This is a genomic window from Natrarchaeobius oligotrophus (assembly GCF_003841465.1).
Classification (GTDB): domain Archaea; phylum Halobacteriota; class Halobacteria; order Halobacteriales; family Natrialbaceae; genus Natrarchaeobius; species Natrarchaeobius oligotrophus.
The window spans coordinates 1-115,343 of record NZ_REFZ01000009.1; the positions used below are offsets into that span (position 1 = coordinate 1).

The 115,343-nt window shown below is 63.0% G+C and carries 97 protein-coding genes (1 of these 97 running past the window's edge); 56 read left to right on the forward strand and 41 right to left on the reverse strand.

Annotated elements, in window-relative coordinates; all coding sequences use genetic code 11:
• Positions 1–140 precede the first annotated feature (140 nt).
• Positions 141–350, forward strand: coding sequence for a cytochrome P450 (locus EA472_RS23420; RefSeq protein WP_124192215.1), 210 nt, complete (start codon positions 141–143; stop codon positions 348–350).
• Positions 351–394: 44 nt separating this feature from the next.
• On the opposite strand, the gene EA472_RS13685 is transcribed toward EA472_RS23420, so the two are convergent.
• From EA472_RS13685 to EA472_RS13695, 3 genes are read right to left on the reverse strand one after another with little or no spacing between them, the layout of a single operon-like run.
• Positions 395–2,155, reverse strand: coding sequence for a nucleoside recognition domain-containing protein (locus EA472_RS13685; protein ID WP_124192081.1), 1,761 nt, complete (start codon positions 2,153–2,155; stop codon positions 395–397).
• A 3-nt stretch (positions 2,156–2,158) separates the two neighbouring features.
• Positions 2,159–3,454 (reverse strand): NAD(P)/FAD-dependent oxidoreductase, encoded by a 1,296-nt coding sequence (locus EA472_RS13690; RefSeq protein ID WP_124192082.1) that lies wholly within the window; start codon positions 3,452–3,454, stop codon positions 2,159–2,161.
• Positions 3,451–3,768, reverse strand: a complete 318-nt coding sequence (locus EA472_RS13695) for a hypothetical protein (protein ID WP_124192083.1) — start codon at positions 3,766–3,768, stop codon at positions 3,451–3,453. The genes EA472_RS13690 and EA472_RS13695 overlap by 4 nt, the downstream gene beginning before the upstream one ends.
• Positions 3,769–4,067: 299 nt before the next feature.
• Between EA472_RS13695 and EA472_RS13700 the strand changes: the two genes are divergently transcribed.
• The 4 genes from EA472_RS13700 to EA472_RS13715 all read left to right on the forward strand — a co-directional run bounded on the left by EA472_RS13700 (position 4,068) and on the right by EA472_RS13715 (position 9,548).
• Positions 4,068–4,436 (forward strand): hypothetical protein, encoded by a 369-nt coding sequence (locus tag EA472_RS13700; RefSeq protein ID WP_243637847.1) that lies wholly within the window; start codon positions 4,068–4,070, stop codon positions 4,434–4,436.
• 732 nt (positions 4,437–5,168) lie between these two features.
• Complete coding sequence (locus EA472_RS13705; protein WP_124192085.1) at positions 5,169–6,893, forward strand: alkaline phosphatase family protein; 1,725 nt, start codon at positions 5,169–5,171, stop codon at positions 6,891–6,893.
• Between the two features lie 203 nt (positions 6,894–7,096).
• Positions 7,097–7,762 (forward strand): helix-turn-helix domain-containing protein, encoded by a 666-nt coding sequence (locus EA472_RS13710; protein ID WP_124192086.1) that lies wholly within the window; start codon positions 7,097–7,099, stop codon positions 7,760–7,762.
• 115 nt (positions 7,763–7,877) lie between these two features.
• The gene (locus EA472_RS13715; RefSeq protein ID WP_243637848.1) at positions 7,878–9,548 is read left to right on the forward strand and encodes a right-handed parallel beta-helix repeat-containing protein; all 1,671 of its coding nucleotides are present in this window, start codon (positions 7,878–7,880) and stop codon (positions 9,546–9,548) included.
• A gap of 48 nt (positions 9,549–9,596) precedes the next feature.
• On the opposite strand, the gene EA472_RS13720 is transcribed toward EA472_RS13715, so the two are convergent.
• A complete protein-coding gene (locus EA472_RS13720; RefSeq protein ID WP_124192088.1) occupies positions 9,597–10,685 on the reverse strand; it encodes a polysaccharide deacetylase family protein in 1,089 nt (362 codons plus the stop codon).
• 374 nt (positions 10,686–11,059) lie between these two features.
• Here EA472_RS13720 and EA472_RS13725 point away from each other — a divergent pair, with 374 nt between their 5' ends.
• Complete coding sequence (locus tag EA472_RS13725) at positions 11,060–12,709, forward strand: flippase (RefSeq protein WP_124192089.1); 1,650 nt, start codon at positions 11,060–11,062, stop codon at positions 12,707–12,709.
• 231 nt (positions 12,710–12,940) lie between these two features.
• Here EA472_RS13725 and EA472_RS13730 read toward each other — a convergent pair whose 3' ends face one another.
• Positions 12,941–14,047: a glycosyltransferase family 2 protein gene (locus EA472_RS13730; protein ID WP_124192090.1), complete on the reverse strand. Its 1,107-nt coding sequence runs from the start codon at positions 14,045–14,047 to the stop codon at positions 12,941–12,943.
• A 57-nt stretch (positions 14,048–14,104) separates the two neighbouring features.
• Positions 14,105–15,367: a polysaccharide deacetylase family protein gene (locus EA472_RS13735; protein WP_124192091.1), complete on the reverse strand. Its 1,263-nt coding sequence runs from the start codon at positions 15,365–15,367 to the stop codon at positions 14,105–14,107.
• A 189-nt stretch (positions 15,368–15,556) separates the two neighbouring features.
• On the opposite strand from EA472_RS13735, the gene EA472_RS13740 reads away from it, so the two are divergent.
• Positions 15,557–16,546: a glycosyltransferase family 2 protein gene (locus tag EA472_RS13740; RefSeq protein ID WP_124192092.1), complete on the forward strand. Its 990-nt coding sequence runs from the start codon at positions 15,557–15,559 to the stop codon at positions 16,544–16,546.
• Between the two features lie 109 nt (positions 16,547–16,655).
• On the opposite strand, the gene EA472_RS13745 is transcribed toward EA472_RS13740, so the two are convergent.
• Positions 16,656–17,978, reverse strand: coding sequence for a polysaccharide deacetylase family protein (locus EA472_RS13745; RefSeq protein ID WP_124192093.1), 1,323 nt, complete (start codon positions 17,976–17,978; stop codon positions 16,656–16,658).
• 235 nt (positions 17,979–18,213) lie between these two features.
• Between EA472_RS13745 and EA472_RS13750 the strand changes: the two genes are divergently transcribed.
• Positions 18,214–19,914: an asparagine synthase-related protein gene (locus EA472_RS13750; RefSeq protein ID WP_124192094.1), complete on the forward strand. Its 1,701-nt coding sequence runs from the start codon at positions 18,214–18,216 to the stop codon at positions 19,912–19,914.
• 246 nt (positions 19,915–20,160) lie between these two features.
• Positions 20,161–20,709: a hypothetical protein gene (locus EA472_RS13755; RefSeq protein WP_124192095.1), complete on the forward strand. Its 549-nt coding sequence runs from the start codon at positions 20,161–20,163 to the stop codon at positions 20,707–20,709.
• Positions 20,710–20,715: 6 nt separating this feature from the next.
• Here the strand turns inward: EA472_RS13755 and EA472_RS13760 are convergent, their stop codons facing one another.
• Positions 20,716–21,306: a DUF7344 domain-containing protein gene (locus EA472_RS13760; RefSeq protein ID WP_124192096.1), complete on the reverse strand. Its 591-nt coding sequence runs from the start codon at positions 21,304–21,306 to the stop codon at positions 20,716–20,718.
• Positions 21,307–21,696: 390 nt separating this feature from the next.
• On the opposite strand from EA472_RS13760, the gene EA472_RS13765 reads away from it, so the two are divergent.
• Positions 21,697–22,686 carry a DUF1616 domain-containing protein gene (locus EA472_RS13765; protein WP_124192097.1) on the forward strand — a complete coding sequence of 330 codons (990 nt, stop codon included), beginning with the start codon at positions 21,697–21,699 and terminating at the stop codon, positions 22,684–22,686.
• A 761-nt stretch (positions 22,687–23,447) separates the two neighbouring features.
• Here the strand turns inward: EA472_RS13765 and EA472_RS13775 are convergent.
• From EA472_RS13775 to EA472_RS13790, 4 genes are read right to left on the reverse strand one after another with little or no spacing between them, the layout of a single operon-like run.
• On the reverse strand, positions 23,448–25,430 hold the full coding sequence (locus tag EA472_RS13775; RefSeq protein ID WP_124192099.1) for a hypothetical protein: 1,983 nt from the start codon (positions 25,428–25,430) through the stop codon (positions 23,448–23,450).
• Positions 25,420–26,382 carry a glycosyltransferase family 4 protein gene (locus tag EA472_RS13780; protein ID WP_124192100.1) on the reverse strand — a complete coding sequence of 321 codons (963 nt, stop codon included), beginning with the start codon at positions 26,380–26,382 and terminating at the stop codon, positions 25,420–25,422. The genes EA472_RS13775 and EA472_RS13780 overlap by 11 nt, the downstream gene beginning before the upstream one ends.
• A 4-nt stretch (positions 26,383–26,386) precedes the next feature.
• A complete protein-coding gene (locus EA472_RS13785) occupies positions 26,387–27,451 on the reverse strand; it encodes a DUF354 domain-containing protein (protein ID WP_124192101.1) in 1,065 nt (354 codons plus the stop codon).
• A 49-nt stretch (positions 27,452–27,500) separates the two neighbouring features.
• Positions 27,501–28,892, reverse strand: a complete 1,392-nt coding sequence (locus EA472_RS13790) for a nucleotide sugar dehydrogenase (RefSeq protein ID WP_124192102.1) — start codon at positions 28,890–28,892, stop codon at positions 27,501–27,503.
• Positions 28,893–29,241: 349 nt separating this feature from the next.
• Between EA472_RS13790 and EA472_RS13795 the strand changes: the two genes are divergently transcribed.
• Complete coding sequence (locus tag EA472_RS13795) at positions 29,242–29,916, forward strand: helix-turn-helix transcriptional regulator (protein ID WP_124192103.1); 675 nt, start codon at positions 29,242–29,244, stop codon at positions 29,914–29,916.
• Positions 29,917–30,758: 842 nt separating this feature from the next.
• The gene (gene glmS, locus EA472_RS13800; RefSeq protein ID WP_124192104.1) at positions 30,759–32,567 is read left to right on the forward strand and encodes a glutamine--fructose-6-phosphate transaminase (isomerizing); all 1,809 of its coding nucleotides are present in this window, start codon (positions 30,759–30,761) and stop codon (positions 32,565–32,567) included.
• A gap of 672 nt (positions 32,568–33,239) precedes the next feature.
• Here the strand turns inward: glmS and EA472_RS13805 are convergent.
• The 6 genes from EA472_RS13805 to EA472_RS13825 all read right to left on the reverse strand — a co-directional run bounded on the left by EA472_RS13805 (position 33,240) and on the right by EA472_RS13825 (position 38,868).
• Entirely contained in the window at positions 33,240–34,199 is a 960-nt protein-coding gene (locus EA472_RS13805; RefSeq protein ID WP_124192105.1) for a carboxypeptidase regulatory-like domain-containing protein, read from the reverse strand.
• Positions 34,200–34,217: 18 nt separating this feature from the next.
• Complete coding sequence (locus EA472_RS22545; RefSeq protein WP_165874892.1) at positions 34,218–34,376, reverse strand: hypothetical protein; 159 nt, start codon at positions 34,374–34,376, stop codon at positions 34,218–34,220.
• A 152-nt stretch (positions 34,377–34,528) separates the two neighbouring features.
• Complete coding sequence (locus EA472_RS13810) at positions 34,529–35,479, reverse strand: hypothetical protein (protein WP_124192106.1); 951 nt, start codon at positions 35,477–35,479, stop codon at positions 34,529–34,531.
• Between the two features lie 392 nt (positions 35,480–35,871).
• Positions 35,872–36,846: a deoxyhypusine synthase gene (locus tag EA472_RS13815; protein ID WP_124192107.1), complete on the reverse strand. Its 975-nt coding sequence runs from the start codon at positions 36,844–36,846 to the stop codon at positions 35,872–35,874.
• 210 nt (positions 36,847–37,056) lie between these two features.
• Positions 37,057–38,520, reverse strand: coding sequence for a YjiH family protein (locus tag EA472_RS13820; RefSeq protein ID WP_124192108.1), 1,464 nt, complete (start codon positions 38,518–38,520; stop codon positions 37,057–37,059).
• Between the two features lie 120 nt (positions 38,521–38,640).
• A complete protein-coding gene (locus EA472_RS13825; protein ID WP_124192109.1) occupies positions 38,641–38,868 on the reverse strand; it encodes a hypothetical protein in 228 nt (75 codons plus the stop codon).
• Positions 38,869–39,004: 136 nt separating this feature from the next.
• Here EA472_RS13825 and EA472_RS13830 point away from each other — a divergent pair, with 136 nt between their 5' ends.
• Complete coding sequence (locus tag EA472_RS13830; RefSeq protein ID WP_124192110.1) at positions 39,005–39,457, forward strand: universal stress protein; 453 nt, start codon at positions 39,005–39,007, stop codon at positions 39,455–39,457.
• A gap of 306 nt (positions 39,458–39,763) precedes the next feature.
• On the opposite strand, the gene EA472_RS13835 is transcribed toward EA472_RS13830, so the two are convergent.
• Positions 39,764–40,600 carry a DUF6517 family protein gene (locus tag EA472_RS13835; protein ID WP_124192111.1) on the reverse strand — a complete coding sequence of 279 codons (837 nt, stop codon included), beginning with the start codon at positions 40,598–40,600 and terminating at the stop codon, positions 39,764–39,766.
• Between the two features lie 236 nt (positions 40,601–40,836).
• Between EA472_RS13835 and EA472_RS13840 the strand changes: the two genes are divergently transcribed.
• From EA472_RS13840 to EA472_RS13875, 8 genes are all read left to right on the forward strand, one after another.
• Positions 40,837–42,252, forward strand: a complete 1,416-nt coding sequence (locus tag EA472_RS13840) for a S8 family peptidase (protein ID WP_124192112.1) — start codon at positions 40,837–40,839, stop codon at positions 42,250–42,252.
• Between the two features lie 162 nt (positions 42,253–42,414).
• Positions 42,415–42,774 (forward strand): DUF7344 domain-containing protein, encoded by a 360-nt coding sequence (locus tag EA472_RS13845; RefSeq protein ID WP_243637849.1) that lies wholly within the window; start codon positions 42,415–42,417, stop codon positions 42,772–42,774.
• Positions 42,771–43,493, forward strand: coding sequence for a DICT sensory domain-containing protein (locus EA472_RS13850; protein WP_124192113.1), 723 nt, complete (start codon positions 42,771–42,773; stop codon positions 43,491–43,493). The genes EA472_RS13845 and EA472_RS13850 overlap by 4 nt, the downstream gene beginning before the upstream one ends.
• Before the next feature lie 381 nt (positions 43,494–43,874).
• Complete coding sequence (locus EA472_RS13855; RefSeq protein WP_124192114.1) at positions 43,875–44,156, forward strand: PadR family transcriptional regulator; 282 nt, start codon at positions 43,875–43,877, stop codon at positions 44,154–44,156.
• Positions 44,157–44,614: 458 nt separating this feature from the next.
• Positions 44,615–47,842: a tubulin-like doman-containing protein gene (locus tag EA472_RS13860; RefSeq protein WP_124192115.1), complete on the forward strand. Its 3,228-nt coding sequence runs from the start codon at positions 44,615–44,617 to the stop codon at positions 47,840–47,842.
• Positions 47,839–49,296: a hypothetical protein gene (locus tag EA472_RS13865; protein ID WP_124192116.1), complete on the forward strand. Its 1,458-nt coding sequence runs from the start codon at positions 47,839–47,841 to the stop codon at positions 49,294–49,296. Before EA472_RS13860 ends, EA472_RS13865 begins: the two co-directional genes overlap by 4 nt.
• Positions 49,297–49,302: 6 nt before the next feature.
• Positions 49,303–50,778, forward strand: coding sequence for a hypothetical protein (locus EA472_RS13870; RefSeq protein ID WP_124192117.1), 1,476 nt, complete (start codon positions 49,303–49,305; stop codon positions 50,776–50,778).
• A 62-nt stretch (positions 50,779–50,840) separates the two neighbouring features.
• Positions 50,841–52,154, forward strand: coding sequence for an outer membrane protein assembly factor BamB family protein (locus tag EA472_RS13875; protein ID WP_124192118.1), 1,314 nt, complete (start codon positions 50,841–50,843; stop codon positions 52,152–52,154).
• 201 nt (positions 52,155–52,355) lie between these two features.
• On the opposite strand, the gene EA472_RS13880 is transcribed toward EA472_RS13875, so the two are convergent.
• The gene (locus tag EA472_RS13880; protein ID WP_124192119.1) at positions 52,356–54,782 is read right to left on the reverse strand and encodes an extracellular solute-binding protein; all 2,427 of its coding nucleotides are present in this window, start codon (positions 54,780–54,782) and stop codon (positions 52,356–52,358) included.
• A gap of 328 nt (positions 54,783–55,110) precedes the next feature.
• Between EA472_RS13880 and EA472_RS13885 the strand changes: the two genes are divergently transcribed.
• Positions 55,111–56,328: an RNA-guided endonuclease InsQ/TnpB family protein gene (locus tag EA472_RS13885; RefSeq protein ID WP_124192120.1), complete on the forward strand. Its 1,218-nt coding sequence runs from the start codon at positions 55,111–55,113 to the stop codon at positions 56,326–56,328.
• Between the two features lie 45 nt (positions 56,329–56,373).
• On the opposite strand, the gene EA472_RS13890 is transcribed toward EA472_RS13885, so the two are convergent.
• On the reverse strand, positions 56,374–57,018 hold the full coding sequence (locus EA472_RS13890) for an MBL fold metallo-hydrolase (RefSeq protein WP_207891164.1): 645 nt from the start codon (positions 57,016–57,018) through the stop codon (positions 56,374–56,376).
• A 392-nt stretch (positions 57,019–57,410) separates the two neighbouring features.
• On the opposite strand from EA472_RS13890, the gene EA472_RS13895 reads away from it, so the two are divergent.
• Positions 57,411–58,181 carry an enoyl-CoA hydratase/isomerase family protein gene (locus EA472_RS13895; RefSeq protein ID WP_124192121.1) on the forward strand — a complete coding sequence of 257 codons (771 nt, stop codon included), beginning with the start codon at positions 57,411–57,413 and terminating at the stop codon, positions 58,179–58,181.
• 36 nt (positions 58,182–58,217) lie between these two features.
• Here EA472_RS13895 and EA472_RS23015 read toward each other — a convergent pair whose 3' ends face one another.
• From EA472_RS23015 to EA472_RS13910, 4 genes are all read right to left on the reverse strand, one after another.
• The gene (locus EA472_RS23015; RefSeq protein ID WP_243637850.1) at positions 58,218–58,697 is read right to left on the reverse strand and encodes a MaoC family dehydratase; all 480 of its coding nucleotides are present in this window, start codon (positions 58,695–58,697) and stop codon (positions 58,218–58,220) included.
• Positions 58,694–59,200 (reverse strand): FAS1-like dehydratase domain-containing protein, encoded by a 507-nt coding sequence (locus tag EA472_RS23020; protein ID WP_243637851.1) that lies wholly within the window; start codon positions 59,198–59,200, stop codon positions 58,694–58,696. The genes EA472_RS23015 and EA472_RS23020 overlap by 4 nt, the downstream gene beginning before the upstream one ends.
• Positions 59,201–59,206: 6 nt before the next feature.
• Positions 59,207–60,547 (reverse strand): phenylacetate--CoA ligase family protein, encoded by a 1,341-nt coding sequence (locus EA472_RS13905; RefSeq protein WP_124192122.1) that lies wholly within the window; start codon positions 60,545–60,547, stop codon positions 59,207–59,209.
• Between the two features lie 184 nt (positions 60,548–60,731).
• On the reverse strand, positions 60,732–61,370 hold the full coding sequence (locus tag EA472_RS13910; protein ID WP_124192123.1) for a TetR/AcrR family transcriptional regulator: 639 nt from the start codon (positions 61,368–61,370) through the stop codon (positions 60,732–60,734).
• A 97-nt stretch (positions 61,371–61,467) separates the two neighbouring features.
• Between EA472_RS13910 and EA472_RS13915 the strand changes: the two genes are divergently transcribed.
• From EA472_RS13915 to EA472_RS13930, 4 genes are all read left to right on the forward strand, one after another.
• Positions 61,468–62,385, forward strand: a complete 918-nt coding sequence (locus EA472_RS13915; protein WP_124192124.1) for an ABC transporter ATP-binding protein — start codon at positions 61,468–61,470, stop codon at positions 62,383–62,385.
• Positions 62,378–63,163 carry an ABC transporter permease subunit gene (locus EA472_RS13920; protein ID WP_124192125.1) on the forward strand — a complete coding sequence of 262 codons (786 nt, stop codon included), beginning with the start codon at positions 62,378–62,380 and terminating at the stop codon, positions 63,161–63,163. Before EA472_RS13915 ends, EA472_RS13920 begins: the two co-directional genes overlap by 8 nt.
• Positions 63,164–63,250: 87 nt before the next feature.
• Positions 63,251–64,462 carry an AGE family epimerase/isomerase gene (locus EA472_RS13925; protein WP_124192126.1) on the forward strand — a complete coding sequence of 404 codons (1,212 nt, stop codon included), beginning with the start codon at positions 63,251–63,253 and terminating at the stop codon, positions 64,460–64,462.
• Positions 64,463–65,006: 544 nt separating this feature from the next.
• Positions 65,007–65,408, forward strand: coding sequence for a universal stress protein (locus EA472_RS13930; protein WP_124192127.1), 402 nt, complete (start codon positions 65,007–65,009; stop codon positions 65,406–65,408).
• 252 nt (positions 65,409–65,660) lie between these two features.
• On the opposite strand, the gene EA472_RS13935 is transcribed toward EA472_RS13930, so the two are convergent.
• A complete protein-coding gene (locus EA472_RS13935) occupies positions 65,661–66,452 on the reverse strand; it encodes a cyclase family protein (protein ID WP_124192128.1) in 792 nt (263 codons plus the stop codon).
• A 155-nt stretch (positions 66,453–66,607) separates the two neighbouring features.
• Here EA472_RS13935 and EA472_RS13940 point away from each other — a divergent pair, with 155 nt between their 5' ends.
• The 4 genes from EA472_RS13940 to EA472_RS13955 all read left to right on the forward strand — a co-directional run bounded on the left by EA472_RS13940 (position 66,608) and on the right by EA472_RS13955 (position 71,120).
• Positions 66,608–67,690 (forward strand): zinc-dependent alcohol dehydrogenase, encoded by a 1,083-nt coding sequence (locus tag EA472_RS13940; protein ID WP_165874893.1) that lies wholly within the window; start codon positions 66,608–66,610, stop codon positions 67,688–67,690.
• Between the two features lie 93 nt (positions 67,691–67,783).
• A complete protein-coding gene (locus EA472_RS13945) occupies positions 67,784–68,989 on the forward strand; it encodes an MFS transporter (protein WP_165874894.1) in 1,206 nt (401 codons plus the stop codon).
• A 94-nt stretch (positions 68,990–69,083) separates the two neighbouring features.
• Entirely contained in the window at positions 69,084–69,791 is a 708-nt protein-coding gene (locus EA472_RS13950; protein WP_124192131.1) for a cyclase family protein, read from the forward strand.
• Between the two features lie 825 nt (positions 69,792–70,616).
• Positions 70,617–71,120, forward strand: a complete 504-nt coding sequence (locus tag EA472_RS13955; protein WP_124192132.1) for a VOC family protein — start codon at positions 70,617–70,619, stop codon at positions 71,118–71,120.
• Here EA472_RS13955 and EA472_RS13960 read toward each other — a convergent pair.
• Positions 71,110–72,066 (reverse strand): NADPH:quinone reductase, encoded by a 957-nt coding sequence (locus EA472_RS13960; protein WP_124192133.1) that lies wholly within the window; start codon positions 72,064–72,066, stop codon positions 71,110–71,112. The two genes, EA472_RS13955 and EA472_RS13960, sit on opposite strands and share 11 nt — an antisense overlap.
• Positions 72,067–72,330: 264 nt before the next feature.
• On the opposite strand from EA472_RS13960, the gene EA472_RS13965 reads away from it, so the two are divergent.
• From EA472_RS13965 to EA472_RS13985, 5 genes are all read left to right on the forward strand, one after another.
• The gene (locus EA472_RS13965) at positions 72,331–73,722 is read left to right on the forward strand and encodes an ABC transporter substrate-binding protein (protein WP_124192134.1); all 1,392 of its coding nucleotides are present in this window, start codon (positions 72,331–72,333) and stop codon (positions 73,720–73,722) included.
• Between the two features lie 70 nt (positions 73,723–73,792).
• A complete protein-coding gene (locus EA472_RS13970; RefSeq protein WP_124192135.1) occupies positions 73,793–74,719 on the forward strand; it encodes a branched-chain amino acid ABC transporter permease in 927 nt (308 codons plus the stop codon).
• A complete protein-coding gene (locus tag EA472_RS13975) occupies positions 74,716–75,810 on the forward strand; it encodes a branched-chain amino acid ABC transporter permease (RefSeq protein WP_124192136.1) in 1,095 nt (364 codons plus the stop codon). Before EA472_RS13970 ends, EA472_RS13975 begins: the two co-directional genes overlap by 4 nt.
• Positions 75,807–76,565: an ABC transporter ATP-binding protein gene (locus tag EA472_RS13980; protein WP_124192137.1), complete on the forward strand. Its 759-nt coding sequence runs from the start codon at positions 75,807–75,809 to the stop codon at positions 76,563–76,565. The genes EA472_RS13975 and EA472_RS13980 overlap by 4 nt, the downstream gene beginning before the upstream one ends.
• Positions 76,562–77,308: an ABC transporter ATP-binding protein gene (locus tag EA472_RS13985; protein ID WP_124192138.1), complete on the forward strand. Its 747-nt coding sequence runs from the start codon at positions 76,562–76,564 to the stop codon at positions 77,306–77,308. The genes EA472_RS13980 and EA472_RS13985 overlap by 4 nt, the downstream gene beginning before the upstream one ends.
• A 75-nt stretch (positions 77,309–77,383) precedes the next feature.
• On the opposite strand, the gene EA472_RS13990 is transcribed toward EA472_RS13985, so the two are convergent.
• Positions 77,384–78,658 carry an outer membrane protein assembly factor BamB family protein gene (locus EA472_RS13990; RefSeq protein WP_124192139.1) on the reverse strand — a complete coding sequence of 425 codons (1,275 nt, stop codon included), beginning with the start codon at positions 78,656–78,658 and terminating at the stop codon, positions 77,384–77,386.
• Positions 78,659–78,843: 185 nt separating this feature from the next.
• Entirely contained in the window at positions 78,844–79,254 is a 411-nt protein-coding gene (locus tag EA472_RS13995) for a cupin domain-containing protein (RefSeq protein WP_124192140.1), read from the reverse strand.
• A 208-nt stretch (positions 79,255–79,462) separates the two neighbouring features.
• Here EA472_RS13995 and EA472_RS14000 point away from each other — a divergent pair, with 208 nt between their 5' ends.
• The 3 genes from EA472_RS14000 (at position 79,463) to EA472_RS14010 (ending at position 82,754) form a co-directional block, all read left to right on the forward strand.
• Positions 79,463–80,296 (forward strand): phosphoenolpyruvate hydrolase family protein, encoded by an 834-nt coding sequence (locus EA472_RS14000; protein ID WP_124192141.1) that lies wholly within the window; start codon positions 79,463–79,465, stop codon positions 80,294–80,296.
• 1 nt (position 80,297) lies between these two features.
• Positions 80,298–81,515 (forward strand): Tm-1-like ATP-binding domain-containing protein, encoded by a 1,218-nt coding sequence (locus EA472_RS14005; RefSeq protein WP_124192142.1) that lies wholly within the window; start codon positions 80,298–80,300, stop codon positions 81,513–81,515.
• Between the two features lie 261 nt (positions 81,516–81,776).
• Positions 81,777–82,754: a fumarylacetoacetate hydrolase family protein gene (locus EA472_RS14010; RefSeq protein ID WP_124192143.1), complete on the forward strand. Its 978-nt coding sequence runs from the start codon at positions 81,777–81,779 to the stop codon at positions 82,752–82,754.
• 91 nt (positions 82,755–82,845) lie between these two features.
• Here the strand turns inward: EA472_RS14010 and EA472_RS14015 are convergent, their stop codons facing one another.
• Positions 82,846–84,210: an NAD-dependent succinate-semialdehyde dehydrogenase gene (locus EA472_RS14015; protein ID WP_124192144.1), complete on the reverse strand. Its 1,365-nt coding sequence runs from the start codon at positions 84,208–84,210 to the stop codon at positions 82,846–82,848.
• Between the two features lie 295 nt (positions 84,211–84,505).
• On the opposite strand from EA472_RS14015, the gene EA472_RS14020 reads away from it, so the two are divergent.
• The 10 genes from EA472_RS14020 (at position 84,506) to EA472_RS14065 (ending at position 94,630) form a co-directional block, all read left to right on the forward strand.
• Entirely contained in the window at positions 84,506–84,955 is a 450-nt protein-coding gene (locus tag EA472_RS14020; protein WP_165874895.1) for a VOC family protein, read from the forward strand.
• A 51-nt stretch (positions 84,956–85,006) separates the two neighbouring features.
• Complete coding sequence (locus tag EA472_RS14025; RefSeq protein ID WP_243637852.1) at positions 85,007–85,513, forward strand: CoxG family protein; 507 nt, start codon at positions 85,007–85,009, stop codon at positions 85,511–85,513.
• A 123-nt stretch (positions 85,514–85,636) separates the two neighbouring features.
• Entirely contained in the window at positions 85,637–85,882 is a 246-nt protein-coding gene (locus EA472_RS14030; RefSeq protein ID WP_124192146.1) for a hypothetical protein, read from the forward strand.
• A 161-nt stretch (positions 85,883–86,043) separates the two neighbouring features.
• Positions 86,044–86,934 carry an FAD binding domain-containing protein gene (locus EA472_RS14035; RefSeq protein WP_124192147.1) on the forward strand — a complete coding sequence of 297 codons (891 nt, stop codon included), beginning with the start codon at positions 86,044–86,046 and terminating at the stop codon, positions 86,932–86,934.
• A 160-nt stretch (positions 86,935–87,094) separates the two neighbouring features.
• Entirely contained in the window at positions 87,095–87,613 is a 519-nt protein-coding gene (locus EA472_RS14040) for a (2Fe-2S)-binding protein (RefSeq protein WP_124192148.1), read from the forward strand.
• A 2-nt stretch (positions 87,614–87,615) separates the two neighbouring features.
• Positions 87,616–90,243, forward strand: coding sequence for a xanthine dehydrogenase family protein molybdopterin-binding subunit (locus tag EA472_RS14045; RefSeq protein ID WP_124192149.1), 2,628 nt, complete (start codon positions 87,616–87,618; stop codon positions 90,241–90,243).
• A 371-nt stretch (positions 90,244–90,614) separates the two neighbouring features.
• A complete protein-coding gene (locus tag EA472_RS14050) occupies positions 90,615–90,824 on the forward strand; it encodes a hypothetical protein (protein WP_124192150.1) in 210 nt (69 codons plus the stop codon).
• Between the two features lie 152 nt (positions 90,825–90,976).
• Positions 90,977–92,596, forward strand: coding sequence for a methyl-accepting chemotaxis protein (locus tag EA472_RS14055; RefSeq protein ID WP_124192151.1), 1,620 nt, complete (start codon positions 90,977–90,979; stop codon positions 92,594–92,596).
• Between the two features lie 257 nt (positions 92,597–92,853).
• Positions 92,854–93,195, forward strand: a complete 342-nt coding sequence (locus tag EA472_RS14060; protein WP_124192152.1) for a cupin domain-containing protein — start codon at positions 92,854–92,856, stop codon at positions 93,193–93,195.
• A gap of 280 nt (positions 93,196–93,475) precedes the next feature.
• A complete protein-coding gene (locus EA472_RS14065; protein WP_124192153.1) occupies positions 93,476–94,630 on the forward strand; it encodes an XdhC family protein in 1,155 nt (384 codons plus the stop codon).
• Between the two features lie 51 nt (positions 94,631–94,681).
• On the opposite strand, the gene EA472_RS14070 is transcribed toward EA472_RS14065, so the two are convergent.
• Positions 94,682–95,665: a glutathione S-transferase family protein gene (locus tag EA472_RS14070; protein WP_124192154.1), complete on the reverse strand. Its 984-nt coding sequence runs from the start codon at positions 95,663–95,665 to the stop codon at positions 94,682–94,684.
• 217 nt (positions 95,666–95,882) lie between these two features.
• On the opposite strand from EA472_RS14070, the gene EA472_RS14075 reads away from it, so the two are divergent.
• Positions 95,883–96,299: a cupin domain-containing protein gene (locus EA472_RS14075; RefSeq protein ID WP_124192155.1), complete on the forward strand. Its 417-nt coding sequence runs from the start codon at positions 95,883–95,885 to the stop codon at positions 96,297–96,299.
• Positions 96,300–96,370: 71 nt separating this feature from the next.
• The gene (locus tag EA472_RS14080) at positions 96,371–97,315 is read left to right on the forward strand and encodes a BKACE family enzyme (RefSeq protein ID WP_124192156.1); all 945 of its coding nucleotides are present in this window, start codon (positions 96,371–96,373) and stop codon (positions 97,313–97,315) included.
• 52 nt (positions 97,316–97,367) lie between these two features.
• On the opposite strand, the gene EA472_RS14085 is transcribed toward EA472_RS14080, so the two are convergent.
• The 3 genes from EA472_RS14085 to EA472_RS14095 form a co-directional block, all read right to left on the reverse strand.
• Positions 97,368–98,231, reverse strand: a complete 864-nt coding sequence (locus EA472_RS14085) for an MBL fold metallo-hydrolase (RefSeq protein ID WP_124192157.1) — start codon at positions 98,229–98,231, stop codon at positions 97,368–97,370.
• Between the two features lie 174 nt (positions 98,232–98,405).
• Positions 98,406–99,176, reverse strand: a complete 771-nt coding sequence (locus EA472_RS14090; protein WP_124192158.1) for an IclR family transcriptional regulator — start codon at positions 99,174–99,176, stop codon at positions 98,406–98,408.
• A 1,137-nt stretch (positions 99,177–100,313) separates the two neighbouring features.
• Positions 100,314–101,255: a BKACE family enzyme gene (locus EA472_RS14095; RefSeq protein WP_124192159.1), complete on the reverse strand. Its 942-nt coding sequence runs from the start codon at positions 101,253–101,255 to the stop codon at positions 100,314–100,316.
• A gap of 242 nt (positions 101,256–101,497) precedes the next feature.
• Here EA472_RS14095 and EA472_RS14100 point away from each other — a divergent pair, with 242 nt between their 5' ends.
• The 4 genes from EA472_RS14100 (at position 101,498) to EA472_RS14115 (ending at position 106,580) form a co-directional block, all read left to right on the forward strand.
• Entirely contained in the window at positions 101,498–103,522 is a 2,025-nt protein-coding gene (locus EA472_RS14100) for an AMP-binding protein (protein WP_124192160.1), read from the forward strand.
• Between the two features lie 72 nt (positions 103,523–103,594).
• Positions 103,595–104,761, forward strand: a complete 1,167-nt coding sequence (locus EA472_RS14105) for a thiolase domain-containing protein (RefSeq protein ID WP_124192161.1) — start codon at positions 103,595–103,597, stop codon at positions 104,759–104,761.
• Entirely contained in the window at positions 104,758–105,135 is a 378-nt protein-coding gene (locus EA472_RS14110; protein ID WP_124192162.1) for a Zn-ribbon domain-containing OB-fold protein, read from the forward strand. Before EA472_RS14105 ends, EA472_RS14110 begins: the two co-directional genes overlap by 4 nt.
• Before the next feature lie 92 nt (positions 105,136–105,227).
• On the forward strand, positions 105,228–106,580 hold the full coding sequence (locus tag EA472_RS14115) for a glycerate kinase type-2 family protein (RefSeq protein WP_124192163.1): 1,353 nt from the start codon (positions 105,228–105,230) through the stop codon (positions 106,578–106,580).
• Positions 106,581–106,645: 65 nt separating this feature from the next.
• Here EA472_RS14115 and EA472_RS14120 read toward each other — a convergent pair whose 3' ends face one another.
• Both EA472_RS14120 and EA472_RS14125 read right to left on the reverse strand, forming a co-directional pair.
• Positions 106,646–107,929 carry an MFS transporter gene (locus EA472_RS14120; protein WP_124192164.1) on the reverse strand — a complete coding sequence of 428 codons (1,284 nt, stop codon included), beginning with the start codon at positions 107,927–107,929 and terminating at the stop codon, positions 106,646–106,648.
• A 1,278-nt stretch (positions 107,930–109,207) separates the two neighbouring features.
• Positions 109,208–109,954, reverse strand: coding sequence for an IclR family transcriptional regulator (locus EA472_RS14125; RefSeq protein WP_124192165.1), 747 nt, complete (start codon positions 109,952–109,954; stop codon positions 109,208–109,210).
• An 823-nt stretch (positions 109,955–110,777) separates the two neighbouring features.
• Here EA472_RS14125 and EA472_RS14130 point away from each other — a divergent pair.
• The gene (locus EA472_RS14130; RefSeq protein WP_124192166.1) at positions 110,778–111,854 is read left to right on the forward strand and encodes a hypothetical protein; all 1,077 of its coding nucleotides are present in this window, start codon (positions 110,778–110,780) and stop codon (positions 111,852–111,854) included.
• 160 nt (positions 111,855–112,014) lie between these two features.
• Here the strand turns inward: EA472_RS14130 and EA472_RS14135 are convergent, their stop codons facing one another.
• The 5 genes from EA472_RS14135 to EA472_RS14160 form a co-directional block, all read right to left on the reverse strand.
• On the reverse strand, positions 112,015–112,851 hold the full coding sequence (locus EA472_RS14135; protein WP_165874896.1) for a carbon-nitrogen hydrolase family protein: 837 nt from the start codon (positions 112,849–112,851) through the stop codon (positions 112,015–112,017).
• 76 nt (positions 112,852–112,927) lie between these two features.
• Entirely contained in the window at positions 112,928–113,719 is a 792-nt protein-coding gene (locus EA472_RS14140) for an SDR family oxidoreductase (protein ID WP_124192168.1), read from the reverse strand.
• A gap of 98 nt (positions 113,720–113,817) precedes the next feature.
• Positions 113,818–114,282, reverse strand: coding sequence for a hypothetical protein (locus EA472_RS22790; protein ID WP_207891165.1), 465 nt, complete (start codon positions 114,280–114,282; stop codon positions 113,818–113,820).
• 2 nt (positions 114,283–114,284) lie between these two features.
• Complete coding sequence (locus EA472_RS14155; RefSeq protein WP_124192169.1) at positions 114,285–114,809, reverse strand: aromatic-ring-hydroxylating dioxygenase subunit beta; 525 nt, start codon at positions 114,807–114,809, stop codon at positions 114,285–114,287.
• Positions 114,806–115,343 carry the 3' portion of an aromatic ring-hydroxylating oxygenase subunit alpha gene (locus EA472_RS14160; protein WP_124192170.1) on the reverse strand. Its footprint extends 848 nt past the window's final position, so only the last 538 of its 1,386 coding nucleotides appear in the window; its start codon lies off the right edge, out of view; it ends in the stop codon at positions 114,806–114,808. Before EA472_RS14160 ends, EA472_RS14155 begins: the two co-directional genes overlap by 4 nt.

A 115,343-nucleotide genomic window follows, 5' to 3' on the forward strand; every position in this document is an offset into this window, starting at 1 on the left:
CGCCGCCACCGCTGCTCGACCGGTTGATCGACGACGCACAGAAGATCCACCAGCAACGGCCAGTGTTACAAGAGACGCTCGCTACCGCTACGCAACCGAGGTGTGAGTCTTAGCTAAAGACGAATACCCCCGGACAGTTTCTGCTTGATCGACGCCCCACACACCACGTCGCGTTTGGACACGGGACCCACTTCTGTCTCGGCGCTAGCCTCGCCCGTCTCATCGCTCGGACGACTCTTGACGTGCTCTTGGAGCGATTCGAGGAAGTCACGGTCCACCGCGACCAGGCCAAACCGACAGGGAGTATGCTCGTGTACGGCCCCTCAACGCTCCCCGTGACTGTCGCGTGACGATTATGAAATTGTGTTCGGATGCTGATCGAACTGGTATTACTTCATCCGAACAACAACGTTCCTCCCCAGGCGATCGCCATCGCGAACGCGACCGCGGCACCGGCCTGACGGACCATCATCGCGAGCGCCCAGCGAATCGACACTTCTCGAGCGACGGTGAACGCCGTCACCAGACAGGGAAAGAGAACGCCCGCGAGGTAGACCGCCACGAGCACCTGCACCGGCGACAGTGCGGTGGCGCTTCCTCCGTCGGCAGCCAGAAGCGCGATCCCATCTTTTCGGATCGATGCGAGCACCACTGTCAGCGCGACGCCCCCGGGGAGGTTGAACAGCCCCATCGTCGGCTCGAGCACCGAACCCAGCGCGTCGACGACGCCGGCGCGATCGAGCGCGGCCGCGACGAACGTGATGAGCGCGAAGATCGGCAGCGCTTTCAGGACGAACTCGCGTAACGCGCTCCAGGCCTCCCGGGCGACCGCTCGCGGGTCCGGACGCTGGAGGAACGTCCGTCGGTCGACCACCGTAGACGATCGGCGGGCCTCCGAGGGGGCGATCGCCGCGACGTAGACCAGCGTGGTCGCGGCGAGGACGAGCAGATACGGGCCGACGAGCCAGCTCATTCCGACCGCGGCGAAAACCGCGAGCGTCGCGGGGAACTGGTAGGAGCAGGCCGAGCCGAACGAGATGGCCGATATCGTAGTACACCGGGTGCAATCCGAGCACGATCGGGTGTTCACCACCGCAGGAACGTTACAGCCGAACCCCATCACGACGCGCACGAGGTCTCGTCCCGAGAGCCCGAACCGTCGCATCGTCGGGTGTAACGAGACGGTCATTCGGGTGACCAGTCCGGTGTTCTTGTAGATCCCGAGGACGACTGCGAAGACGAGCATCGTCGGACCGGCCCAGACGAACAGGAACGGCCCCATCGTGAGAAAGCCGTACTCGCTCGCGAGCACCGTCGCGAACGGTTGGGGCAGCGTCGAAGCGCGAGCGACCGCGGGCTCGAACGCCGTCCCGACGAGCGGATCGAGTTCACCAGCGACCGCGTTAGCGAACCACACCGCGATCGCCGCCGGGACGAGCAACAACAGCGCGCTGACGACCGGGCCGACGGACGGCCGCTCGAGAATCGTCTTCGGCGGCTCGATCCGCCCGCCGACCCGCCGACGGGCCGATCCCGGGAACGGACCCGGCTGCTCGAGCGCGCGCAGAATGCGAGCGTAGTCGGTGTCGGGGCTCGCCGCCGCGGACGACTCCCGTCCGCCACCGCCGCGATCGACTCCGGCGTCGGTGACTCCGGCGTCGGTGACTCCGCCGTCGGTCATCGGTCGGGAGACGTCGCGCGCATCGACCGGTACGATCGGGACACCCAGGTCCGCGCTCAACTGTTCGAGCTCCCGTCTGGTATCGGCCGTCTCCGCGACTTTGTCCCAGAACGTGACGACGATCGTTCCCAGTCGCCCCTCGACGAGCGGGAGGAGGTCTGCGAGGTTGCGGTCGACGTCCGTCGCCGGAACCACGAGCATCACCCGTTCGTGATCTTCGAGCTGGGACAGCGCGTCACGCGTCGCTTCCGTATCAGCGTCGAGGACGATCCCCGGCGTATCGACGAACTCGAAGTCAGCCGTCACGTACCGCTCGCTTCGCACGGTCGACCCGCGGAAGTTGTCGCTCGTCGGACGATCGCCGGTCAGTGACGAGACGAGCGCGGATTTTCCGACGCTCTCTTTTCCGACGACGGCTACGGTTTCACGACCCGTTCGACGTCCGTCTTCGATCGCTCGAGTTGCTCCCCGCATCGGCTAACAATCACACAGATCCGGCTCGCAACAGGACAGATCGTCCAGAAACATGTTCGCCTCCCGATAGACCTGGAGGGGCTCCGTGTCGACTCCGAGTCGCTCGCCGATGGTCTCCGCGATCACCGGAAATCGCGCCCTGAACTTGTAGATGAAGCAGAACTCGACGTCGTCGTGTTCGACGGCCGGTCCGGCGAGAAACAGTCCGGGCGTCGACGGTGACTCGTCGCGATCGGTCAGCCGTATCGTTCCTTCCGCTCGCGGGAAGAGATTCGCAACCGGTCCGAGCGTCGGCTCGAACCCCGTCGCAAGTAGCGGTCGGGTCCCGACGGTGTACGTTCCGTCCCCGTCGTCGAGTTCGTATCCGTCGGCAGGGCGTGCGTCGACCTCGAAACAGCCGTCCGACCGCCGCCGAACCTCCTCGACGACGGCCCCGCCTTCGACCTGCAACCGATCGGAGTCCGCGACCGACTCGAGGCGCTCGAGCGTGTACGGTGACAGAACGTCGCTCGGATCGGGGCCACGAGCGGCCCAGGGCTCTCCGCTATCGAGGACGCGGACCCGACGGCCGGCTTCGACGAGCGCGACGGCCGCGTCGATCCCGCTCTCGAAGCCGCCGACGATCAGGAAGTCGTCCGCGCTCCTGGCTGCAGCGTAGTCGGCCCACGACTCGACCTCGCTCGTGTGGACGCACAGCGACGAACCCGGAACGTGATCCGTCCGCGGCGTTCCGAACTGCCCGCCAGCCCAGACGACGTACTCGCTGTGAATCGGACCGTCGTGCGTCTCGAGGACGAACCCGCCGTTCGTCTCCGGATCGTCGATCGCACCGCCGTCGACCGCCGTGACGGCATCTGCTCGCTCGCCATCGACCGCCGTGACGGCGTCTGCTCGTTCGCACTCGGAGGCCGTCTCCTCGTCGGATTCCGCTCCGGCGGGACCGCCGCGGGATTCGACGGCCGTCACCTCGACGCCCGTTTCGACGGGCAGTTCGTAGAACTCCGCGACGACCTCGAGGTAGTCGGCGTACTCGTCGCCGCTTGGATGCTCTCGATCGAGCGAGAGCGCGGGGGAGGTGTCGGGCGTAATCGCGTTCAGGTCCGTCAGCCCGAAGCTGTTGCTCGGAAACGACGGCGTGATACAACGCATCTCCGCGGGCCAGTATCGAAAGGACGCGCCGATCTCGTCGCGCTCGAGGATTCGTATCTCGAGGTCGAGCGCCGACAGGGCGACGCCGACGCCGATACCGGCGGCTCCCGCACCCACGATCGCGACGTCCACTCGCTCGTGGTCGGTCATCGAACCTCGTCGAGCGGTTCTGCGGAGATTTGCCCACGCTCGTTACCTGCACCGTGCTCGATTCCCGGTGTCTCGATCCGGAGCCGTCCGGAGCCGTCGCCGATCCGCGTACAGATCGAACACAGCGTCCGGTAAAGACCGGCGGTGACGACTGCAGCGGTCGAAGCGCCGAGAACGAACTGTTCCACGAGCGGGCCGCCGACCGCGAGTCCGACCCCGCCGCCGAGAGAGCCGCCGATGATCGCCGCTTTCACGGCGAACTGTGTGTCGTCGACAAGTTCGTACGTCCTCGAGTCGGTAGTCGACTTGCGCATTCTGATACCAACTTCCTGCCCAATATTATTAAAAGCTACTAATTATACTGATAACAAAAACATTAAAATTCTGAAATCCTCGATCGTCGCGGACGAGTTTCACGGAGACGTTGCAATTCGGTTGTTGTGCCCGCCGAAACGGCGCTCACGAGCGCAAGGGTTCAGTTTCGATTTCGGTACGGACGCAATTCGTCTGAATCGAAACCAAGCGTCGAAACGGACGTTCCCTATTACGTACGGAATCGTCGTCGCTCCGCACGCACGCTATGAAAGCATCATCCCTTGACAGACGTCGATTCGTGCAGGCGATCGGAATCGGTTCAGTCGCGGCGATCGCCGGCTGTTCGGACGACCAGGACGACCCGGTCGACGGCGACGACGACGTCGGCGCCGGAGACGACGAAGACGACGAGTTCGGAAACGGGGAGTCGGACGATACGCCCGGTGACGATGACGACGTCGCCGCCGGAGACGATGAGGAAGGTACCGACGAGATGGACGACGACGATGACGACCTCGCAGACGACGGGGACGACGGCGGTTTCGAGGACGACGACGATGGCCTCGAAGACGACGAATCGCCTTCCGACGAAAACGATGATGAAACGCCTGCCGACGACGAGGAAGACGACCTCGATGACGGGGAGGACGGTGATCCCGAGGAGTAACTACTCTCACCGCCGTCGAAGTTTCGATCGGTCGCCGCCAGCCCGCGGTCGTTCCGGCTGGCAGCCGGACGTTCCGACCGGTGAACGATCGGTGTCGGGCTCGACCGAGCGACGCCGTCGCCGATTCGACTCGCTTTTTCTGCCGATCAACTGACTCGCCACTCCGCGACGCAGTTGCCGGGGCGGAGCCGCGTCCCACGAATACGACTATTGCTGCTTCGAGCGTCGCCGCTTCGTCGGAGGCAGAACGTCGACTCGAGTAACCGGCTCACGTTTGTCCATTCGAGTAACCGGCTCACGTTTGTCCATTCGAGTAACCGGCTCACGTTTGTCCATTCGAGTAACCGGCTCACGTTTGTCCATTCGAGTAACCGGCTCACGTTTGTCCATTCGAGTAACCGGCTCACGTTTGTCCATTCGAGTAACCGGCTCACGTTTGTCCATTCGAGTAACCGGCTCACGTTTGTCCATTCGAGTAACCGGCTCACGTTTGTCCATTCGAGTAACCGGCTCTCAGTTACCGATTCGGGTGACCGGCTCACAGTTATCAGTTCCTCAAGTCGATGCCCGATCACCGCCTTCGCTGATCGCGTCGAGTTTAATTGGTCGATAATGATATAGCGAGCCTCTCTCTCCGCGGATAACACACGTGATTCGAACTGATCGATGCCGTCGCGCCGTCGGGCAATCGGCCGAACAGCCGGTCGACGGGAAACGAGGTGAGGTGAACCGATGAACCAACCGAACTCCGACGACAGGGACGCAACGTCCGAGAACTTCGACGAGGCTACAGCAACTGATGAATCGACCGAGACCGCTCGCGAGTCGACCAACCTCGAGACGCTGCTCGTCGGCATCGATGCGGCCTGTCTGTCGACCTTCGATCGACTCGAGCGGGCCGGCCGAATTCCGACGATCAGACGGCTCCGGTCGGACGGCGTCGCCGCTCCGCTCGAATCTCAGATACCGCCTTGGACGCCGAGCGCCTGGCCGTCGATCTACACGGGCGTCAATCCGGGCAAGCACGGTGCGATCGGTTTCGTCGGGTACGAGGGATACGACTGGCACGTGACCAGCAGCGACGACGTCGACGCGCACCCGTTCTGGACCCTGCTGGACCGGCAGGGACGGACGAGCGTCGTGGTCAACGTTCCGGTGACGCACCCGCCGGACGACTTCGACGGCGCGATCGTCCCCGGCTTCCTCGGCCCCGAGGACCCGACGTGTCACCCGGAGGGGGTGCTCGAGGACGTCCGCGATGCGATCGGGGAGTATCGCGTCTATCCCAACTACGTTCGCGACGACGACTCGATCTCGGACGAGGAGAAGATGGCGGAGTACCGGCGTCTGATCGAGATGCGGGGCGAAGCGTTTCGCTATCTCGTCGACGAGCACGACCCCGAGTTCGGCTTCGTCCAGTTCCAGAAGACCGACACGGTGTTTCACGAGTTCGCCGGTGACGAGGAAAACGTCGAGACCGTCTACGAGGCGACCGACGCCCAGATCGGCGCGATACTCGAGGCGTGCGATCCCGACCGCGTCTTTCTCGTGAGCGATCACGGCATGGGTCCGTACGACGGGTACGAGTTTCGTATCAACGAGTTCCTCCGCGACGAGGGGTACCTGGAGACGACGACCGGCGGGAAGGGGATGCCCTCGTGGACGCCGATGCGCAGGCGGCTCCGCGAGGGTGAGGAGTACGATTCCTGGGAACCGGGAACCGTCGCGCGGGCCGCCTCGGTCGCAGCACACTTCGGCGTCACCGCCCGTCGAGTCCGGGCGGCGCTCGAGCGGGTCGGACTTGCGGATCTCGCGACGAAGTACGCGCCCGGGGGCGTCTCCCGGACGGCGAACGAGCAGGTCGATTTCGCCGCCTCGAAAGCGTACGTCCGTGCTCGGACGGAACTCGGCGTCCGAATCAACCTCGAGGGGAGAGAGCCCGACGGCGTCGTTTCGCCCGACGAGTACGAGCGGGTTCGCGAAGCGCTCATCCGCACGCTCCAGCGAGTGGAGACGCCCGACGGCGAGCCGTTCTTCGAGACTGTCGCGCCGCGCGAACAGTACTTTCACGGGGAAAACGTCGACCGGACCGTCGACGTGGTGACGATTCCAGCGGCGTTCGACCACACGCTCTCCGAACAGGTCCGGACCGACGGCGATTACTTCGCGCCGACGGAACCGTGGAACCACAAGCTCGACGGCGTCTTCGTCGCGGCTGGCGACGGCATCGCCGAGGACGCCTCGCTCGATCGCGTTCACCTCTTCGACGTCGCGCCGACGGTCATGGCCTCGATGGGCGTTCCGTACAGCGACCGGATGGACGGTGAGGTCGCACCGATCGTCGACCGAACCGACCCCATTTCGTACGCGGCGTACGCGGATCGCGGAAACCGCGACCGGACCGCGGTGGGCGACGAGGTGACCGACCGGCTCGCTGATCTCGGATACGTCGACTGATACGGTCTGTTGTAACGATTTACTGGTGCAACCGCAGGGCGGTCGCGATTGCATCGGTAACGAGTTACAACAATCCGTATGAGGGGATTGTCGTCACGATTTCTGCGGGACGGCGCCCGACAGTTGCAGCGATCGCAACGGTCGCTATCCCCGGTATAAGTAACGCGTCCCGACCGCATCCGACGAACCGGGCGGAGATCGCTATGGGATTCATCGCAGAGATTCGGCTCGTCCACGACGAACTGCCGCTGGCGTCGACGATCGCGGCTCACCGATCGGTGACGATCAGATACGAGTACGCGCTCTCGACCGACCGACCGACGGCGTTCGTCTCCCTCTTCGGCGACGAGCACGCGTCGATCGAGGCGTCGATGGACGAGGACCCGACCGTGTCGAACCACATGCGCGTCGCGACGTTCGCGAACCGAACGATCCACCGAGTCGTCCTCGACACCGACCGACGGATCGTGCCCGACCGGTGCGGCGAGTGCGGGTCGTTCGTCTTCACGATCACGAGTGGGGAGCGGGGGTGGGTCGTGCGGATTCACTTTCCGGACCGGGAGTCGCTGACCGAACTACGGCGGTACTGTCGCGACCGCGGCATCTCCTTTCGAGTAACGCAACTGTACGATTCCACATCGAGCGACGACGGAACGTACGTTCTGACCGAACGACAGCACGAAATCCTTTCGATGGCGTACTACGGGGGATACTACGACGTTCCCAGGGCGATGACGCAGGACGACCTCGCGGAACGCCTCGGCGTTTCCGATTCCGCCGTGTCCCAGCGGCTCCGGCGCGCCGTCGCCGAATTGATCGAAGCTTCCCTCGAGACCGATCGAACCCCTGACGTGCCAGCCCGTCTCTAGTCGGATCCCCGTCGGTCCGAATCGCGCTTTCGGTTCCGACTGGCGGAGTCGAAACTTAAAAACTTGCTATCCGAATCCATAGATACTGAACCCGTACATGAGTCGGTGGACGTGAATGTCGCAGTCGGAAGGACGTAATTCTGGGGAAGCAGCGCGAACGAACGACGACACCCGTGAGACGAACGGTGGTGTGGATGACCGTTCGCCTGATGGAGCGTCGACGAACGTGGAACGGCAGTCAGCGACCACGGGACGATCCAGACGCTCATTGCTCCGAACCGTCGCGGTTGCGGCCGCGTCGGGTATCGGCCTAGTCGCCGCGAGCGAGCCGACCGCAGCGTTTCACGAGGGATACGATTCCGTCGTCGACGTCGTCGACGAGGGTGCGGACGATACGGGGAGCGAGTCGATCACACCCGTTCTCGAGGAACTCAGGGCGGACGACACCGCGTTCGTGTTTCCGGAGGGTCGCTACTACGTCGACTCGCAGTTTCGTTTCACGGGGTTCGAGAACCTCGGGTTCTTCGGGCGCGACGCGACGCTCGTGCCCGCGAACTACCACGATTTCGACGGGCCCCAGTACCGGCTGTTCCGGCTGGGCGTCTCGTACAACCCTGGCCGCGACCTCCGGTTCGAAGGGTTCGACGTCGACCAGTCGGCGCCCGACACGGGTATCCGCGTGATCGAAGCGACCGTCTCCCGATCCCTCGAGGTCCGCGACGTCAGCATCACCGGGGAACACGACAGTGGAACCTGGGGGCCCGGGATGTTCGCCGTCACCGATCCGGACGGTCGGGGCGTGATCGAACGGTTCCGCGCACCCGACGGCGGCGTCCACGCCGACGCGACGCCGCACGCCGGAAACGCGTGGCGCGGTCCGATCGGGATCGAGGCGAACACGAACGTGGGCACGCTCGAGTTCACCGACTGCGTGCTCGGGGGCTTTCCCGACAACGGGCTGTACGCGGTCAACGAAACGGGAACGGTGGTCGTCCAGGGCGGCCGCTTCGCCAACAGCAACGGCGCGAACGTACGTCTGGGCGGCGACGGGAGCGTCATCAAGGATGCGGTGATCGAGGTCGATCGCACGCGATCGTACGACGACGGTCAACGCGGTATTCGTCTCGAGAACGGCGACGACCTTCGCGTCGAGAACGTCGACGTCTCTATCAGCTCGCCACAGCCTACGAGTCACGCGATTTCGGTGATGAACACCTGCCGATCGTCCAGGATCGACGAGGCGACCATCGAGATCCGGGGAGACGAGGTGAACCACGGGATCGTCGTCTCGCCGAAGGCGGGGTACACCCACGTTTTCGACGGGGAGATCGTTCACGAGACGGCCGGCGGCTATCCGCTCTGGATTCGAGGCGGCGACGGACGGGAGCGGGTGCTGGTCGAACTCCTCGACGTCTCCGGCGAGTCCGGCGTCACGGCAGCCGGCTTCCGTGACGGAATCCGGTGTGAGCGAAACGGCTGTCGGTTCAGTCACGTGACCGTCGATCAGCCCGCTCGAGACGGGGCCGACCGAAACGGCCTCGTTCTCACGGGAGACGACGCCACCATCTACAGGGGAACCGTCCGCGCGAGTCAGTACCCGTACGTCGATCAGGGCGACGGCAACCACCTTCGCAACTCCGACGTCGAGTCCTACCGCGACGGCCTCGAAGGGGTGCGCCTCTATCCGGGTATCGACGGACCGGAGTTCAGGGTCAACAGGATCGCAAACGGGATCGACGACCTCGGGGCGAGCGACGTGCTGACCTGGCGAAACACGTACGATTGATTCGGCGTCGTGTAGCCGAACAGGAGGGTGCTACGCCGCGGACGGCTACTAGCCCGAACCGCCGACGGTCGCTTCGATCGCGTCGCGGAACGTGACGACCTCGAGGTCGCGTTCGTCGATCCACTCGAGGGTCTGGCGGATGCGATCGCCGGTGACCTCCTCTTTGAACGTGTGTGCGCCGACGACGCCGAGCGCCTCCTCGTGGGCGATTCGGTCGAGAGCCGATTCGACGTCGTCGGGAGTGGTGAACTCGATGAAGTAGTCCCGTCGCGTCTCGAACGGGTCGAACGTTTCCGGATCGTTGACCATCGAGCCCGGTCGCACGTTCGCGATTCCGGCGTAGTACTCTCGAGCGATTTCGACTGCCCACTCGTCGACGATGTCGTACGGCGCGAGCAGCGTCTCGATCTCGAAGCCGCGCCCCTCCAGTTCTCGCTTCGATTCGCCGAGGAACTCGCGCATGACGTCCGCCGGATAGCGCTCACGGGCGTCTCCGGCTCGAAACGACGTACCGAGGGGCTCGTCGAACTCGAGGTAGCCGCCGACGTCGTCGCGGTCGGACCCGACGACGGTTCGCCGAACGCTGTCGTCCCCGTCGGTGATTTCGATCTCGTACCCGTGGTGAAACCCGTGGTGTCGCCGTTCGGGGTAGATCCGAGTGTCGTCCGGACCGGCGTCCTCGACGAGTTCGAACGCACCCAGCGCGGTGTGTGCCGTCGTGTGGGAGGCGACCTCCCATCCGGCTGCCTCGAGTTCTCCGATCTGATCGACGTCCATCCAGTCGGTGCCCTGGAAGTCTTTCCGACCGATCCACTCGGTGACGATTCCCGCGGTCGCCGGCGCGTCGAACTCGCGGTGTACCGGATACGCGACCTCGTAGTCCTCGATCGGTCCGTCGTCGTAGACGAAGACGACCGCGCCTCCGTCGACGCCGGGAACGTCGTCGGGACCGGTTTCCGTCGCCGGCTCGTCTTTTCCGGTCGCGTGATCCTCGCCGTCGTTCGGTCCTGTGTTCGTGTCCGCGCCGTCCGAGCCACCGTCTCCGTCCGCCAGTCGTTCCAGACAGCCTGGGGTCGCTCCGATCACGCCCGTCCCGGCCGCCGCGACGAAACGGCGGCGAGTGGGTTCGTCACTCATCGCCCTCACCTGATTCGACCCGCGTCAATACGTATGCGTGGAATAACGATCGTTTCCGCCACGAAACCGCGGAGACGATCGTTTCGTACGGGCTGCGACGAGTCGTTCCCGGCTGATCGCAAAACGGCGGGCGATCGACCGGTGATCAGTCGTAGCAGACCACATCACGCGTCGCGATTAGCGGTGTGTACCGAACGTCTGTCATGGTGTCGTCCGACTGCTGCCGATTCGACGTCCGAACGACCGGACGCCGCATTTAACGCAGGTATAATAAGGGGATCGTGGCGATATCGCTCCGGTAGCGTGGACGCCGTACACGAACGCAACGGACCGGTCGCAGACGCTATCGACCGCCGACGTCGGGGGGACGGGGTGTGAACAGGAGCATCGCGAGCGGCGTCCTCTCGGTCGTCGGCGCGAAGGTGATCGTGCTGAGCGTGACGGTCGTCACGACGCCGCTTCTGTACCGGCTCCTCGGCGCGGGCGGGTTCGGCGAGTACGCCTTCTTGCTTTCCGTCTTCGCCATCTACATGATCTTCGTCAGTTCGGGAATTACGGACGGCGTCCGGAAGTTCCTCGCCGAGGATCGGAACGACCCGAACTGGAGCGAATCCGTCGTCGGATTCTACTTCAGGCTGGCGGCCGCGCTCGCCGCAGTGGGTGCGCTGGGGCTCGCACTCGCCGCCAGGTTCGACCTCGTCGCGGTCGCGTTCGGGGACGAGCTGACGATCTACTTCTACGCGCTCGCCCTCCTCGTGATCACGGCCCAGTTCCGAGACTACGCCCGCAAGACGCTCATGGGATTCGGCCTCGAGCGCTACTCGGAGCCGCTCACGGTCCTCGACAAGGTCTGCTTCGTGGCCGTCGCGATTCCCCTCGTTTCCGTCGGTTTCGGAGTGATGGGCGCGCTCGCGGGACATCTCTTCGCCAGCGCGCTCGTCGCGATTACCGGCCTGTTGCTCGTTCACCGACGTCTTTCCCTGTCGTGCGTCCGGAGTCGGTCGCCCGCTCGATTTCCACGGAAGCGACTGCTGACGTTCAACTCGATGAGCGTCGTGCTCGTGTTTCTGTTGATGTCGCTCTATCACATCGACATCGTGATGTTACAGCAGTTCGCCGAGAGCGAGTCGGTGGGGAACTACCGGGCGGCGCTCGCGCTCGCGGAGTTCCTCTGGTTCGTCCCGCTGGCGCTCCAGACGGTGTACGTTCACTCGACGTCGGAGCTGTGGTCGAACGACCGTCGTCGAGAAATCTCCGAACTGTCGTCCCAAACGACCCGATACACGTTCCTCCTGACCGGCGTCATGGCGCTCGGCCTCGCCGCGCTCGCTGACGTCGTGGTACCGCTGTACTTCGGCTCCGAGGCCGAGCCGGCCGTCTCGCCCCTCCTGCTATTGCTCCCCGGGGCGCTCGGATTCGCGCTGGCCCGTCCGATCCTCGCGGTCTCGCAGGGCGAAGGAACGCTCCGATACCCGGTCGCCGCGACCGGTTTCGCCGCCGCGATCAACGTGATCCTCAACGCGTCGCTGATCCCACGCTACGGGATGCACGGGGCCGCCGTGGCGACGAGCGTCGGCTACGCCACGATGTTCGTCTTCCACTGCTGGAGCGCACGGCGCGTCGGATTCGACCCCCTCTCGGACGCACGACTCGGACGTACGGTCGCGACGACGCTCCTCGCCGCCGGGCCGATCGTCGCCCTCGCGACGGCGATCACGAACCCGTGGCTCGCTCTCGCGATCGTCCCTCCCGCGGGGCTGACGATCTACCTCCTCTTTGCCGTCCTCGTCGGCGCGCTCGAGCCCGGTGAGCCGTTCGAACTCCTCGCGCTCTCTCCCGATCCGATCGGTTCGCGGGCGGACGCGGTCCTCCGTCGACTCCGGAACGCCGGCGTAGCCGAAACCCACGGCGGGCCGACGCGGAACTGGCTCCAGAACGCGTTGTTCGTGCTGGGACTCTCGCTGTTGCTCTCGGGATTCTCCCTTGGCGTCCTCGGTCCCGCTCTGGATGGGCTGGTTCGGTAACACCGCCGCCGGCCGACCGATGACCGCGTGCGAGTCGCGTTCGTCTATCGACGAAAATTGACTCCTGCTCGGACGGTTCGCTGTTAGACGGTCTGTCGTCAGTCGGTACCGGTGCAGTCGCGATACGTCCGCAGTTACGCCGATGGATCTCCACAGCAGTTCGTCTCGGTCGTCTCTGGAACGACTGCGGACGGACCGCACTCGGACTGGTACACGATCACGGCAGTCCGATCAACTGATCTGGGTCTCGAGATGCTCGTTTTCGGCCATGTCGAACGTCATCGCGAACAGGAGGAGCGCGACGCCGGCGACGAGCAGCACGGGACTTGCCGTCCCCGAGAGGCCGGATCCGAAGACGACCGTGGAGAGCCACCGCAGTCCGGCGACGGCGATCGTCGCCGTCCCGAACAGGTAAAACAGCGCGAGCGGATGAAAGTCCCGGACGAGGTACTTCGACCGCAGCCGCCACAGGAAGTTCCGAAGCAGCATCGTCGACACCTTCGGAACGTACTGAGAGTAGGTGATGCTCGACTCCTCGTCGCCGTAGACTGCGGGCATCGCGACGTCGGCGACGGCTAGCCCGCTCGCGTTCAGCTTCACCAGCAGGTCGTTACAGTAGCCGTAGTACTCGTAGAGTTCGTCGACGTCGACAGCCTCGAGCGCCTCGCGGGAGATGGCCGTGTAGCCGTTCTGGGGATCCATCGTCTTCCAGTAGCCCGAGGCAATCTTCGTCAGGAACGTCAGGATCGCGTTCCCGACCAGCCGAAAGCGCGGCATCGACGCCCGATACTCGCTCGACAGCAGCCGGTTTCCCTTCGCGTAGTCGGCGACTCCGTCGACGATCGGATCGAGCAGGCGCGGCATCAGGTCGAGATCCATCTGGCCGTCCGCGTCGACGGTAACCGTGGCGTCGACGCCCTCCTCGAGGGCGGCGAGGTAGCCGGTCTTGATCGCGCCGCCAGCACCGCGGTTCTCGCGGTGGCGGATGGGAACGACGCGACCGATGGAATCGCGAACCGTCGCCCGTCCCGGGAGCGCCGACGGTCCGCCGTCGGTCAGGGCCCGGTCCGGATCACTCCGCTCGGAGCGGTCGTTCCGATCCGCCGTCTGGTCGGTCCGTTCCCGCCCGCCCGCGGGGACGGTCGATCGGGAGCGTTCGTCGCGTTCTCGGTCCGCTTTTGCCGCCGCGTGGATCTCGTCCCACGTCCCGTCGGTCGACCGGTCGTCGACGACGTACAGCCGGTCGACGAACGACGGCATCTCGCGAATCACGTCGCCGACGAACCCCTCCTCGTTGTAGGCGGGTATCACGACGCCGACGATGTGCTCACGGTACATCGTCGCGCCCACCCCCGTCGAACCGACCGACCGGGTGGATTCCGTATCCCGTCTCGCTCATGCGTCCGCGTGCACCTCCGACGCCGTGACGACGTCGACCTCCCGGCTCGCGACGTGCTCGAGAAGGTCCTCGAACGCGCGCTCGCTCGTGCCCTCGCCGCCGACGTGCTCGAAGTGGAGCACCGCGAGCTGTCCGTACTCGGCGGCGTGATCCACGTAGGCTCTGGTCTCGTCGCCGGCCGCTCCCGAGACGAACCCGAGGTTGTACGGATCCGTGACCGGCAGCGCGTTCGGTCCGCCTCCGTACCGAAACGCCCGCTCGTGATACTCCGAGACGAGGTCGGCGGCCGTCGTGCTGAGCAGGTTCCGCGGCGTGACGAAGGTGTCCGCGCCGTCCTCGAAGCCGCGGTTCTCGAGCCAGGCGCGCGTCCGGCGGATCAGTCCCTCCTGTTCGTTGGGGGAGAACTCCTGGAGGTACTGCGCACCCGTCCGTGGTCGCGCGGCGACGTCCCAGCCGGCGTCGACCAGCTCTTCGAGTTCCTCGAGCGTGAGTCTGCCCGTCTCCCCGACTGCCTCGGGAATAACCGCCTCGACGCCCCCGAACCCGTACTCCTCGAGGCGATCGAACGCAACCCGGCGGTGGCTCTCGAGCGTGCCGTCGAACAGGAACAGAATCCGTCCTCGGTCGGGCCGGTCGACCGATCGCAGGTCGTCGATCCAGCACTCGATCGAACCCTCGTGATCGCCGCGTCGTCGGACGGTCAGTCGAATCTCGCGGACGTTCGAGAGGTCGGGATGGCCATCGACGCGCGTCGTTCCGAAGTCGACGCGAACCCAGCGGTCCTGCGGTCCCGTGAGCGTTCGTCGCATCGCGTGAACGTCGTTCGAGTTCGGCGCGAACAGCTCGAGGGTGAGCTGAAGCTGTTCCCGTCCCGTGTACTTAACCGCGAGCGAGAGGTTCGATTCGCTCAGGTCCAATCCGTCCGGAGTTGTCGTGTAGATACCCGCATACTCGGCGTCCGCTCCCGCCGAGAGGCGAGCCGACCGGGTGCCGACGTACGGGTCGTTCGCGTCGGCGCGCACGGTGCCGGCATCGAGCATCGACACCCACCCGTCGAGGTTCTCAACCGTCTCGAGAGGCTCTCCCGGCAGATCGTCACGGCCGTCGACTTCGACCGCCGGTTCGGACGGCTCGTCGTCCGGAACCGGTTCGTCACCCCCACGGTTCGGACCCCGGACGCTCGAGAGACAGCCGGCGAATCCGGCTACTGCGACCGCGGACGCTGCAGTTACGAACGATCGCCTGTTTCGTCCCGTCATTATCCGCCGCGACGAACCGTTTCGTCTTCCTTATGTGGTCGTTAGCGTCGTTCCGTTCGTTTACACCGTTACACCGGGAGTGACTCGCGCCCCGGAGTGCGTGACCATTGCGTGCGCTTCGGCGCCCACTGGAATCCGCGCGGTTTATCCTGTCGATAATAATGCAACCCGAACGGCAAGACGAGTGAGATGCCACGCGTCAGCGTCGTCATCCCGACGCACGACAGAGCGGAGACGCTACCGCGCGCGATCGACAGCGCGCTGGAACAGACGATCGACGATCTCGAGGTCGTCGTGGTCGACGACGGATCGACTGACGACACGCCGTCGGTCCTCTCGGCGTACGAGGACCCGCGGGTTCGACCGATCGTACACGCGACCAACCGCGGCGCGAACGTCGCCCGGAACACCGGGATCGATCACGCGCGCGGCGAGTACGTCGCCTTTCTCGACTCCGACGACGAGTGGCTCCCGGAGAAACTCGAGCGCCAGCTCGAGGTCCTCGAGCGCCGCTCGGACGAGTGGATCGGCGCGTACTGCGACGCGACGTTGGAGCTGTCCGGACCGAGCGGCAGACTCCGAAGCGCCGTCGCCGCCGCGCTCGCTCGGACGGACGAGGAACCGACGATGGAGGGAGGTGCGGAGTTGATCGGCGAGATCCTGGCGGACAACGTCCAGCCGGGGGCCGGCTCGACGCTGCTCGTTCGGACCGACGTCGCCCGCGACGTCGGCGGCTTCGACGAGCAACTCGATCGGTTTCAGGACCCCGAGTTCTGCCTGCGGCTGCTCGGCGAGGGCCGTCTCGCGTACGTCGACGAGCAACTCGTGAGCCGCGAGGAGACGGGTCATCCGCCGGCAGACGTCGTCAGGGCCGCCGACGAACGATACCTGTCGATGTACGAAGCGGAGGTCGACCGGTTCGAAGCCCGGGGATACGACGTTCGCTCGAGCCACGAACTCGTCCTCGCCAAGCGCTACCTGGCCGACGGGCGGTTTCTCCGGGGCGTCCGGCACGTGCTGGCGGCCGAACCGTCGCCGAGACGGTACCCGGGTCTGTGCTGGACCGCGGCCGAGGGTGTTAGACGCCGCCCGAGGCGGTTCGTCGCGGCGGTCGGACTGGCGTTCGCGGCGATCGTCGGCATTCGAGCGATACTCTCGAGCGTCGACGGTTACCGGTGATCGACGACGACAACAGCCGTTGTTCCGCAGCGGATGGCTCTTCGATCGAGGTGGCCGCGGAAAATGGATCGGAATCGACTCGAAAACGTGCGAGCCGTGCCCTGTGGATTCACGACGGATCGGTTCGAAGCTCCCAGAGGTCGTCGAACGTGATGACCTCGACGTCGGCGGCGTCGACGTGCTCGAGGAACGTCTCGTAGTCCGATTCCGACATCGTGTTCTCCTCGTCGAACGCGTGGAAGTTCAGGATCGTACACTGGTTGTGTTCTGCGGCGAGATCGACACACCGCTTCGAGATGTCGAGGTCGTGGGCGATCGTCCGCGGGAGCGCCATCGGATCGAAGCCGTAGACGTTCGTCGTGTTGACGTCTCCGGCCTGGTTGAAGCCGCCGCAGTAGTGGTAGTCGGTGAAGTACTCGAGGCTCGTCCGATCGTAGCTGTTGTGCGGGTAGACGATGTAGTTCGCCCCTTCGAACCCGTTCTCGACGAACCAGTGTTTGTCGCCCCTGATTCGGCTCTCGATTCGATCTTCGTCGTCGTACTCGTGGATCGGCTCGTGGGTTCCGTGGACGACGATCTGGTCACCGGCGTCCTGGCGCTCCTGGAGTTCGGAGACGCTCATGATACCATCCCGTCCCTCCTCGGTCCACCGTGGAACTGGTGCCTGGACCGTCCGGAAGTCGAACTCGTCGTGCAACGGCGCCGCGGTCTCGTAGTAGTCGCGGAATCCGTCGTCCCAGACCAGCATGACGTACCCCGTCTCGGGCGTGTCGTGCGTGCGCAGGTCGTCGATCCAGACCTCAGCTTCGTCCATGGTGTGGAGGACGTGAATCTCCAGGCGATCCAGTTCGTCCATCGCCGGTTCGATCTCGCTTTGCTCGTAGACGCCCGGACTCGACCGGAACCAGCCGACGTCGGGTGCGCGGTACGTGATTTCCCTGAGGGAGTAGTACCTGTCGCTCCCGAAGCTGTCCACGAGCCGAAGGTTGATCGTGACGTTCTGCGGGGTCGTCGTCCGGATCGCGAACGAGAGATCCGCGTCGGCCAAATCGGCGTCCTCGAGGTTGCGTCGCGCGACGACGTTCTCGGTTCCGTCGGACGTCAACTTGAAACTCTGCGTCCCGTCGAACACGACGTCTTCGTCGCCCTCGCCCGTTCCCCCGTCGACTTCCCAGCCATCGAGGTCCTCGAAGTCGACGAACGACTCGCCCGGCTGTCCGTACCGCTCGCGGCTATCGTACCGGGTCTCGAGCGCCGGAACGCCGTCGGCGAGCGCCGACACGTCGGCTTCCGTCGACTCGTTTCGCGGAGCGTCGTCGGTTCCGTCGTCCGAGATCAACTCGACCCTGTCGGCACAGCCCGCGATACCCGCGGTGACCGTCGCGCCGGACAAGGCGAGGAATCGTCGTCTCGTGGATCGTCCGTCCATCATAGCGAGACGACGGTTCCGACAGCGTACCCATTATTATAGAGCCGATAGGCCGTCGAGACGGTCGCTCGGATCGACCGAGCCGTCGCCGCAGAAGAGCCGATTTCGACCGCTTCGATCCTTAACGAGGACATAGTAAACGACCGAACGGGCGAACCGACACACGATCGGGCGATATCGAGGTCGAGGACGCGGCTCTCCGCGTCGATCGACCGTCGCCGGACGGTCGTGGTAGACGATGAACAGGGAACTCTTCGGCGTTTTCGGAGGTATCGACGCGTTCGAGCGGTTCAGATCGCGAGACGAATTCGATCGGGTAGTCGTCGGCCCGGACGTGACCGTCGGACTCGGAGACCCGGGCCTCGACCGAGCCGGATGGAGCGATATCGCCGTCGACGGCGCGAACGGGTGCGTCGTCTACGGCGAGGCGTACGCTCCCGACGACGAGGCTGGCGCTTCGTGGCTCCTCGAACGCACTGCGACCGAGGGCCTCGACGCGCTGGCGTCGTTCAACGGCTCGTATCTGGCCGTCATCGACCTCGACGGAGAGTTCCCGTTCGTCGTCACCGATCCGATTCGATCGCGGGAGTGTTTCTACACCGACGACCCGGGTGTTCGCGTCTTCGGTACCGACGCTTTAGCGGTCGCGCGGACGATCCGGGAACCGTCGCTCAAGGACGACGGTGTCCTCGAGTTTCTCCACCTCGGCGTGACGCTCGGCGAGAAGACGTGGCTATCGGGACTCCGCCGCCTTCCGATCGATAGCCGACTCACGCCCGATGCGGTCGAGTCCCTGGGCAGGTTCGTCTACGAGCCGCGGGAGTTCGATTACGTCGACGAACTCGCAGCGCGTCTCTCCAGGGCTGTCCGTCGACGCTCGTCGACTCCGGGTCGGAAAGGCGTTCTGCTCTCCGCCGGCTACGATTCCCGAATTCTCCTCTCGCAGGTGTCGGGGATCGAGCGCAGCTACACGGTGGGGGCGTCGGACGCCCAGGAGGTTCGTGGCGCGAAACAGCTGGCAGACCAGTACGGAGCGAGCCACACGGCGCTTCCCCCCGACGAACGCTACTTGCTCGCCGACGAGTCCAAGGTCCGCTACTCGCAGGGTATCAAGGAATCGCTTCACATACATCACGCGGGGTACACCGACGACCTCGAGGTCGAGACGATGTATCACGGACTCCTCTCTGACACCCTCTTTCGCGGACACTTCGGTGCGCGCGACGGCGTCGACGTGCTCGGCAAGCGCGTCCCGTTCGAGCGCCTCGATTCCGATCCGGACCCCGTCGAAACGCTGCTCGAGAAGTTCGGATACGACCGCGACGCCAGCCTCGATCTCGCCGAACGGACCCGGTTTGACGCCGACCCGGAACCGTTCGTCAGGGCCGCCATCGCCGACGAGTTCGCGTCGAACCGGTGGCGAGCGAACGCGATACAGAACGCGATCACGTGTTGCGGGATCGCCAATCAGCCGTCGATGCCGTTTCACAACCACCTCGCCGATCGGTTCTACGCGCCGTTTCTGGCGACGGACGTCGAACTCGTCGACTGGCATCTTCGGACCCCGCCCGAGCATCGGACGACGGAGACGTTCCTGAAAGCCTGTCGACGAATCGACGACCGAATTCTGCGTCATCGCCCGCCGGATCGTCCGCGCGGTCACGTGCTCCTCAACGAGGTCGAAGGATTCATTCGGCGGAAGACGCCGCTCCTTTCGTCGTTCGAACCCCCGTGGCCGGATCGGGCGGCCCTCTTCGACCGATACGATCTCGACCGCCGACTGTTTTCGAACCGCAACCGGCTTCGATCGCTCCCGCCGCGGCACAAGCTTCGATTGAACGACGTGCAAACGTGGTTCGGCGCTTGCGTCGGCGCTGAAGACGAGTCCCGCCAACCGTTGCGAGCCTCGAGAGCGCCGTCCGAATCAGGAAACGGCTAATCGCCGTTGACGTTGGTGCACTCCCGTTCGCGAATCGGCGACCAGCACGCCCGTCGTGCCCGCTCGAGTGCGGGCGGTGAGCAAATCGCTCGCCGACTACTGGGGATGATTTCGCCGTGGTTGTGAACGGCTGGCGTGCGATTATCACGATTGATACCGTTTTCATCGGTCGATAATCGTCGTCCGCACCGCTCAACGATCCGCGCCGTGAAAATACTTATATATCGCCAAGGGATACCCTGCAATATGCGTCTGACGCCTTTCGGGCTCGGCTCTTCGACGGACGAATCCGACGGAGAGCGATCCGAGGACGACGAATCCCCGGAGGTTACCATCTACCACAACCAGGTAGATGGCGACACCACACCGCTTGACTCCCCGTCGGATGTGACGTCAGACTTCGTTCCGGAGTCCGATTCGGCGCTACTCGCCGTGCTGGAACAAACGGACACCCCCGCAACGGTCGACTCAGTCGTCGACCGGTTGACCGAGCCGGCGGAGCCGTCGATCGAGACGTGGGCCGCCGTGCACGAACGTCTTCACGACGAGCGCCTTCCCGAGCTGGATGCAAGCGGCGCGATCGAGTTCGACGCCGATCGAGGAACGGTCGAGACGGTCGAAGCCCGATCCACACAGCGGTCACTCCTAACGGCGCCCCTCGTCGGTGTGGCACTCGTCTCCGTCCTTTTCATCGTTCTCGTTGCGTGGTTGACGTCCACGTTGACCGCGTTGACGTTTACCTTCGTCGTCGTGATGATCGTCGCCTGGTTCGTTCCGGTGTCGGGAGTCGTCTGACGCACGTTACTGTACGAACTGCGTCATCGTTACCAGGGTGAATACGAGCAGGATCAGCGCGGCCAATCCGACTCCGGAGAGAAACGACGCGAACGGCAGCTCCAGCACCGCCCCGAGCAACGCGACGTAACAGATCGCCGTCGCGACGATGTAGTAGTCGTGGCGGGTCGTCTCGCCGGACTCCTGCTCCTCGCCGAAATCGTCATTCGGATCCACGTGGAGATACTGATCGACGCGATCCGCAAGCGGTTTGCGCTCGACGATTCCGCGATTCTTCTGGTACTCGATAACGCCAGCTTCGTCGAGTTTCGAGAGGTGTGATTGGTACAGCGGAATATACACGCGCTGTCGTTGCGTGGAGGTCAGCTCTTCGACCGTCGTTTCGTGTTCCCACGCCGCCACCTGCTCCGCGACGTCGCGCATGCGCACCGCCTCGTCGACGTCGCGAAGATATCTGAGAACCAGCCGACGCCGCTCGTTTTGCAGAAGGTGGAATATCTCGTCCTCCGATAGCTCGCGCTCGGATTCCGGACGGTCGTTCTCCTCGTCCGGTCCACCCTCAGTTTGTTCTTCAGGGCTGATATGAGTCGATTTCATCGCACCATCTTCCCCTCTCTCTTTCCGGGTAATAAAAGTAGAGGAACTGTACAGTGTCAGAAGAAAAACTTTTAGTGGTTTCACTGGCAAAGTTGACGCTTCATCACATTTTAGTACTCCAATATCGTGACTTTCAGGCCTTAAAGACAGTATTTTGTCCGTCTCAACCTATCCTTCATTCCCGTTCAGTTCATCAGGAAACATTCTATCATTTAATTTGATTTTGCCATCGTTCTTCACAGAACAACCGTTCTTGGATGGTCGAAATGACCTCCCTCAACAGCTATGTCAGGGTGGGTATGGTTGTCGGTCAAACGGGGCGTTCATCACCCGACAGTTTCCCGGCTTACCGGACCGATAATAAACCGCGCTCTGCGCGTCAACGACGATATGAGCGACTCCGACTGGTGGTTTCTCGATCTGGCCGCCGTCATCGCGGTCACCGGAACGCTTTCGTTCGCCCTCTTCGCCGGGATCTCCGGTCCTGTCCGGGTGCTCCTTGCGATCCCGCTCGTCCTCTTCCTGCCGGGGTACGCGCTGGTCGCGGTCCTGTATCCGGACGAACGTGGGGACGAGTATCGGGCGTTCGACGATCGAAAGACTGGACTCAGCAATCCGCTGTTGCTCACCCGTGGGCTCCGGCCGATCGAGCGACTCGTCCTGTCGGTCACGTTTAGCGTCGCCCTCGTTCCAGCGATCACCCTTCTTACGACCCTCTCCCCGGGGGGTATCGTAGCGGAATCCGTCCTTCTCGGGACTGCCACGGCGACGATCGTTCTCTCGGTCGGCGCGATCGCGTCGCGGTATCGCTGTTCACCCGACCGTCGGTACTCACCGTCGCTCGCAGCGACGGTCCCGTCGTTCACGCGAGTCCGACACGGAACGTACACCGTCACGGAGCCACGGCCGTACAACGTCGCCATCGCCCTTGCGTTCGTGCTCTTGCTCGCCAGCGCCGGATTTGCACTCGCTAACCCGCCGCAACACGACGGATTCACCGAGTTCGCGGTCGAAACGGAGAACGTAACCGGCGACGTCGAGACGATGTACCCGTCGACGTACGCACACGGCGAGACGCGGGATCTGACCGTCTCGATCACGAACCGCGAACACGAATCGCGGGCCTACACGACCGTCGTCTTGCTCGAGCGCGTCGACGCCGGAAACGGAGAGACGACCGTCGAGAACCGAGAAGAGCTGGCCCGGGAAGCGACGACGGTCGCCGACGGAACGAGCCAGGAGCAAACGCTCGAGATAACGCCGACCATGCGGGGCGACGACCTCCGGTTGACGCTGCTCCTCTACGAGGACGAGCCGCCGGATTCACCGACCGGTGACGACGCCTATCGCGCGATGCACCTGCCGATCGAGGTCGAGTAGCTGTGGCTGTGGGAACACGCTACCGCGCGTACGTCGGCGTTCACGCACGCGCGAGAGTAATTCGCCTTCGACGCAGGAGGCGATCGCCGCCGCCGTCGGACGCAGCTTCCGGACCTCGTCGACGAACCGCTCGCCTGAACGTTCGAATTCACGGAGACGGGATACTCGACCGACGCTCGTCTCTCCCGTCGTCAGTTTCGCGGTGTACGCCCGTACGCGCGGGAACGCGAATCACCGCTTTCGGGTGCGTTCCCATATCGCACCTCCCGTACCTCCCAACGTTCTCGATCCGTTTCACTCGAGACGTTCCGTGGAACCGCGTGGTCCTGTGTGATAGTAACAACTGCAACGATTTACACGCTGATCGTCGATCTGTCTGGCGATCAGGTGTGCAATAACGTGCAGTGGCTACTACAGGCTTCGTCGCCGCCAGCTGACGACTACGGCGGATTCGTCGATCACGTTGGAATTTACCCGTCGAACGCGACCTCCCTTCTTGGTGCGGATTCTCGACGGAGGCCCCGCTCTGTGCCTCTCTGACGGTCGCCGCCCTCACGGTTTGGTCGTCTGACGGCGCGCCGATTGCCAGCGACTGCGTTCGATTCGGTCTGTCGGTCGGGACTCTGCAGCCGTCGCTCGAGGGATCGGTGACTGGATGGAGACGGACGTCTAAAACGTCCAAGATGCTCGAGTCGACGATCACGCCGGCCCGGTCGCCGTAGACGAGTCGAGTCGCGACGGCGACCGGCGCAGACACTCGATTACGCGGTCGCGGGCGACGGCGTACACATCGTCACGTCCCCGTTGGTGTACACCGTTCCGTGATCGGGGCGGCACAGTCGGTCCTGACTGATCCGCTCGATTCGTCCCTCTCCGTTCTCGTCGACGAAGTAGACCGCGTCGGTCGACTGCCGCTCCCGGTAGACGACGTAGTCGTGTTCGGCGACGCCGTCGTCCGGAACGGTGGCCGACGTCGTCGAGGGATACGCACCGGTTCGACTGAACAGCGTCTGGTACGGGTGATCGGTGTACAGTCGCTGATCGGGTCGAATCTCCGCTCCGCGGGGCGAACCGGTCAGTTCGCCGATCGACTCGGCCGCGGCGAGTTCCGATTCGTCGTACGCGAGCCGTTCGCGCTGGTCCGAGAAGACCGGGTTGTCGGGATTGCTCTCGGCCGCTAGTATCATCGCTCCCGGGTAGACGAGTACGAACGTCAGCAGACAGACGACGACGACCGACGGCGAGAGATTCTGACTGATCGTCCGGAGTCCAATCGCGCCGAGGATCGCCATCGGCGCGTAGAGGAACGCGAACCACCGCGTCGGGATGAACGTGTGAATGCCGAACATCGGCATTCCGAGGACGAACACGAGCATGAACGCGGCCGCGAGTAAGAGCGTGAACACGGACTGCTCGGCGCGACGCCTGTGGACCACGTACAGGCAGCCGGCGAACGTCGCCCCGAGCAAAAACAGGAAGCCGGCCACGTCGACGTAGAGTGCCACCTGATCGAGCAGCGTCGGCGCGGCCGCCTCGACCCCGTCGGCTCCGCCGTCGTCCGGAGAGCCGCTCGCGATGTTGAGAAAGCCAGCGCTCTCCTCGAGCGTCTGTGTGAAGAAACTCAGTACGGTCGCGAGAAACGACTGCTGACGATACGGCGTCAGCGACCAGACGAAGATCGTCATCCCGAAGTTGAAGACGACCAGCCCGACGAGGTTCACCGGCTTTTTCGCCCGGAAGACGCTCGGATCCAGCCTCGTGAGACCGAACGGACCGACCACGAACACGATCTGGGCCACGAACGCCGCCAGCAACAACACGAGCATGATGAACGTCGACACCTGATGGGTGAGGATGACGGCGACGCTCAACAGGATCAGCAACGAGAAGTCCCGAAGCGTGTACTCGATGCGCATCACCCGAACGAGCGCGTACAGCATTCCGAGGAAAAACACCAGTCCGAGACTCGTCGGGATGAGGTGGATCCCCCACATCGAGACGTGACTGGCGAGGGCGTACGCGGCCGCCGCCAGCACCGACCACCGGTCCGAGACGAGCAGGTTCGTCGCCGCGTAGACGAGCAGAATCGACATCGGCATCACGAGACCGACGGTCAGATAGAGCGCCGAGCGCAGGGAAAGTTCGAACAACAGGGACGACGCGACCACCAGCAGGTGATAGAACGGCGACGCGTAGTGTTTGTCGTGAGCGATCGCGCCGAGCGACGACTCCTCTCGGATCGCGCTCACGAGTTCGACGTGAGTCCAGACGTCTATCCCGACGAACCCCGGCGTCGCGTACAGCGCCGCAAACCGGAACGCGTACGCGAAGAGCACGACCTGGACCAGCAACAGACCGCGGTTGAAGTGTCGATCGTCCGCGAAGGCGATCTGTCCGACGACGAGCGTCGCGACGACGCTCGAGAGACCGAAAAACGCCGGAGTCCGTTCGCCCTGGAGAACCGTCAGGCAGATCATCGCCGCGAGACCGACCAGCACCACGCTCGGCAGCGCCATCGTGACAGACGCCGGGAGCCGCGGATGCGTCGTCGCCTCGCTTCCCTGGTACAGCGAGAGAATGTAGAGCCCACACGCCGTCGCGAGCACCAGCGGAACCGTCTCGAGGTAGATCTGCGACGCGAACAGCCGGAGCGGAAACAGCGCCACCGCGATCGCGAGACCCGCGATCGCCGCGACGGTGTCGAGTCGCAACGGTCGCAGCCGCGACAGCGATCTATACACCACGGGCGACTCCCCTCCGGCGCTCCGTCCGATCGCACGTCTCGAGCGACCGACGGTACAGCGAGACCAGGCGGCGTCCCATCGCCTCGAGGCCCAGTTCGTCGACCCGCTCGCGGCCGTCGGAGCGGCCGCCGTCGTCGAGAACTGCCTCGAGACCGAGCACGAGTTCGCGGTCGTCGTCGCTGACCACGCAGTTCGCGACCCCCTCGAGCGTCTCGCGGACGAATCCGACGTTCGTCGAGACGACCGGCAGATCACAGGCGGCCGCTTCCTTGACGACCATCGGACCGCTCTCCCTGCTCGAGGTCACCAGGAGGACGTCGCTCGCGTTCAGGTAGTACGGCATCTCCTCGTAGTCGACGCCGTCGATCGTTCGTAACTCGAGGTCGGCGTCGACGGACTCGACCAGCCGGTTCGCGCGCGGGAAATCTTTTACCGACCGGGACGGATCGTACGGAAACAGCGCGATACGTCGCTCGGTTTCCCAGCCGAGTCGTTGGCGGGCCCGTTCGCGCGAGACCGGTCTGAACAGGTCCGTGTCGACGCCGAACGGAACCAGTTCGTGGTCGGCCTCGAGCCGTCGCGACATCGTCGGACTCGGAACGATCGCGGCGTCGGCCCGGCGCGCCGCGTATCGGCTGACCGACCGGAGCCACTCCTGTTCGCTCATCAGATCCGTTCCCCACAGCGTCACCACCACCGGGCGGATCGGCTGTGCCAGGGCGAACGGGGCGACGAGCCCGTAGTTCGCGTGGACCAGGTCGTACTCCGCCGAACGAAGTTCGGAGAGGACCTTCGGGTAGAACCTGACGTAGTCGATCGGCGTCCGACCCGAGTTTCCGCGGTACTCGCCGGGAACGTCGAGGACCGTACAGTCGAGGCCGCGTTCTTCGAGGACCGAAACCTGTTGCTCGAAGAACGGACGCGACGACGTAACGAGCTGTAGCACCTTCATCGTTCTATCCGGGGTTGACCGCAGGCGACGCGGGGATCGGTTCGCTCTCACGGGCGGTCGTCTCGATCGATCGAACGACGAACGCCGTCACGTCGATGCACTCGTCGAGGAGACGATCGCGGCGACGCTCCCAGACGTCCACCTCCGATTCGAGGATCGAGACGGCCGTTTCGAGCGCCTGCTCGTGACGTTCGTCACCGTTGTAGCTGTACAGCAGCCCGTACTTCGACAGCTCGTCCGTGTAGCCGAGCGAGAGCGAGTTCACGTACACCGCGGGTGTGCCCAGCACCGCGGCCTCGGCAGCCGTCGTCGCGCCCTCGCCGACGACGACGTCGGCGAACGCGAGCAGGTCGTGCATCCGCTCCGGCGGCGTCCGAAGCCGGTAGGACGCGACGTCCGACGGCGGCTCTCCCTCCGCGGTGACCAGGACGGTCGTCCCGGCGGCCTCGAGTCGCTCGATCACCTCGCGCGGATCGTCGAAGCCGCCGTGACCGACGTCGTGCGAGGCGTTCCAGCCGCTGAGGCGCACGACCGCGAACGATTCGTCGGGATCGACTCCGACCTCGTCGAGAACGGAGGGGTCGGGCTCGAACAGGTCGGGATGGAGGTACGCGAGCTCGTGGGTGCCCGGGTACGTCACCTGCTTCGAGCCGACGTCGCCCCGGTAGCACGCGGGCGTACAGACGACGTCGGCGAACGGATAGCCGAGCGACGTGATGAGCGACGCGTGTTCGGTGTCGTAGAAGACGAGGCTCTTCGTGCGAAGCGCCGCGGCGACGTGCGCCGCGGCGACGCCGCCGATGCCGGTGATCACGTCTGGATCGATCCGTCGAGCCCGGCACAACAGGCGCGCCTCGTAGGCCGCCTGCGTCTTCGCCAGCGAAAGCAGCGAGTCCGCGCCCCCGGCGAGCACCTCGTGGTCGATTCCGTACGCCTCGAGCAGGTCGATGGCGACTCCCTTCTCCCGCGCGAAGACGTGGACCTCGTGTTCCCGACGCTCGAGGTCGGCGACCGCGTTTCGGAAGAAGTGCACGTGTCCGGGATGCTGGATCGTCACGACGATCCGCATCACGTGAACACCTCCGCGACGGCATCGCCGATTCCCGCGCTCGTGAACATCATAGCGTTCGATAGGTGAACCCCGCTTCGACGGCGTCGCCCTCGTCGAGCACTCCCCCGACGTCGATCAGCGCGGGATCCTCCGCCAGTTCGTTCGCCGCCGCCTCGAGGTCGACGCGTTCGAACTCCGCGTGAGGCGTCGACAGCACGACCGCGTCGAATCCCTCGAAGGTGAGCCGATCCTGAACCTCGAGGTCGAACGACTCGCGGACGGCGTCTTCGCTCGCGAGCGGATCGAACCCCTCGACGTGTACGTCGTACTCCCGAAGTTCGTCGACGACGTCGGCGACTTTCGAGCTTCGAATGTCGCCCACGTTCGGCTTGTACGCGAGGCCGAGCACGAGCACCCGGCTCTCGCGGAGCGTCTTGTGACACCGGTTCAGCGCCTTGATCGTCAGCTCCGCGACGTAGTCGGGCATCGACTCGTTCACCGACCGACCGGATCGAACCAGCTCGGGTTCGAAGCCGTCGCGGGACGTGCGGTACGCCAGGAAGTACGGATCGACGGGGATACAGTGGCCGCCGACCAGCCCGGGGCGGTAGCCGTGGAAGTTCCACTTCGTCTCCGCGGCCTCGAGGACGGCCCGGGTGTCGACGTCCATGCGTTCGAACGCGATCGCGAGCTCGTTGACGAACGCGATGTTGAGATCGCGCTGAGCGTTCTCGACGACCTTCGAGGCTTCGGCGACCTCGATCGAGGGGGCGCGGTGGACGCCGGCGTCGACGATCGATTCGTATCGTCGTGCGACGTCCTCGAGGACCTTCTCGTTCTGACCGCTGACGACTTTCACGACGTCCTCGAGGCCGTGATCGTCGTCGCCCGGCGTCGCTCGCTCCGGGGAGTAGCCGACGAAGAAGTCTTCGCCCGCGGTCAGTCCGGAGGCGTCTTCGAGCGCGGGCATGAACACTTCCCGGGTCGCTCCGGGATAGACGGTCGACTCGAGAACTACCGTCGTTCCGGCGCTCATCCTCGAGCCCACAGTTCGGGCGGCGCTCTCGACGTAGCTCATGTCGGGTCTGCTCGCGTCGTCGATCGGCGTCGGGACGGCGACGATTACGTACTCGGCGTCGGCGATCGCCGTCGCTTTCGTCGTAAACGAGATGTCGGCCTCGTGGACGGCGTCGATCGGGAGTTCGCCGGTCGTCTTCGCTCCCGACCGAAGTCGCTCGACCGTCGATTCGTCGACGTCGTATCCGATAACGCGGTACTCCGCGCGTGCGAATCCGACCGCGAGCGGCAGCCCGACGTAGCCGAGTCCGACGACGCAGATCGTCGCGTTACGGGCCGATTCGTCGAACTCTTCCCGCCGACCGCTGGTTTCCGGTTCGGTGCGACCGACCGCGTACCGATCGTCCGTTCGATTCTCCGTGTCGCTGATTGTCGGAGTCATGGGTGGTACCTTCTCGAGGGAGGCGACGCACGTGGTCGTGCGTCAGCGTCCCGTCTGCTTCGAATCCCGCCGATTTCGGGACTGCCCTCGAACGAGGGAACCGGTCCCGATCCGTTTACTATACCCTCGATAAACGATTGCGACCGTCTCAACGCCCGAAAAGCCGAGATAGGTGCCGCATACGGTGGGTTTCCGACAGTTCGAATCAAATTCGAATGTGCGGCTTAGCCGGATGATAAGCGACCCTGTACGAACCCATAATGAAGTTCCCCGTCGTCACAGATCGGAGTGCGGTCGCCGCGACCTGGTCGACGCCCGGACGCGGCGGTCGCCTCGAATCGCGATAGCCATGAACGCTCGCTCCCAGATCGGCACCGGACCGGCCGACCCCGCGGAAGGGTACCGTGTCCCCATCGAAACGGTCTCGGCTGCCGCCTACGACGCGTACCCCGACGTTCCCGTCAGCTACCCGCTCGGCGCCGACGTCCCGATCGGCGGCTGGACGTTCTGGATCACGGCGATCCGGAACGCGTCTGCCTGGGAGTGGGCGCTGCTCGCGGTTCTGTTTTCGTTGATCGTCGCACTGGTCGGGATCCGGGGCAGACAGCTCCTGTTCGACCGCGACCTCGCGGTCGCATCGCCCCAACTGGGCTCCACCCACCCCGAACCGCCAGACGCCCCGAATTCCGACGAGGGGGAGGTCGATCGCTCCCGACCCGTCGGCCGGTGCGCGTACGAGCGCGTCGTTCCGGTCGAAACCCCACCGGAACTCCTCAGCGACGAGGGACGCGTCGTTCAGTTGCTCGTCGAAAACGACGGCGAGATCCGCCAGCACCGGATCACCGACGAAACGGGCTGGTCGAAGTCCAAGGTTAGCCGGCTCACCTCGAGTATGTGCGAGGACGGAACGATCGAGAAGACCACCGTCGGTCGAGAGAACGTCGTCTCGCTTCCGGAGTCGCGGCCCGACGAGCGAACCTCTCCCGCTGACGCCGACGATCCGCTTCCTCCTCGTAGCCGGTGAACGCCGGTGCAATCCCGTCGATAAACCGGCGACCGACACGACGTCCGCGGCCGCTCGAGTGCGACCGGCGAGTACGTCGATTCACTGCGTATCGCGCCGTCCAAGCGATCCGGCCGCCGATTCTCTCAGCAACGTTTCACGTTTGGTCCTTTCCCGATACCTTCGAGAAACTCTTTAGAGTCCGTATTGGCCCGATTCAGCGGATGCGGAGAGCGAGACCTCTTCCGATTCCTGACCGACGGATGACCGTTGCCGGCCGTTCGGTCGCACGCGTTGGTCGTCTCCTCGAAAGTCAACTTCCGATGGAGGTTCGCTTCATCGAGACCTCTCCCGTCGAGGTTCGTCTTCTCGCGACCTCTCCCGATCGACGACTCGCGCACGCTCGAGACGATCATCCCGTTCACCGCGTTTTCGATCCTGTCGGACCGGACAGCCGTTACCCCGTTCGTCCCGGCGGCCGGATTTTACCGCCGCCCTAAGCCGACGTGCAGCGCGTGCAATCGTCTCACCTCCTGGCACCGTCTGGAACGGCGCGTCGGGTGCCGTCCGATACGGACCGAAGAACGGGCGATCCGACGTTTGCTTCACGACGCGCAGCGCCGTCTGCGCCGCGGCTCCGCTTATTCGTTCTATAGTAAAGCGGCTTCCCGCCGTCGCGACCGATAGCGCCCCGGCCGTTCCACTCGGACGGTCGGGCACGATCCACCCATGACACGAACCAGCACCGAACGCCGGAGCGTCGTCCCGACTCGAGCCGTCGCGAATCCGTCCGTGCCGGACGAAACCGCCCCCGGGCGTCGTTCGCCGGCTGCTGTACCGCGGCGAACGGAGGTGACCGGCTGATGTGCGGCATCATCGCCCGGATCGGTCGCGACGAAGCGGCGGAGACGTTGCTTTCGGGACTCGAGAACCTCGAGTACCGCGGATACGATTCGGCTGGAATCGCCGTTCAGAACGGGTCGGGTGTCAAGGTCCACAAGTGTTCTGGCGACGTTTCCGACCTCGAATCCCAACTCGACGAAACGCCACACGGCAACGTCGGGATCGGTCACACCCGCTGGAGCACGCACGGGCCTCCCACGGACGAGAACGCCCACCCGCACACCGACACCGCGGGCGACGTGGCCGTCGTCCACAACGGCGTCATCGACAACTACGCCGAGCTGCGGGAGGATCTGCACTCGAGAGGACACGTCTTCGAGAGCGACACCGACACGGAGGTCATTCCGCACCTCATCGACGAGTACCTGAAGACGACTGACGAGACCGAACTGGCGGTCCGACGCGCCGTCGACACGCTCGAGGGTAGCTACGCGATCGCCGCGATCGTCGACGGCGAGGAACGCGTCTACGCGGCTCGGAAGGGCTCCCCACTCGTCCTCGGTCTGGACGACGGCGGCTGGTTCCTCGCGAGCGACGTGCCGGCGTTTCTCGAACACACGGACGAGGTCGTCTACCTCGAAGACGGCGACGCCGTCGTCCTCGAGCCGCACGACTACGCGATCACCGACCTCGAGGGCCGACCGGTCGAGCGACCGGTCGACACCGTCGACTGGGACCCACAGGACGCCGGAAAGGGAGAGTACGACCACTACATGCTCAAGGAGATCCACAGTCAGCCGACGGCGCTCTCGAACGCGATCGACGGGCGAGTCGTCGACGGCGAGGTTTCGTTCGAGGACCTGCCACCGGGCACGTTCGCCGACGTCGAAACGGTGCAACTCGTCGCCTGCGGGACGTCGTATCACGCGTCGCTGTTCGGCACGCATCTGCTGCGGTCCGCGGGCGTTTCGGCCGATGCGATTCGCGCGAGCGAGTACGAACCGGTCTCGGGTCCGGTCGACGAGCGCACGCTCGTGGTCGCGGTCACCCAGAGCGGCGAGACCGCCGATACGCTCGACGCCGTCCGAACTGCGAGCGACCGCGGCGCACGCTCGCTCGCCGTCACCAACGTCGTCGGCTCGACCGCGGCGCGCGAAGCCGACGACGCCCTCTACATCCGGGCCGGCCCGGAGGTCGGCGTCGCCGCGACGAAGACGTTCTCGTCGCAGGCTGTCACCCTCGCGCTGCTGTCCCAGCGACTCGCCGCGGACCTGCCCGAAGCGACTCCACCCGCCGACTCGACGGCGATGCTCGAGGCGCTCGACGACCTTCCGAACCAGGCCGAATCCGTGCTGGCGGAGAGTCGAGCGTCCGCCCTCGCGCGCGAACTGCTCGACGCTCGATCGTACTTTTTCATCGGTCGCGGACTGGGTCGGTCGGTCGCCCTCGAGGGCGCGTTGAAGTTCAAGGAGATCACGTACGAGCACGCCGAAGGGTTCGCGTCGGGGGCGCTCAAACACGGACCGCTCGCGCTCGTCACCGAGGAGTCGCCGGTGTTTGCGGTCTACACCGGCGGCGAGGACGGAAAGACGACGACCAACGCGACCGAGGCGCGCTCGCGCGGCGCGCCGATCGTCGCCGTCGGACCGGACGACCATCCGCTCGCCGACGCTGCAGACGCTCACCTGTCGGTTCCGGACACGCACCCCGTCTGGACGGCGCTGCTCGCGAACGTGCAGCTCCAGCTCGTCTCCTACCACGCGGCGGCCCTGCTGGATCGACCGATCGACAAACCTCGAAATCTCGCGAAGAGCGTGACGGTCGAATAGCGATCGTCCGAGCGAGACGCTCGTATCTTCCGTTCGTCAGATCCCGCTTTTCGTCCCGCGTTGGGCTCGTTCGTCCCTTCGGCCGTCGCTCTCTGATCGCCCGATCGTTGCGTCCCGCGCCGTCCGGCTCCCGCTTTATGTCCCGGAACGGCCCGCGACTCCGACCGGAGCACTGATCACGGATCGGCCGTCGGACCTCTCGTCGTCGGTTCTTGCACGTCCCGTTAGTAGCCACTGAACGTCAACGCTTACTCGATCGCACGGGGGGAGCGCGGTTCGGAGCGAACGAAGTGAGCGAGAACCGCGTACGGCGAGCGGGGAGGGACGACCCGCGAGCTACGAAGTGAGCGAGAACTGCGGATAGTGCGATCGGTGTGTGAATCGCTTCAGTCCAGTATATTCGTCCGGCCGGATTCCCACCCTTTCGAGCCCGATCGCCGTCGAACGTGGTCTAAACGATCGGGTATCGACTCCGTCGCCCGTCGCTGAAAACCGATCGGCTCGCCGCCGAAAACCGGTCGCGGCAGCGGGTACGTCGGACCCGTGACGAGTATACACGTACGAAACTGGGTCGACGTCAGCGGAATACGAAGGAGCCACTCGAGGTCGATCGACGCTCGAGAGGCCGAGTCACAGCGAGTCGGTAAAGTGGGCCGTTCACTGACGAGGCAGCTAGTCGTCTTCCGCGTCGAGGACCAACACGAGTTGCTCGTCGTCGCCGTCGAGTTCGATCTCGGCGTCGTCGTCCTCGTGGTCGTCCGCGGAGGCGACGACCTCGTAGGTTCCGTCCGCGAGATCGAACTCGACCTCGCCGTCGCCGTCGGTCGTCGCTTCTTCCCGATCGCCCAGGAGCCGCCGCTCGGTCACCTCGACCGTGGCGTCCTCGAGCGGATCGCCGTCGTCGTCGACGACCGTTACCGTGAGTACATTCCGCTCGTCGGCATCGTCGTTACCGTCGTCATCGTCGTCGCTCGGCTCGAGCACCAGCGTCAGGCGCTCGTCGTCGCCGTCGATCTCCATTTCCGCGCCGTCGTCCTCGTGGTCGTCCGCGGAGGCGACGACCTCGTAGGTTCCGTCCGCGAGATCGAACTCGACCTCGCCGTTGCCGTCCGTCTCGAGTTCGTCCTCGTCCGGCCCGCCCTCGTCGATCGCGTCGACCTCGACGGTGGCGTCCTCGAGGGGATCGCCGTCGTCGGTTTCGACCGCGACGGTCAGCGTGTGGCGTTCGTCTTCTCCGTCGCTGTCTTCCTCGTCGCCGTCATCGGCGTCGTCGTCCCCGCTGTCACCGCTGCCTCCGTCACCGATGTCGTCGTCTTCGTCGTCACTACTGTCGTCTTCGCTTCGATCGCCGTCGCTGTCGTCGGTTTCGTCGCTGCTCTCGCCGTCGCCGTTGTCGTCCGCGTCTCCGTCCTCGTCATCGACGCTTGCGTCGTCTTCGCCGCTACCGATTGGTTCTTCGGAGTCGTCTCCTCCGTCGGCGAACGAGCCGACCGTGTCGTCGATAGACGAGCCGCTCGCTGCGAGACCCAGTCCGGCGACGAGCAGCGCGACGCCGGCGACGACAAGCGCTACCTGCACGCCGGTCTGGATCGATCGCGTTCTCGCTTTCCGTGGACGGACGTCGGAGCGCATGGTTGTGTCTCGTCGTAGCTAGCCGCGGTACTCGATCGCGCTCTGTCCCGGCGGATCACCGGTGCGAGATCGCCGGTTCCCGACCGGCGCGGACCGATCCGCTTTCGTTTCGACGACGCGTCTTGTCTTCGCGTCGGCCCCTGCACCGTTCCACCGGGTGAGCGCTCTGGGTTGCATCGAGCGAACCGTTTCTCCCGCCGGCGGTTCACTATGGGGCCGTTAAATTCGTTTCGCGGTCGAAATCTCAGCGTCCGCCGGCCGCTCACGACCCGCCCGACGACGACTGCGGCGCATCGATGAAACCCGTCGCTCGCTCGAGCGAAATCCGGTCAACACCCGTCTCCGAACGTTCCGTCCAGCGCCATCGAGTGGTGATCGTAGTATGCATAGAGGTTCTTCGGGGAGACGTACCGACCGCCGTAGTAGCCGGCGGGCCCCGTCGTCTCGATGACGTTGTCCTCGAGGTCGGCGGTGAATCGCACGTCGCGTCGATCGTAGACGAGATCGCCGTCGAGGCGGTACTGGACGACGCCGTCGGCGTTCGCCCGACCGTTCGTGACCGTGTTCACGCAGACGTAGTATCCGAACTCGTACCACCGGCCCGGTACGATTTCGGCCTCGTTCACGACGTACTCCTCGCCGTCGAGGAGGTAGTCGTGATCCTGGGACTCGTCCATGTGGTAGGTGTGCGAGAGGAGCCGGAACGGCCCGTCGGCCTCGCCCCCGCTGGTGGTGACGTAGAGTCGATTGCTCCAGCCGTTCGTTCCGTCGGGGACGCCGCCGCCCGCACTTCCCTCGCCCAGCGCCATCGCGCAGTTCCAGAGTCGACAGTTCGACGGATCGCGACCGGGCATCTCCCAGCCCGTGTCGAGCGCGAAGTGGACTCGTCCATCGAGTTCGAAGACGCCGTCGTCGAGATCGTAGTGGGTGCTCACGCCCCAGCTCTGTCCGTCGCGAATGCGCATCTGGAGCGCGCGCTCCCCGGAGTACGTGGGACTGGCGACCAGGGTCGCGTTGTCGGGATCGCCGTTGGATCGCCAGTAGACGTCGTCCCAGCTGTCGTAGTCGTCGTAATCGAGGTGGATCTCCTCCGTCGGTCTGTTACAGCCACTCGCTGCGCTCGCAGCGGCGGCTCCCGTCGATCCCAGGAGTGCGGTGGCACCCAGCAGACTCCCCGAACGAAGGGCGCGCCGGCGTGTCATCCCTGGCGCGATCGCTGGATCGGCCGCGTCGTTCGTCCGTTCGCCATCGGTCGTACGGCTGCGAGAGTCTTCCGTCATGCTGGTTGTGATCGGAATCGCTCGCACAATAGTATTGAACGGCTGACCGATCGTAACAAACTCCTTCCTGATCGCGGCGGCTCGGCGCGATTTCCGCGCGAGACGATCAGATCTCCGCTTGCACTGTTCGCGGCGTGCAACGATTGCTACTCGCACAACCGTTTGAAATCCCCGTTCCCGCGACCGTTGACGCCCGAACCGCGATCGCGACGAATCGAACGCCGTGACCGAGTGACCGACCATTCCAGAATCGAAACGTGTTCGACGCTCCGCCGGGCCAACCGATGCTCGCGTCGGTCGGATCTCCCGAGCGGTATCGAGGCCCACTCCTCGACGGGAGAGCGCTTCGTGGATCGTCCCCCCGTCGGCTCGCCGACGGCCGACCGCTCCGGCTACTCGGCGAACGCGCCGGCGACCAGAAGCGGGAACACGAGCGTCGCTTCCGCCTCGACGAGCGTGTAGTTGTCCTCGGCCTCCTTGATCTTGCCCCACGAAACCGCCTCGTTCGGCGGGGCGCCCGAGAGCGAGCCGTCGCCCTCGATGCCGGTCGAGATGTAGACGACGTAGTCGGCGCCGCCCCGAAAGAGGTTCGTCATGATCGCGTGGTGTTTGGGGACGCCGCCGCCGACGGCGATCAGTCCCGTCGTGTCGGCCAGCAGTCCGTCCTCGATGAGCGAGTCGTAGTCGTCGAGGATCTCGATTCCGACCTCCGAGTCGTACCCCTGGCGGTAGTAGTAGAGGAAGTTGCCGACCTCGGCGTCGGTCAGCGCCGGACAGTACACCGGGACGTCGTTGTCCGCGGCCTGTTTCAACACGGAGTCTTCGTCGTCGAGCGTCTCGCCCAGCTCGCGCGCGAACGCCGTCGGCGTCCGGACCTTCTCCTCGGCGAAGAAGTCCTCGAAGAAGTCGTAGAGGTACTCCTCGAGCCAGACGTACCGGTCGGAGGGGACGAAGATGTTTCCGAGCCGGTTGATTCCGCGCTCTCTGAGCGCCTCTTCGTCGGCGTTCCACTGGCCCATCTTGAACGGCTTCGCGGTCTTGATCACGTCCTCGGTCAGCGAGCCGGACGTCGTGATGATCACGTCGACGTACCCCTCCCGGACGAGGTGGGCGACGGTCTCGCGCAGCCCCGAGGAGACGATGTTCGAGGTGAACGTGAGATAGACCGTGGCGTCGTCTTCTTGCATCCGCCGGGAGATGTCGATCGCCTCGGCGAGTTGCGTCGCCTGAAAGCCCGTCGTCGCGTACGACTCGAGCAACTCGTCGAAGTCGAACGAGCCGCGGAAGTCGTAGCCGCGGACGTCCGCCCCGGAGAGCTCCTCGTCGGTGCCGGGTACGACGTGTTCTCGAGAGGTGTCTTCGTCCATACGCGTCCGTATTACGCCGGACGGATTTGAACTCCTCGAAACGCGACGCCTCGGATCCGGCTCTCGGTGACGACATCGATCGACTACGCGTTCGCGTTTGCCGTCACCGCTCGAGTCGTCTCGCTCGCGACGCCCCCGGTCGCGCGCCTTGAGGGGCTTCGAAGTGGAACGACGAGAAGATTTTCCGCCGAAAATCGGTCGGAACGCGGATCAGAGCAGCCCGAGGGCGGCCACGACGTGGGTCATCGCGGCGATGACCGGAACGAGGATGATCGTCCGCATGACGAACAGCAACACGAGATCGCGGAACCGGATCGGGATGTCGCTGAACATGTCCATCATCATCGGGCCGACCGCGGAGAAGAAGATCAGCTGGGAGATGGAGAGAACGGCGATGAAGAACCGGGCCATCGCGTCGGCTTCGGCGACGAGCAACGCGGGGATGAACATCTCGGTGATGCCGATGATCGTCGCGGGCGCGACGACCTCGGCGTCCGGAATCCCGAGCAGCTCGATCACCGGCACGAGTGGCTGGGAGATCACGTCGAAGACGGGCGTGTACTCGGCGATGACGACGGCGGCGAGGCCGATCGAGAGGATCGTTCCGAGGATGAGGATCGCGAGTTTGAGACCGTCGACGAAACCGCGGATCGACGCGCCGACGATCGAGCCACCCTCCTCGGCCTTCTTGACCGCCTCGGAGAGCCCGAACCGGAAGTAATCCCGCGGCGAGCCCCGGAACGGCGTTTCGGGGTTCGGCTCGGTGATGTACTCGTCGGGGACGTTACTGAGCGGCGGGATCCGCACGAGGATGAACCCGGTGATCCCGATGCAGATGACGTACGCGACGAAGATGATCGGGAACAGCTCGAGCAAGTCGACGGTCGCGGCCACGACGCCGACGAAGCCGATCGACACCGTCGCGAAACACGTGCTGATGACGTAGACGTCCTGTTTCGAGTACTCGCCGCGGTCGAAGACGTTGCGCGTGACGTACAGCCCGACGCTGTAGGAGCCGACCCAGGAGGCCACGCTGTCGAGGGCCGCGCGGCCGGGGATGTTGAACAGCGGCCGCATGATGGGGCGGGCCATCGTCCCGACGAACTCGAGGCCCCCGAGTTCGACGAAGAGGTTGATGAAGATCGCGCCGATCGGGATGATGACGGCCACGCTCAGGATGAGCGTCCCCCAGACGAGGCCGCCGGTCGCGGGCGAGACCATCCATTCGGGACCGATTCCGAAAAACAGGAACGGAGCCAGGATCGCGCCCACGACGCGAAACAGCCAGAAGCTGGCGGCCGTCTCCCAGTACGGCAGCGTCAGTCGGGACGCCGTTTCGTCGTCGATGTCGACGAACCCGCGCTTTCGAAACTCGGCGACCGTGGTCAGCACGCCGCCGGCGACGATGAGCGCCATCGCGTACACCCCGGCGATCGTCGGGAACGATCCGGTGATCCAGCTGACGACGATGTCGAACGGAACCGTCACCTGTCCGTCCCACGGGACGGGAACGAGGAAGAAGACGAATCCGATCAGGAACGCGATGACGAACTTCGTCACCGGCCCCCGCCGGATCTCGACGAGGTCGATCTCCTCGATCGTCTTCGCGCTCGGTTCGGCCTCAACCCGTTTCGTCTCCTGTGTGTCGTCGATCCACGGTGTTTCATCTAGCATTACTTATTGACGATTGCTACCAACACTCAAGTTGAATATGCCGCCATAGGGTGGCAGATTTACGTGCGATCGGACGTCGAAACGTCGCTGCAATCGTTCGGAAGCCGTCTCGAACTCGAGTCAGTACGTTTCGACGGTAATCGCGTCGACGCGTTCGAACGACTCGCGCCACTCGCGAGCGGCGGCAGCCTCGCCTTCGTCGATCATCCCCGCGAGGTCACTCACGGCTCGGCGGGTGCGGAGCCGTCGGCTCGAGCGTCGGCCGCCCCGCAGCAGTCCGTCTCGGATCGTCGGTCGCCCCTGGAGCTGCGCCCTGGTGCCGACGTCCAGACTCTCGAGACGGCCCATCGTCGGCTACAATCGTCCGTCGATCGATTCGCCTCGAGCACCGGTCGGATCCAAACCGCACCCCGTCCGTCGTCTCCTGCCGGTACGAAACCACTTACCACGCTGACGCGGAAACCGTTCGTCAGGGTAGAAATCGATGGTAGTACTCGCAGCGATCGGCGAAGAACGGCATCCGAAGAAAGTGATCGAAACGGCACACGAACTGGCCCAGCGGTACGAGACTCGACTCGTCGTGGTCCACGTCATTCCTCGAGAGGACTTCGAGAGCCACCGGCAACTTCTCGAGCAACGCAGCGAACTCGACGGACTCACGGTCGATCAGGAGGCCGAAAGCGCCGCCGAGTTCGTTCGGCTGGCCGTCGAGAACGTTCTCGGAGAGTTCGACGACGCGATCGAAGCGCGCGGTCGCGTCGGCAACCCGGCGGAGGAGATCGTCGCGGAAGCCGACCGGATCGAACCCCAGTTCGTCGTGATCGGACGGCCGCAAGCGTCCCGGATCGAAAAGACCGTCTTCGGAAGCGTCCCACAGAGCATCGTCCAGAACACGGAGTACAACGTGGTCAGTACCGTGATCGGAACCGACGACTGATACGGACTGCTGTCGGTCAGGTCCGGTCCGCCCGCGGTCGTCCGACGGCTCCTCCGGTGATTCGGTACGCCAGATCGCGCGAGGCGCGTTTCGTTTCGTTTCGGTCTCTCTCGCCACGCGTTCGGAACCGATCCGGAATACTGTCCGCTCTCGAATCCGTTACTTCGAAAATCGAAGTAATGGTACAGATCGATTCTCTGGATGCTTCCGACGGTTCGTGTGTGATCGAAATGGCTCCGGGGACTCGAGGGTCATCCGTCCCGGAGAATCGAGCGACGGACGACCACCGACCCGACGCGGGGGCTCTTACACGCTGAGAAGACCGTCGTCGTCTTCTCCATCGTCCTCGTCGTCATCTCCGCCGCCGTTCGCGTCTTCGTCGTCCTCGTCGTCACCTTCGTCGTCGTTCACGTCATCTTCCCCGTCCGCGTCGTCTTCTTCACCGTCTTCGGCATCGTCGCTCTCGCCATCGTCGCTCCCGGCGTCGTCTTCGCCCTCGAAGTCGACGTCGTCGGACACCGCTTCCATCAGAGTCACGACGTTCTCGCGCTCCTGTCGCTCGAGGTCCCGGGGGTAGACGCCGATGGCGACGACCAGGTCGTCGCCGGCCGAGACGGCCTCGGTGACGTGGAGGTAGACCTCGACGTCCGAGCCGTCGAACTCCGCGTCCGCAGCGAACGTGGACATGGTCGTCGACTCGCCGAGGACAGTCACTTCGCCGTCAGACTCGTGGACCACGTCGTCGATGCCGTCGTAGTTCGCGACGACCAGATCGACCAGCTCCTCGGTCGATTTGTCCTCGACGGGGTTGACCTGGCGACCGGCGATCGAGATCCGCGGCGTCGAGAGGACCATAAAGACCGCACCGCGAAGCCTGCCGAGCGGACCCATGTCCACGGCCTTTTCGTGTTCGGTCAGCTGGTTGCGGACGACGACGGTCTCGGAGTAGCCGAGCGCACCGACGCTCTCTTCGATCGTAAGCTCCTCGACGGCTGTCAGCTCGTAGTCGGTCTCCGACCGGGCTTCGTCCTCGACGCCGACCGCTCCCGACGCGTGTTCCGCGAGTCCAGCCGCCTCGAGACAACCCGCCGCACCGACCAGTCCTGCGCTTGCGATCCCGGCGAGCAGCGTTCGACGATTCATCAGGACTTCGGTGGCTACCCCGGAACCATAAGGATGTCGTCTCTCCTAGTGTTCGGTTTTTCATGTGAACTGTTCACCGGATGGACGGCGAGCGGTGAATATCGCACCGAGATGCACTGTGAACCTCTTTCGTGTCCGTTGAGGCGGTCGTTCGATGGTGTCACTGTTTTCGGTAGTTTACGCTCCTTCGCTCCAGAAGACATTTACGCCGGACCGACTATCACCACGACCGACCTATGACGCTCACACGTCGTCGGATGGTGCAAGCCACGGGTGCGGGAACGTGCGCGCTCTTGCTCTCTGGACGGAGCGCCGCGAACCCCAGCGGGGAGCACCGCGTGTTCGTCCATCCCGCCGCCGACACCGTCTCCGCCGTGATCGACGCACTCGAGGCGCTCGGCGGCGCGACGCTTCGCCGGTACGACAACTTCGACTTCGTCGCGGCGACGATCCCGGCCGCCAGCCGGGCCGACCTCGAGGCGGATTCGCGGGTCGCGCTCGTCGAAGACGACGAACCGATCGAGGCGACGGCGACGCCGGTGGACGACCTCCTCGACGGCGTCGACGACCTCCTCGAGTTCGGCGGCGGCGACGATCGGGACTGTACCGTCCACCCCGCTCAGCAACCCGCCTGGGGGTGGGAGCGCATCGGCGCTGACGACGTCGACGAGACGGGAACCGGCGTGGATCTCGCAGTTCTCGACACGGGCATCGAGACCGGTCACTGCGACCTCGAGGTCGCCGGCGGCCGAAATTTCACGACCGACGGTCCGCCGGGCGATTACGAGGACCGGAACGGACACGGAACTCACTGTGCCGGGATCGCCTGCGCACTCGACAACGACCTGGGCGTCGTCGGCGTCGCCCCCCAAGCGAACCTGCACGCGGTCAAGGTCCTCGGAGACGACGGAACCGGCTACCACAGCTGGATGGCCGCCGGGATCGACTGGTGTCTGTCGAACGAAATCGAACTCGTCTCGATGAGCTTCGGCAGCGAAGCCGGTACCGCGACGATGGACGCCGTGATCGAGCGCGCCCGCGAGGAGGGACACCTCCTGGTGGCGTCGGCCGGTAACGAAGGGAACGACGGCGGTGACGCCTGCGGCGAGGATAACGTCCGCTATCCGGCGACACACGAGGACGTGATCGCGGTCTCCGCGATGGATTCGGACGACTCGATCGCATCCTACAGCAGCCTCGGCGACGAGATCGATCTGCTGGCTCCCGGCTCGAGCGTCGTCTCCACCGACGTCGATAACCGCTACCGCTCCCGTAGCGGGACGAGCATGGCCTGCCCGTACGTCGCCGGAGTCGCCGCTCTCGCCTGGGCGCGCCACGGCGAGTCGGGCCCCGGCCCGAACGACGAAATTCGACGCGCGCTCGAGGCGGCCGCGGAGTCGGTGGTCGATTCGTGTGCGGAGGGTCACGGGCTCGTCCGCGCCGCCGCCGATCTGGACGGATCGAACGGGGGGGACGACGGCGACGACGGAAGCGACGCGGACGATTCGACCGGCGGAGGGTCGAACGGGGGGTCCTCGACCGGCGAAAGCGAGCGGACGGACGCCGACGGCGACTCCGGTCTGGGCTCGATCTGGCAGTCGGTGCTCGAGGCGATCGAAGGGCTGTTCGATCGACTTCTGGGCCGTTCGTAGCTCCGTTTCGTTCTCGGTCGGCTGCGAACCGGTCCGCTCGTTCGCCGGTTCTCTCGTCGTTGCCGTTTCCCTCGTTGTTGCCGTTTCCTGTCCCGCCGCGGGTCACACCCGGACATCTACCGGCACAGCTATTTCCGTATCCGGGGTGAACGAGGAGCAATTGTGGACCCGTTCGAATCTCTCTCCGCGCTCGAGGACATGGACGCCGGCCTCTCGACCGACGAGGTGTTGCGATTGCTCTCCGACGCCCGAATCCGGACGATCGTCACGTATCTGTACGATCGGCCGGACGCGACCCTCGAGGAACTCGCCGCGATCGTCGCCACCGTCGAAGCCGCGCGATCGTCGACGATCGCGACGCCGACGGATTACGAACGTGCGACCGTCGAACTCTACCATTCGACTCTACCCCGCCTCGACGACCACGAGTTCGTCTCGTTCGATCCGGACGAGGGGATCGTCCGCGCGACGGACGTTCCACCGCCGGTTCACGCGCTTCTCGGCATCACCGACCCACAATGAATCCGTTTCACACTGCCCTCGAGACGGTCGAGCGTCACCGCAAACGCCTCGACGTCTACACCGACGACGCCGAGGTCGCAGCCGAACTCAAACGACAGTTCGAAACCCGCAACGCGGACGTGGGCCACCATCCGGTCACCGGATTCGACGAACCCGGATTCGTCATCGTCCGGGGCTCGGACGACGAGTTTCGCGGCGGACTCGGCCTCGATCAGTTCGCGGCGGTGCTCTCTCCGGAGGTTCATCCGCCGTGGGAAATCGGGACCTCCGAGGCCGACTCCGGCGATCTGTTCAGCTTTCTCGATAACACGCTGTTCACCGCGTACAGCCGTCGACAGCTGCTCGCAGCCGCCCGCGAAATCGAGGAACGAGCCTGGCGCGCGGCCGGCGGCCACCTGTACACCGGCTTTCAGCGCGAGGAGGCGCTTTCGGACCAAACGGCGGTGTACGAGCGCCTCGCCGACCGCGGGGATCTCGAGACGACCGTCTTCGTCGCCGACGGATGGACGGTTCCGTTCGAGGACGTAGAGGTCGTCGTCGATTCCGACGGCGAGGTCACCGAGTTCTGGTTCGTCCTCTTCGACGGCGGTGGCACCGAACTACAAAAGTCCGGACTCGTCGCGGAAAATCGACGAGCGGATCGGTACCGGGGCTTCTGGACGTACGATCCTGATACCGTCGACGAGTTGATCGCGTACCTCGAGTCGGCGGTCCGCTGACGGCGCTCGATACGGTGTCACCGACGGGCGATCGATCGCCGCCCTCGACACACCGGAGTTCCGGTGAACCCGTAACCGGGACACCGAACTCCGGCGAAGCCGTGGCGGCACACCCGGGTTGCAGTGAGATCGTGCGTGTCGGACTGACGGTTCGATACGATCGTCACCCGGTCCGAAGGTCGCCGGACTCCGTCGGACGCGGCCGCTCGAGTCCGTGTCGAACGCATTCGGATCACTTCCGGGGCTCTGGTCTCGAACTCTCCGCGCTCTGGTCAGCAGACGTGTCGTTTTGTCTAATGAGTTATGCTCGTGGAACTATAACGAAGATGCGAATCATATCCGATAGGTATATCTGTTTTCCTTACCTATCCCCGTCCGGATATGTACGATTTAACAGGCTTCCAGCGCGATCTGCTGTACGTCATCGCCGGACTCGACGAACCGCACGGCCTCGCGATCAAAGACGAGCTCGAGAATTACTACGAATCCGAGATCCACCACGGACGCCTGTATCCGAACCTGGATACGCTCGTCGATAAGGGGCTGGTCGAAAAAGGGACGCGCGACCGTCGAACGAACGTGTACAATCCGACCCGCCGGGGCCGCCGGGAGATCGAGGCCCGCCGCGAGTGGGAGGATCAGTACGTTCAAGAGATCGTCTAGGACGCGTCCGGTCGTCGAACATACCTTCTCGTTTGCGTCGGAACGTTGGTACCTCGTTGCGAGCGTCGACTGCCGAGCGAAATCGGTACTCGTCGTCTGCGTTCGGCCAGCAGGTTCGGCGTGGACCGCCAGAAAGTTCGATTGCTAGTCTTCTGTTCGACTGCACGTAGTGGGTTGTTAAATGTTGGTGACATTCTCAGAAGCGCAGATATGTAATACATTCCATACAAAATACGTCCACGCTCATTTTTCGCTTTCGGGACGGACACGTGATCGGCTCTCCCGATCTGGTTTTCTACAACTGGCCACCCGAAATATGTTTTTAAGCCTGAATTAAAATTTGATGTGAACGATTTAGGTACAACAGAACTTTAGAATGAATAGCTGAGACCTGATTTTTGCGTACAATAAGAAATAAGTGACGTCCAATTAATGAACGATCGAGAACTACCAGTCGTATGAACCTACCAGAACGAATCTTTTCGACGGGGGGAGCAGGAAAAAAGATCGCTTTCGAACTGTTGGAATCGGAGTGGGTGCTCCGCGAGATCCTACGACCTCGCCCGAACCCACAGTCGGTCACGGTTACGATAATCGACACCGCCGAGGAAGAGGAGAATTCGGACCGACAGCGCATCGCGGATATTCGGGAGAACATCGCGTCGATCAAGGACGAACTCCGTTCCACGGACAACGGCCGTCCCGGCGACATCGACGTCGAGTACAAGCTGATCACGCGAAACATCCAGCTCAACGACCAGAACGATCTCATCGGAGAGAGCGCGGTTCCCCGAATCACCGCCGGCAACGGAATGGACGAGGAGAACTGGTGGGTGGAAGAACAACACATCAACGAAAACCTCGACTTCGCGACCGGCGTCGTCCGAAAGCGGGGTCTCGGAAAGGCGATGTACTACAAGGCCTACGCCGAAGACGACGAACTCTCGACGTACATCGACCTCCCCGATAAGGGGAAAGTCGCCGTTCTCTCCGGTCTCGGTGGCGGAACCGGCTCGGGACTCATCATCGACCTCGCCCGCCACCTCCAGCAGAAACAGCGAACCGCCGAGATCACGCTTTTCGGTATCCTTCCGAATCACACCGAGGGAATCCGCGAGAACGCGAACGCGTTCGCCGCGCTCTCGGAACTCGAGTACCTCAACCTGATCGGCGAACCGGCGTTCAAAGACCGAATTCTGTTGCCGATCGATCCCACCGACTTCGACGGAAAGGGCGGGAACAAGATCCAGAACAGCCAGCTCCTCCAGGAGTTCGACGAGGCGATCATCTACCTGATGGCCGCCTACTACAACACCGTCGGAACCGAGGATCCGTTCGCCGACGCGCCCGACTACGCTCCGTTCACGATCGGGGTTCCACAGATCCTGCGGTACAACGTCGAAGCGATAAACGAGGGCAGGACCGCGATCCGGGAGATCCTCAACTGCAAGCAGGAGGCCGTCCAGGCCGAACGAGAGATTTACACGAAGCTCGAGCGGTTCCTCGACAACCAGTACGGCGGTCCGACCGGGGACGGACTCCGTGACCTCGACCGGGCGGACCTGAACAGCCGGCTCGACGACGCCCAGTCGCTGCTCGAGTTCGAACTGTTCAACGAACTCGAGTACGAGTCGGTATCGATCTTCTCCGACATCATCACCGACGCCGAAAACGAGACCGACGACGTCGGCGAGCGAATCGACATCATCTCAGGGTCGCTTCGCGCCGTCGATACGACGGGCAAAGAGGCAGGACGGTTCGTCGACACCATCGACGAACACCTCGCTGAGGTCATCGAGGCCGACCTGCAGGCGATCGTCCAGCGGAACCGGTTGCTCATTCAGAAGCAATCGATCGACGACAACCGCGTCAGGGACGCCGTCGAGTACCTGATCGGCAGCGACGACGGGAGCGGCAATCCGGGCGTGAAGCTGAACCGACTCGAAACCCAGCTCGAGGACATCGAGTCACAGCGGGATAGCCGGGAAACCGAACTCGAGGAGACGCTCGAGGAACTCGAGACGCTCGAGCAACAGCAGGCCGACGAGATCGACCGCAAGGTTGGAAACTGGATTCGGGATGCGACGACCGACATCGAACAGTACCAGGAGATCGACGTCGACGGCGTCGAGAACGACCTCTCGTCGCTGACTCGCGCGCTCGAGCAGTTCCGATCGGAGGTCGTCAACGCCAAGGCGGAAGACGAGGTCGACCGGGTAGGCACCCAGGAGATCACCCAACAACTCGACGATATCGAACGCAAACTCGAACGCGCCGGCCTCTCGTTCGGCGAGCACCGAAGCGACGTCAAAACCTCGACGGCGGCGCTCAAAGAGGCGCGAAAGGCGTTCCTGACCATGAACGAGGAAGAAGGGACGCTGGAAAAGCTCACGCCGTGGTCCGGAAAGACGGAGCAAGCGAAAGAGGAGGCCCACCGGAACTTCCGCGTCCAGAAGAACAAGATCGAAGACCGCGGCGTGTTCAGCGTCGGCCCGCCGGGAGCGTCGTTCAGCGCGGAGGTCACGTACGACGGCCAGTCGGTGACCGCCGACCTGCGGGATCGCGAACAGACGCTCCAGAACGAGATATTCGCCTCGCTGCGCGAACGCCTCGACGACCTGTCGGACGAGCACCGACGCGAGGTGGAATCGGTCCTGGATCGCGACGCGTCGATCGAGCGACTCCGCGACATCGCCCGGGACGCCTTCAAAGACGAGATCGAGGGAACGGACGAGGTCAAAGCTCGCAAGAACGAGATCGAAGACGAACTCGACCAGCTCGAAACGGACCGCGACATCTACGAATCGACGATCGATCTGTTCGAGGAGTTGAATCAACAGCGAGAAACCTACTCGGACCGCCTCGCCGAGTTCAACCGGAAACAAAACGAGTACGAAACCGAGTCCACCCGGTCGGTATCGACGGAGCGCGAGGACTCCGCCTACATCAAGACCACGAAACCGAACGACGTCTTCCGGGTGACGGGAGACGAAGGAATCGGCGAGAGCGACCTCTTCTCTAGCAAAGAGGAGAACCAGCGCACCTACGGTGCCCTCGAGGATCTCGTCGAAAACGTCTTCAACGAACGGTACTCCGGGATCAAGCGCCGTCGATTCAGCAAGGGACGACAGCGGTACGACGACATCAAAATCCGCGTCGGCGTCCTGAGTCAGGCCGTCGATCAGATCGACCCGGACGCCATCGACTTCGAGAACCGATTCAACAACGCGTTCGACCTCGGCGCGACTGGCAATCGCGTCGAAAACCCGTACACGAGCTGGCAACACGACATCGGCGACAAGTGGGACATCGGCCTGTGCGTGTTCATCGACGGCATCTTCCTCGACAACATCCGGAAGATGGTACAGGCCGACGGCTACCGGGCGGGCTACGAGACGCGCCGATCCGAACTCGGCGACGACATCCTCGTCCACCACAACTACGGCCTCGAGGACGGATTCTACGTCCGAAGAGCGAAGACGCTCAACATGGAAGACGAGGACGACGCCGGCTTCTACCTGCAGGACGAGTCCGACATCGTCGACGAACTACTGGAACGATACGTCGAGACGGTTCCAACGAACGACTCGGCCGACGCCGGCGTCGACGCCGGCGCTGGAACCGACGGGCAGTCCGACGACGAGGGCGAGATCCAGTCGTACGAGTACAGCGGTGAGATGGAATGATAGGTAACGTCGCCGATGCAATCCATACGCATCGGGAGAAGGTGACGCTCGTCAGCTACTTCGGGATCATGCTGGTCCTGACGGCTCCGCTGGCGACGCTGTTCGGATCCGCCTACGAGGAGGGACACCTCTCGCGAGCGGTCATCGACCTCCACCACCTGATCGACGTCATCGACCTCGAGGGGATCAGCGTCTTCCTGCTCGGCATCTTCCTGGGACTGCTCGTCCTGATGACGATCGATCCTAAAAAACGCTGGCAGGGATATCTGCTCTGGATCGGGCTCGGTATCGCGATGCTCGGTCTCCAGTCGATGGGACTGTTCATTCCGAACATCGAGTTCACCGATACGTCGAATCTCACCTGGCTCGGTATCGGTCTCGTCCTCGGGTTGGTCGCCGGCGGTGGACGAACGCTCTTGCGGACGCGGACCGCCGAAGCCCTCGAGTTCAGGCGCGCGGCCTTCGGGATTTACCTGATGGTCGTACTCCTGATCGTCGGCTCCCTGTTCGAGTATCACGTGACGTATCCGGAGTTCGTCGAGGTTTCGCCGGAGGGGCTCGTCGTCTACGCGATCGAAAACCCGGAGTTCGCCATCGAGAGCGAGGGGCTCCTTCGCAACGTCGCGATCGCCGGTGTCTTCGTCGTCACGATTCGGAAGTTCATCCAGTACGATTCGAAAGAGGACTTCTTCGTCCTCGGCCCGCCCGCCTCCGGCAAGAGTCTGTTCCTGATCGGCGCGTACCTCGCGGCTATGAACCGCAATCCGAACGACGAAGCGACTAACAAGACGCCGCTCCATCCGAGCCAGGATCTGATGGAGATGGTGCAGAACCTCGACCAGCGCTCCTCGGGGTGGATCGTCGACGCGACCGGACAGGGCGAGATCAAGAACCTCGAGTTCCAGTACGTCCACGGCTCGACGTTTCCGAAGAACGTCAAGATAGAGAGCATCGACTACGCGGGCGAGTATCTGAGCCGGTTACCCGACGTGTTGTCCGGTGCCGTCGCCGAGGAGGACACGGACAACACGCTGTTGCGTCTCTCGCAGGGCGTCGAGGAGGCGGATACGCTCATCCTGTTGCTCGACACCGAACGGTACGTCAACGGTGAGGCGCTCGACATCTCGGAGTACTTCAGTCTACTCCAGGCCGTCGATAACACGAGCGTGTTCATCGTCGCGACGAAAGCCGACATCCTCGCCGAACGGTTCCGGGAGGACGAAGGCATCGAAGCTCACCTGGCGTTCGACGAGTTCAAAGCGTACGTCGGGAGGGAGCTCCGCCAGAGCGAGCAGGTCGATGCGCTCATCCGCCAGACGACGGGTGCGCAGATTCACCCGGTCTACTACCAGACGCGGGTCAACGAGGACGGCGATCGAGTCCCGATGCGCGACGACACGGGCTCGGTCATGACGATCGGCTTCGACCAGTTGCTGAACGAACTCGGACGGTGATCACAGATGGCCGAACTAACGATATACGATTCACGCGGAAAACCGTACAAGGAGTCGGGGGGAACAGGGCAACCGAACGAGTTGATCAAGAACTTCTTTTTCGGCGGGGTGAAGGTCTACGCCGATTTCGGCTCACAGACCAAGATCGCCGTCTTCTTCCGGGCGCGGGAATCGAACGCCGGCCGTGCGGAGCAGTACTACGCGGTCTACCAGACGCGCTCTCGGAACGACGTCTTCGGAAATCTCAAAGCGGACCTTCGACAGCGCGTCGAAGGGGAGTACGGGATGTCGATCCAGACGGATTCCGACGACGTCGACGTCTTCCGATCGCTCGAACAGACCCACAGCGGCGTCCCCGGATCGGAGTTCGACCACGAACTCATCGAGAAGTTGTTGAACTCGGGCCAGCGCCTTCGGTTCGGCGTCTCGAGCACCGAGGACGCCCTCGGACTGTTCGACAGGTACGGTCGACGACCGGCCCAGCGGATCGCGATCGCCGACAACCCCGACGTCGAACAGCTCGAAAACTGCGATCTGGCGATCTCGGTCGGGAACTACAGCGGACTCGAGCCGATCGGCGAGACCGAGCGGCTGATGCGGGAGGGCCGATCCCGATACGAGGAGAAGTTCATCGGCCAGAAAGTATCGAACATCAGGGCGGAACTCTCCGAGCTACGGAGCCAGTCCACCAAGACGGACGAAGAGATCAGACACCGGCTCAAGCGGGACCTGTCGATCTTCGAATCGCCGCCTCCCAACGCACTCGGCAAGCAGGGGAAGGGCGGCCCGCTCTCACAGCTCGGAACGAAGACGAAAGTCGCCGTCGTGAGCTTCGGCGTCGTCGTCGCCGCTTTCCTGGTTCTGCTGGTCGCCGTCAATCTGTTGGCGGTCGCCGGGTACTCGGCTCCGACCGCGACCGATTCGCTCGTCGTGGTCTCCGACGACGACGAGGCGACGCTCGAGCAGGTCACGGTCGAAGGCGCGGCGGTCCACAATTTGACGGAAGGCGGTGAGTTCGTCAACGAAACGCAAACAGTCGAACCGGTCGACGGCGAACTGACGGTGAGCGGCGTGACCAACCAGGACCACGCACAGGTCTCGTTCACACCGGCCGACGGCGGAGAGCCGATCAACGAAACGTACAACGAGGTTACGAACGAATCGTTCTCCATCACGCTCGAGGGGATCGAAACGGGCGGCGACCTCACGATCAGCGCCGGTGAGTGGGCCTCGACCGACGAGTACGACTGGCTGATCAACGGTACCGTCACCCTCGAGGTCGAGGCGTCCGGCGACGAGAACGGAACGGACGACGCGGCGGATACCGACGACGCGACCGACGGGGACGAAACGGACGGCGAGGCGTCCGACGATACCGGGGAGACGGACGACGATGACGAAGAAGAATCGGCCGACGACGAGGAGACGGGCGGCGAGGACGATTCCGACGACGAGGAGGATTCCACCGATGAAACCGAGTAACGCCCGCGGTATCGGAGTCGTATCGAGACGACGGCTGTCCCGTGACGAGGGGAGGTACGCCGATGACCCGCTCGTGTAACCGCCGCCAGGCGCTGGCCGCGATCGGCGGTGCCGCCCTCGCGACGGGAACGCTCGGCCCGATCGGAGCCGCGGCAGCCGACGCCGGCGATACCGTGTACGTCGGCGAGGACGGCAATTACGTGCGCGCGCTCGACGTCTCAGACGGCTCGGAACGGTGGAGTCGCCGCCTCGGCACTCGAGTCACCTCGCCGCTTCCGACGGTCTGGAACGGAACCGTCTACGCGGCCGTCGCCGCCGATTCCGAGACCGTACACGCCCTCGACGCCGACGACGGATCCGTGCGGTGGACCGCCTCGACGGAAGGGACTGCACGGACGCATCCCACGGTCGTCGACGGCGTCGTCTACGTCGGCGACGAGGAGGGAGTACTGACCGCGCTCGATGCGGCGGACGGAACGACGAAGTGGGAGTTCGAAGCGAACAGCGCGATCCACGCTTCGCCGACGGTCGCAGGGGGAACGGTGTATTTCGGCTCGGACGACGGAAACGTGTACGCGATCGACGCCGACACCGGCGGCGAATCGTGGTCGTTCGGAACGTCGAATCGGGTTCGAACGACGCCCGTCGTCGACGGTTCGACCGTTTACTTCGGATCGGACGATCAGTACCTCTACGCCGTTTCTACGGCCGGAAGTGAGCGGTGGCGGTACGAAACCGACGGATACGTTCGGTCGACGCCGGTGGTCGACGACGACCACGTGTACGTCGCATCGGCCGACGAGACGCTCTATGCGCTCGAGCGATCGGACGCATCGGAAGTGTGGGAGTTTTCCACCGTCGACGTCGCGCGAACGACGCCGATCCTCGACGACGGAACGCTGTACATCGGCTCCGATAACGGCGATCTCTTCGCGGTGTCGACCGACGACGGTAGCAGAGAGTGGTCGTTTTCCACGGCGCGTCCCGTCCGCTCCTCGCCGACGCTCGCCGACGGAACGGTGTTCGTCGGCTCCGACATCGAGTCGCTCTTCGCGATCGACGCCGAGACGGGCGTCGAGGAGTGGGAGGTCGAGATGACCGGCGCCGTGCGCTCGTCACCCGCAATCTCGCGTGCCGACGAGGGTCCCGCCGACGAGGAAGCCGGCGACGAAGCGGACGAAGCGGAGGACGCGGACGACGAACCCGCGGACGAGACGGAAGGGGACGACGATGAATCGGACGAAGCCGCGACCGACGACGATGCCTCGCAATCGGACGAACCCGAAGTCGCGTTCGAAGTTCCGGGATTCGAAATCGCAAGCGCGCTTCTCAGCATCGGCATCGTGAGCTACCTCCTGAAAAAACGCGCCGATTGACTCCCTCCACACGGCTGAAAAACCGACGCCGAACCGGCGAACCAACGAGCGTTTGCCTCTCGCACTTTGGAACGAGACAGTTCGCACACCGGATCCGGTGAGCGGTCGGAGCCGTCGGCGAGCGGCCACGAGACGAAGGCGGTTGCAACGCTCATCCCACAGTTTCGTCCGGACCAGTGTAACTCGTTGCAGTAATCCGTCTCAGTCGTCCTCGATGAGTTCCGCGAGTTCCTCGAGTACCGCTTCCGGCTCGGTCCCGGTAACCGCGTATCGGACGAGTTCGCCGATCTCGTTTCGCTGGTAGATCCAGGCTTCCCCGGCCGGCTCGGGAACTCCCCACTCGGCGCTTGACCGAATCGCATCGACGTACGGTTCGTACGGCGTCGAATCGAAGAGCCCGTCGGCGAGCGGTCCGCGACCGAACGGGATTTCGGACCGACTGTCGACGATCGCCTCCGCAAACTCCGACGACCGGAACGCACTCGCCACCTCGAGGCTCTCGGCGAGATGTTCCGTGTTCGGGTTCAACGCGACGTACGATCCGAAGGCGGTCGTCGCCGGCCTCTCGGGTCCCGTCAGGCCCGGGACGATCCCGATATCGTCCGCTCCGAACTCTTCGATCGCGTTGAACGCGAACGACAGGGGCATCTGCGCGGCGACGGCTTCCCGCTCGAAAAACAGCTCCTGGACCTCGGGGAGCCCGAACGAAAAGACGTCTTCGGTGGCACACTGCTGGATGGACAGCGCCGACCGGTCGTCGCCGGTCACGAAGTCGTGGACGACGTTCGCCGCCTCGACGGCCGCCGACGACGCGACCGTTACGTTCCGTTCGCCGATCGGCCCTATCGACGCATCCACGGTATCGTAGTACGCCCCTCCGAATCCCGATAGGACCGTCGTAAACATCCACGAGAGGTAGTTCGTATCGCCTGCCCAGATGAAGCCGAGCGGATTATTCAGCTCCTCGCGGACGACCGAGACGGCTTCCGACCAGTATTCCATCGTCGGCGGGTCGGTTATCCACCGCTCGAACTCGCTCCCGTCGAGCCCGATCTCCCGGAGCGGTTCCGTGTGGTACGCGATCACAAGCGGCGAAAACCCGTACGGAATCGCGTGGGGCTCGTCCTCGTTCGGATGGACGCTCATCTCCCGGTACGCGGGCGGGAGGTCGGAGAACGCGTCTTCGATCCGGCCGGACGTGACGTACTCGCCGAGGGGCTCGGTCGCTTCGGCCGCCGTGAGCGTTCCCAGTTCGGCTTCGTTCACGGTCACGAGATCCGGCTGCGGATCTCCGGACTCGGCCCGAGCGCGGAGCTCTTCGACGCGCTCTGGCGAACCGACCGCTCCCGTGCGGAGTCGGATATCGACCTCCGGCGGAACGCCCGCGTCGTCGGCCACGTCCTCGAGCGCCTCGAGCCACGACCGGTGACCGACGTCGACGTGGACGGTTCCGCCGCTGACTGCGTCCGGACCGGACTCCGCATCGTCCACCGGGAGGGATCCTCCGGTCGAGTCGTCCCCGGCGAGGAGCGGATAGCCGAGGTACGCCGCGCCGACGCCGCTCGCCACGACGGCGCCGTACTTGAGGACGGCTCGCCGCGAACCGGATCCGCTCGCGTCGGCCTCTCTCGTCGATTCGCCGACGTCGGCCGCGGTCGTCTCCGACGTCCGGTCTGCTTTCGGTCCGCCGTCGTCCGTGCCGGACGGTTCGTCCGAATCGTCTCGCTCGTCGGCCGCATCGACGTTCTCACGGTCGGGAGCCGGTGTCCCGACCGCCGCGATCGGATCGGTGTTTCGCTTCCCGGTCGCCGGAACGTCCTCGAGCAGGTCGAGTCGGAACTTGTGGGTCGTCGGATACCTGTCCGCCGGATCGACGGCCGTCGCTCGAGCGATCGTCGATCGAACACCCTCCGGCAGCGTCGCCTCGTCGATTCCGTCCCGGATCGCGTTCGCGAGCGCGTCGGGATCGTCGTCGTCGTCGATCCCCTTGGGAAACGGCGTCGATCCGGAGAGCAGGTGCGCGGCGAGGACGCCGACTCGATACACGTCCGTGCGCTTGCTCGCGTGCTCGCCGACTTCGAGCTGTTCGGGTGCGGTGTACGGCGTCACCGGCGGATCGCTCGCGAGCCTGCTGAGTCCCCAGTCGTCGACGACGGCCACGGGGCCGTCTGATCCGTCTCGAACCGAGAGGCAGTCCGGGTGGATCGCGAGGTGGTGAGAGGTCGATCCGTACCGGCTGTAGGTCCGAACGATCTCGCAGACGTCGCCGACGAGTTCGGCGTTCGTGCGGTCGTCGCAGTCGGCGACGGCGTCGACCATCTTCCCCGCTGCGTACCGTTCGATTTCGGCCGGCTCGTACTCGACGGCGACCCACGGTCTGGGGTCGCTCCCCCAGTCGACGACGTTCCTCGCCGATTCGCGATCGGCGATCCCCACCCACTGTCTCAACAGATCGTCGAACCGACCGAGACTCGAGTCGGGGATCTCCCGCTGTAACGTCCTGATCGCGACTGGCTTTCCGGCCCGCGTCCGTCCGGTGTACGTTCGCCAGTGCGTTCCCGATCCGGCTCGCTCTCGGACGACGCACGTCACGTCGTGGCCGGTGAGCTCCTCGTCTCGCAATCCCATATCCGGCTATTCGAACGGAGCACAATAGTTCGGTCGTATTCGGTCTTCGACCGACGCGTCGGCGTTCGGCGCTCGAAACCGAGCGGCGAACGGCACTCACTTCGCACCCCCTCTCAGTCGGCGACTCGAGCGGGCGAGCTTCGCCTCCAGGCGGAACGGGCCGAGCGCCTCGGGGCTTGACCTCGAGGCGGTTCACCGAAGAATCGAGGCGGATGCCACGGGGCTTGACCCCGTGGAGGAAGCCGACACTCGATGACGCAAACCACGCTACAGTGATAGGCCGACTCCCGAATGTATAAGTAACACCAGCCGTATATGTGAAAACAGAGTGGAATACCGTCGTACCGCCGTTATCAAACTCGACACTTCTGAAGGAGCAGACGACTCCCTCCGAGAGACTGTCGAGCAGTTCAAACACTGTGCCAACACCGCGAGCGAGTGGTGCTGGCACGGCGACGACGGATACCATGTCACTTCCAAAGCGAAAGCCGAACGCGCTCTCTACGACCGACTCCGCGACGAAACCGACCTCACCGCAAATCTCGTCCAGAAAGGGATTCGGCGGGCGGTCGAAGCCGTTAAAAGCGGAGTCGAACGTCTCAAACGTGGCGAGAATACGTCTCAACCGCACTTTTCTGCCGATAGCGCGGTCTACGACAAGCGGAGTGCGACGTTCCACCGCGACCACGTTTCTCTATCAACCATAGACGGGCGCGTTGAGTGCAATTACATCCTTCCCGACGACTCGGAGACACCGCCGACGAAGTACGTCTCCGGCGAGGACTTCGAGTTTCGGATGGCCCACCTCCAGTACCGCGACGGCAACTGGTATCTCCACGCTTCGATGCGGAAAGTCAAAGTAGACGAGGAATCGCCTGAATCCGAGTCCAAGCACAGAACAGTCCTTGGTGTGGATTTGGGCGTGAACAACCTCGCCGTTGCTTCGACTGGGCGATTCTGGTCAGCAGACGAGTTCAATCACTGGCATCGAGAGTACGAAAAGCGCCGTGGGTCGCTTCAGCAGTGTGGTTCTCGACACGCCCACGAAAACATCGAGAGCGTTGGGCGGAAAGAGTATGGTCGGTTCGAGATATACCTGCACACGGTGGCGAACGAACTTATTGAGGAGGCCCTCGAGACCGACTGTTCGCATATCGTGTTCGAGGACTTGACCCACATTCGGGAGAACATTCCCGAAGCGACGTGGCAACACGTCTGGGCGTTCCGACGCCTCTACGAGTACGTCGAATACAAGGCCGAAGAACACGGCGTCGAAGCCGTGCAGGTTGACCCGCGAAACACGTCGAAGCGTTGCTCAACGTGTGGGTTTACCCACGATGACAATCGCCATCAAGAATCGTTCGAGTGCCAAAAGTGCGGGTACGAGAACCACGCCGACTACAACGCAGCGAAGAACATCGGTTTGCAGTATCTTCGTCGTCGGCAAAATGCAGGCGACGGAGGCGCACCCGTAGATGTGCGCTTGAATCGCGGGACGCTGAACGTGAGCGGGGAGTACATACCCCCTGCCTCTGTTGAGGCATAGAACGGGAGTCCACGCGAAAGCCTCGGGGCTTGACCCCGAGGCGATTTACCGGTACGTCGCCCACTCGGGCTTTCCGGGAAAGTTGACGAACTCGTCGAGCCGATCGTATCCCCCCTCCAGGACGGCCGAGCCGTGAAAGACGAGCACGGCGTCGAACTCGTACTCGAGCAGCCGTTCCATGCTGCGTTCCGCTTCGTTCACGTCGTCTGAGTACAGCGCGGGCGGTGCGACGAGATAGCCCTCGGGCAGCCCGCGAAAGTCCGCCCCGAACACCGCGTCGCCCGGGACGAGCAGCGCTGCATCCTCGTCGACGAGCGCGTAATTGTCCGGCTGGTGGCCGGGGGTGTGGACCGCTTCGAACGGCCCGATCTCGTCGCCGTGACCGTACCGTTTGTCGGGCTCGACGGACGAGTCGAGGTCCGTCTCTTCCGGCACCCACGTCTCGAGGTCGTACTCCTCGACAACGGCGTCGTACCCGCCGACGTGATCGCTGTCGCCGTGGGTGACGATCAGCCGTTCGGGCTCCGTTCCGATCGCCTCGATCCCGTCGAACAGCGCGTCCGTCGTCTCCGCGAACCCGGTATCGACGAGCGTCGGGACGGTTCTGTTCAGGAGGTAGACGCGCATTCTCCGGCCGTCGCTCTCCGAGACCGTCACGTCGTATACGTCGGGCAAAACCTCGTCGATCATACACGGTATCCGTTCCGTCGACCCCTAAGTGCTTTTCGCCGACGTTTCTCTCGGTTTCTCGCCCAGCCGGCGGTCGACCCCGTTCGAGTCGCGAGTTCGAAACGTTGCACGCCCGACCGAATGCGTCTCGATGTCTTCGCCCTTTGGTGTTCATCAGTTGTGTTCATCGTATACATTCATTCGTTGTGTTCATTACTGTGGACGACTCGAGACCTCGGCGAGAAGGCCCGATCCGTTCGCCCACCGCGAGTCGCGCCGTTCGGTCAGCCGCTCGATCGCGCCCGAAAATCGGCCGTGGTGCACGGATCGACCGGTGGGCCAGACCGTCCGAGCCCCGACCGAACGGCGTCCCACTGCGCGCGTTTTATATTCCGTCACTCGTTCGCAATGGTATGTCCGCAGAGAGCGATCCGGTTCGACTCGAGATCGACGGAACGATCGCGGTCGTCACGCTCCACCGACCCGAACGGAAGAACGCGCTGTCGAAGGCGCTCGTCGACGACCTCCTCGAGGTCGTCCACCGCGTCGAGGAGACGTCCGCTCGAGTCGTGATCCTCCGGGGTGCCGAGGGGACGTTCAGCGCCGGCGGCGACCTCGAACAGCCGCCGGACGAGTTCGTCGACGAAGTCTCGGCCTCGATCGACGCGATCGAGGCGATCCGCTCGTCCTCGCGGCCGTACGTCGCCGCTATCGAGGGCGCTGCCGTCGGCGGTGGGCTCGAACTCGCGCTCGGCTGTGACCTCCGGATCGCCGGTTCGGACGCTCGCCTCGGGCTCCCAGAGACGAGCGTCGGCATCTTTCCCTGCGCCGGCGGAACCAGGTTGCTCCCCCGGTTGATCGGCTCGACGCGAGCGAACGAGTTACTCCTCACCGGGCGGCTGATTTCGGGAGACCGGGCGGATGACTGGGGGCTCGTGAACCGGGCCGTCGACGACGCCGACGTGATGGACACCGCCCGGGAGTTCGCCGAGACGATCGCATCGAACTCGCCACGCGGGATCGAGGCGACGCTTCGATCGACGAACGACGCGTTCGAGCGATCCGTGATCGACGGAACCAGGTGGGACGAGGAACTCGCCCGGACCGTCGCACACCACCCGGACTTCGAGGAAGGAAAGACGGCGTTTCTCGACGGACGCTCGCCGACGTTCGAGGATCCGTAGCCGCGTAGCCGCGTTTCAGCCGCGACGAGAATCGGATCAGCCTTCTCGAGCCGATTCTTCCCCCTCCGCGCTCGGCCGGACCGTCGCGCTCCCGGCCGCGACCGCCGTTTCGTCGTTCGTTTCGGCGGTCAACTCGAGTTCGACGACGCACGCCCCGTCTTCCTCCCGGACGTCGGAGACGACGCCGAACGCCCGAACGGTGTCGCCCGGACGGACGGTGTCGAGGAAGCGAACGTCGAACGCGCGAACCGCGCCGACGCCGAACCACTCCGTGGCGGCTCGCGAGAGGATGCCGGCGGTGAACATCCCCTGGGCGAAGACGCCGTCGTGGCCGGCCGCCCGCGCGTACTCGTCGTCGTAGTGTAGCGGGTTGAAATCGCCGCTCGCGCCCGCATACCGCACGAAGTCCCGCCGATCGACGGATTCCGCGACGATCGTCGGTCCCCGCGTTCCGATCGATACCGTTTCCGACGCAGCCCCCGCCGTTCGATCCGAGTCGGGTGACTCGTCGCTCACGAGTCGCCCTCCGTCGTATCGCGTTCCGGAAGCTCGATGACGGTCATCTCCTCGGTCGCGACCGGCTCCCCGGACTCGGTCGCGTACTCGAGTTCCTGGACGGCTAACGTCATCGTCCCGTCGGTCCCCTCCCGCTCGTAGACGTCGACGAGCGTCGCGGTGCCGGTGAGCGTCTCCCCGACGTAGATCGATCGCTCGAACTCGAACGCGTGTTCGCCGTGTACCTCCCGCGCCGCGTCGAACCCCAGATCGAAGACCGGATCGCGGTCCGCTCCCTCGCGTCGGTACCGCGGAAACACGGACGTTCGCAGGAACGTGGTCGGGGCCGGGATCCCCTCGAGGCCGGCCGCGTTCGCGGCGTCTTCGTCGTAGTAGACGGGAGATTCGCAGCCGATCGCGCGCGCGAACTCGGCGACCTTTCCGGCTTCGACGCGGAACCCGTCGACGACCGTTCTCGACGTTCCGACCATCGCCTCCAGTTCGGCGAGTGAACGCTCGGGCATCGTCCGCTATCGAGGCCCCCCCTCGACGTCGACGAGGTCGGTCTTGTACTCGGACTGCTCGATTTCCTCGGCCGGAACGAGCGTCGGCTCCACGCGAACGCCGAGGCGGTTTCTGACCGCCGACGTGACGTCGTCGACGATCGCGTCGTCCGTTCGGCCCGCGGTTCCGTCCCGACCGACGCGGATCGGAATCGGCTCCGTGAACGCGACCTTCTCCTCGTGGGGGAGGACGACTTTCATCCGCGGCGTGACGCCGTCGACGTCGGCGACCACCTCCCGGATCGCCTCCGGGTAGACGTTTTTCGCCTTGTAGATGAGCATGTCGTCCGAGCGGCCGACGACGCGGAGCCGCGGGGTCCGTAACCCGCAATCGCAGTCCATTCCGAGCACCCGCACGTAGTCGCCGGAGCGAAACCGCAACAGCGGCGTGGCCTCCCGGCGAAGGGGCGTGTAGACGAGTTCGCCCTCCGCGCCGGCTTCGAAGGGCCGCCGGTCTCCGGTCTCCGGATCGATCAACTCGGGGTGGACGTGGCCGTCCGCGATGAAGTGTGCGCCGCCCTCTTCGGGACACTCCGCCGCGACCGCCCCGGACACGTCGCCGATCCCCATCACGTCGCGGATTCCGTCGACGCCCCACCCCTGTCTGACCCGCTCGCGAATCTCGGGATTGCCGAAACCGGGTTCGCCGCCCCCGACGAGGATCCGAATCCCGAGTTCCTCGAGGCCGTGGCCCAGGATCTCGGGTGCGCGGTCGACCAGGTACTCGAGGTGCGAGGGCGTCGAGTGGAGGACGTCCGGCGAGAGGTCCGCAAGCACGGTGAGCAGCTGTTCGCTGCTCCCGCCGCCCGCCGGAACGACGTTCGCGCCGACCCTGGCGAAGCCGTTGATGTACGGGAGGCCGCCGGGAACGATCGGCCGGCCGATGGCGTGGACCACCGTATCGTCGGCCCGAACGCCCATGGTCCGTGCAGCTTTCGCCACCAGCGTTTCCCAGTCGGCCCGGTCCTGCGTGGTCAGTCCGAAGTACGTCGGCGTTCCGGTCGTGCCGGACGACGAAAGCGTGAGTGCGAGTTCGTCCGTCGGTGCCGCTTGGTGGGCTCCGAGCGGTTGCGACGGGTCCGTCTCGCGTTGACACCGCCGCTCGTCGTCTTTCGTCGTGAACGGGACGCGAGCCAGGTCCTCGAGCGTTCGGATCGCTCCCGGATCGATCTCCCACTCGTCGAACTTTCGGCGGTAGTACTCCGAGTTCTCGGCGAGGTACGCGATCTGTTCTCCTAGCGTTCGTTCGTGGCTCTCGAGAATCGACGTCCACGATGGGGGCTCGGCTCCCTCCTCTGTGTGAGACATTATCGGTGTATTCGCACGTGGGTTAACCGTCCTTATAAAGTGACGCTGCCCGAGCGCCGACCGTTTAAATAGCGAGGGGAAACGAACGGCGCTCGGTGAAACGACGTTCGATCCGAGCCGCTAACCGAGAACGCCCCCGCGGATACGACGACCATCGAGCCGGCCGGTGGCCAGCGCGATTCGCTCACTCCGCGATCGTCAAGCCTCTCGCGATCGTCGATATCAGCGTCTCCTGGAGGTGTTCGTAGTACCCCTGATCGATGGTTTCGAGTTCGGTTTCGTACAGTTCGTACTCGTCTTTGTGAATCATCAGCCAGCCGAGCGTCCCCGACATCAGCCCGCCGATCGTCAGCGGATCCATCTTCGCGACCGGGCCGTCGCTGCGGGCTTTGATCTCTTCGATGATCGGGACGAACTCCGCCCACCGCTGCTCTTGCACGTCGTTTAACGCTTCTCCCGACGAGCGCTCGATCAGCTCCCGGTAGTTTCCCCGGATGATCATCTGCTGAACGAACGGATTTTCCTCGCCGAACTCGACGTAACACCAAAAAAACCGCTCGAGCGCCTCCTGCGGGTCGTCGATCCCCTCGAGTTCCGTCCGGACGTTCTCGACGTACTCTTCGATTTCGCGCTCGAGAATCTCGAGGTAGAGATCCGACTTTGCATCGAAAAACTGATAGAACGTGGGTTTCGCGATTCCGACGGGATCGGTGACGTCCTTGACGGTCGTTTTCTCCGGCCCGTACGTTAGTACCAGCTCGCGTCCGGTCCGGACCAACTGCTCTCTGATCCGTTCTCGTTCCTCGTCGCTGAACTTCTTCATACAATCGTCTCGGCTCTGTAAACTCATAACCGAATCGGTTTTCAGTTATTACTTCATAACCAAAAAAGATATTTAGTCATAGAGTTACTCATCGAGTATGGGAGCCATCGAAGTGGCAGAGCTGACGAAGGAGTACGGGAGCGTTCTCGGCGTCGATTCGATCTCGTTTTCCGTCGACGAGGGGGAGGTGTTCGGATTCCTCGGACCGAACGGAGCCGGAAAGACGACCACTATTCGAACGCTTCTGGGCTTGTTCGCGCCGACGTCGGGCGGGGCGACGGTACTCGGTGCTGACGTTCGCGACGAGCGTGCACTCGTCGACGCCAAACGACGAATCGGATACCTGCCCGCGAATCTGGGATTTCACGAGGAGGTAACCGGCGAGCAGGTCCTCGAGTATCACGCGTCGATCAAGGGCGATCGACGGCTGGACGACCTGCTCGACGTGTTCACGCCGCCGATCGAACGCCCGATTCGCGAGTACTCGACCGGCAATGAGCAGATGCTCGGCATCGTTCAGGCGTTCATGCACGACCCCGACCTCGTGATCATGGACGAGCCGACGTCGGGACTCGACCCCCTCAAACAGGAGCGGTTCAACGAGTTCGTCCGATGCGAGAGCGACCGCGGCACGACGATCTTCTTTTCCTCGCACGTGTTGAGCGAAGTTCGACGCGTCTGCGATCGCGTCGGAATCCTTCGCGACGGGGAACTCGTCGGACTCGAGGACGTCGAAACCCTGCTCGATCAGGGCGGCAAGCGCGTCCGCGTTCAGACGATCGACGAGGCCAGCGAGGCGCTCGCGACGCTCGACGGCGTCGTCGACGTCGATGCGTTCGCCGACGGCCTCCAGTTCGTCTACACCGGCGACTACAACGCGTTGCTCGAAGCGCTCGCGTCGTACGACGTTCGCGAGATCGAGATCAGCGAGCCGCCGCTCGAGGACGTCTTCATGCACTACTACGGACCGGACGGGTCGGCCACCGACGATCCGGAGGGCGAGTCCAGTGTTTGAGACGACCCGGTACGAAATGGGCCGTCGCGTTCGCGGGACGGCGATACTGACCGTCGCGATCGGCCTGTACGCGGCGTTCATCGTCTGGTACTTCACCGTTCTGGAGGGGGTCGACTACGATCAGATGCTCGAGTCGATGCCGCCCGCGATGATGGACGCGTTCGGGATCGAGACCCTGGCGACGATCGAGGGCTTTCTGGGATCGCAGATCTACAGTTTCGTCTGGCTGCTCGGACTGGGACTGTACTTCGCCTACGCCGCCGGCGGGCTCGTCGCGAACGACGCCGAGCACGACCGGCTGGATCTGTTGCTTTCGTTTCCCGTTTCCAGATCGCGTCTCCTCCTCGAGAAAGTCGCTTCACTTTTCCTCCCGTTGATCGCGCTCAACGTCGGCGTCGGCGCGACCGTTTACGTCCTCGCCGCGGTGATCGGCGAACCGATCGACGTCGCCAATCTCGCGCTCGCCCACGCGCTGTCGGTCCCGTACCTGCTGGTCTGTGCGGGGATCGGGCTGGTGCTGTCCGTGCTGGTCGACCGGGCCGCCGTCGCGGAACGAGCCGCGATCGGCGTCGTGTTCGTGCTCTTTCTGCTCGAGTCGGTCGTCGGCGGGGCGGACGAACTCGAGTGGATCCAGTATCTCAGTCCAACGTACTACTACGAGCCGACGCCGGTTCTCATCGACGGCTCGTACGAACCGATCGACGCCGCGATCCTGCTGACCGCGTTCGTCGGACTGGTGATCGTCGCAACGGTGTTGTTTGACCGACGCGACGTGTAGTTCCGCAATCTGACGTTCGTCGACCCCGAAACGACGATCGACGGCCCAACCCCACACCGCTTTCACCGATCGCACGCATTCTCGGGTATGAACCGACGGGCGATCGAGTCACGACGCGCGGCTGCGCTCGCGACGTTGCGACTCCAGTACCCGGATACGCTGTCGGCCGTTGGCGTGCGTCCGCTCCACCCGCGAACCGGCGATCCGTACCCCGACGACGAGCGCCACCTCGTGGCGACCTGCCGTTCGGTATCGAACTTCGCGATCGGAGCACTCCTCGACGGACCGGACTGGTGTCAGGACGCCGCCAACCGCGCGCTCGAGTGCTTGCATCCGTTTCGGGCGACCGATGGCTCGGGCTACCACCGTCTGGTCGCGTCGACCGGCGAGCCGACCGATCGAACGAGGTCGGCCTACGGTCACGCGTTCGTCCTCCTCGCGTATGCGCGGGCGACCGACGCCGGGATCGACGGCGCTCGGGACCGGCTCGAGCACGCGGCCGATCTGATCGACGACGAGTTTCGCGACGCCGGCGGGCTGATTCGCAGCGACTGCGATCCGGACTGGACCGAACGCGAACCCTACCGCGGACAGAACGCGAACATGCACGCTTGCGAGGCGTTCCTCGCGGCACACGAGGCGACCGACGACATCCGCCACCTCGAGCGGGCGGGGCAGATTGCCGAGCGGATCGCCGTCGAGCTGGCGACCGAAACCGACGGACTGCTCTGGGAACACTACACCGACGAGTGGGAACACGACTTCGCGTACAACCGCGATCGGCCACACCACCAGTTTCGACCGCCGGGCTACCAGCCCGGCCATCACGTCGAGTGGGCGAAACTCCTCGCGCTCCTCGACCGATACGACGACGCGAACGCGCCGCCCGACGGCTGGTACGAACGCGCCACCGAGCTGTTCGACGCGGCCGTCGACCTCGGCTGGACCGGCGACGGCTTCGCCTACACCGTCGACGCCGACGGTGCGACCATCGTTTCGGACCGCTACGGCTGGGCGCTCGCTGAAGGCATCGGTGCGGCTGCGGCGCTCGCCGAGCGAGCGTCAGCACACGGTGACGTCGAGGCTCGCGACCGGTTTCTCTCTTGGGAGTCTCGGTTCCTCGAGTGCGCAGACGAGTATCGGGGTCCCGCGGGACTCTGGTACGAAAAGCGCCTGGCTGACGCGCAAGGCGGCGACCTTCTCGCACCGGAGCCGCCCGTCGTCGAGCCGGATTACCACCCGGTTACCGCGTTCTTCGAATCCTGGCGATCCCGACGAGCGATCGCGGACTCGAGGTGATCGGTTCGATCTCGCACGCGTTTCTACCAGCAGCGTTCTTCGACGGGGTTGGGGTGGATTCCTTCGATAGTCGGCAGGGCGGTGTATCACGCAAAATTCGACATCGGCATAAAAACCAATTCACAAATCTATTAGTGATACTATCATATTATAATCAAAATCAGCGATATGGGGGACTTTCGAGGCTGGAAATAAATCTGAGATATATTGACGAAATATACTTCTTTCGATCTATATGTGAATGTATATATCTCAACATTAGTGTTTCTCACAACAGCAGCCGACTGACACCTCTGTCGCCCACGTTCGATCTCATCATCACAAAATGATATACTAGTCTAGTTCCTGTTGGAATGGGGAGAACACTCATTTCGTTCGTCTCGACAGCCGACACATGTGCGCTCGATGCGAACCGTTCTCTCGGACACGCCAGTTGCGCGTACCACTACCGTTCAGACTCACCAGCGTTCCCGCGTCGAGACGCTCGCGATGATCGACGTGTTCCGTCCAAACTTATATATCCTCTAAACGGATACGTTAAAATATGAGTACCATACTACTGCCGATCGACGACGACGAACAGCACGCGAAGGACCAGATCGCAACCATCACCGGTCTGCCGTTCGAAACCCACGAGCTAACCGTCACGGTGTTACACGTCTTCACGGACAATCCGAACAGCGCATCGATAACCCAGCTCAAGTCCGCGCGTCTCATCGAGGAGGCGCTTCAGGACGAAGGCATCGACGTCGAACTGGACGAACGGAGTAACGATCCGGCGGACGAGATCTTATCGTACGCCGAAGAACACGACGTGGACGCGATCTGTCTCGCCGGACGCAAGCGATCGAGGACCGGAAAGTTACTCTTCGGAAGCGTCACGCAGGACGTCATTTTGAACTCGAACCTGCCGATACTCGTCGCTGGAACCGATCCCGTAGAGTAGCGCCCGTCTCCCTCGCTGGAGTGTCGGCCGTCCCTCGGCGGAAACCGTTCGTTCCCGTTATCAGTACACCTCGAGCCGCCGTTCTCTCGACTGTTCGTCCGTTCCTGTCCCGTCCACCGACCGATGCGGCCACTCGGTAGGTCCTCTTGCCTGGTCGATCGTCCCTTCGAATCTACAGCAGGTGGGGTATGGGTTGATACACTCCGAACTGACCGATCGACGCGCGTCCCATCGCGGCTCTACGGGCGTTGCCTACACGAACGCAACTGGCCGGGCCCATCCGGCACTGGCGTTTTCGATCTTGATCGGATAGGTTACCAGGTGGACCCCCGTTCGCCGGGGAAGCTCGTCGAAGTTCGCCATCTTTTCGATCTGACAGTATTCGGCCTCGCGTCCGGCCAGGTGTGCGGGCCACAGTTCGGAGTTGTCCTGCGTTTCCTTGTATCGCTCTCCCATCGTTTCGAACGGTTTGTCGAAGCCGTACGCGTCGATACCGATCACTTTCACTCCCTGGTTCACGAGGTGTTTGGTCGCTTCCGCGCCCATCCCAGGAAAGTCGGTGAGATACTCGGGCGAACCCCAGAGTTCGTCCGCGCCGGTTTCGATGAGAACGATCTCCCCGGCTGAGAGCGTGTGATCGATCGTCTCGAGCTGTTCGTCGATCTCGTGCGGTTGAATCTCCGTCCCGTTGTCTTTCCAGGTGAAATCCAGCACGACGGCTTCACCGCAGAACCAGTCCGTGGGTAGTTCGTCGATCGTTTTCGACGTCTCTCCTTCCGACTCCGGTCCGTAGTGCCAGGGTGCATCGACGTGCGTTCCCGTGTGCGGAATCGCGGTCACTTCTTCCCAGGCGAGGCCGCTCCCGCCCGGAAAATCGTCCGCCGTGATATCTCCGTACCCCGACTCACGAAGGTTCTGTGCGAGCCGTTCTGCTCCACCCTCGTGATCCCAGTAGTCCACGTGGGGTTTCCACGGTTCGCTGTCCGAATCCGGAACGATGCCAAGACTGAGGTCTATTTGCTCCAGCGAGTCGAATGCTTTCATGCAGTGCTGCGAATCTATTCCGAATAGATCCTCTTAAGTGATTTGGTTACGGTATCCCTTTCTTCCTCTCCCGAGGGGATAGACGCTCGTGAACGAGCCGCTTTCGACGCTGGATCATCCAAAGATTAATGTGCCGCAGTGAATTCTATCGTGGCATGTCAACCCACGGCCAGACAGCACTGCCCAGTGAAATGGACGCGCTCGTCGTCGAGGAGGCGGGAGAGTGGTCGATAGAGACGGTAGATACGCCGGAGATCGATCAAACCGACAACGTCCTGTGTAAGGTCGAGACGGTATCGATCTGTGGAACCGACCCCAAGATATTCCACGGCGACGTCGACGGCTGGCCGCCTTCGTTCCCGTTCACGCCGGGACACGAGTGGGCCGGGACCGTCGTCGAAACCGGCGACGACGTCTCGAGACTGTCGCCGGGCGACCGAGTCTTCGCGGAGACCCACCACGGCTGTGGCTACTGCGAAAACTGTCGGAACGGCAAGTACAACCTCTGTGAAAATTACGGCGATTTCGATAGCGGACACCGCCAGATCGGACACACCTCGAGCGGCGCCTACGCGGAGTACATCGCGGCACCCGCGGACACGCTGTATCACCTGCCCGAATCGATCTCCTTTACGGAAGGCGCGTTGCTCGACGTGAACGCGATCGCGCTGTACCTCGCGGAGCGGGGCAACATCGGGCCCGCCGCGAACGTCGCCGTGATCGGGACGGGAACCGTCGGCTTGCTGGCGATACAGAACGCGAAGGCACTGGGTGCCGGCAACGTAATCGCGATCGGAAGCGAGGATCGAAACGCGGTTGGAGCGGATCTCGGCGCGGATCACACGATTCCGTACACCGACGACGACGTCGTCGAACAGGTGCTGTCGCTCACCGACGGCGTCGGCGTGGACGTCACCCTCGAGGCGGCGGGAACGTCCTCGTCGTTCTCGCAGGCGGTGACGATCACTCGAAAGGGCGGCACCGTCAGTCTCGACGGCATTCCGAAGAACAATCACCAGGAGATTCCGATGGCCGATCTGGTGACGGAGGAGATCGAATTCCGCGGCTGCAGGGCCCACGCGAACCGGGCTGAGGCGAGCGCGCGGTTAGTGGAGAACGAAACCGTCGACGTTTCGGCGCTCGTCACCCACGAGTTTTCGTTCGACGAGTTCGAGACAGCCTACGAAACGTTCGTCGAACGCCGTGACGGCGCGATCAAGGTCGCTTTGCACGTCTGATCGTCGGACGAACCCGTCGCCACATCACCCGAAACGCGATCGAACGATACGGTCGGTAACTCGTCGGAAATGAAGTCACCCGTCGCCCACGTGATGTTAGTGCTCGGTACGATCGGGTACGTCTGGCTCATGTTCGTTTGGCTGCTCGTTCCGGCGTTTCTCGGTCCGATCAGCGACGAACTCTCGCTCTCGAACACGCAGGCGGGGCTCCTTACGGGTGCGATCTCCTTCGTCTACATTCCATTTGCGCTGTGGAGCGGAATCATCACCGACCGAATCGGTGCCCCCCGAGCGATCGGATACGGACTGGCCCTGTTCGGTTGCGCACAGCTTCTCAGGAGCTTCGCACACGAGTTCTGGTCGATTCTGTTGCTGACCGTGCTGATCGGGGTCGGCGGGACTGCGATTACGTTCGGCCTCCCGAAACTCGTCTCGACGCTGTACCCTCCCGAGCGCTCGGGGACGATGTCGTCGCTGTACCTCGTCGGGATGTACGCCGGGACCGCCGCAGCGTTCGCGATCGGTCGATCGATAGCAGGACCGTTGCTCGGCGGATGGCGACCGGTATTTTTTTACAGCGGTCTCGCCGTTCTGGGCTTCTGTGCCGTCTGGTTTCTGGCGTTCGTCTGGGCGAGACGGCATGTGTCCGCGTGGCGAACCGCTGACGGTCGAACCGACGGACGCTCCGCCGGAGGATCTTCGGACGTCTCTTCCGATCTCCGACGTCTCCTCCGGCATCGGGGCGTACTTCTGCTCGCGGTCGTCGGGTTCTCGTATCTCCTGCTCGTCCACGGGTTGCAAAACTGGCTGACCGTTATCCTCCAAGAACGCGGCGTGACGACGGAGATCGCCGTGTGGACGACCAGTCTGTTCGTCGCGGCGCAACTCGTCGGAACGCTTGTTCTGCCGCCGATATCGGATTTCAAGACGAGCCGTCGATCTGCCGTTTTCTCGTGTGGCGTATTTGCGTCGGCGGGAACGTTTGCCTTGCTGGTGGTCGACGACGCCGTCGTTCCGATCGCGTTCGCCGTTTTCGTTGCCGGTTTCGGCCTCGGCGGCCTGGCGACGTTCGTTCGCTCGCTTCCCGTCGAGATGGAAGGCGTCGAGAGTACGCTGGTGGCGACCGCGGTGGGCCTGGTGTTCATGATCGGGGAGGTCGGCGGATTCGTCGGTCCTCTACTCGTCGGCGCTCTCGCGGACCGAACGGGCTCGTTTACGCTCAGCATTTTTTCCCTCCTGATCGGTAGTCTGGTAATACTCGCCGCGAGCGCCTTCCTCACGCACGCCGATCACGGATAGCGCGGATGCGCTCCCCTCGGCAACGGCGTATTCGCCGAGAACCGATCCGCAGGCCAAGCCAAAATTTAATGTATCGACCGTACGATGATCTGTCATGGCCGAATTCGTCGATCTGAGCCAGGAGATTTACAGCCAACACCCCGTCTACTTCGCGCACCCGGATACGGTGGTCTGGACCGACACGACGTTCGAGGATTCCGAGTACATCTTTCGGACGCAGGCCGGAATCGACGAGCCGACGTTCACGTACGAGTCGCGTACGTTTCAGATATCGGAACACGGTCCGAGCCACGTCGATTCGATCCGACACTTCAAACCCGACGGGGAGCCGATCGACGAAATGCCCCTCGAAAACTTTCACACGCCGGGCAAGGCGATCGACGTTTCCCACTGCGATCCGAACGGGTACGTTACGGTCGACGACGTACGCACGGCTCTCTCCGAGACCGGCCAGACGCTCGAGGAAGGCGATACCTTGTTACTCCACACCGGTCACTACGACCGAACCTATCCCGAGCGCTCGTACAACGAACAGCACACCGGCTTGACGGAAGCGGCGACTCGATGGATTATCGAAGCGGGCGTCGCGAACTTCGGCGTGGATCAACCCAGCCCGGACAATCCGAGCGGAACGTATCCGTGTCACACCCTCTGCACCGAGTACGAAGTACCCCACATGGAAAACCTCTGTAATATCGACCGCGTAGTGGGTGACGATTTCACGTTTATCGGGTTTCCGCTGCCGTTACGTGGTGGAACCGGCTCTCCGATTCGGGCGGTAGCCAAGCTCGAAGACGAGTGACCGTCTGCTCGATCCAGGAGGAGGTTCCGTTTGGAGCCGCCTAGATATTCAGAACTCTTGCTATTCCGTCGTGGCTGTGCGTTGGCTCGAATCCCGAACCATGGGGTGTGTTAAGTGATCCCACAATTTGGGACGTTCCACCTGCGCGGTTTCCTCGCCGGAACGCGCCGCTGGATCGCCGTCGAGAGTCTACTGGCGATCGCGAGTCCGTTCCACTATTTCCCCGCTGATCGTAGTACGGCAAGTAGCTCGCCCGCTAGCTCATTGCTCGGTACGTTTTGATACCGGAGCGCTCGTATCGCCTTCACGCGTGGTATCACGACTCGTCGAGTCTCGTCGAGTCGGCTCGCCTTTCGTAGAGAGCCCCGCCGTGGAATCTGTGCGTTCCATTATTCGGAATACTATATCCCACGGCCAGTGTCGTGTCCCCGTCGGCTCGGGGAGCTCCGGAAACTTTTGACAGTCGTACGAGAGTAAATATCTGGGATTTATCTCGCCGCTATCCTGTACTCTGGCCCGAGTGTATTTATTTACGACCGTACTCGTGTAATGCTACGTCGGATCGGCCGCCTCTCACTATATATAGTTCTCCTATGCGGAATCCTCTCGAAACGTTCGCCGGGAATAACCGTCTCTGACCGTATCCTAACATAATGTTCCACTCTGTGGAATCAGCGGCGAACACTATGATATATGTTGTCCATTCACTTGCCACTCGTCCGGTCGCCGATTCGAACAGCCAGCGACGGATCGAGACGCGGCGTTCGCCGACGGAAGCAACGCGCTCACCACAATTTTTTATCGAAGCCGGGTGAAGGTTCGTGCATGGTACTGAGCGAATTCACTCACACCAGCGTCCTGGCCACCGACCTCGAGGAATCCGTCGCATTCTACGAAGAACTGTTCGGGATGGAGCGAGTCCCGTCCCCGCGATTTTCGGTGCCGGTCGAGTGGCTCCGCTGTGGCGACCGTACGTTGCACCTGTTCAAACGGGAGATGGAGGCGGCCGACTTCTACCACGTCGGCATTCACGTAGACGATTTCGAATCAGTCTACCGCAAGTCGGTAGAGCGCGGTCTCGAATCGGATTTCGATTCGGCGGGTGACGAACCGGTCGTCTACGAGCTGCCCGACGGTGCGGTGCAGTTCTACATCGACGATCCGGCTGGAAATCTCGTGGAAGTGAACTATCCGAACGTCGACGAACTCGATACGTCGATCGTCAGCAACGTGATCAAACGCGCCGATCAGCTCGAGCAGACCGGCGATGCAGCGGACGCAAAACTGTACTTCGAAAACACGACGTCGGCGATCGAACCTAGGGAGTGACGACGAGTTTCCCGAGGAAACTCTCCTCGACGACGTCCTCGTGGGCCTGTGCCACTTCGTCGAGGCCGTACGTGCGTTCGATCACCGGCGAAACCTGACCGTTCCCCGCAAGCGTTGCGACGCGTTCGAGCGCGGGGGCGAACGTCGCCATCTGGGGCATCGCGAAGTGATGGAGCGTTTGCATCTTCCCGCGTGCCATCCCGCTGTTCGAATACGTCAGCTCGATATCCGTACCGGAAATCGCCACGATACGCCCGCCCTGTGCGGCAACTTGCGTGTTCAGATCGATGTTCTCGTTGATCCGGTGGTCCATGATCACGTCGGGCGCTCCGGCGTTCGCGATCGCGTCGGCGAGATCGTCGCGGGAGTAATCGAGAACCGTGTCCGCGCCGAGCTTCTCCACCTGGTCGTGGTACTGCGGCGAGGCCGTCGCCGTAACGGACGCGCCCGCCGCCTTCGCGACCTGGACCGCGACGTGACCCACGCCGCCGCTCCCGCCGTGGACGAGACACCGGTCGCCGGCTTTGAGTCCCGCTTTCTCGACTAATCCTTCCCAGGACGTTACGCCGACCAGAGCGAGAGCGGCTCCCTCTTCGAACGAGACGTTGTCCGGCAACTGCGCGACGTGTTCGAGTGACGCGCAGACGTACTCCGCGCAGGACCCTTGTCTTCCGATTCCGAGGCCCGTCCCGAACACGCGGTCGTCTTCCGCGAAGTCGGTAACGCCGGGACCGACCGCGGTTACGACGCCTGCGAAATCAGCACCGGGCGTCATCGGCGGGGTCGCCCACTCGTACGCTCCGGAACGCAGCTTGGTGTCGAGCGGATTCACCCCCGCTGCCTCGACCGCGACGACGACTTCGCCCCGATCGGGCTCCGGCTGCTCGACGTCTTCGACCTGTAGTACGTTCGGCTCACCGTATTCTCGATAGCGATTAGCTCGCATGAGTAAGTCGTCCCTTGCAATCGGGATAAAAGTTCTGAAACCGGTTAACCACCCGTCGCCGCCGCTCGTCTACAAGCTCAGCCCCTCACACGAAACCCGTCGGAGTGCGCGCGTTCGCTCGGCCGCGATACCGGTATACCCTGTCGGAGTGCGTGCGACCGGTGTTGCACGCACGGCTTGATGGTCGACAGACGCGCTCACACACCCGCGTCCCCGGCGATCAATCGTGGAAAATTTTAAATACATGGCTTGTGACTTGCGACTATGGGTAACGAGAGTCACACCCAGGAAAATGGTGCAGGTACAGCTTCGAACTCCCGGCGTCACGTCCTCAAAGCGATCGGTGCTTCGGGTGCCGTGGCACTGGCTGGTTGTGCGGGTGAAGGAAACGGAAACGGGAACGGCACTGGGAACGGAAACGGGAACGGGGCCGATGACCACGCTCCCATCGGGAACTACCCGATCGAAGGCGATACCGCGATGTACGGCTGGCACGGTCCACTGAGCGGTATCCTCGCGCCCGACGGGGAAGAGCAGGAACGCGGTTTCGAACTCGCGATCGATCACCTGAACAACGGCGGTGGGTTGGTCGATCACTACGATCCCCTCTCCGGAGATGGCGTTCTCGATTACGAGATCGATTACGTGACCGGCGATTCCGCCGGTGACGAGGAGACCTCGATCGACAACGTAGAGCGCATGATCGACCGAGATAACATTCAGTTCTGGACCGGTGGCGTTTCCAGTGGCGTCTGTCAGGCGCTTCAGCCCATCGCCCAACGCGAGCGGGTGATTCAGCTGACTTCGATTTCGCACGCGGGTCCGATAACCGGCGAGAACTGCGAGCGCTACTCCTTCCGTCCGTCGATGAGCGCGCGAACGTCCGCCGAAGCGCTGGCTGCGACGTTGCCCGACCTTCTCGGAGATGACGTGGACTTCTTCCAGATCTACCTCGACTACTCCTACGGAATTTCGAACCGCGATTCGATGACCGAACTCATGGAGGGGCAGGGGTGGAACGAGATCGGACAGAGCGCCATCGCGTTTGGAGAGTCCGATCACTCCTCGCAGATCGCCGACCTCGACGAAGCCGATCCCGACGTCCTCGTGTTTACGACCTTCGGAACGGCGATGGCCGACGGCATCAGTCAGATGCAAGAAGCGGGGGTCGCAGAGGACATCGACATCGTCGTGCCGTTGCTCAGTGCGTTCTCGATGGAGCCGGCCGGCGGCGACGCGGAAGGCGTCATCGGGACCGCGAACTGGCACCCGCTGCGCGGCGACGAGCTGTCCGAAACGTTCGTCGACGCGTACATGGACGAGTACGACGAGCTGCCCGGCCAGGCGGCGTACGAGGTGTACGATAACGTCCTGCACTACTCCGCAGCCGTCGAGAACGCGGGAACTTTCCACCCGCCGACGGTCGTCAGAGAACTCGAGGAGTTCGAGTGGAACCTCGCGATGGGCGAGATGGCCTACAGGGAGTGCGACCACCAGGCCTCGCGTCCCGTTTACGTCTGTCGAGGCGTGTCGGAGTCGGAACAGCAGGAAACGGGGACCTACCTCGAACTGGTCGAGGAGGTCTCGCCGGAGGACAGCTCGTACGACTGTGATATCGAACCGGCAGCCAGCTGCGAGATGTCGGAGTACGAGTAGTGAAGCCGGAAGCATCATAAGCTGATCACCATCCTTTCAGAGAGACAATGATTATGGGGACACCAAAAAAATGAGTTTACTAGAATCGGCGGTGAGATTCACCTATCTGAGCCTGAGCATCGCATCAGTGTACATCCTCGTCGCGGTCGGATTCTCCATCGCGTTCGGAACCTTGAAGTTCGTCAATATGGCCCACGGTGCGCTCTACCTCTTCGGAGCGTACATCGGCCTGTTCGTCGCCTTCGAGTACAACGTCGGCGGATCGCTCGGTGCGTACTCTCCGGTCGGTCTCGATCTCGGGTTCGCAGCCGCGTTGATCCTCGTTCCGGTGGTCGTGTTCGCGATCGGTCTCGTCATGGAACGGCTGATCGCAAATCCGTTCTACGAACGGAGTCTGCTCGATCAACTGCTCGTTACGTTCGGAATCCTGCTCATCCTGCAGGAATTCGTCGCCATACTCGTGGGACGGGGTGGATTCAGTTACGATCGAACCGGGTGGGCGACTGGAACGATACCGCTCCCCGGGATCGGTACCGCCTCGCGGTGGCGGATCTACGTAATCGCCTTTACCATCGTGCTCCTGGCGGTCCTGTACGCGTTCTACAAGTACACGGACTACGGACTCGCGGTCCGGGCGGGAACGGAAGACGCCGAGATGGTTCAGATGCTCGGAATTAAGATCTCCCGACCGTTCGCGCTGATATTCGCTATCGGTGCCGCGTACGCCGGACTGGGGGGTATCCTCGGCGGCTCCCTGTTCACGGTCCATCCGGAGATCGGCATCGAAATCTTGATTCCGGCGCTGCTCGTCGTCGTCGTGGGCGGCGTCGGTAGCCTTACCGGGACGATCGTCGCCGGTCTTCTGCTCGGGGTCACGTTCACCGCGACGACTCGCGTCTATCCCGAAATGGCGACGGCGAGCCTCTTCCTGTTAGCCATCATCATCCTGAGTATCAAACCGACCGGTCTCTTCGGAAAGGAGGAGGTGACTGCATGAGCGAAGAGACTGCCCAGCAGCTAACGGATACGGACGCGGCCATCCTTAGCTGGGAAACCTGGGACCGAGTAAAGCACACGGAGCGGTTCGCCATCGTCGCGGCCGTCGTTTTCGTCGCGCTCTGGTCGTGGCTGTTCGCCAGAGCTCCGATCACCAGCGAACTGGGCGGTTACCACTCGCTCGCAACGACGATCCTCATCTGGAGCGTCTTTGCGATCGGATTCAATCTGCTGTTGGGACAGACCGGGCTGCTCTCGTTCGGACACGCGATGTTCTGGGGTGGCGGCGGATACGCGGCAGCACTCGTCAGCTTACACGTCTACGGCGATCCGGTCCTGATGCTCGTCGTCGGAACGACGTTCACGTTACTGCTCGCCGCTCTCACCGGTGTCATCGCACTGCGTTTACACGCGGTGTACTTCGCGATCATTACGCTTGCGATGGGTCAACTGCTCTACTACCTCGCTACGTCACCGCTTCGGCCCATTACCGGCGGTCGCAACGGGTTGACCGGAATCCAACTGGAACCGATATTCGGACTGGTGTACCTCGGGATGCCCCTCCCGGGCATCTTTGGAACGCTCTGGGTCAATTACGAGTATCTCCTCGTTGCAACCGTCTTCGTCCTGGTCATCGCGTTCGTCAATCGGATTCGAAAGTCTCCGTACGGGCTGATCTTTCGCGCAATCCGGGAAAACGAACAGCGCGTCTCGTTCGTCGGATTGAACGTGTGGCGATACAAGTTCGCCGCGTTTCTCATGTCCGGCGGTATCGTCGGACTCGGCGGGAGCCTCATGACGATCGAATCGCAGTTCGCCGGGCTCGGATCGCTGTACTGGATCACCAGCGGCGAGGTCGTCATCATGACGGTCCTTGGCGGAGTCGGAACGTTGTTCGGACCGGTTCTCGGTGCGGTCATCTTCCTGTACTTCGAAGGCGTCGTCGACGGCTTCCCGATCGTCGGACGGTACTGGCTCTTGATGCTCGCGACCGTCTTTACCGCGATCGTCTGGAAGTATCCGGACGGTCTGTGGGGAATGCTCAAACTGATCGCCTCGCGGATTCGATCGAGCGTGGAGGATAACCCATGACGCTACTCCAAACGCGAAACCTGACGAAGAGTTTCGGGGGACTGGTCGCCGTGGATACGGTCGAAATCGAAGTCGAAGAAAACGAACTGGTCTCGGTGATCGGTCCGAACGGGGCTGGAAAGTCGACGTTGATCAATCTCATTACTGGGATGTTGACCCCGACGGACGGCGACGTCCTCTACAGGGATACGAACCTCGCCGGGAAGGACCCCTACGAGATCACCCAGCTGGGCATCGGCCGCTCGTTCCAGACGGCGTCGATCTTCCCGGAGTTGACCGTACAGGATAACGTCGACGTCGCCTCGTTCGCGGCCGAACAGGGCTCGTTCACCGTGAACTTCCTCCGGCGGCGCGATCGTTACGACAGCGTTCGTCAGCGAACCGCAGATGCACTCGAACTCGTCGACCTGGAGGACGAAGCCGACGTCCCCGCCGCGTCGCTGCCGTACGGTGACAAGCGTCGCCTCGAGGTCGCGATCGGACTGGCGACCGACCCCGATCTGCTGTTCATGGACGAACCGACAGCCGGCATGTCGCCGGCCGAAACCGAGATGACGACGAACCTGATCGAACGGATGCAAACGGAGCGAGGAATGACGATCGTTCTCGTCGAGCACGACATGGACATCGTCTTCGACGTTTCCGACAAGATTCTCGTCCTTCACAGGGGCGAAATCATCGCTGACGGAACGCCGGACGAGATCCGGAACGACGAGACGGTTCGATCCGCGTACCTCGGAGGTGAGGAAATATGAGCCTGCTCGAGCTCGAAGACGTCCACTCCTACTACGGTCACAGTCACATCCTCCGCGGGGTCTCGATGGAGGTCGAGGAAGGTGAGATCGTCTCCCTCCTCGGCCGAAACGGTGCGGGGAAGACGACGACGCTTCGGAGCATCGCCGGTGCGGAACCGCCGGAGGTTCGGTCTGGGCACATCCAGTTCAACGGGACCGACATAACCGACCTGGAGACCGAGGACGTCATCATGAGCGGTATCGCAATCGTTCCGGAAGAGCGTCGATTGTTCTCGAACTTGACAGTCGAAGAGAACCTGGAGCTCTCGAGAATCAGTCAGAACACGTGGAACACGATTCGGCGCAAGATCGGCCTTTCCGATCCGTCCGGAAAAAGCCTCGACGAGTTGTACGAGCTGTTCCCCGTGTTAGAAGAGCGAAAGGAACAGCAAGCGGGAACCCTGTCGGGCGGCGAACAACAGATGCTCTCGATCGCGCGGACGCTTCGTCTGCCGAACGTCGAGCTACTGATGCTCGACGAGCCGTCCGAGGGACTCGCCCCGCAGATCGTCGAGACGGTGATGAACGCGATCGAGACGATCGCCGCCGAGGGTACGACCGTCCTGCTCATCGAACAGAACGTGCAGGCCGCACTCGAGCTCGCCGACCGGGGCTACGTTCTCGATATGGGGAGCATCGTCTACGAGGGGACCGCAGAAGAGCTCCGGAACGAAGACGATCTCGATCAGTACCTCACCGTCTAACGGCCTGTCGATCGGAAACCTCGTTTCTGTCCTATTTTTGTCACGTTTCGAACACTGCCCGTCCCGCCTCTCTGTTCACTCCAGTGCGTACACCCGGTTGTCGACGCCGCCGAAGTAGAGGACGCCGTCGACCAGCGCCGGACTCGAGCCCACGCCTCGATCGCCGACTTCGAACAGCCACCGTTCGTCGCCGTCCGTCGTGAGGGCGTGGACGCCCGTCGGCTCGGTTTCGACCGGACTGTGCGAGCCGATGTAGACGCGATCGTCGGTGACGACCGGGCTACTCCCGATCTCTAACACGTCGGTCTCGAACGACCACCGCTCGTCACCGCTTCGACGGTCGATCGCGATCACCTCCGCGTCGTTTCGTTCGCCGCCCTGCGGATAGTTGGCCGGAACGACCCCGATGTAGACGGCGTCGTCGTCGACGGCCGGCGAACTCGAGAGATACGCCCCGAACGTGTTGTGCGTCCACTGTTCTTCCCCCGTCGACTCGTCGACCGCGACGACGTTTCCGTCGAAGTCGCCGAGGTAGACGGTCCCGAACGCGACCGCCGGACTGGACCAGATCCAGTCGGCGGCCTCGTACGTCCATCTCTCCTCGCCGGTCGCCGCATCGATCGCGTACAGATGGTCGTCCGAGCTTCCGACGTAGACCGTTCCGTCGTTGACCGCGGGCGTGCTGACGGCTTCGCTTCCGACCTCGTATTGCCAGTTCGTCTCGCCCGTCTCCGGATCCAGCGAGTAAATCCATCCGAGCTCCGGTGGTTGGTCTTCTGCCGATTCTTCGGATTCCGCACCCTCCGTGGCGTACCACTCGCACGCGAGGTTGAAACAGCCCACGCCGATGTAGACCGCCTGGTCCGTAACGGTCGGGCTCCCACGGATGAGCCCGTTTGCCTCGTACTCCCACCGTTTTTCGCCGGTGTCCGCCTCGAGCGCGTAGACGGCCCGATCGTACGAGCCGACGTAGACGGTCCCGTCGCCAACCGCCGGCGATCCCTCGATCCGGTGGCCGGTTCGAAACCGCCAGCTTTCTTCTCCGGTGGTCGCGTCCAGCGCGTACAGATAGTTGTCCGTACTCCCGATGTAGACGGTTCCGTCGGCGACCACCGGACTTCCCCAGACGTCGTCGCCGGTTTCGAACGTCCACGCGACGGACGGTTCGTCGCGAACTTCCCGGGCTCCCCTCGCGTAGCCCGTATTTCGCTGATCCAGGCGAAACGACGGCCAGTCGGTGGGCGTCTCGGATATTGGGTGACTCTCGTCGCTTCGTGCGACACACCCTGACAGACCGGCGACGGAAATCGGAACCGATCGAAGGAGCGTTCTTCGCGTAATTCCAGTCATTCCTCACATGTATGCCGCTATCTATTGTTAACGTTTTCGCCACCGAGACGGAACGGCGTCTCCGTCCCAATCGTAGCACAGAACAACGCTACCCCTTTTTTGGCGCTAATCGAGGGATAGTCCCTAATTTTGATAGTCTACCACTTGATCCGCTCAGAAAGAACTGCCGCTCTCGGTCGACCGTATCAGGATCGACTCGGTATCTCACCGGGCGGAACGATCTCGCAGTCCGGCAGATCCGCCAACACCTCCTCGGGACCGGCCGGCGCGTACACCGCGAGCAGTTGCAGCGTTTCCCACCCAGTATTCATCGTTCCGTGCTCGACGTTTTCGGGAACGTACACCAGCTCTCCCGGACCGATCTCGCGCGTTTCGTCGCCGACGATTTGCTCGCCAGTTCCGCTGATGACGAAGAGGAGTTCGTCGCTATCGGGGTGGGTGTGAAGTTCGTGCCCGCGTCCGGGATCCAAATTGACGATTCCCGCACTGAACCGCTCGGAGCCGGTTACATCCGGCCGGCTCATCCACTTTATCGTCCCCCAGTCGAACACTTGCGTCGATACGTCTTCACTCCTAACGAACGTTTTCTCGGACATCCTTTGGAAGGTACGCTCGAACCTTAATAAATTTTTGCGCGGAATGTGGCCCCTCCCACGAATCGAACGAAACGGTTCTCCCCGGACACGGGGACTGCTCACGGAGTCGGGTGAGAGTCACGAGCGCCGCCGGTCGGATCGCTCGCTCCTGAAACTCTCACCTGAGGAAAATATTTAATAGGACTCCACCTGTCTACGCGAACAGATTATGCAGTTCACACGGGAGCAATCCCTCGAACGACTGCGATCGGTGGTAGAGAGCGGTGAACCGATAATCGGCGCGGGTGCGGGAACGGGAATTTCGGCGAAGTTCGCCGAGCAGGGCGGGGTCGACCTCCTGATCATCTACAACTCCGGGCGGTATCGGATGAACGGCCGGGGATCGCTGGCCGGATTGCTCCCGTACGGCGACGCGAACGAGATCGTCGTCGAGATGGGCCACGAAGTGTTGCCGGTCGTCGAGGACACGCCCGTCCTGGCCGGGGTCAACGGGACCGATCCGTTCCGGCAGATGGACGTCTTCGTCGAGGACCTGAAACGGCGCGGGTTCTCCGGCGTTCAGAACTTCCCGACCGTCGGCCTCTTCGAGGAGGAAACGCAGTTCCGTCGGAACATCGAGGAGACCGGGATGGGATACGACAAGGAGGTCGACATGATCCAGGAGGCCGCCGAACAGGACATGCTGACGTGCCCGTACGTGTTCACCGAAGAGCAAGCCCGAGAGATGACCGAGGCGGGTGCCGACGTCGTCGTCTCGCACATGGGGTTGACGACGTCCGGCGACATCGGCGCCGAAACCGCGCTCGGGCTGGAGGAGGCCGCCGAGCGCGTCCAGGCGCACCACGACGCCGCAAAAGCGGTCGACGACGACGTCATCGTCATCTGTCACGGCGGACCGATCGCCTGGCCGGACGACGCCGAATACGTCCTGAACAACACCGACGGCGTCGTCGGCTTCTTCGGTGCGTCAAGCCTCGAGCGGCTGCCGACGGAGGAGGCGATTCGAAACCAGGCCCGCGAGTTCAAGGAGATCGAGTTCTGATATGACGGTCGTCATCGTCGGAACGGTCGATACGAAAGGCGAGGAGATCGGTTTCGCCCGGGACGTCCTCGAGGCCGAAGGAGTCGACGTTCACGTGGTCGACACGGGGGTTATCGACGAGCCGTCGTTCGAGCCGGACACGTCCGCCGACGAGGTTGCTCGAGCCGCGGACACCACGCTCGAGTCCCTTCGCGAAGACGCCGATCGCGGTCGGGCGATGGAAGCCATGGGTGAGGGGGCGGCCGCCGTCGTCAATCGCATTCACGATGCTGGCGAACTTGACGGCGTGCTCGGGCTGGGCGGCTCGGGGAACACGTCCATCGCGACGACGGCGATGCGCGCGCTTCCCGTCGGTGTGCCGAAGCTGATGGTGTCGACGATGGCGTCGGGCGACGTCGAGCCGTACGTCGGCGCGAAGGACGTGATGATGATGTATTCCGTCGCGGATATCGAAGGGCTCAACCGGCTCTCCCAGCGGGTGATCGCCAACGCGGCGCTCGCAATGGTCGGCATGGTCACCAACGAACCGGACGTCGAGATTTCGGACGCGCCGACGATCGGCATCACGATGTTCGGCGTCACCACGCCGTGCGTCCAGACGGCGAGGGAGTACCTCGAGGAACAGGGCTACGAGACGATCGTCTTCCACGCGACCGGAACCGGCGGTACCGCGATGGAAAATCTCGTCCGCCAGGGCATCATCGACGGCGTTCTGGACGTCACGACCACAGAGTGGGCGGACGAGCTCGTCGGCGGCGTTCTGAACGCCGGCCCCGATCGCCTCGACGCCGCCGCGGAGACGGGGACGCCGCAGGTGGTCTCGACCGGCGCGCTCGATATGGTAAACTTCGGACCGAGAGAGTCGGTACCGGACGAGTTCGAGGACAGGCAGTTCCACATTCACAATCCGCAGGTGACGTTGATGCGGACGACGCCGGAGGAAAACGCCGAATTAGGCGAAATCGTCGCCGAGAAGCTCTCGGCCGCGACCGGTCCGACGGCCCTGTTCCTGCCGCTCGAGGGCGTCTCCATGATCGACGTCGAAGGCGAGGATTTCCACGATCCCGAAGCGGACGCGGCGCTGTTCGATGCGCTGCGGGCGGAACTCGCCGAGAACGTCGAACGGCTCGAACTCGAGACCGACGTCAACGACGACGAGTTCGCGCTGGCGATGGCGAAGAAACTCGACGAGTACATGCGCGAGACCGGTCGAGCGTAGCTCGACTCGGCCCCGTCGTTTCCGGTTCGACTCGAGGGCGGCTTCGACCGAAACTCCGCCTTTCGATTACGGTTCCAGAACGACGCGGAACCTGGCGTCACCGCTTTTCGTGCGTTCGTCGGCTGCGTCGGCCTCCTCGACGGATACCGCCCGCTTTCGGTTCGCTCGTCATCACGTCGTCGGTTTTCCTCGCTACCACAGTGGAAACACTTAAGTCTGCGAGAGAGCCAGTTAGTGTCACATCACAAGAGGTGTTCAGAGATGAAACTCGCAACTTTCGAACCCCCGGAAGAGACCTGTCTCGATCAGCGCGTCGGATGCTACGACGACGACGCGGAGACGCTAGTCGACGTCACTGCCGCCTACGCGACATTACTCGCGGAGCGGGGGGAGCCGTGCCCGAACGAGATCGCACGGGTGCACGCGCCGTCCGACATGATCGCGTTCCTAAAGCGCGGCGAGCGGGCGACGGACGCGGCCGAGGAGGCGATCGAGTTCGTCCGCGAAACCGACGGCGGTACCGGAATCGACGGCCGTCGACTCAGCTACGACGTCGACGAGGTGTCCCTCCTCAGTCCCGTTCCCAACCCGACGTCCGTTCGCGACTACATGGTCGTAGAAGAGCACGTTCGGAACGCACTCGGCGACGACATCCCGGACGAGTGGTTCGAGTTGCCGGTGTATTACAAGGCGGACAGCAACTGCATCGGCCACCCCAACCAGGATATCGAGTGGCCGAGCTACACCGAGGAGATGGATTACGAGCTGGAACTCGCCGCGGTTATCGGGAAAGAGGGTCGCGATATCGCCGCGGAAGACGCCGACGAGTACATCGCCGGCTACACCATCTACAACGATCTCAGCGCTCGAGATATGCAATTTCGAGAGATGGAGGTGAATCTCGGTCCTTCCAAGGGAAAGGATTTCAACGGATCGAACGTGCTGGGTCCGTACCTCGTCACTCCGGATTCGATCCGGATAGACGACGTGCAGATGACGGCTCGCGTAAACGGTGAGGTCTGGTCCGAGGGGACGCTCGGAGCGATGCAGCACTCGTTCGGGGAGATGATCGAACACACCTCTCAGAGCCAGTATCTCTATCCGGGAGACGTACTCGGCAGCGGAACGATCGGAATGGGCTGTGGACTCGAGATGGATCGGTATCTCAGCCGAGGCGACACCGTCGAACTCGAGGTCGAAGGCATCGGCACGTTGCGCAACCGAATCGTCGAACTGTGACCTGCTGAGAGCGTGACCGCGCCGGCGGCTACGCGATTGACAGCCTATCCGAAGTGCGAAGCAGAAAAGGTCGTTGCGGCGGCGTCGATCGCTACTTCTGTACCCACACCGTCTTCTCGTTTACGAACTCGCGTATTCCCTGCTGACTCAGCTCGCGGCCGTATCCGGAGTCCTTGATACCGCCGAACGGAACTCTGGGATCCGATTTGACGATCTCGTTTACGAACACGCAGCCGGCCTCGATTCGGCCAGCCAGTCGTTCTCCGCGTTCGAGATCCTCCGTCCATACCGATCCACCGAGTCCGTACCGTGTCCGATTCGCGATTTCGATCGCGTCCTCGGCGTCGTCGGCGCGAATCACCGCAGCGACGGGGCCGAACGTTTCTTCACTCGCCGCCGGACAGTCCCGCGGAACGTCCGTCAGGATCGTCGGCGGATAGAAGTGGCCGTCTCCCTCGAGGGGTTCTCCGCCGGTTAGGACCGTCGCGCCCGCTTCTCTGCTCCGCTCGACCTGATCGTGAAGCTCTTCCATCAGTCCCGCTCTCGCCTGCGGTCCGATGTCGGTCGATTCGTCGAGGGGGTCCCCAACGTCCAGTTCGCGAACCGCCTCGACGAATCGATCGGTGAACTCGTCGTAAATCTCGTCCACGACGACGAACCGTTTGGCGGCGATACACGACTGACCTGAGTTCTGATTTCTCGCCGTCACTGCGGTTTCGACGGCCGACTCGAGCGGGGCATCCTCCAGTACGACGAACGGATCGCTCCCACCCAGTTCGAGTACGGTCTTTTTCAACTCACGCCCGGCCGTTTCGGCCACTGCCTTGCCGGCGAACTCGCTTCCGGTTACCGTCACCGCCTGCACCCTCGAGTCCGTTATCACGTCGTCTACCTTTCCCGAACCGATCAACAGCGAGGAGAACGCGTGCTCCGGGAATCCGGCCTCTTCGAACACCTCCTCGATCGCGAGCGCACAGCCGGGCACGTTCGACGCGTGTTTGAGGACGCCGACGTTGCCGGCGGCCAGCGTCGGAGCCGCGAACCGAAACGCTTGCCAGAACGGATAGTTCCAGGGCATCACCGCGAGAACGACTCCCAGCGGCTCGTACCGGACGTACGCTTTCGCCTCGGGAACCGTGCCGATCACTTCGTCCTGCAGGAACTCGATCGCACGCTCGGCGTAGAACTCGCACCCCCAGGCGCACTTTTCCACCTCGGAAACCGCCTGTGAGATGGGCTTTCCCATCTCCCGGGTGATGAGTTCGGCGTACTCCGTTTTGTTCTCCCGGAGAACGTCAGCCGCGTTCGACAGTAACTGCTGGCGCTCTCGGATCTCCGTCTGGCTCCAGTCGGCGAACGCTCGATCCGCCTCCTCCAGGGCAGTCTCGACCTCGCCGTCGGTGTACTCGGCGTAGCTATCGATAGTCTCCTCAGTAGCTGGATTGACGCTGTCCATACTTCGTCGGATGCTACGGAGGCGAAACACCTAATCCTTCCGCAACGATCCGGTGGAGCCGTCGTCTTCCGGTCTCCCTGCTGCCGACTCGAACCCTCGTGCCGGCCGCTCAGCTCGCCTCGGACGGTCGACTTCGTCGAAAGTCCGACGTTGTACGCGACGGGGTCGTCGTCTCGGACGTGTACGGTCGCCGGCGCGACTCCAGGGGGACGCTCGACTCCGGATGGGGGTGGACACCGGAAATTATATACATTTGTTACTGAAACACAATGGTGGACAGTGGCGTCCCACAGCAATGATTGGAACTGCACACCACTACGGCGTTACAGTATCGAATCTCGACGACGTGTTGCCGTTTTACCGCGATACCCTCGGTCTCGAGGTCGTCTCGGAGGGTCACGTAGAACGCGACACCGAGGATAGCGAAAAGTTCGAACACTTCGTCGGCGTCGACGGCGCGGTCGACGTCGAGGTCGTCTTCCTCGATGCGGGCGGTTGTCAGATCGAGTTGCTTCAGTACAACCATCCCCCGGGCGACGACGCTCACGGCGCGGACAACAACGACGCCGGCGCGTCGCACTTTTGCCTCGAGGTCGACGACATCGACGCGGTCTACGAGGAACTCACCGACGAGGGGATCGAATTCATCTACGAACCGATCACGCTCTCGAAAGGCGTTCGCGTGGCGTACATGTACGATCCGGAGGGCAACATCGTGGAGCTCTCCGATCGGTCGCGAATGTGATCGAACCCACAAAAGATTCAAGTAGAATACGGATAATGATCACGTATACCAATGAGTATGATATTCGACGGTGAGTTCGAGACTCACCGCGCTCCCGATGAACTGTGGACCTACTTCGTCGATCCCGATATCGTCGCGGACTGTGCACCCGGAATGGAAGAGATGAATCGCATCTCGGATTCGGAGTACGAGGCGACGATCACCGTCGGAGTCGGCAGCGTCAAACCAACGTTTTCGGTCGATGCAACCGTCCTGGAGATGGAAGAGCCGGAAATGCTGGTGATGAAAGCCGAGGGTAGCGGCGGGCGGAAAGGCGCGTTCGAGGCCGTCTCGAGGATGGAAATGAGCGAGAGCGAGGACGGGGGAACGATTCTGCAGTGGGAGGCCGAAGCGAACGTTTCCGGTATCATCGCCAGTCTCGGCCAGCGTGCCCTGGGGAGCGTGGCGGAACGACTCATCGGCCAGTTCTTCGACTGCATGGAGGGGAAGGTGGAACAGGGGGTGGACGCGACGCCACGAATGGCACCGAAATCGGACGCCGAGGCCGATCTCGACTGAGCGGATTCGACGTATTCGTCTTCGGTGATCTCTTCGGGGGTCGATCGCCGACGTCCTTCGGCTGGCGATTTCGACTGCTTTAATCGGACTACTTTTGACCCCTGGTAACAGAGTACAACTCACATGGCACAACACTGTCCGGTCTGTGGAGGCGTCTTCGAACACGTGCGACGGGAACGGCCCGAGGATCCGTCGTCTCATCCGGACGCGATTCCGGGGCCCAACGCGTCGATCGAAGTCGAGGACCTCTGTCGAACCGACGACGAAGATCAGTGGGACCGCATCTGTCACAGAGCAGCGATCGAGCGAGCCCACGGATCGATTATTCCCGTGCTCGAGGTCTTCTATCACTACTACGGCGACGACTGACTGCATTTTTCGCCTTATGTCACCCGTAATATGCGGAGGCCGTGGAGAGTCGGATAGTTCACTTCGTCGTCCGAAACTCCCGCTGACGTTCGAGCGGGAGTGAGAGTGTTATCCACAGGCAAAGATTTATGTTCCGGGTGATACCAATTCTACCCTGTACCATGAAATCAGAACCGTTCGTGTATCATTCACCGTCGTCGGTGGAGGAAGTCGTATCGTTGATGAACGAGCACGATCACGCGGAACTCGTCGCCGGGAACCAGTCGCTCGCGATCCAGATGAACAACCGGTTGGCGACGCCGGATCACCTGATCGACCTCAACGGCGTCGACGAGCTCGCGTACGTCGACGAGCGCGACGGCGAGATCGAAATCGGCGCGATGACGACCCACAAAACGATCGCCAATTCGGACGCTATCGATCGCACGGTGCCGATCCTCGCGGAGGCTGCACAGCAGATCGCCGGGCCGTCAGTCAGGAACGTGGGGACGCTGGGCGGCGGTATCGGCGAGGCCGATCCGGCGGGGAACTATCCGACCGTGCTGACCGCACTGGACGCGACGATCACGATCACGTCGGAGTCCGGCGACCGCGACGTCGGCGTCGACGAGTTCTTCATCGCGTACATGATGACCGAGGTCGGTGAGAACGAGATGATCACCGGTGCCACGGTTCCGACCGACCCGTTCCCGATCGGCCGGACCGGAATGTCGTTCCTCGAGCTCAAACGCGTTCCACACACCTGGCCGAAACTGAGCGCGGCGGGGATCGTGCGAGTCGACGATCCGACTCGGGACGATCCCACCGTCGAGGAGGCGCGTTTGACGTTCGCCAACGCGTCGGACACGCCGCTCCGCGTGGAGGCGGCCGAGAGTGCGGTCGAAGGAACGTCGCTCACCGACGACGCGCTCGAGGAAGCTGCAGAAATCGCGATGGACAGCGCCGATCCGGCGGACGAGATGCAGGCCGAAGCCGAGTACAAAGAAGAACAGGTCGGCATCTTCACCAAACGTGCGCTCCGAGAGGCGTACGATCGCGCTCTTGACCAGTAGCACGTACCAACCACCGCAGTCGAACCACGTAACCGCTCGGTCACCATCGATTCGGACAGGGCAAAAAACGAGGTTGAACTGGTCGCACGCGGGAGTCACGTACTCCTCAGCGAAAAAACTAAGACGCCTGGAAAGAAAGACAGAATCTGTGCGTTAAACCATGATAGACAATACCAGTGATCGGCCTACGCAGGAGATTACTCTCACCGTCAACGGAAACGAAATCACCGAGGAGGTAGAGCCTCGCCACAAGTTATCGGACTTCTTGCGATATCGGGCCGACGAAACGGACGTCAGGGTGGGTTGTGAACACGGTGCCTGCGGGGCGTGTACCGTGGAGGTAGATGGGAAGAACGTGAAATCGTGTATGCTCTTTGCCGTTCAGGCGGACGGTTCTGAGGTTCTAACGTCGAAGGCCCTCAACGACGACGACGAGCTAGGTCCGATTCAGGAAGCCTTCCACGAAAACCACGCACTCCAGTGCGGATTTTGTACGAGTGGATTTATTATGGCGACGAAGGAGTTGCTGGAAGAGAACCCCGATCCCGACCGCGAGGAGATCGTCGAGGGTCTCTCGGACAACATCTGTCGGTGTACAGGATACGTGAACATCATCAAAGCGGTGGAAGACGCCGCCGATCGAATAGATACGGTAAGCCAGGCTACGGGTGACGACTAACCATGAGCCAAGCAGAGGAATCCAAAGCGGAACGGGTGAAAGAGGTAGAAGATCACATCTCGAACCAGCCGACGCCGCAGAACTACGTCGGTTCGGAGGTTCGACGAAAGGAAGACGAAAAAATACTGAAAGACCATCGGGAGTACGTTCAGGATCGAAATCCGCCGGACGCGCTGCACGCGGCGTACGTTCGCAGCCCGCATGCCCACGCTGAAATCACGGACATCGATACGAGCGCGGCGGAGGAACACGACGAGTGCAAACTCGTGATGACCGTCGACGACTACAGGGACGCCGGCTACGCGCCGATGCTCTGTGGCATTCAGGAGTGGGCAGAGTGGCCGCTGGCTGACGGAAAAGTGACGTACGTCGGCCAGTGCGTCGCGATGGTCGTCGCGACCGATCGGTACGTCGCCGAGGACATCGCCGACCTCGTCGAGGTCGAATACGAGCGGCTGGATCCGCTCGTCGACGTCATGGAGGCCAGAGACTCCGACAACGTCCTCTACCCGGAGATGGGGCCAAACGCCCCCTCCAACGTCGCGTTCGACGAGACGTTCGAACTCGGCGATCCCGACGGGGTGTTCGAGGAGGCGGACCACGTCATCGAAAAGGAGTTCGACTGGGAGAGTCGCGCGTCCGGCGTTCCGCTCGAGACGCCGTCAGCCCTCGGAACGTGCAACATGAATCCCGAGGACGGGGAGGAGAAATTCCACGTCTGGTCGAATCAGCAACTCCACACCTGGGCCGACGTCGCGATCTACGCCGCCCTTGACCAGCCGCGAGAAGAGGTTCGCGTCGAAGTGCCGTTGACCGCCGGTGGAAGTTACGGGACGAAACACGCGACGGTCTACCGTCACGCCGTGCTCACCGCCGTCGCCTCCGAGATGGTCGGCGGAAACCCGGTCAAGTACGTCGAAGATCGCATCGAGGATCTACAGGGCGGTGACAGCGCCTCGACCGATCGCCACTACAAGGCGAAGATCGCGTTCAACGACGACGGCGAGATTCTCGCCAACGACTTCTGGCTCGCTGATAATTTCGGGGCGTTTCCGCGGTTCATTTGCACGAATCAGGTCCTGAAACCCCTGGCCATCGTCAACGGTCCGTACGACGTCGAACACGCACGCTACGAGTACGAGATCGTCTGTACGAACAAGATGCCACAGACCTCCTACCGCGGCTTCGGAACGCCCGCCCACAGTTGGGTGTGGGAGATGCTGATGGACGAAGCGGCGGACGTCCTCGATATGGATCCGACGGAGATCCGACTGAAGAACTACATCGACGAGGAGGACATGCCGTACAAGACGCCCTCGGCCAACGTCTACGGCGAAGGGGACTACGCGAAGACGGTCCGGAAAGTGTGGGACCTCGTCGAAGACGAGAAGGACGGCGGGCTTCTGGATCCGGACCGGGTAGAGGAGCTTCGTGAGGAGGGCATTTACCGCGGCTCCGGATCCGCACTGGTGCTCGAGCCCGGTCTCGGCTGTTACGATTACCACACGCGCCAGTTCATTCCGCGCGACGAACTCGCGACGTACTACACCCCCGAGAATCGGGACTTCAGCGACGTCGTGACGATGGCGGAGCCCCTCGAGGCCTACATTCGGACGGACGGAAAGGTCGTCGTGAAGATTTCCTCCGACGACCAGGGTCAGGGCCACCAGACCATCGCGTCGCAGATGTTGGCCGACGAGCTCGGGATCACGCCGGACGACGTCGTCGTGCCACAACAGGACAACCTCGACGTCGCCAGCGACGTCGGGAGCGCGTCCTCGCGCATGGCCACGGTCATGTCGAGCGCCGCGATCGGCCTCGGGGAAAAACTGCGCGGCCAGCTCGAGGAACTGGCCGCCGATCACTGGGGCATCGACACGGAGCAGGTCGAGTTCGACGAAGGCGGCGTGAAACAGCTCTCGACCGAGGGCGTCGAGCCGGTCGACAAGCGCCACGCCGAGCGTCTCGAACAGGAGTTCCTGACGCTTACGGAGCTCGTTCACATCGACAAGATGATGGAGACCGGCGACTCTCACTTCAAGCCCCAGGCCGAACTCAAAACGTACGCGTACTACGAGTACCCGGACGTCGCCTACGAGAACAGGGAGTACTTCGAAGAGGCCATGATTCGAAAGCGGCCCACGTACCCCAGCATCTCCTTCGCCGCGAACGTCCCGATCGTCGACGTCGACGTCGAGACGGGCGAGATCGAGATCCAGAAGATCTACTCGGTCCGCGACTCCGGACGCATCATCAATCCGATGATCGTCGAAGGTCAGCACCACGGCGGTATCATGCAGGGTATCGGCGCGGCCCTCCAGGAGGAGTTCGGATACTCCGAGGACGGACAGCCGCAATCGACGACGTTCTTCGACATGATGTTGCCGAGCATCGAGAACCTCCCCGAACTCGAAATCGAAAAGCAGGAGACGTGGTCCGTGTTCTCGAAATCCGGCGCGAAGGGCGTCGGCGAAACCGGCATCATGGACATCCCGGCGAGCCTCGCACACAGCGTCAACGACGCGTTGAAGCCCCTCGACGTCACCGTCGAAGAGATGCCGATGACGCCGAACCGGGTTCGCAGTTGGATCAGAGACGCGGGAGACGCTCCCGCACCGGCAGACGACTAGGTCGGATTCCCGCTTTCGCGTCGCCGATACACGTCCCTTTTCGATCGAACCTGTCGGGAACTTTCGAGTCCGTAACGAACTCACGTTCGCGATAGCTCGCGTGCGGTTGAATCGTGGCGTACGATAGTCGTTGAGACGGACTCCCGTACCGATTCACCGACGCAGCCCCGGCGCGTCTCGCGGTTGTGCTGGTCATCACCTACAGCGAACCGCCCGAATCGCCGCGTGATTTACGTCCATCGTCACGGCGTTCGTCTTCCCGTTACGACGATCGTCTCGATCCGACGCACTTCTTGTTTTCACGCAGCTACTCCAAGACGAATTACCATTCGTCCCATAACATTTAGTGTGATTACGACCAACTGGAGAGTATGGGAGATGATAGCATCAACCCCGCGATTATTAAAGCACGAATTGTTGACAATATGGCCGTCGCTCGGGAGTACAGCACCGAACTCATCGCGCGAGAAACGGACCTCTCGACCGAAACGGCTCACGAGTATCTCGAGGAACTCGCCCGGGAGAACCGGATCCGAAAACGTGAGGACGAGGCGGGCGAAAAGTGGGTTCTCCTTCAGTAGCGTCCCCGCAAACGAATAGCGAGCACTACCGACGATGATCATAGCGCACGCGACGGTGTCCGCTGACCGAACGCATCGACCGGCGGCGTCCCGTCTTCGGGAGATGATTGCCCAGCATCTTCGTCCACAGACTGCTCAGAAAGAGAAAACGCATGTTACCAGTTGACTACGTCCGACTGCTCGAACGCCAGTACTCGAACGACCTCGCCGGAACCGCGGAGAAACGATCCGATTCCGAGCGGAAACCGCCCGCTGTGGTCCGCGCGGATGGTGGACGGATCGAGACCGATATCCCGGACTCGTCTCGCGACGACGGATTGGGGGGAACGACTGCTCCCCTCAGTATTCACGACGTGCTAGACGTCTTCCCGATGCCCGCCTTCGTTCTCGATGCGACTCACACGGTCGTCGCCTGGAACGCGGCCATCGAAGCGTTGTACGGCCGACCGAGAGAACAGGTGCTCGGAACCGACGAGTACGTCGGGCGCGACGAGGACGGCAATCCGGTTCCGACGCTCGCGGACAAAATCCTCGAGTCGCCGCGAACGGTTCCGGATTTTGACGGTGCCGAGACGTACGACAGCCCCTACACTGACGGACACATCTACACGGGCAACGCTACGATCCAGACCGCAAGCGGCGACGCGCGTCACTTCCGGCTGATCGGGGTACCGGTTTTTCGCGACGACGAGGTGATCGGCGTCGTACAGCAGTTCGAAGACCGAACCGACGTCGTCCGCCGACAGACGATCACGGAGAACGCCGTCGAGGAGGCGATGGCGACGCTGAGACGTATCGGCGAGGGCGACCTCTCGGCGCGGGCCGAGCTCTCGGAGGAACAACGACGACACACGGACGACTACTTGCTCGACGTCGTCCGAGGGATCAACGACAACGCACACGCGCTCGAGTCGCTGGTCGAGGAGGTCCAACGCTCGACGGAAACGTTGACCGGCCGGACTCACGAGATTGCAGACCGAACGGAGGCGATCTCGAAGTTAGTTGCGCATCAAAACGAGACGCTCGAACGGACGGCCGACGAGGTGAGCAATTTCAGCGCCTCGATGGAGGAAGTTGCCGCGACGGCCGACTCCGTCGCGGAGGCGACGGAAAGCGCACAGCGGGCCGCCTCTCGCGGTCAGCGATCCGGCGAACAGGCGAGAGACGCGATCGACGCTATGACAGACCAGGTGGACCAGCTACTCGCCGTCGCCGAGCAACTCGAGTCGAGGGTGAACGAGGTCGACCGGATCGTCGAGGTGATCGACGAAATCGCCGATCAGACGAACATTCTCGCGCTCAACGCGACCATTCAGGCCGCCAGAACCGGCGGCGAATCGGACGGGTTCGCGGTCGTCGCGAACGAGGTCAAACAACTGGCCGAGGAGACGAAATCGAAGACCGACGATATCGCCGGCCATATCGCCGAGGTGCAGTCGTACACTCAACAGACGTCTGAGGCGGTCGAGGATACCGGTCGCCACATCGAACGGGGTACCGAGACGATCGACGAAGCGCTCGCCGCGCTCGACCAGAACGCAACCGACATCGGTGACATCGCCGACAGTATCCAGGAGGTCGCGGAGGCCAACGACCACCAGGCGTCGACCGCGGAAACCGTGGCGTCGTCCATCGAGGCGGCCCGGGACAGAGCCAGCGAGATCGAGTCCGCGAGCGAGGAGATCACCGATCTGGTCGGCCGACAGCGGGATACGAGCGAGTCGCTTTCGACCCAGGTTCGGGAGATCAGTACCGGCAGTTCACGACGATAGCGTCCCCAGTGACGCGACGAGGGAGACCCCGCTCTCGACAACCAATCGAGCGATGAGCGTCCGCCCAGTCGCCATCTGCGCGTGCGGAATCGCCTGCGTGCGGATGAGACGTCGTCGTAGCGGGTTGCTCGCGAGCGGCCCGCGGTCCACGCCGACGGATCGCGCAGGCGCTCGCGGTTGTGGCGTCCGCTCGCGTTCGCCGATCGCCACTTCGCCCCGGACGAACACTTATGTAGGTTCCCGATAGAGTACGATCCATGGGTAATGTCGTCAACGACAGTGATTTGAGCGAGCAAACCATCTCGGACGGGTTTCACGTCACTCGAATCGGGCAGAACGATCTGATGAGCATCCAGCGCTGGGTGTGCGATCCCGGCGGGTCGTTCCCCGAACACTCGCACCCGCACCAGCAGATCGGCTACGTGTACAAGGGCGAGATGCACGTCTCCATCGAGGGGGAGCAGTACGTCCTCGGTCCGGGAGATACCTACCTCGTCGATGGGAACGAAGTCCACGCCGGAACCAACGAGGGCGACGAGCCGGCCGAAGGCGTCGACATTTTCAGTCCGCCGCTGAAAGATTCCGACTGGATCGGCTGATCGATCGACCCGGACGGTGTCGGGTCTCCGGCCCCTTCGATCCGCGAGTGCGATCGTCGGAACAGCGGGCAGTACAGTCCGAATCTGAACGACGGATCCGGTCTCTGCGAGGCCGAACGACGCAGTCTCACGAGGCCTGCGTTCGGTCGCGGTGTTGCGACGGACGACGGTATCGCGCCAACACCGTCCGGGTTCGTCCGCGTCGTACCGGTTGCGTCCGGGGGCAGAATCCCGGCGGTCAACCGGTACGATTTAACCCGCGCGGCCACTATCGACCGATATGGACACCGACGTTCCCGATCCGTGGAGCACGACGACTGCGGAGCTGTATCGCACGCTTCGCGCGCGATTGGACGACGACGATCCCGCGGCGCTGGCCACGATCGTCGACGTCGAAGGCTCGGCGTATCGGCGCCAGGGTGCGAAAATGATCGTCGTTCCCGGCGACGACAGCTACGGCTCGATCACGGCCGGTTGTCTGGAGGGTCCCGTCGTCGATCTGGCGAACGCCGTGTTGGACGAGGGACGTGCTCGCGTCGAAACGTTCGACCTCATGGACGGCGACGAGTGGGGCCTCGGCCTCGGCTGTAACGGCGTGATCGATATCCTGCTCGAGCCCCTCGACGACAGCTTCGGCGTCGCCCTCGAGGCGCTCGCGAACCACGAACCTGCGACGGTCCTCACGGCGGTCGAGTCGTCCGATCCGGACGTGGCGGTCGGCGACCGAACGGTTCTCGGCCCCGATCGCTCGCCGCTCGGCGACTCCGACCGGAATCGGCTTCCGACCGAACTCCTCTCGAACGCGTCGGACGTGACCGCGTCCCTCCGGGAGTCCGCGAGCGCCAAGACGGTACGGCTCGAGACGTCGGCCGGGAGCGCGTCGGTGTTCGTCGATCACCTGGAGCCGGTTCCAGAACTGTTGCTCTTCGGGAACCAGAACGACGTTCATCCGGTCGCGCGGCTCGGTCGAGACGTCGGTTTCCGCGTCGCCGTCGCATCGTCACGCGGCTCGCGGTCGGACGAGTCCGACTTCCCGGACGCTCACCGGGTGGTCTCGACGCACCCGACGGAGATCGACGATGCGGTTCGAACGCCGGAGAATACGTACGCCGTCTTGATGTCGCACAACTTTCTCGACGATCGCCTGGCGCTCGAAACCCTCCTCGAGGAGACGTCGGTTCCGTACGTCGGCCTCATGGGACCACGAAAACGCTTCGAGGAGATGCGGACGGAGTTCGAACAGGAGGACGTGCAGTTTTCGAACTCCCAGCTAGAGCGCGTGAGCACCCCCGTCGGTCTCGATCTTGGCTCGGACGAGCCGATCCAGATCGCACTCAGTATCGTGAGCGAAGCGCTCGCCGTCCGCAACGATCGAAGCGGTGGCCGATTGAAAGCGCGAGAGGGCCCGATCCACGAACGCGTGAAGACGCCGTAGCGAGTCGACCGACGCGATCGTGACGCGACCGGATCGACTCTCATACAGGTATCACTCCCGGAGCCCCGGCGGCGGACCACCAGGAAGCCGATCGCGGTCGTGGCCGGATTCGAAGTCGAGTCGCGGACCGACCGGAACGAATCCCGTCGGATTGAGGTCCTCGTGACCGCGGTAGTAGTGGTCTTTCACGTGCCGCATCCGACAGACGTCTCCTACCCCGGGCAGCTGGTACAGCTCTTTCGTGTAGTTCCAGAGGTTCGGATAGTCGACGATCCGCTTTACGGTACACTTGAAGTGCGTGTGGTAGACCGCGTCGAACCGAAAGAGCGTCGTGAACAGACAGACGTCGGCCTCGGTGAGGACCTCGCCACAGGCGTACCTGCGGTCGTCGAGCGCGCGCTCCCAGCGATCCAGTGCGTCGAACAGGTCGGTGACGGCCGACTCGTACTCCTCCTGCGTGTCGGCGAACCCCGCCCGATAGACGCCGTCGTTTATCGGGCCGTACAGTTCGTCGATCGCGCGATCGATCTCGTCGCGGTAGCCGTCGGGGTACAGCGTCACCCCGTTCCCGTAGCCGTCGAACGCGGTGTCGAGCATTCGCACGATCTCCCGCGACTCGTTGTTGACGATGGTGTCGGTCTTGGCGTCCCAGAGGACTGGAACCGTCACCGCGCCCGTGTACGACGGGTGCGCCGCCGCGTAGACGTCTCTGAGGAATCGACGACCGTTCACCGTATCCGCGGTACAGCCCCGCTTCTCCGGGGAGAACTCCCATCCGTCGTTCTCGCGAACCGGGTCGACGACGTCCATCGAGACGACGTCCTCGAGACCGCGTAGCCGCCGGAGCAAGATCGTCCGATGCGCCCACGGACAGGACCACGAGACGTAGAGGTGGTACCGGTTCGGCTCCGCCGGAAAGCGACCGTCTTTCCCTTCGATCCACCCTCTGAACGACGTCTCCTCGCGTTCGTACCCTTCGTCGTCGGGGTGCTTGTCGACGTCGGCGTGCCACTCGCCGTCGATCATCCGTCCCATGCTATCCGGTCTCCGGCGGGCCCGAGGTGCACCGTCGTCGATTCCACGGACGTCGCGACTGGTCACCCCGACGGTCCTCTGCACGTTGCATCGGTTATACGTCGACGTCGCTGTCCTATAAAACCAGCAGTCGTTTCGATCTGCTGGGCCGCTCCGCACGCACATCGTCCCACGGCAGGACGACAGAATTATCCCTCAGTCGGTCGACTCTCTCCGTATGTCGAACGAGAGCTATCACCTCGTCACCGTCGACGACGTCGAAACGGAACCCGACCGTCCCGATATCGACCCCGAACCGGATCCGATCGCCGACTCGTTCTCGATCAGTGCGGAAACGGGCCTCGAGATCCTCGGCCTCCGAACCTACGCGGCCGAACCGGGCGAACAGCTCCCCCTCGCCTACCACTACCACGAAACGCAGGAAGAGGCCTTCTACGTGCTCGATGGGACGTTGCACGTCGAAACGCCGGAGAAGGAGTACGTCGTTCGACCGGGCCAGCTCTTCGCCGCCGAAGGGGGGAGCCCGCACCGCGCGCACGTACCCGAAGGGGCGGGGGAACCGGTCCGCGTGCTCGCGATCGGTGCCCCTTCCGACGATACTGGCCGAGTCTACGATCCGGACGACGACTCGTGAGGCGGATCGGTCGCGCATTTCCCGACGAACTGACAGAACACTTTTAGCGCTACCGAGTCTTGGTCGAGAGCATGCGGGAGCTTCCCAGTCGAAACGTCGTAGTGACCTGCGCCGTCACGGGCGCGCTACACACGCCCACGATGTCTCCGCACCTGCCGATTACTCCCGACGAAATCGTCGAGGAGTGCGTGGCGGCGAGCGAAGCCGGCGCGTCGATCGTTCACGTGCACGTTCGCGATCCCGAAACCGGCGAACCGGTTTCTGATCTCGAGCTGTTTTCCGAGGTGGCGAGGCGGGTGAACGACCGCACTGACGTCATCGTGCAGCCGTCGACCGGGGGGTCCCCGACGATGGAACCGGAAGAACGGGTCGCGGTCGTTCCCGAGCTCGACCCCGAGATGTGTTCCTGTAATATGGGATCGATAAATTACGCGCTCTACCCGCTCGCGGAGCGATACGACGACTGGAAACACGAGTGGGAAGCGGACTACCTGGCGGAGACGAAGGACTCGATCTTCAAAAATACGTTCGAAGATCTTGACGTCTTCCTGAACACCATGCGCGGACACGACACCGTACCGTGTCTCGGCTGCTACGACGTCGGCCACCTCTACAACGTTCGTCGCTGTCTCGATCACGGGTGGCTCGATCCGCCGATCTACCTCGAGTTCGTGTTCGGGATCGACGGCGGTATCGGGGTCGATCCGTCGAACCTCGCGTACATGAAAGCCGTCGCGGAGGAGCTGTTCGACGACGCGTACTCGTTTTCGGTGATCCCCATGGGGACGATTCCGTTCCCCCTCGCGCTCCAATCCGTCTCGATGGGGGGCCACGTGCGGGTCGGGCTCGAGGACAACCTGTACGTCGAGGAGGGGGTTCTCGCCACGAGCAACGCCGAACTCGTCTCGAAAACGGTCGAACAGATTACCGCGTTCACCGACCGGGAGCCGGCGACTCCCGACGAAGTTCGAGAGTTCCTCGATCTGAAAGGTCGATCGCGGACCGCGTTCTCGTAGGACGACCGCGACGGACCGACGCGCCGTTGGGGCGGCGGCCTCCGGTAGCGGCTCAGCGTCGGATCGCCCGCGGTTGGACGCGACCGGGGGAGTCGACGTCGAATCGATCGCCGAGGGAAACGGGTTCGATCACCCGTGGAAACTCGAACGAAGCCGCGTGCTCGGAGAGCACGGCCGGGTTCGCGCCGACGCCGCGCCACAGGCCGTGATGCACCGGCAAGAGCCGCTCGAGCTCCAGCTGATTCGCGGCTTCGATGAGCTGATTTTCGTCCATGTACCACCGTGTTCGCTCAATTCCGTCCCCGTCTGGAGCCGAGACGTTCCCGACGGACCCGAGCGCGAGCGCGCCCACGTCGAGGTCGAACTCGTCGGCGATCGCGGAAAACTCCTCGGGATCAGGACGGCTATCGCCGCCGTTGAAGAACGTTCCCGACTCGTGATCGACGACGTACGAGACTTCGTCGATGGCGGCCGGATCGTTCGCGCCGCGAACGTGGACGTCGAGGTCGCCGATTCGGACGGTGTCTCCTGGCGCGACCACGTGCGCTTTTTCGTCGGGAACGCTGACCTCTCCGTCGTACTGCGGGGCGTCGTAACACGCCGACGGCGCGTACACGTCGGCTCCGAGACCGTCGACGAGCGGCAGGAACGACGGCGGGTGCATGTGATCGAGGTGCTCGTGCGTGACCAGCACCGCGTCGCACTCGGTCGCGTCCGCCGGATCGAGCGGAACCGGCAGCATCCGGACGACGTTCGGTGGATCGCCGTCACCGAAGTACGGATCGACGTACACGGTCGCCTCGGGGCTGCGCACCACGAATCCGGTACCACCGAGATACCACATCGTTACACCGAGCGGTTCCACTGCTTCTATCTCGTCGCTGACGAACCAGGTTCCCCAGTTCGAGTGAACCATGTCGCGTACACGTCCACCACGACGATAAGGATTCACCCGACGGCCGATCGTCTTCCTCCCGCGACGCGGCACGCACCGAAATTCCGGCCGAACCTGCCTCTCGCGCCATCGGGGAGCGACTGGACGAGATTTCCACACCGAGAGCACCTCACAGCCGCGAGACGGGTGGCCGAGTTAGGGGTACGCGATATTGATCTCCAGTTCGTTCGCCGCACCGACCAACAGATTTTGAATCTCCCGCTTGAAGTTGTCCCCGGACATGCGACCCGACGGACCGGAGATGCCGAGCGCTCCCTGGATCGCCCCACTCGGACCTTTCACCGGCACGCTGACGGTACTCAGTCCCTGTATATACTCCTCTTCCGCGAAGCCGACGCCCTTCTCGCGAATCTCCTCTAGCTCCTCGTAGAGCTCTTGTCTGGTGGTGATGGTCTCGGACGTCAGCTCCGGTAATCCTCGTGATTCGATGATCTCTTCGATCTTCCGATCGGGCGAGTGGGCCAGAATAACTTTTCCGGCGGAGGTCGCGTGCATGGGGATGCGTTTCCCCTGGTGGGAGTTGGCCCGAACGGCGGTTTCGCCGATCGCCCTGTGAACGAAGACCGCGTATCCGTGCTCTTCGACGATGAACTCCGCGCGCTCGCCGGTTTCCTGCGCTAACTGTTCGACTTTCGGCTTCGCCAGTTTGTAAACCTCGTTTCGGTTTTGTGCACAATCTGCAAGCTCGAGAAACCGCAATCCCACGTAATACAGGTCACCTTCCTGCGTAATAAACTCGTTTTTCTTCAGCGAAGAGAGATATCTGTGAGCCGTACTGTTCGCGAGATCGAGTTCGTCGGCAACTTCAGAAACCCGAGCCCCGTCCAGCTCTTTCAGCGTTTCGAGTATCCGAGCCGTGCGGTCGATCGTTTTCACGTTGCTTTGCTCGGTGGTTCTGATCGCCATATGATCCGTATTAACACGCACCATACTAAAAGTTTCTCACAGTGGGAACGCCGAGCGCCCCCTCCCTGGATCCAATCTCTGATCCGTCGAACCGTCGATCGCGCGTCCGTTGCGATCGTGTCGAGCGAGAACGGCTTCAACCGTACCGACGTCCTTTCCCGAGGTGGTGCAACGGTTCCTGGGCTCACAACGGCGTCCGCCCACCGTATGCGACCGTCGCAACGTCCCCAACCGCGTTGGTAGATCTGGTACCGCTGCGAGTTCGATATTCGACGCGGTACGCAATACCTGGGTCGCCGATCCCACCTGCCGTCGGTCGGGGACGGTCGCCTCAAGGTACCAGCGGTTGCGCGAATCTGTCGAAACCGCGAACCGGTATCGCGGCGTCAACAACTGTGTGGTGTGTATACTAATACCACTATTTAACGTTCCGCGTCGTGGAGTGCAGTAGTGGCGGTCATGCAAACTGCCAGCACGCGGTGACGCCTCTACCGACGTCTTCGCTCCGAACCTGCGGTTACGTAGCGTGAGATACCGTTGTGCAAATCGCGTCTCGCTCGCTCGTTCCCGCGATGTAGAATGATAGACTGATCGTCCGCTCGTGCGTGTGCCTTCGCGAAGAGCGATCCTGGACCCGCCGGGAACGTCCAGTGTGGGCGGTTTGGACGGACCGAAGAGCGCTCCGCCGCTAACGATTTACGCAGCCGCACCGAGTCCGAACGCGTACTGACTGCGCCTCCGAACTCTCACCGTCAGATCGTCCGATAACACCTCGAGGGTGTGTGGGATTTTTTATTCAACTTACCCTCTGGGAAAAGTAGGCTTCCAACGAGTTACACGTGTACTTTTGTAATCGAGAGTTTCAAAATTCAACATGCGGAATCTTATACTGGTTATTGGCTCCCCTCTCTCATATTGTGAGTAATTCTCATTCACTAACGGTTTATTTTACGAACAAGAACGAGAGATAACTCCTCCGTGGCCGGTAGTCGCACGGTCGAGCGAGTCGTTTCCGGGATGTGAAATTGGGACGAGGGGTCGTTCGATTACCGACGCAGGACGACCTCACCGACAGCGAAACCGTCTCGTGACGGATAACGCCGTCTGCGGATTCTCTCTGCGACCGAGGAGACGATCCTAGCCACGGATCCGCGTCCGTTCTTTCCCCTTCAACCCGAGGAACTCACGCGTTTCCGACGCGGTCGCGATCTCGCGTCCGGTCAAATTTTCCGTCAACCGTACAACCTTCTCGACGAGATCCGCGTTGCTCTTCGCCAGTTTTCCCGATTCGAGATAGAGGTTGTCTTCCAGGCCAACTCGAGCGTGACCGCCCATCTCGGCCGCCTGAATCGCTCGTGGAAACTCGTGGCGACCGGCTCCGAGGACGGAAAACGAGTACTCGTCTCCGAACAGTTTGTCCGCGATGTGGACCATGTGCGTCAGGTTTTCCACGTCCGGGCCGATGCCGCCGTGTATTCCCATGACGAACTGGAAGTGAAGCGGCGTCTCTAGTAGCCCCCGATCGACGTAGTGTTTCGCGTTGTACAGGTGGCCGACGTCGTAACACTCGAGTTCGGGCTTCGTTCCGTGCTCGTCGAAGATCGGGAGGATGGTATCGAGATCTTCGAACGTGTTGTGAAAAATCAGGTCCCGGCTCCCCTCCAGGTACTCCCGTTCCCAGTCGTGCTCGAACTCGTCGTATTTCTCGAGTATGGGGTACAACCCGAAGTTGATCGAGCCCATGTTGCAGGAAGCCATCTCGGGTTCGAGTTCGGGGACGACTTTGATCCGCTCTTCGGGTTCCATCGTCGGTGCACCTCCCGTAGTCGGCTGAACGATGACGTCACAGGCATCGTGTATTCGACTCGCGACGTCCTGGAAGAGCTCCAGATCCGTCACCGGCTCTCCCGTTTCGGGATCGCGAACGTGCAAGTGGATGATACTCGCCCCGGCCTCTGCTGCTGCGATCGCTTCTTCGGCAATTTCCTCCGGTTCGATCGGCAAGTACGGTGACATCGTCGGTACGTGTATCGCCCCGGTCACCGCACACGTGACGATCACCTTGTCAAACGAGCGCATGAACCTTCGTACTGTACGGATTCAGATAGATCTTCCGGTGGGCACGACCCCGAACCGGCGAAAAACGTCGGTGCGACCGCCGCCGACCGTCCCCGAACGGGAGCGAAAGGGGACTCGTCACGCCGTTTCGGTACCACAACAGTTAACTTATTCAGCCGCGACGTTCCGTCGAAAGACGTCTACCGCACGTACGCAAACGTGCCCGCTCGTTCCGACAGACGTCACGTTCGGTGGAACAACCAATGGAATCCGATACCAATACAGAGACGATCGATGAGTTCGACGTCGTCCACGAACCCTCGAGCGAGTTCGTCGAATCGACGAACGTCCGAGCGTTCATGGACGCACACGACATCGGGGACTACGAGGAGTTGATCGCTCGAACGACCGGCGACGTCGACGGCGTCGACGCCTCGGGGATCGACTGGTTCTGGGACGAGGTGATCGACTACCTCGACATCGAGTTTTTCGAGCCCTATAGAACCGCCCGGGACGATTCGGACGGCCCGCAGTTTACCGACTGGTACCCCGGCGGGACGATCAACGCCGCGCACAACGTCCTCGACAGACACGCAGCGACGGACAGCGCGACCCGAAACCGCGTCGCCTGCATCTGGGAGGGCGAACCCGGCGACGTTCGCGAGCTCACGTACCACGAACTCGCCCGACAGACGAACAGGGTCGCAAACGAACTCGAGGCCCGCGGCGTCGGCGTCGGCGATACGGTCGGCCTGTACATGCCGATGGTTCCCGAGGTGATCTCGATTCTCTACGGCTGCTTTTCGGTCGGAGCGATCGCGGTGCCCATCTTCTCCGGATTCGGAGTAGACGCGACCGCAACCCGCATCGAGGACAGCGAGTGCTCGATCCTGTTCACCGGCGACGGGTTCTACCGGCGTGGTCGAGAGGTCACCCTCAAAGCGACGGCCGACGACGCGATCGAACAGGCCGGGCACGTGACGGACGTGATCGTCTTCGATCGACTCGGTTCGAGCGATCCCGAGAACGACCTCGAGATTCCCTGGAACGAGTCGACCGACCACTGGTGGCACGACACCGTCTCCCGTCGTTCGTCGGATCACCGGACGGTCGAACTCCCGTCCGATCACGAGTCGATGATACTGTACTCGTCGGGGACGACCGGAACGCCGAAGGGCATCGTCCACACCCACGCGGGTGCGCTCGTCCAGGCGGCCAAGGAAGTCTACTTCGGATTCGACCACAAGCCCGGGGACCGCTTCTTCTGGGTGAGCGACATCGGCTGGATGATGGGGCCGTGGACGTTACTCGGCAACCACGCGTTCGGCGGAACCGTCTTCGTGTACGAGGGCGCGCCTGACCATCCCGAACCCGATCGGTACTGGGAGATGATCGACCGCCACGGCATCACCACGTTCGGCATCTCGCCGACGGCGATTCGATCGCTGCGCAAGCACGGGAATCAGTGGCTCGAGGGACACGACCTCTCCTCGCTGCGAATTCTCGGCTCGACGGGCGAGCCGTGGGATCCCGAATCGTGGCGGTGGTTCTACGAGCACATCGGTCGCGGGGAGTGCCCGATCATGAACATCTCCGGCGGCACCGAGATCATGGGCTGTTTTCTCATGCCGATGCCGATCCAGTCGCTCAAACCCTGCACGCTCGGGGGCCCGGGCCTGGGGATGGACGTCGACGTCGTCGATTCCTCCGGCGAGTCGGTCGCCGACGATCACGAGCGCGGATTCCTCGTCGCCCGCGATTCGTGTCCCAGCATGACGAAATCGCTTCTCGACGGCGACGACCGCTACTTAGAGGAATACTGGTCGACGTGGGACGACTGCTGGGATCACGGCGACTGGGCCCGGAAGGACCCCGACGGCTTCTGGTTCCTCCACGGGCGCGCGGACGACGCGCTCAACGTCGCCGGTCGAAAGGTCGGGCCGGCCGAAGTCGAGGGCGCGGCGATGGAACACGACGACGTCAACCAGGCCGCGGCGATCGGCGTTCCCGACGAGACGATCGGAACCGCCGTGGTTCTCTACGTCGTACTCGAACCGGGCGCTGACGAGTCCGATCGGCTCAGAGACGAGATCCGCGCCGTCGTCGGCGACGAACAGGGGAAGCCGTTTCGCCCGCGAGAGGTGCTGTTCGTCGACCAGTTCCCGAAGACCCAGTCCGGAAAGATCGTGCGGCGCGCGATCCAGACCGCGTACACCGGCGACGATCCGGGCGATATCTCGAGCATCGAGAATCCGGACGCGCTCGACGCGATCGAGGAGGCGCGATGACGGTGTCGACGAAAACGATTCGAACGACCGTCGGCGCGCGGGACGTTCTCGCGTCGGGGGCTCTGTAAACGGATGACCGACGTTCGAATCGTCGGCGCTGGTATGACTCCCTTCGGCGATCACGCCGGTCGGACGGGACGGGAGCTGTTCGGCGATGCCGCGCGACGCGCGCTCGAAGACGCGTCGCTCCCCGCGGACGCCGTCGACGAGTTGTTTTTCTCCGCGTTCGCGGGCGAACTGTCCGAGTCACAGAGCCACCAGGGCCCGCTGATGGCCTCGGCGGCCGGCGTCTCTGCCCCGGCGACGCGCGTCGAGGCCGCCTGCGCCTCCGGTGGCGCGGCCGTTCGTCAGGCGGTGACGGCCATCCGGGCCGGCGTCGCCGACGTCGTGCTCGTCGGCGGTGGCGAAAAGCTGACTCACCTCTCGACGCCCGACGCGACCGAAGCCCTGTCGCTGGCGGCCGACGAGCGGTGGGAAACCCGGATCGGAACGACGTTCCCCGGGGCCTACGCGCTGATGACCAGAGCGTACTTCGACCGATTTGGTGCCGACCGAACGGATCTCGCGCACGTGGCCGTCAAAAATCACGCGAACGCCGTCGACAACGAACTCGCCCAGTATCGCAACGAAATCACCGTCGAAGACGTTCTCGAGGCGCCGATCGTCTCGGAGCCGCTCGGACTGTTCGACTCATGTCCGCTGACCGACGGCGCGGCAGCCCTCGTTCTGGCCAGCGACGACGTCGTGCGGTCGCGGAACCTCCCCGCGTCGGTAGCGGTCGCTGGTGTCGGTCAGGCGAGCGATCGGCTCTCGCTGCAGGAACGCGACTCGCTGTGTGAAACGCCGGCGACGGAAACCGCAGCGGAACGCGCGTACGCCGCGTCGGGTATCGGACCGTCCGACGTGGATCTCGCGGAGGTACACGACTGCTTCACTATCGCGGAAGTCCTGGCGATCGAAGGCCTCGGGTTCGCGGAAAACGGCGAGGGATACGGCGCGGCCCGAGACGGAACGACCACCGCGACGGGTTCGATCCCGGTCAATCTCTCGGGTGGTCTGAAGGCGAAGGGTCACCCGGTCGGCGCGACCGGGGTTGCACAGATCGCCGAACTGGTGAAACTCCTGACCGGGGGGCACGCGAACGCGGACGCAGTCCCCGACGCGACCGTGGGGCTCGCCCACAACGCGGGCGGAACGGTCGCCTCCGCGGTCGTCACCGTCCTGGAGGTAGTCGAATGATCGGCGAAGTCGGTCTCGAGGAGTGGCTGGACGCGGTGGCTCTCGGAGACGGATACTACTACCGCTGCCCGAAGGGCCACGCGACGCTCCCTCCACGCGACTGTTGTCCGGAGTGTGGTGGGGGACTCGAACGACGGCCGCTGCCATCTCGCGGTGAACTGCGTTCGTACACCGTCTCGAACGTCTCGACGCCCGAGTACGACGATCACACGCCGCTGGGGATCGGTATCGCGACGTTCGGGCCGGTCGACGTAACCGGTCGGTTGCCGGCGGCCGAATCCGGAACGCTCGAGACGGGAACGACCGTCCGTCTGGCCGTCGAGGAACGGCCGTCGGACGGCTCTCGCGTTCCGGTCTTCCGGATCGATCGGTAGCGAACGAACGATTCGGACGCGATGTCCCAAGATTCCACGCGAGGGGTGCCGAAGCGGAGGCTTCATAGCGGTCGATCGTCGATAGGTATTGCATGGCCGACATCGAGAACCGATCGGCGCTTTCACGAACGACGGGACACGAGACGGCGCTCGCCTGTCTCGAGGCCGGCATCGAAGCCACACGTCCGGACGGCCTCGTCGCCGAACGACTCTCGCTCGAGGGCGACGAGCTCGCGATCGACGGCCTCGGTACCGGGCGAACGACGTTCGACCTCGCTCGGTACGACGACGTCGTTCTCGTCGGCGGCGGGAACGCAGCCAGCCAGCTCGCCCGCGCGCTCGAGGCGCTGCTCGGCGAGCGAATCAGCGGGGGCGCTATCGTCACGGACGATCCGGTCGAGACGGATCGAATCGACGTCTTCGCCGGCGATCATCCGGTTCCGAGCCGTCGCGGCGTCCGCAACGCCGAGCGCGTTCTCGAACTCACACGGCGCGCGACCGAAGACGATCTCGTAATCGCCTGCCTGACCGGGGGTGGGAGCGCGTTACTCCCGGCCCCGGTCGATGCGATCTCGCTTTCGGAGTTGCAAACGACGACCGATCGGCTGCTCGCGTCCGGCGCGGCGATCGACGAGATCAACGCGGTGCGAAAGCACTGTTCGCTGATCAAAGGCGGCCAGCTCGCACGCAGCGCGTCTCCCGCGACCGTCGTCGGCCTGGTGGTGAGCGACGTGGTAGGCGACGATCCCAGCGTCGTCGCGAGCGGACCGACCGTCCCGGATCCGACGACGTACGAGGACGCGATCGGCGTGCTCGAGCGGTACGATCTCGACGTCCCCGACGCCGTCCGCACCCACCTTCGAAACGGCGTCGACGGCTCAGTTCCGGAGACGCCCGGACCCGACGATCCGCTGTTCGATCGCGTTTCGACGCACGTTATCGGGAACAACCGAACCGCTCTCGACGCGGCGGCCGAGACGGCTGCCGCCCGCGGCTACGAGCCGGTCGTTCTCTCCGCTCGAGTGCGGGGTGAAGCGCGCGAGGCCGCGCTCACGCACGTCGCGATCGCGGAGGAGTGCCGGACGACGGGGGATCCGATCGCGCCGCCCGCGGTCTTCCTCTCGGGGGGTGAAACGACGGTGACGCTCGGAGAGGAGTACGGGTCGGGCGGTCCCAACCAGGAGTTCGTCTTGAGCGCCGCCGTCGAACTCGAGGATGACGGCGTCGTCGTCGCCGCGGTGGACACCGACGGAATCGACGGTGCGACCGACGCGGCCGGCGCGATCGCGGACGCGTCGTCCGTGGATACCGACGCGGGGAGAGCCGCGCTGGCGTCGAACGATTCGACGACCGCGCTGTCCGACGCGGATTCGATCGTTCGAACGGGACCGACGGGGACCAACGTCAACGACCTGCGCGTTTTCGTCGTCGACTCGAACCGGTGAGCGCTCCGTCGTCGGCTCGATACTAGCGTTCGTCTGCGCCGACACACGGCGTCCGATACGCCGCGTCAGTCGTTGCGATCCACCACGTCGGCCACCCGCGGGGAGGCCGACGAGCCTCTCGCGAGTATCACCACGGAGAGGACGGAGCCGGCCGCCGCGATCACCGCGAGGGACAGGAAAAACGCCTCCATCGAGAACTGGTTGAGGAGTAACCCACCGACCGAAATGCTCGCAGCACCCAGACCGAACATGCCGAGGTACGTGTACCCGTAGGAAAGCCCGCGGGTTTCCGCGGGAGTGTAGACGGCGACCGACTCCTGGTAGAACGGTTCGATCGCAAAGAGCGTGAATCCAAGAACGCCACAGAAGAGGAGTATCGGGAGGAGCCCCATCGACGCGACGGGGACGAACGCGACCGCGAGGAGGCCGAGCGCCACGAAAATCGCGGCGAGCCCGCGCGCGACGGGGACGCGACTCGTTAGCTTCCCCGCGACGTACTGGCCCGCCATTCCCGCGACGAGCAACCAGACGTAAAAGTAGTCCCCGAGCGAGAACTCCATCAGGTCGCCCGGCGGCGCTATCCCGTCCATCGCGGGTACCCCGTTCAGTATCTCGGGGAGGTAGGTGAGAACGCCCCTGTAGTAGAGCCCGACGACCGTCACGATCGCGAACACGAGGAGGAACGTACTCGCAAACAGCGTCCGAGAGTTCGAGACGAGTTCGGAGAGAGACAGCGTTCCGCCGGAGTCGTCGCCCCCATCGCGCTCGAGCGCGGCGGTCGGATCGAACCGAGCCCGGAATCCGTAGACGGTCGCGAGGATCCCCGGAACGGCGAGGACGAGCGCGACGTGTTGCCACTCGAGAACGAGGAGCATCGTCGCGGTGGCGAACGGCCCGAGCGCGATTCCGACGTTACCGGCGATTCCGTGCCAGGCGAACACCGTCCCTCGTTGTTCGACACCGGTACTGATCAGCGCGAGCCCTGCTGGGTGATACACGCTCGCGGTGACGCCCCAGAGCGTCAGGCTGACCGCGATCGCGTACACCGAATCGGAGAATCCGAGGAGGACGAACGAGGCGCTCATTCCGCCGAGACACGCGAGGATGAGCCGCCTGGGACCGTACCGATCGACGAGCAATCCGGCCGGTAGCGCCCCGAGCCCGAACGGGGCGTATCCCAGCGCGACGATTAGCCCGAGCAGCGCCACGGACACGTCGAATTGACCGATCCACACGACGAGAAAGATCGGGATCGCCAACTCGAACCAGTGAACGATGCCGTGGGCGATCATCGTGAACGCGGCGATGGCTCTATCGTTCTGATTCAACCCGTCCCGTGATGCGTTCATCGATAGCCGATACCTGTTGCTCTACCTACTTAGCAACTCTGATGCGTTGAAACGAGGATTCGATACGGTACGTCCGGCCGAACGATCGTGCGTGGGAAACGAGCGCTACAACACTCGTTTTCCCGGCAGGCTCGGGACGAGTCCACAGATCGGACGGGCTGGCTCTCTGTTCGCACGTCGCCGGAACCGCTCGCTTTGTATCATCCGACTGTATCCACTCTCTACCCCAAACCAATCGAATTGGCATATATGATAATAACACTATATTTAGTGTCGGGCGAAACTACCGCAGATCAAACACGGCTCGGATCGACTCGGTTCACGTTCCCGAAGAGCTGTGATCGCTTTCACGGTAGAAGAGAGAAATTTCCTGCGATGGCCGCATATAGAGCCGATTTTCCCGTGCGACGAAACCAACGTCGCGATCGTGTCCAAAAGCGACCCTTTCAATACGTCTGCGACTAACTCGGGAAAACAAGCGTAGTGTGGGAGGACAGATCGATACAATATTACAATTTCGGTCTTATTATTGTACGAACGTGTCTTTCACAACCGTGTCCTCCGCTGTTCTGGACTCGTTGTGAATAGTTCGACACTCCGTGACGCGTTATAATATGCCTAAGTTATATGATGGCCTAATCATATGGCATATGATAAATAATGGGATTTATGATGCGGCGTGTGCCCCGTCCATCTCAGAAACGTCGACAGGGAACGTACGTCGATGCGTCAGTCCCACTGGTCGATCAATGATTTCCCGCTCACCAACCACGAGTCGCCGCGGGGCGGCGTCCTCGATCCCTGTGTCCGGCGTCCTGGCTATTGCTCGCGCGATCGTCGTTCTCGAACCTGGTTGAGTCTCCGACGACACGAGTCGTCGTGATTTCGCGTCCCCCCTCATCCCGTGGCTCCTCTGCCAACAAAATTACAGCAGTACTCTCGTAAACGACGGAAACCGTCGATTGCGAACGACCGCGGATTGCGTGGCGTTCCGGCCGGCGACGCTGTCTCCATCAGCGACGACGGCATTCCACTGACAACCGTACTGCTGTAATCTTTCCTTTCGGTCGAGTACAGCGACCCCCCGACGCACCGTGTGGTACGTTCCCGGCGGATTCGCCGCGGCTGTCGGATCTACTCGGACTCGAGCGTGCTGTAACCGGCGCTGGGTGTGTTTCGCCGCGCGTGATCCGACAGAGACAAATTCGAGGACGAGCGAACCCGAAAACTCGAGGTCCGTTGGACGACGACGGCGACTTCGAACGGGGTCAGTCGCAGCTACTTGTAGGTGAGGTTCACTCCGATTTCGTTCGTCGTGCCGAGCAAGAGATCCGAAAGTTCGTTTTCGACGAAATCGCCTTTGAGGCGGTGCGTCGGTCCGGCGATGCTGAGCGCTCCGTAGACGCGTCCCGTGTTGTCGATGATGGGTGCGCCGATGGCGTTGACGCCTTTGACGTAGTGTTCCGTGTTGAGTGCGATCCCGTCGCTTCTGATCGTATCGAGCGTTTCGATGAGGGTTTCACGGTCACTGAACGCTGACTCCGGGCCGAATTCGTAGCCGTCGATGATCTCGCTGCGACGCGGTTCGGGGAGGTTTGCGAGGATCGCTCGTCCGCCGGCAAGATCGATCAGTTCCGCCTGCTTTCCGACGTAGGTGTCGGTCTGGATCGCGTGTTCACCGCTGCCCCCACAGAGGTAGATCGCCTTTCCGTTTTCTTCGGTAATGCACCAGACCTGTTCGTCCGTCTTCTCGGAGAGCTCGTCCACTTTGACCTTCGCGATGTCGTACAGCTCGCGCCCGTTTCGCGCGATCATCCCGTAATCGAGGAATCTGAGACCCAGGCTGTACCGTCCGTTCTCTTTGACGACGAAATCGTGCTTTTCCAGCGTCGACAGGTGGACGTGAACGCTGCTTTTTGGAAGATCCACGGCCTTGGCCAGCTCCGTTACCCCGGCCTCCTCCCGCTGCTTTAGGGCCTCCATGATCGTAAAGAGGCGTTCGTCCGATTTCACCGTCTTGCTCATACGCTAGTCATGGAACACCACCCTCATAAAATTGTTCACTCACATCGAACGATTTACCGATATCGTCTCTCTTCGAGGTCGATCACTGTGAACCGTTATGGCGACTTTCAGCATTTGTTCCGGAGAAATTCACCGGAGTGCTCGCCCCTATCGGAACTGCACCCCTCGTCCGATATTTGCTACACGGTAACGAACATCATTCAATGACGGAGCGTAAACGGCGATTCGTTCAACGAGAGTGAACGCCCGCTAGTACCGGTCGACCGCAGCCGAGACCACCTATCGTATCTACTACGCGAAATAGTGGAACATCGGCCGAATTTCGTCGCCCGCTCGAAATACCGAGGAACAGGTATTCTATCCGGTTTCTGCACGGGGCGGACCGGATTACAATTTCGAATTTTCCGCCGATATCAGCAATCGACATCGGACCGGCAAGTCTTGCTGTCGTCCTCGTACAGAGGTATCGATCGTTGCACTGTCGGCTCGACCCGAGGTCTGTTACGGCCAGTGTACGTATCCGATCGAGCACTCGTACTGTCTTTGGCCACGGAAATACGCGGAAAACTTCGGATAGAAGCCCTGAAGGTTGCCGTTAGCTATGGAAATTATTTATCTCAATCCACGTCGACAATCGGTTAGTTCTCTCTTCTTTCGGCACCTACTCTGTGTACCAAAGATCGACGCGTTGGGGACCGTCCGTTCACTCTCATTGAACGCAGTGGGTGCGTCAGATCGGCGATTCCATTCCAAATACCCCCGGTAGATACCGTCTTACGACAGGTTCCGAAGGGAATATATGGGGCGAAGCGAATGCCGTAGTATGGCGAAAACGATACCACAGCTAACGGAGCTTTTTAAGCGAGAGCTCGAGATGTGTGACGTCACGCCCGACGAGACCGTCCTGGTCGTCAGTCAGGCAGAATCCCGCGAACCGTACATCGAGGCGTTCAAAAACGCCGCCGAGGTTATCGGTTCGACGGTCTCTCACCTCGAGCTTCCCGGACTCAAACACCCCATGTTTCCCTACGGCGGAAGTCCCGACTCGATGCCGCTCAGCGACGTCGACGAGCACATCCAGAACGATCCCGCCGCACGCGGAGCCCTGGAGAACTCCGACTTCGTCGTCGACCTCACCGCGGAGGGGTTAATCCACACGAAAGCGCGTACGCTCACGCTCGAAAACGGCGCTCGAATGATCTCCTGTTGGGAACCTGCGTCCATCCTCGAGCAGATGTTCCCGCGCGAAGATCTCCGAGAGCGAGTCGAAACCGCCGAACAGATGGTTATCGACGCCGACGAGATGCGCGTCACCTCGAAGGCCGGCACGGACGTCACCGTCGAAGTCGGTCAGGATCCGCCGACGGTTCCACAGTACGGGTACACCGACGAACCCGGCCGCTGGGACCACTTCGTCAGCGGCTTCATCGCGTTCTACCCGGTCGACGGCTCGCAGAACGGGAAAATCGTTCTCGACGCCGGCGACGTGATCCTCCCGCTGCGACGGTACGTCGACAACCCGATCGAGTTCACGCTCGAAGACGGTTTCATCACCGATATCGACGGCGACGGTGCCGACTGTGCGCTGATCGAAAGTTACCTCGAGATGTGGGACGACGAGGATGCCTACGCCGCCTCGCACTTCGGGTGGGGAATGGACGAAACCGCTTCCTGGGAGAACATCGCCGCGTACGCGACGACCGGCGTCGACGCACGCGGAACGAACAATCGTTCGCAGATCGGGAACTTCATGTGGTCGACCGGTCCGAATCGGTTCGTCGGTCGGGACACGAGAGCTCATCTTGACTTCCCAATGCGTAACTGTACCGTCTCCCTCGACGGCGAGGTCGTCGTCGAAGACGGCGACGTCGTCGATTCGCGACTGACGCCGAATCGGTAACGCCGGTTCCCGCCCACGAGGGCGACGCTCATCTCACCTTTTGCGTCGCGGCCGATCGGCGCCGGTTCGCAGTTCTCGAGCAGCGGCTACCGCGAGTGGTGGAACTGCCGTCGAGACGAATCGACGCCGGAGAACGTGCCGGCGCGATCGATGCGATTGGTTACGAATCCGGCCAGTCGTAGGCGTCGGGCCGACGCTGGGGCAGCGTCGGCACCTTCTCACGCACCTCTTCGATCCGGCTCAGATCGAGGTCGGCGGTAATCACGCGCTCGCCGTCCGACGCCTTGTTCGTCACCGTTCCCCACGGATCTGCGACGAGACTTCGGCCGTACGTCCACGCTCCGCCGGGCTTTTGCTTGCACGTCCCCGGCGCGACGACGAAGTACTGGTTTTCGATCGCCCGGCTACACAGGAGGTGGTCCCAGTGGTCCTTCCCGGTGTGGAGGGTGAACATCGCCGGGACAAGTACCACGTCGGCACCCTCGAGGCCGAGGATCCGGAACAGCTCGGGGTATCGCACGTCGAAACAGATCGTCATCCCGACGTCGACGCCGTTGACGTCCGCGATGACGATGTCGTCGCCCCCGCGCTCGACGTTGTCGCCGGTGTAGGCGTTGCCCCCGACGTTGGCGTTGAAGATGTGCATCTTCTCGTACGTTTCCTGCACCTCGCCGTCCGGATCGATCAAGACGCTCACGTTCCGGAGGAGGTCGTCGTCGTCGACTTCCATCTTGATCGAACCCGCGACGACGTGGACGCCGAGATCGGACGCCGCATCCTGGAGTTTCGGAAGCGTCGGACCGTCCATCGTCTCTGCGTGGGCTTTCTTTTCCTCGTCCGTTCCGGTGAAGTTGAAATTTTCCGGAAGGACGATCAGCTCGGGGTCGTCCTCGGCCGCTTCGTAGATATACTCCAGCGCCTTTTCGACGTTGTGCTCCCGGTCGCCGGTCACCTGCATCTGGACCAGCGACACCCGAAAGTCGGTATCCCGTACCATACTACTGTGGTACGAGGGCGACACCATAAACGCTGTGTTGGAAGGTCGGTCTCCGAACCGAGACCGTACCCGCCGATTACAAGTTCGACTTGCTCGAGCCGCCGTCGACGGGAATCGCCGCGCCGTTGATGTAACTCGCGTGATCAGAACAGAGGAACGCGATCGTCTCGCCGAGTTCGCGAGGCTCGCCCATCCTGTTCAGGGGAACGCTCTCGGACCGGGCTCCGATCCCCTCCTCGTAGCTGTCGTACCTGCCTTTCTCGACTTCGTGTTCGATCTGCTCTTCGATGCGTGCTGTTTCGTACGGGCCGGGCATGACCGCATTCGCGCGCACTTCGGGGGCGAGTTCCTGCGAAAGGGTCTTTTCGAGACCGATGACGCTCATTCGAACCGAGTTCGAGAGCAGCAGCATCGGAATCGCCTCTTTGACGGTTTTCGACGTGATCGAGACGATCGATCCGCCGTCCCCTTCTTTCAGGTGGGGAGCGGCTTCGCGGACGAGGCGAACGACGCTCATCACGAGCAGATCGTAGGCCTGATACCAGTCCTCGTCGCTCGTCTCGAGGAACGACCCCGGTGCGGGGCCGCCCGCGTTCGTCACGAGGTGGTCCAGCCCGCCGAACTCCTCGACTGCCGTCTCGACCATCGCCTCGATGTCGTCGTACTCGGTCAAATCACCCTGGCAGCCGACGACCTCCGCGTCGGTCGCCGCGTTCAGCTCCGACACCGCTTCGTCTAGCTTGTCTTCGTCGCGCCCGTTGATGACCACGTTGACGCCGTTCTCCGCGAGCGCTTTGGCCGCTGCTTTGCCGAGCCCGCTGCTCGAAGCCGAAACCAGTGCACTGTTGCCGCTGATATCCATCTGCATCGTCCTCACGTTCGCATCCAGTACCAAAAAGGATGGTGTCTCGGTCCGACGTTCGGGTCGAACGGTCACGGATCGCTCGATAGCGGATCCCGGGCCGATCAGTGTTCGTCTTCCGGCCCGTACGGATCCTCGAGCAGCGAGGAGAATTCGTCGACGTCCTGACGAGCGATGCTCTCGAGGTGTGCGACGCTCAGACGGATCGAAAAGCCGAGCTTCGGACTCTCGAGGGCGAGCGCGTCGCCGTTTTCCGTAACGACTCTGGTGAACGTGACCTGTGCGAACTCGTTTGCGATCTGAACCGGTTTGTCGCTCTCTACGACGTCGGCGTCAGAAACGGACTCCCGGCCGACGGGGAGTTCGAACGGAAAGTCGGCCGGATCCTGCCAGGCGATCGACTCGAGCGCCAGCGGATCGAGGCGGATTCGGTCGCCGTCTTCGTCGTCGATCTCGAGTCGGGACCCCTTCGGGGTGTGAATCCGACAGACCGTGACCGTCCGCGAGCCGTCGGTGATCTCTAGGGGATCGTCGCGTTCGATGTGTCTCTCTCGATCGCTGTCACTCATGATCAGAGGAACTCCGAGAGGTTCTGGGTTCCCATTACGGTCTGGTCGAGGAGGACGCGCCGGTCCGCCAGTTTGAGGTAGCCGTCCTCTCGGCGGAGAGTATCGACGCGTTCGCCGGAGATGAACGTCGGCTCCGCCTCCTCGCCCCGGAGGCGAAGCAACAACATGTTGTTACGCTCGCGAACCTCGTCGCCGTCGACCGACTCGATGCGCACGTTCGTCACGAACCGACGCGTCCGGGACGGCGGGTTCTCCGCCCAGGCGTAGTCCTTCTCGTATCGCGCGATCCGCGCTTCGAACGAGTCGATGTCCTCCTGAAGGTGGAAACTCTTCTCGCTGAACACCGGGACGTCGTCGCCCGCTTCCCGGGTGATCCGTCGCGGAACCTCGTAGCTGATGTCGTCCGTGAGGAGGTCGAGCCACTCGTCGAGGTCGCGATTGTCGAGGAGATCGGCCTCGTACGCGAGAAACGTCCGAACCTCTTCGAGGAGTTCACGGCGTTCCTGGGTTGGCTTGACGTAGCTCATTCTGCTCCCTCCGGAAGCGGTTCCTTCGTGATTTCTTCCTGCCAGCGGCGGTGGAACCAGCGACCGTACCCTTCCTGGTAGTGGTTGTTGTAACAGACGCCCGGACCCGGCCACTCGTCGTGGATCTCGGTGTTGCTCATGTTGCCGAGCCCCATCTCGTAGCTCGTCTCGACGCCCTGTCTCTTGGCGACGGTCGATCCCGCAGCCTCGGTGATCCCGTCCCAGACCGCGAGATCGTCTTGCTCCCAGTTGCCCGCCGGCGTGAACGAACTGAGCGCGACGTTGTTGATCTTCCGTTTTTGCTCTTCGGGTGCGTCTTTCGGAACGAGCACCCACGACCAGAGTTCGGTTTCGCCAGGCGCTCGAGGCTGCCACTGGCGGAGACAGAGGAAGCCGCTGTCGTTGCTTCCGGTTCCCTTGCCGACCTGGATGAACGAGAGGTTCGGGAAGATCGTTCCGATGTTGACGACGGACCGGCGAGCGAGGTCGTACTGCTCCTGGCTGATGTTCTCCGCCGAGAAGCAGTCGTGGATC

Coding starts and splice junctions, on each gene's coding strand:
- EA472_RS13965 (WP_124192134.1), top strand. CDS start 72,331: ATGGGTAACGAGAGTCACACCCAGGAAAATGGTGCAGGTACAGCTTCG.
- EA472_RS13940 (WP_165874893.1), top strand. CDS start 66,608: ATGTCAACCCACGGCCAGACAGCACTGCCCAGTGAAATGGACGCGCTC.
- EA472_RS14080 (WP_124192156.1), top strand. CDS start 96,371: ATGCGGGAGCTTCCCAGTCGAAACGTCGTAGTGACCTGCGCCGTCACG.
- EA472_RS13865 (WP_124192116.1), top strand. CDS start 47,839: ATGATAGGTAACGTCGCCGATGCAATCCATACGCATCGGGAGAAGGTG.
- EA472_RS13935 (WP_124192128.1), bottom strand. CDS start 66,452: ATGAAAGCATTCGACTCGCTGGAGCAAATAGACCTCAGTCTTGGCATC.
- EA472_RS14120 (WP_124192164.1), bottom strand. CDS start 107,929: ATGAACGCATCACGGGACGGGTTGAATCAGAACGATAGAGCCATCGCC.
- EA472_RS13860 (WP_124192115.1), top strand. CDS start 44,615: ATGAACCTACCAGAACGAATCTTTTCGACGGGGGGAGCAGGAAAAAAG.
- EA472_RS13995 (WP_124192140.1), bottom strand. CDS start 79,254: ATGTCCGAGAAAACGTTCGTTAGGAGTGAAGACGTATCGACGCAAGTG.
- EA472_RS13795 (WP_124192103.1), top strand. CDS start 29,242: ATGAACGCTCGCTCCCAGATCGGCACCGGACCGGCCGACCCCGCGGAA.
- EA472_RS13815 (WP_124192107.1), bottom strand. CDS start 36,846: ATGGACGAAGACACCTCTCGAGAACACGTCGTACCCGGCACCGACGAG.
- EA472_RS14105 (WP_124192161.1), top strand. CDS start 103,595: ATGACCGACGTTCGAATCGTCGGCGCTGGTATGACTCCCTTCGGCGAT.
- EA472_RS13705 (WP_124192085.1), top strand. CDS start 5,169: ATGAACCAACCGAACTCCGACGACAGGGACGCAACGTCCGAGAACTTC.
- EA472_RS14095 (WP_124192159.1), bottom strand. CDS start 101,255: ATGCGCTCGTTTGACAAGGTGATCGTCACGTGTGCGGTGACCGGGGCG.
- EA472_RS14055 (WP_124192151.1), top strand. CDS start 90,977: ATGTTACCAGTTGACTACGTCCGACTGCTCGAACGCCAGTACTCGAAC.
- EA472_RS13910 (WP_124192123.1), bottom strand. CDS start 61,370: ATGAAGAAGTTCAGCGACGAGGAACGAGAACGGATCAGAGAGCAGTTG.
- EA472_RS14125 (WP_124192165.1), bottom strand. CDS start 109,954: ATGAGCAAGACGGTGAAATCGGACGAACGCCTCTTTACGATCATGGAG.
- EA472_RS14030 (WP_124192146.1), top strand. CDS start 85,637: ATGGCACAACACTGTCCGGTCTGTGGAGGCGTCTTCGAACACGTGCGA.
- EA472_RS13810 (WP_124192106.1), bottom strand. CDS start 35,479: ATGACGGAAGACTCTCGCAGCCGTACGACCGATGGCGAACGGACGAAC.
- EA472_RS13840 (WP_124192112.1), top strand. CDS start 40,837: ATGACGCTCACACGTCGTCGGATGGTGCAAGCCACGGGTGCGGGAACG.
- EA472_RS13780 (WP_124192100.1), bottom strand. CDS start 26,382: ATGAAGGTGCTACAGCTCGTTACGTCGTCGCGTCCGTTCTTCGAGCAA.
- EA472_RS13955 (WP_124192132.1), top strand. CDS start 70,617: ATGGTACTGAGCGAATTCACTCACACCAGCGTCCTGGCCACCGACCTC.
- EA472_RS13690 (WP_124192082.1), bottom strand. CDS start 3,454: ATGACCGACCACGAGCGAGTGGACGTCGCGATCGTGGGTGCGGGAGCC.
- EA472_RS13915 (WP_124192124.1), top strand. CDS start 61,468: ATGGGAGCCATCGAAGTGGCAGAGCTGACGAAGGAGTACGGGAGCGTT.
- EA472_RS13825 (WP_124192109.1), bottom strand. CDS start 38,868: ATGGGCCGTCTCGAGAGTCTGGACGTCGGCACCAGGGCGCAGCTCCAG.
- EA472_RS14015 (WP_124192144.1), bottom strand. CDS start 84,210: ATGGACAGCGTCAATCCAGCTACTGAGGAGACTATCGATAGCTACGCC.
- EA472_RS13925 (WP_124192126.1), top strand. CDS start 63,251: ATGAACCGACGGGCGATCGAGTCACGACGCGCGGCTGCGCTCGCGACG.
- EA472_RS13970 (WP_124192135.1), top strand. CDS start 73,793: ATGAGTTTACTAGAATCGGCGGTGAGATTCACCTATCTGAGCCTGAGC.
- EA472_RS14025 (WP_243637852.1), top strand. CDS start 85,007: ATGAGTATGATATTCGACGGTGAGTTCGAGACTCACCGCGCTCCCGAT.
- EA472_RS13715 (WP_243637848.1), top strand. CDS start 7,878: ATGTCGCAGTCGGAAGGACGTAATTCTGGGGAAGCAGCGCGAACGAAC.
- EA472_RS13785 (WP_124192101.1), bottom strand. CDS start 27,451: ATGCGGATCGTCGTGACGATCCAGCATCCCGGACACGTGCACTTCTTC.
- EA472_RS13740 (WP_124192092.1), top strand. CDS start 15,557: ATGCCACGCGTCAGCGTCGTCATCCCGACGCACGACAGAGCGGAGACG.
- EA472_RS13880 (WP_124192119.1), bottom strand. CDS start 54,782: ATGGGATTGCGAGACGAGGAGCTCACCGGCCACGACGTGACGTGCGTC.
- EA472_RS14050 (WP_124192150.1), top strand. CDS start 90,615: ATGGGAGATGATAGCATCAACCCCGCGATTATTAAAGCACGAATTGTT.
- EA472_RS13790 (WP_124192102.1), bottom strand. CDS start 28,892: ATGACTCCGACAATCAGCGACACGGAGAATCGAACGGACGATCGGTAC.
- EA472_RS14065 (WP_124192153.1), top strand. CDS start 93,476: ATGGACACCGACGTTCCCGATCCGTGGAGCACGACGACTGCGGAGCTG.
- glmS (WP_124192104.1), top strand. CDS start 30,759: ATGTGCGGCATCATCGCCCGGATCGGTCGCGACGAAGCGGCGGAGACG.
- EA472_RS13895 (WP_124192121.1), top strand. CDS start 57,411: ATGTCCGCAGAGAGCGATCCGGTTCGACTCGAGATCGACGGAACGATC.
- EA472_RS22545 (WP_165874892.1), bottom strand. CDS start 34,376: ATGCAACCCAGAGCGCTCACCCGGTGGAACGGTGCAGGGGCCGACGCG.
- EA472_RS14135 (WP_165874896.1), bottom strand. CDS start 112,851: ATGGTACGGGATACCGACTTTCGGGTGTCGCTGGTCCAGATGCAGGTG.
- EA472_RS13875 (WP_124192118.1), top strand. CDS start 50,841: ATGACCCGCTCGTGTAACCGCCGCCAGGCGCTGGCCGCGATCGGCGGT.
- EA472_RS13950 (WP_124192131.1), top strand. CDS start 69,084: ATGGCCGAATTCGTCGATCTGAGCCAGGAGATTTACAGCCAACACCCC.
- EA472_RS14090 (WP_124192158.1), bottom strand. CDS start 99,176: ATGGCGATCAGAACCACCGAGCAAAGCAACGTGAAAACGATCGACCGC.
- EA472_RS13890 (WP_207891164.1), bottom strand. CDS start 57,018: ATGATCGACGAGGTTTTGCCCGACGTATACGACGTGACGGTCTCGGAG.
- EA472_RS14100 (WP_124192160.1), top strand. CDS start 101,498: ATGGAATCCGATACCAATACAGAGACGATCGATGAGTTCGACGTCGTC.
- EA472_RS14140 (WP_124192168.1), bottom strand. CDS start 113,719: ATGCAGATGGATATCAGCGGCAACAGTGCACTGGTTTCGGCTTCGAGC.
- EA472_RS13695 (WP_124192083.1), bottom strand. CDS start 3,768: ATGCGCAAGTCGACTACCGACTCGAGGACGTACGAACTTGTCGACGAC.
- EA472_RS13830 (WP_124192110.1), top strand. CDS start 39,005: ATGGTAGTACTCGCAGCGATCGGCGAAGAACGGCATCCGAAGAAAGTG.
- EA472_RS13855 (WP_124192114.1), top strand. CDS start 43,875: ATGTACGATTTAACAGGCTTCCAGCGCGATCTGCTGTACGTCATCGCC.
- EA472_RS14130 (WP_124192166.1), top strand. CDS start 110,778: ATGGCGAAAACGATACCACAGCTAACGGAGCTTTTTAAGCGAGAGCTC.
- EA472_RS13710 (WP_124192086.1), top strand. CDS start 7,097: ATGGGATTCATCGCAGAGATTCGGCTCGTCCACGACGAACTGCCGCTG.
- EA472_RS14040 (WP_124192148.1), top strand. CDS start 87,095: ATGATAGACAATACCAGTGATCGGCCTACGCAGGAGATTACTCTCACC.
- EA472_RS13870 (WP_124192117.1), top strand. CDS start 49,303: ATGGCCGAACTAACGATATACGATTCACGCGGAAAACCGTACAAGGAG.
- EA472_RS14060 (WP_124192152.1), top strand. CDS start 92,854: ATGGGTAATGTCGTCAACGACAGTGATTTGAGCGAGCAAACCATCTCG.
- EA472_RS13930 (WP_124192127.1), top strand. CDS start 65,007: ATGAGTACCATACTACTGCCGATCGACGACGACGAACAGCACGCGAAG.
- EA472_RS14005 (WP_124192142.1), top strand. CDS start 80,298: ATGACGGTCGTCATCGTCGGAACGGTCGATACGAAAGGCGAGGAGATC.
- EA472_RS13820 (WP_124192108.1), bottom strand. CDS start 38,520: ATGCTAGATGAAACACCGTGGATCGACGACACACAGGAGACGAAACGG.
- EA472_RS14115 (WP_124192163.1), top strand. CDS start 105,228: ATGGCCGACATCGAGAACCGATCGGCGCTTTCACGAACGACGGGACAC.
- EA472_RS13730 (WP_124192090.1), bottom strand. CDS start 14,047: ATGTACCGTGAGCACATCGTCGGCGTCGTGATACCCGCCTACAACGAG.
- EA472_RS13960 (WP_124192133.1), bottom strand. CDS start 72,066: ATGCGAGCTAATCGCTATCGAGAATACGGTGAGCCGAACGTACTACAG.
- EA472_RS14085 (WP_124192157.1), bottom strand. CDS start 98,231: ATGGTTCACTCGAACTGGGGAACCTGGTTCGTCAGCGACGAGATAGAA.
- EA472_RS13745 (WP_124192093.1), bottom strand. CDS start 17,978: ATGATGGACGGACGATCCACGAGACGACGATTCCTCGCCTTGTCCGGC.
- EA472_RS14075 (WP_124192155.1), top strand. CDS start 95,883: ATGTCGAACGAGAGCTATCACCTCGTCACCGTCGACGACGTCGAAACG.
- EA472_RS13985 (WP_124192138.1), top strand. CDS start 76,562: ATGAGCCTGCTCGAGCTCGAAGACGTCCACTCCTACTACGGTCACAGT.
- EA472_RS14045 (WP_124192149.1), top strand. CDS start 87,616: ATGAGCCAAGCAGAGGAATCCAAAGCGGAACGGGTGAAAGAGGTAGAA.
- EA472_RS13765 (WP_124192097.1), top strand. CDS start 21,697: ATGAGCGACTCCGACTGGTGGTTTCTCGATCTGGCCGCCGTCATCGCG.
- EA472_RS13735 (WP_124192091.1), bottom strand. CDS start 15,367: ATGACGGGACGAAACAGGCGATCGTTCGTAACTGCAGCGTCCGCGGTC.
- EA472_RS13905 (WP_124192122.1), bottom strand. CDS start 60,547: ATGTCTCACACAGAGGAGGGAGCCGAGCCCCCATCGTGGACGTCGATT.
- EA472_RS13720 (WP_124192088.1), bottom strand. CDS start 10,685: ATGAGTGACGAACCCACTCGCCGCCGTTTCGTCGCGGCGGCCGGGACG.
- EA472_RS14000 (WP_124192141.1), top strand. CDS start 79,463: ATGCAGTTCACACGGGAGCAATCCCTCGAACGACTGCGATCGGTGGTA.
- EA472_RS13750 (WP_124192094.1), top strand. CDS start 18,214: ATGAACAGGGAACTCTTCGGCGTTTTCGGAGGTATCGACGCGTTCGAG.
- EA472_RS14070 (WP_124192154.1), bottom strand. CDS start 95,665: ATGGGACGGATGATCGACGGCGAGTGGCACGCCGACGTCGACAAGCAC.
- EA472_RS13990 (WP_124192139.1), bottom strand. CDS start 78,658: ATGACTGGAATTACGCGAAGAACGCTCCTTCGATCGGTTCCGATTTCC.
- EA472_RS14020 (WP_165874895.1), top strand. CDS start 84,506: ATGATTGGAACTGCACACCACTACGGCGTTACAGTATCGAATCTCGAC.
- EA472_RS13945 (WP_165874894.1), top strand. CDS start 67,784: ATGTTAGTGCTCGGTACGATCGGGTACGTCTGGCTCATGTTCGTTTGG.
- EA472_RS13980 (WP_124192137.1), top strand. CDS start 75,807: ATGACGCTACTCCAAACGCGAAACCTGACGAAGAGTTTCGGGGGACTG.
- EA472_RS13835 (WP_124192111.1), bottom strand. CDS start 40,600: ATGAATCGTCGAACGCTGCTCGCCGGGATCGCAAGCGCAGGACTGGTC.
- EA472_RS13760 (WP_124192096.1), bottom strand. CDS start 21,306: ATGAAATCGACTCATATCAGCCCTGAAGAACAAACTGAGGGTGGACCG.
- EA472_RS13975 (WP_124192136.1), top strand. CDS start 74,716: ATGAGCGAAGAGACTGCCCAGCAGCTAACGGATACGGACGCGGCCATC.
- EA472_RS14010 (WP_124192143.1), top strand. CDS start 81,777: ATGAAACTCGCAACTTTCGAACCCCCGGAAGAGACCTGTCTCGATCAG.
- EA472_RS14035 (WP_124192147.1), top strand. CDS start 86,044: ATGAAATCAGAACCGTTCGTGTATCATTCACCGTCGTCGGTGGAGGAA.
- EA472_RS23020 (WP_243637851.1), bottom strand. CDS start 59,200: ATGCCCGAGCGTTCACTCGCCGAACTGGAGGCGATGGTCGGAACGTCG.
- EA472_RS14155 (WP_124192169.1), bottom strand. CDS start 114,809: ATGAGCTACGTCAAGCCAACCCAGGAACGCCGTGAACTCCTCGAAGAG.
- EA472_RS14110 (WP_124192162.1), top strand. CDS start 104,758: ATGATCGGCGAAGTCGGTCTCGAGGAGTGGCTGGACGCGGTGGCTCTC.
- EA472_RS13755 (WP_124192095.1), top strand. CDS start 20,161: ATGCGTCTGACGCCTTTCGGGCTCGGCTCTTCGACGGACGAATCCGAC.
- EA472_RS13850 (WP_124192113.1), top strand. CDS start 42,771: ATGAATCCGTTTCACACTGCCCTCGAGACGGTCGAGCGTCACCGCAAA.
- EA472_RS13685 (WP_124192081.1), bottom strand. CDS start 2,155: ATGCGGGGAGCAACTCGAGCGATCGAAGACGGACGTCGAACGGGTCGT.
- EA472_RS13805 (WP_124192105.1), bottom strand. CDS start 34,199: ATGCGCTCCGACGTCCGTCCACGGAAAGCGAGAACGCGATCGATCCAG.
- EA472_RS22790 (WP_207891165.1), bottom strand. CDS start 114,282: ATGAGTGACAGCGATCGAGAGAGACACATCGAACGCGACGATCCCCTA.